The organism is Streptomyces sp. NBC_01077, assembly GCF_045162855.1.
GTDB lineage: Bacteria > Actinomycetota > Actinomycetes > Streptomycetales > Streptomycetaceae > Streptomyces.
Genome location: NZ_CP108669.1, coordinates 57,672 through 173,014 on the forward strand (window position 1 = coordinate 57,672; position 115,343 = coordinate 173,014).

A 115,343-nucleotide genomic window follows, 5' to 3' on the forward strand; every position below is an offset into this window, starting at 1 on the left:
CACCGACAGCACCACCGCTCCTTCGGGCGGGTTGAAGTACAGCCCCACCACGTCGTAGAGCTTCTCCACGAACAGAGGGTCCGTCGACAGCTTGAACGTGTCGCTCAAATGCGGCTTGAGCTGGAACTTCCGCCAGATCCGGCCCACTGTCGACTTCGACAGGCCACTGCGGTCGGCCATTGATGAACGCGACCAGTGAGCGGCGTTCCTCGGGATCTCTTCCAGCGTGCCGACCACGACCGCCTCCACCTGATCAACGCCGATGGTGGGCGGCCGGCCCGGCCGGGGCTCGTCGACCAGCCCGTCCAGCCGGGCCGCCAGAAACCGCCGACGCCATTTTCGGACCGTGTCGGCCGCGATGTGCAACTCCCGCGCCACCACGACAATCGGCGGCACATCAGCACCGGCACACGCCAATACGATGCGGGCCCGCAAGGCCACTGCCTGCGCAGATGACGCCCTGCGGGCCCAACGCTCCAACACCACACGCTCATCGGGCGACAACAACAACGGTTCCAACTTCGGACCGCGACGAGGCACCGGCACATCCGCAGAAGCATGCACAAACTAACGATGGATCTCCGGCGCAGGACACTAGTGTTCTGCGCCTGAAATCTAGGGGCTAAGTATCTGCATGTTTCTGGTTGGTTGGTGGGGTGACCTTGGTGAGGTAGTCGGCGAGGGATTTGAGGATCTCGTCGGCGGTCTTGGTCCAGGTGAACGGCCTGGGATTCTCGTTCCAGGTCGCGATCCACTCCTTGATGTCGCTCTCCAGGGCCTTGACGGAGGTGTGGACGCCGCGGCGGATGAGTTTGTCGGTCAGCAGGCCGAACCAGCGCTCGACCTGGTTGATCCAAGAAGATCCCGTGGGGGTGAAGTGCACGTGGAAGCGGGGGTGTCTGGCCAGCCACCTTTTGATCTCAGGGGTGTTGTGGGTGGCGTAGTTGTCACACACGAGGTGCACGTCGAGCTCGCGGGGCACTCTCTTGTCTATCGTGACCAGGAACTTCTTGAACTCGATCGCGCGGTGCCGGCGGTGCAGTTCACTGATGACGGTGCCGTCGGCGATGTTGAACGCGGCGAAGAGGCTGGTGATGCCGTGCCGCAGGTAGTCGTGGGTGCGGCGCTCGGGCATGCCCGGCATCATCGGCAGCACGGGCTGCGAGCGGTCCAGGGCCTGGATCTGGGACTTCTCGTCCACGCATAGCACCACGGCCCGCTCTGGCGGATTGTGATACAGCCCGACGACATCGACGACCTTGGCCACGAACTGCGGGTCGGTCGACAGCTTGAAGGAGTCCTGCAGGTGCGGCTTGAGGTCGAACCGCTTCCAGATCCGGCCGATCGTCGATTTCGACAGCCCGGTGCGAGCGGCCATTGAAGCCCGTGACCAGTGGGTGTCCTTCCCCGGGGCGGATTCCAGGGTCGCCTCGATCACATCTTCGACCTGGTCGAGGAGGATTGAGGGCGGCCGGCCGGTCCGGGGCTCATCCTGCAGACCTTGCAGGCGTTCGGCGATGAACCTCGCCCGCCACCGGTCCACGGTCGAGGCATCGACACCGAGACCGGCCGCGGCCTGCCTGTTCGTCCCACCCTCCGCGCAACGCAGCACGATCTTCGCGCGCAATGCCAGGTATTGGGCGGTCTTCGCCCGCCGGGCCCACCGGACCAACTGGTCCCGCTCGGCCTCGCTCAGAACCAGATCGGCCTTCGGCCGGCCAATCCGAGCGGCATCCTCCAGCCCGGACATCCCCTCGGCGGCAAACTTCCCACGCCACTTCCTCACCGTCGCGACGGTCACCCCGACCTCCACCGCCACCCGCGAGTTCGGCATCCCCTCCGCGCACGCCAACACGATGCGCGCCCGCTCCGCGAACCGCGGAGCAACCGCCCCACTCGCCCAGCGGGACAACTCGGCGCGCTCTACATCGGACAAACGGACTTCAACAGCTCGAGGACCCGGCGACATGACAACAGGATACAGACTTAGCCCCAAGATTTCAGACGCAGAGAACTAGCCCTAGCGCGCGGCGAACTCGGACGGTTCAGGACATGGCAAGGAGTGGCTGGCCGAGTCGACACTCTGCCTGGGTGACGTCAGGACCGGTAAAGCTGCGTGACCATCAGATCGAGGCCATGGCCGCCATTGCGCACGGTCTCGACGTCCCGCCGGGCGGCATTCCCGTTAATTGTCTGCGCGGGCAGGTGCGGGACGGGGATCATCATCGCGGCGGCGTCGGCAAAGCGTCTTGTGCCCAAGGGCGCATTCTCGTGCTGGTGCCGACGCTGGACTTCTGACCCAGACGGTGCAGGCGTGACGCGGGGCCGGGCACGAGGGGCCAGCGGTTGCGGCGTGCTCGCTCCAGGACGACCCGGAGCTGTGGAACCTCCAGGTGCGCTCCACTGCAAATCCGGTGCCGTTGGGTCTGTGGCACGGCTCCGGGACGTACGCCAGTCTGGGTGTCCAGGCGGAGGCGTTCGAGGGCGCCTACGGGCAGCCGTTGGCTCCGATGGACCTCACGGTGGTCGATGAGGCCCACAGGACTTCCGGGTCGATGGGTAAGGCGCGGGCGGACGTCCACGATCAGACCGTGATCCCGTCGCATCGCCGGCTGTACCTGACGGCGACGCCGCGGATCTGGGAGGAGCGGCTGAACCGCGAGGTCACGGATGGGGGTGCGTGACCCGCTGCCGCGTGAGATGGCGGCCTCCATGGACGACGAGAAAGCCTTCGGGCCCGTCCTCTACAAGCTGTCGCTTTAAGACGCGTAACTAGACCCAGGGTTCGTGGACCCAGCCGGTGTCGGATACAGTGGCGTAATCTGTACCGGTATTAACGGTGACTGTACCCAAAGCCCATTCGGGCCCGGAGTGATAGTCCGCTATCCAAGGGGTATACACCTTAACCGTGTCGCCACTCTGAACTGTCTTCGTGCTCAAGTTGCTACCGAGAACAGGGCCCAAGTACTGGAAGAGCTGTATTGAAAAATTCACCCTTTTGGAAGATCCACTCGCATTATTAAGTTCAATATAGGCGCGATCCCAACTTGTTCCGTCCCACTGAATACAAGAACGCCCCCAAAGGCCGCTCGCATCCACCTTCTTCCAACTGCTGCAGCTACTGCCCTCAGCTGCTTGGGCGGTTCCGGCCAGCCCTCCGACAAGTACTCCGGAAGTGGCCATCGAGGCAAGCAGCATCGGGATGATCTTCTTCTTCATTACTTAACTCTCCTGCTGGATTCCGGTGATTATTCAACAGGCTGCTCGGGCGTTCCAGACAGAGCATTCGGTACCCTAATGCTCCAGCTGTAGATCGCGATCTTCATTCCTCAGTGAGCCGCTTTCATCCTGAATAGCCACAGGTAAGTAGCCTGTGGACGGCTTGGACGATGGTGCTGATGCGGCAGGTGGAGCATCTGGCTCGTCGGAGGATTCGCCAGGACTTCAACTGCGCGAAGGCGCGTTCGCCAGGGGCCCTCAGTCTGGCGTAGTCGCGGTTGAACTGCTTGTAGCGCTCGGGCTGTTCGCGGTGGTGGTAGTACGGGGTGCGGACGGTGGCGCCGGCGCCCTGGTAGGCGCGGTCCGCGAGGATGAGGATCTGCCTGGTCAGGCAGGCCTGGACGATGCCGTGGGCGCGGGCTGCGGTCGGGTCGTGGGTGCGGCCGGGTGCCGCGCGGGACAACCACAGCGGTGTTCCGTCGGGCCGGGCGATGACCTGCAGGCTCATGGCGTGCTTGCGGTGCTTCATCGAGTAGTACGGCTCGTCGGCGGGGATGCGGTCGGTGGGAATCAGGGTGCCGTCGACGATGACGAAGTCGCCCTCGCCCAGGCCGGTCAGGGCCTCGTACAGGCGCGGCGCCCAGGCCGTGAGGACGTCGAGGGTCTCGACGACGTAGCGCCAGGCAGTGGCTGTCGAGATGCCGAAGCCGGATGCCGGGGCGGTCAGCGTCTCGTTCTTGCGCAGGTGCACCAGCGCGAGCAGGGCCTGCTGGAAGCACCCCGGCTTCCGCCACCGCGAGCGACGTTCACACCTTCGTGCGTAGATGAGCCAGGAAAGGTGCTCGACCAGTTCATGCGGGACGTCGGCCGTGGCACGGTACGGGACCAGGCGAGGCTCCTCGGACGATGCGTGGTGCGTAGAGAACACCACCGCAACGACCAGGAGCCTCGTCGTTGCACACCCCTACTGACCTGGTGTTTCACCCCACAGAGACAGGATGAAAACGGCTCAGTGGCTTGTCGGTGATAGTGGCTGGCCTGGGATCGGTCCCACTGGCGGCGTCGCCAGTGGGACTAGTCAAGCCAATGGGCGGCGTCGCGGACGCGCCACGCGACGAGCGCGATGAACAGGTGCTGGATCTCGTTGCAGATGAGCGGTATCAACCCGTCAGACCTGGGGCGGCGGGCATGTTCATCGGCGCGGACGACAGTGAGGAAGGCGTGGGCGGGCATCGCGAGGGTGACCCAGCGGTGCCGGTACGTCCAGCGTCTGACCTAGTGTTCGTCCAGTCCAGCCAGACCCTTGCCGGACTGAAAGGTCTTCTCGACCGTCCATCTGAGTCCGGCGACCCCCACCAGGGTGGACAGCGGAACCTGGGTAGCTGAGTAGCAGCGTTGACATCCTCTCCACCCTAAAGGACGGAGATTCCCGCCTGCCTGCCAGTGGTCACCGGCTGGGGCTTCCGGTGGGCTCCTGTTTCTTCGCGCTGTGCCGGGACGAGTCCCGGTCTTACCCGCGCTCCGCAGGCTGATACCTCCAGTCCGGCGGCCTTGGCGACGTTGACCGCCGCATTGATGTCCCGGTCCAGGACGGCCCCGCAGGTCCCGCACGTCCACGATCGGATATGCAGGGGCTTGGGGCCGTCCTTGACGCCGCAGGCCGAGTAGACCTGAGACGTCGCCGCTCAGCCGTCGCCAGCTTCCAAGACTGATCCGGCAACCGGATCCGACTGCTGATTCACCGCCGCCTCATGAGCCGCGACATGAGCACGCGCTTCCTTGGCCGTGATGCCCAGCAGTTCTGTTGCCATGCCAATACCCCCGAACACATTCACAGCCTCGACAACAGACTGGGTGAGGGCAGCCTGAGCAAGAGAAGTCTGCTCAAGTGCCCTGTCATAGGCATCGAGAGCGTCTACCTGGCGCCGGTGGAGCGCCTGCAGCTCGTTTCTCCGCTGCTGCGCATCTGTCATGGATGGCTCAGTGCTGGTCATGCCCCCATGATCTCAAGCGCCGCGCAGCGGGAGATACGGGCCCCGCGAGAGCACGGGACAGCCTGCCCGGGGGATGCGCCCGCACCCGAGGCCGCCGGCCAGCAGCGAGACCCTTGGCGGGCTACGCAGCCTGACGGAGCACCAGGCCGTACCCCACCACCCCAGGGAGGAACAGGAAGACACCTCACCTGGCACTGCAGGCGAATCAGAGGTGTCGGCTCCGGAATCCGGCGACCCGCAGCCCGTGACCTGCGCGGACGCAGGATGCACTCGTGCAGGTCGGCAACCGGCCCGGCAACTCACCGCGCGACCGACCAGGCGACCCGTCGAGCAATCGGACCGGCCCCCGCCGCTCGAACACTTGGCAGAGCCACGTCTCACCGTTCCGACGGGGCCGCCGCAACCGGCGAACGAAGACCCGGCTGTACGCCATCACGGTGACGTACACGCCGCATCGGCGACGTACGCGGCCAGGGCGGCCGGAATCGCGCTCCTGACCCACGCCGGTCAGAGCCGGTGAGGCCACTTCCCGCTTTGGTAAGCCCGGTGGTAAGCGGCCCGTGACTGTGGTGAGTAAGCCGACCAGACGCACCACTGCCGGTCAACGGACGTTCAGGCCTGCATCACGACGACGCTGACGGTGAATGGGGTCTCCCGGACTTCAGTCAGGGTGCAGGCGTCTCCGAGGGCGGGTGCTTCCCACTCGATGGTCCACGTCACGGTGGCGCGGCCGGCGTAGCGCTGGTCGAGCTTGTCGTAGGCTGCGCGCTCGGCCGCGATCGTGACGATCGCGGACCGGTCCCGCCGGGTCCAGCACCACGCCAACCTCGACCTGCGCATGGACCACCTGCGCGCGGCCATCACCACGTACGACGCCGGCCACAGGCTGACCGAGGCGGACTTCGACCTCGCGTACCGGGTAGACGCGCTCGTTGCCGCGCACCAGGCGCTCCCGCTCGACTGACCTGAGAGGCCCCTCCCCGAGTGCTGCGGCGAGGGGCCTCGCTGTGTCAGCCGAGCACCGCGCCGGCCACGACCGGCAGGGCAAGCGCTGCCAGGACCGGCAGGCCGACCGCGGCCGCCTGCTGCTTCGCGTACCGGCTAGCGATGACCTGCACCGCCACTGCACCCAGGAGCGCAACCCAGGCCTTCTCCTGCTTCGACATCAAATTCACCTTCTCTCGGGAAAGTTGGAGGAGAGTGTGACAGGCAGGCCTGACACCTGCGCCAGACTGGGCAAATGCTACTAAATGGCACGGGCCGCCCAGTAAGCGTCCCGGGCCGATTCGTACCCCTTCTCCGCGCTCATGGCTGCCTCGTGCGCGTCGAGCTGCTCCGCGGTCAGGGCCGGAACGTTGCTGCTGGGGGAAGCGGAGCCACGGGGCGTATGACGTCGCGGAGATATTGGAAAGCCTCCGTAGCCCGCTTCAGCGCCGCCAGGTACTCCGCTTCGATCTCCTCGAACGTGGTCGACATGCGCCCTTACACAGCACAGCCCCGCTGGTTGGCGGGGCTGTGCTGCAGGGCGCAATCTGTCAGCTACGCATCGGGCTGCGCCGCTTCCTGGCCGGCAAAGCGGGCAGCGATGGCGCTGCGCAGCCCATCGCCGTCGGCGGCTGAGCCGTCGACCTGGCGCCGCAGACCCGCGACGGTTTCGCAGGCTGGGCTCGGCCTGGTTGAGGTCGAGGCGGATGCGCAGGGCCGCGCTCTGGTCCTTGTCTGAGATGGCCAGTGGAGAGAGTCATCGTCTGGACCAAGACCTGGCCAGCCCTCTGCATGGCCCGCTACAGCCCCAACAGACTCACGTCAATCGCCAAAGCCGGCCCCACCTTGGAGGCTCACCGCTGAAATGTCCACTTGGCCACACTTCCATGCCGGGCCGGCCGCCTTGATCAAGCCGTGGGGGAGCCCGGGGGCGCCCCCACACATACAACTGGAGCAGGCCAGCGTCAGCGCCCTGCTGGATGGCGGCCAGGCCCGGTTGCAGCACGGCGCCGGTAGCTGTGCATGCTCGCCAGTGGCCTCATGGCTGCTGGCGACGTCCTTCTACCTGGAGGTGCAATCCGTAGGGAGCGGCAAAGAGATTTGGCCGCTTGCTACGGATCCGGAAACCGTGAGCAGGCCTGAGCGACCAGCGCCGGGTGATCGATGAAAGCAGGTTGACAATCTCGCTCACTGCGAAGCGGTCGCCGATGCAACCACGTGCGCCTACTCCGAAAGGGATATAGGCGCGGCGGGAGACGGTCGGAGGTCGACCATCCCACCTGTCCGGATCGAAGGTGAGCGGATCTGAGTAGTATTGCGGGTTCCTGTGGATTTGGTACGGACTGAACATGATGCTCGACCCGGCAGGGAATAGATAGGAGCCCAGCACAGTCGACTCATCGGGGCTCCTGCTCAGCAACCAGTTTGAAGGATAGCAGCGGAGCGTCTCACTTATGAAGTTGCACGTAAATGGGAGATCGCCGAGATGGTTCTTAAAAGACACAGGGCCAGGAGGCAGGCTGTCGAGCTCTGCGTGAAGGCGGCGTTCGAGGTCAGGGCGTACAGACAGAACGTACATTGCCCAGGCAAGGGTGATCGCCGTAGTTTCCGTGCCTGCAGTAAACAGCGTGATGATCTGGTCGCATAGTTCTTCCTCTGTCAGTCGCGCCCCTCCCGTCCCGTCGCCCTGCATCAGGACACCCAGCAGTCCTTGCTCTGGGGTGTCCGAGTCGCGACTTGCCTGCAAGATCTGATGCGCTGCACGGCGGGTGCCGGCGACTGCAACAGCGAAGCGCCTATCGAGGCTCGGCACGATGCGACGCACCGGTTTCGGAACAACGACTTGCAGCGCCAGCAGGCGCGTCAGCTCCTTCACGACGCCAAGAAGGTAATCCACGTCGATGGCGTCGGTGACCGACGGCATCAGGGTGCGCGCCACGACTTGGTGAGTCATACGTCCGGCCTCTGCAAGGACGTCCAGCACCTGGCCGGCTTGCCAGCTCTGGCTGGCATGCTCGCCTTCGTCGGCCATCACTGACTCGGCAGCGCTGATCGACCGCGGTGAAAACGCGGGCTGCATCAATGTGCGCTGCTCGCGGTGTACGTGAGCGGGGCAGACTACGAGGCTGTTGGGTGCGACCGAACGTCCTGCCTCGTATACAGGACCGCCTTTGTCGAATGCGCCGTCTTTGTTGACCAGCATCTCGCGGACGAGGTCTGCATCACATACGAGATAAATGCTCCGGCCTGCCACCTTCATGCGAACGACGGGCGCAACGTTTGAGCAGCTTCGCAAGAATTTGAGGGGATCCCATAGGAGTGGCCCGAGATGTCCGGTAAGAACATGGGAACCCGGCGCCAGAGGCGGTTTACGCGTTCCGCTATGGAAAGAATCGCTTTGTGAAGGGCTGATGACCGTCATGAAACCTTCCCTCGAATGGGGCCCCTGGGTGATGAAGGCCTTATAGTCGCCACTACAGGATTCCCGTTTGGACAGCAGCGAAAATGGCGGGCGGCCCTGAGCTACACCTCTTGGTTTAAATTCTTTCGGAGGCAGAGATTACATTTCCCAGCACCAGGCGATAGCAGGATAGGATAGCGGGGCTACCGAGGACGGGGAATCGCTAAATTCTTGCGCCATGTCCCCTGCGTACTTGTACCAACTGTGCCGAGCGTGCTGTTCGTAGGCGAGTGTGGCGCTTATAACACTGAGAGTGTTATCGATGTGCTCGAGCAGCGTATCGGGTATTTCTCCCTTCTCTGCCCTGGCTCTGATTTCCAGGCAACGATACATTATGCTGTCCAGCATTCGAACAGACTGGGCTATGGCCTCACCCTCGGAGCATCGAGTATCCCGGATAAGCGAGGGAATGAAGTTGCACTGCTCCTCCGAGGCGTCCTTCCGATATCCCCTGACGTCATTTCGTATTCCGATGTGTGCAAGTACAAGACAATGCAAGGCGCGGACATCCAGCCGACTGTAAAGAAGATCAGGCACAGCTCGCTCGCAAACGATATCGTTCGAGAAGAAATACGGGGTGATCTGCATCGTCCGTACCCTTAACGGGATGTATTCATTGACACTGAGGTTGATCCCTCTGCTGTTTACCCATGTTTCTCGTATGATGCTCTGCAGGTCCTGGCGAGCAGATTCCAGCCACCTCTCGTACTGGACAGGATTTGCCAATTGCCGCAGTTGCGGAACCAGGTCCTCTAAAGCTCCCATGATATTGGGGTAATCTGCCAGAACTTTCGCGTTATGCACCTCCAGTGTGCATTCGACGCGTGCGATCAAGTCAGCCACAGCCCCGGGCTGCCGCGCCAACTCCTGGGGCATAAATTCCGCCACGACAGTCTGAAGCGAGAGGAACTTAGCGAAGGGAAGAATACGGTTCTCGTCGGCGGTCGGAGTGATAAGTCCGTGCCACCACGGAAACTGTGCATGCCGGGCGATCTTCCGGTATTGATCTGAAGGATATATTCCGAACCGGTCTGCCCAGTCAAAGCTCTCCTCTGTGATCCGCTCAATAGCTGCGTGCTCACGTACTGGGTAGGGGCAGTAAATTGCAGGCAGGTCGACGTCCATATGCTAAACCTCTGATAGCGATTTAACGGTTGGTCTCGGCTACACCAACTAATTTCAGTGTCCGAAGCGCCGCTCGCGCGCCAGAAACCAGTTGAGCGCATCGGTGAACGCCTCAACTGTGAATTCTGGCCAGGCAGTTTGGGTCACGTAGTACTCGGCATATGCCGCCTGCCAGGGCATGAAGCCGGACAAGCGGCACTCCCCTGAGGTGCGGATGACCAGGTCGATATCGGGTTGGCCAGCTGTGGAAAGGTAGCGTTCCAGATCATTCTCCGTGACGAGATCCCCAGCAGAATCTTCCTGCATCAGGGACCGCACGGCATTGACGATGTCAGTTCGTCCGTCGTAGGCAACGCCGACGTTGAGTGTTCCCCATGATTCACCTGTGGTTCTGTCGGCAATGGAAGCCAACTGAGCGGCCGCAGCGGCCGGAACCAGGTCAAGCTCCCCGATAATCCGAATATGCCACTTTCCCGTTTCCGCTATCGATTCCAGCCCCATCGCGACTGCACACAGGATCTGGCCGATAGCCTCGTTGGCACGGTAAAGGTTATCCCGAGACAGAGCGAATACCGTGACGGCAGGAATCCCCGAACTTTCACACCAGGTGACCAGATCACGCACCCGGGCAGCCCCCCGCGCGTAGGCTTCGGCGAGCGTAACGCCGTGATGGCGCGCCCAGCGGCGGTTTCCGTCAAGGATCACGCCGATATGCCTTGGCGTGCCCTGCTGCGCTGGTGTACTGCCATGTAGCTGCGCAGATAGTATCGAGGATTTGGCTGAAGGCGGCATAATGCTGGTTCTCCAACTAGCGGCAGCGAGGCGGCGTAATGCCTTAGGCCGACTGACCGGACAGTCCTTTGCCACGCTGCACCAAATGGACCATATCCGATTTTCAGGTACCTATATGGGCAAACTTCCGTGAGTTCGACAATTCACCTTTTGCGAGTATATGGGGTGAGTAATTGATACTCATTCTGGGGCGCAGTCCAAGGCCTGCCCAGGGCACGGCACGGGCGTACATGTCCTACCTGACGGACAAGTTCCTGGCAGACCCACCGGACTGGGCCAAGATTCTGCGGGGCTTCGTGCCACGGTTCTGGGAGTAGGCACTGAGGCCGGGCAGGGGGGACCTGCCCGGCCTCAGTGCCGTCGGGTCGGCCGAAGCCGAGCGCCTCCCGCGCGGAGTCGGCGGGAGCCGGTGTCGCGCAGTGCGTGGCAGACCCGGTGGAACGGGGAGGCGGCCCCGCACGACCGTCTCGCCGCCGCGTGCAGGGTGGCGGCCCCAACCCCCGCAGCAGCTCCTCCGGCCCGCAGTCCGTACGCAACGGGCGCCGCGAGATCAGCGTGAGAAGCCGGGCCGGGCACGACGGGCACGCGCTGGAAAGCATGATGAGTAGGCCGGCCCGCCCGTCAACGACCAGGGCAGCCGGCAGTACTCGTCGTAGTCGGACAGCACCTCGTCCGGGCGGCGCCGGCCGTGGGCGATCCGGCCCCTTGCCGCCGTGGCCCGCGCATCCTCGCAAAGACACCCGCCGCAGCAGGCACGAACTTTGCCGCGCCTCCCAGGCGGGCCTTCCCTTCGGCCAGGGAAAGGGCCAGAAACCGCCGCGTCATACGAAGTTCTTGTGGGGAGATACGAGCGGTCGTCAACCAAGAGTAATTAGGGAGTTACATGGGGTGGAAACACTCGTTCGAAGAGGCGATGAGACAGCTGGCTTCCGTTCAGAACCAGCTGAACGCCCTCAACGACCCGACCATCGGGCTCGCAGCGCTGCACGGCGAGATCACGCAGACCCGCATCAAGATCCAGGAGGTGGTCCTCACCGGCGTCACCGGACTGCGTGAAGAGAACCGGGAAGTCCGCCGCCGCCAGGACCGGATGATCAACGACCTCCACGACACCCGCGGCGAACTCCGCCAGCTGCTCGACCTCGCCAGCACCCTGCGCACCCTCACCGTTCCCTCAGTCCACGGTCAGGAGAAGGCCGACGGGCCGCCGGAGGAAGGGCCAGAGACCGTCCCCGCCCAGCCGGCAGACGCCCCCTCGGCCCCGGCTGGCCGCCGAACCGGTCCGGATTCCGCAGCCGCCGATTCACGCCAGCACGCCGAGACCGAGACCGAGCCCCAGGCACAGAGGGAGACCGTGGACCCCACCGAGCAGCAGCCGCAGCCCGTACGCACGGACAACGACCAGGACCTCGGCCTCAAGAAAGCCATCGAGGCTGCCTACCACGGTGCGGACATCTCCGCTGCCTCCTCCCCCGCCGTGCCGCACGCTCCCGAAATCCAGTCCGAGAACACCGAGGTCAGGCACGGAGTCCTGCTCCTCAGGGCCGCCGGTGTCGCCTCCGTCGAAGTCGTCGCGCACCGCGACAGCTGGGAATGGCTTTCCGGCCTGGCCACCGACCACGGCCACTTTCACACCCCGCCCGCCGTCGAGGACATCAAGGACGGCCGCGTCCAGACCGTCCTGTCCGGACGCTCCCTCATCGCCCTGCTGATCGAGCTGTGGAACACCCGCTCCACCGCGGCTCCGTTGGGAGCCGACTGGGCCCTGGCCACGACCTCCTACCACCGGATCACCGCCGAACTAGCCGATGTCACCGGCCAGGGCGACACCATTCGCATCGTCCTCGACGACGGACTCCCCCACACCACCGACGGCTGACATCTGTCCGCACGACAGGGGGGGCGCCCTCAGGCAAGCGGCTCCCCTGCCGTGCAGTTACTGGATCGGGGAGGACGGCCTGGACACCGGCTGTTCCGGAGATGATGCGAGCGCCCCTAGCTGTGAGCGATACATCAGTCACGCATCGTTCAGGAGACGTCCTCGGGGAGGTGCGGCCCTGGAGGAGAGCTGTGGCGGGCGCGACAGGAAGTCCGGCTGACTCAGTACTCGATGTCGAAGTAGTCGATGTCAGTGAGTCTGACTTCGGAGAGTCCTGCGGCGCGGGGGCCCCGTTGTCCTGGGAGTAGACCTCCTTGAATCCCTCGGCCATGATCGCGCGCTTCTGCTGGTCAGTGAGGCCTTGGACCTGGGCGTCGAAGAGGCGCTGGGCATAGGTAGCGGGGAGGTTGATGGTGAGGCGGCGGAGGCGGCCGTCGTCGGTAGTGCCGACGGGGGCGGTGTAGCCGAAGCGGGCGCGGGTGGAGACTTTGATGCCGGTGGTGGCGGCCTGCTTGCGCCGGCGTCGGCGGACACCTGGCAGCCAGCGGGCCTTGACGGCGGTCTCGATCCGGGCGGCGATGTTCTTGGGCGGGTTCTTTCGGGCGCCGCGCCGGGCGCGGAGCAGGCGTCGGTACTTGTCGTAGTCGTAGCCGCGGTCGGCGAACAGACGCCGTGGTCGGTGACGGGGCCGGCCCACCAGGCCGCGGATGAGGGGCCTCGCCACCCGGCACACCACTGTCCATCTCGGCATGCCCGACTTCCGCACCAGCGCGGGGCGCCTCAGCGCGGAGCAACTGGGGACTGAGAGTTCTGATCATTGACGTGCCTCACAAGCCCGTTCGAGGCACACCGACACGTGTTCCCAGCGCTTCTCCAGCCAGGAGCGTGCACCCTCGGCGGCCCGATGCCGCACGTTCTTACACAGATCCTTCAAGTCCTCCAGAAGCTCGGTCGTGGACGGTTCGCCGTCGTGGGCTCTGTGAAAGAGGTCAGCTTCGGCGGCCGCGGCGATAAGTTGGGCGAAGCTGAGCTTCCTAGCCGCTTGTTCACGAGCTCCTCCAGGACAAGCTCGCAAGCTGTGTGGAGTTCTTCAAGGAGCACTTCGGGAGCGATCTCAGGCCGAGGGTCACGAGGTCAAAGCCGAGGACGTGGCCCGGCTGTCCCCGCTGGGCAGCGCCCACCTCAACGTCCTGGGACGCTATTCGTTTTCTGCCTCCCAGCCAGGCGAAGGGCTGCGTCCACTGCGCGACCCAGACGCTCCAGAAGATGACCCCCAGGACAAGGTCCCAGCAGACTCCGAGTAAGCAGAGCGCTGCCCCTGCCCGCCCCTGAACCCAGCCAGCCCTACGGGGACCTCATCAAAGGGGCGTAGGGTCCAGACGAAGATCGGCAGTAACTGCGCGGCACTGCCGTGCAGAGCACCGCCAAAGGCGCCCTTGAGCGGCCGGAGGAGCCCGAACGGCCGGCGGTTTTCGGGGACCAGCCCGTGGTCTTCGGGGTGGGAAGCCATCTGGCCGCCGGTACCCCGGCCTGCGGAACTCCTTCTGGTCAGGATTCCTGAGAGCGGCAGGCGTTCAGAAGGGGAGCCAGGCGTCGCGCGGAAGCGGTCGGGCGGACAGCGAGGTAGGTCTGCAGGGCGGGTGCGGGCGGGGCGAACGGGCGGAAGGCGGTGCGGGCGGTGGGCAAGATCGCGGCCTTGGAGGAGTAGAACACGGTCCAGGAGGGCTTGCCGCTGCCGATGGCCGCGAGGGTGTTCTGGTCGGTGGTGAAGGCGGGGCCCATGACGGGCTCGAAGCCCGCGGCCCGGCAGGCGGTGGTGATCAGGTCGACCAGGTGCGGGTTGGCGTGGCGTGGCGCGATGCGCAGCGGCATGGAGGCCAGGTCGGCGATCTCGACGCGTTCGCGTGTGGCCAGCGGATGCGACGCGGGCAACGCCGCGACCAGTTCGTCCCGCCACACCGGGATCAGGTCGAGCCCCGGGCTCTGGCCGACCCCGCGGACGAAGGCGGCGTCCAGTGCGCCGTCCCGTACCCGTTGCAGCCGAGGCCCGGGTGGGGCGTTGTGCAGTTCCACCGTGACCTCCGGCGCATGGTGTGCCATGTCCGCCAACAGCTGCTCCAGGCGTGAGCCGAGACCGGTGTTGGTGCCGACACGCAACGTCGTGAGCTGGTCGGCGTGGAACGCGGTCATCGTCTCCAGTGCCGCTTCCTCGGCCGTCACGATGGCCCGGGCGCGCGGCAGGAAGGCGTGCCCCGCGGTGGTCAATGTGACGCTGCGGGTGGTCCTGTCGAACAGTTCCAGGCCGAGTTCGCCTTCCAGCCTGCGGACTTGCTGGCTGACGGTCGGCTGGACGACGCGCAGCCGTTCGGCGGCGCGTCCGAAGTGCAGTTCCTCGGCGACCGCGAGGAAATACCTGACCTGCCGCAACTCCATACCCACCCCTTTCACTCATTACGATCCGTGATCAGTGTATGAGTCAAGTGTGCCTTGATCGCCACAGCGCGGGGCGGTGAACTGGGCTACGCCACGGCTCAAGCCGTACGGCTTCAAGAAAGACCAGGAGGCAGCCATGCCCGCAGTGACCGTCCAGCAGGGCCCCCGCGACGTCGAGCTCAAGCGGGAGCTGATCAAAAAGATCACCGACGCTTTCGTCGAGACTTACCAAATCCCCGCTGCGACGGTGATGGTCTTCATCGAGGAGACCCCCACAGACAGCTTCGGCGTCGGCGGCAAGCTCGCCGCCGACAAGTGACACTACGCACGCCTGTGAGCGGACGCGCAATTCCCCGCCTCGGCTGCGTCAGGTGATCCTGGGCGGCACGCGCGGTGCTCGGACAGTTACGGTCCCTCCGTATGAAGATCAACGCTCCCTAAGGATCTTCAGAGTGGTCTCCGATCGGGTGACGGCCGCCTGCGGATAGCAGGCGAGGCCTTCGGGCAGTGGTTCGAGATGTCTGACGTCGCAACCGCTGCGACCGGAGGCCTCGTTGGTCCCTTATCCTGCCGCACTCGACCTGCCGCACGCGCTCGTGGAGTGGGTCACGATGCTGATCGTCACCCGTGAGGGTGACCGCCGATGCAAGCTGCGACCCTCGCAACGCGCCATCATCACCCTGGTCTACCTGCGCGAGCACACGACCTACGCGAAGCTCGCCGCGGGCTTCCGCATCAGCGAGGGCACCGCCCACGCCTACGTACAGAGCGTGATCAAGCTCCTCGCCTCGAAAGCACCGTCCCTCACGCAGGCCCCGCGCCGCGCGCGTCCCGAGTACGTCCTGGTGGACGGCACCATCGCCGAGTGCGACCGGGTCGGCGACCACGAACGCGACTACTCCGGCAAGGCCCGACGGCACGGCGTGAACATCCAGACCGTCACCGACCCCGCCGGCGAGCTCATCTGGTACTCACCCGCACTGCCCGGCCGCACCGTCGACATCACCGCCGCCCGCACCCACCGCATCGTCACCGTCTGTGAACGACTGCAGATCCCCGTCCTCGCCGACAAGGCCTACGCCGGCGCCGGCGGAACCTTCCAGGTCCCGTTCAAACGCCACCTCGGAAGGCCCCTCACCATCAGACAGGCAGCCGTCAACCGAGCACACGCCCGGCTCCGTTTCCCCGTCGAGCGGGCCTTCGCCCGACTCAAGGCCTGGCAGATCTTCCGCAAAGCACGGATCAGCCCCAACCGGCTCACGTCAATCACCAAAGCCATCCTCGCCCTCGAGAGGCGACGCTGAAGATCCTTCCTGAACCGGTCCTCCGCACGGCGGGCCCGGGATCACCGCTCCGCTCCATCGGCTGGTGCGGGATGCCGCCTGCGCGGAGCTCGCGCAGGTCCGGGATGTGGTTGTAGGACGCCGCCGCCCTGGTACAGGAAGCGACGGGCGTGCTGCATCGGTGCCTCGAGTGCCCGCCCGACCAACTGAACGACTGCCCCTCGCGCCAGCGTCTTCAGATCTCGTCTTGCTGAGCTGGTGAAAACCCGTAATCACGCGCCTGTGCCTCCACGATCACATGATCATCCGAAGGTGGTGCGTTGATCACTTGAGGGTGCCAACCGGGGCCGGCTGTCGTCCTCCAGCGTAAACGTTTGCAGGTCCTCGGAACTCGCTTCCCGAAGAGAGGTGGGATTGGCCTCTCACGTCTCCAGCGGGGTCCTCCCGCCCAGCGGGGCAGGCTGGTGGACGGTGTTCCACCACGACACCCAGGCCAGCAGCTGGCAGGTGAAGTCCTCGAAGCCGAGCAGCACCTCGTCCTTCGGGCGGGCAGGACGCTTGCCGGGGCGCGGCTGACGGGCGTAGCCGGGCAGCGCGGCCAGGAACATCGTCTCCACCGCCCGGTTCCGGCCCTCCACGGTGCCCTTGAGATGCGGGCCGTAGGCGGGCAGGTCCTCGACCGTCATGACCAGCGCGCCGAACGCCGCGGTCACCGTCTTGGAGGCGAATCGTCCGTGGACGGTCTGACCTGGCGATGATCCCGCCACCTGCCACGAGCCCGACTGGCTGGCGGCAGAAGTGGTTCGATCACCGCCCACGCAGCGTCAGAAATCTCGCCATCCCTCACAACCGGACCAACGATCCGATGATCGGAAAGACACTTCCTATTACTGCAACGGTCTTTAGGCCAGGATCTCGTTGTGATTGTTGATCCAGGATTTTCCGGTATAGCAGTAAGGGTCTGCCGATCATCAAGGTGTTGCTTTCAGAGCTCGGGCTCGTTGGTGTCGTATGCGCATCCCGGACGAGACTCGTGATCAACTTGCCGTGAAGTTCGCGGTGTTGTTCCCACACCTGGACGAACGACAGCGGCGGCTGCTGATGGCCGCGGAGGCCCGAGGACTGGGCCATGGCGGCATTCGGGCCGTGGCCCGGGCGGCCGGGGTGAGCGGGACGACGGTTCGCAAGGGCATGTCCGACCTGGAGACAGGCCAGTTCCTGACCGGGCGGGTGCGGCGGCCGGGCGGCGGACGCAAACGCGTCGCGGACCTCGACCCTGGACTGCGGGGTGCCCTGCTGAGCCTGGTCGAGCCGGACGAACGTGGTGATCCGATGTCGCCGTTGCGGTGGACGACGAAGTCGACCCGCACGCTGGCGGCCGAGCTGACCCGTCAGGGTCACCGGGTCGGTGCGGACACCGTCGCCGGTCTGCTGCGGCAGGAGGGGTTCCGGCTGCAGGCCAATGCCAAGACACTCGAGGGCAGCCAGCATGCCGACCGGGATGCCCAGTTCCGGTATCTCAACGAGCAGGCACGTGATCACCAGGATGCCGGCCAGCCGGTGATCAGCGTGGACACCAAGAAGAAAGAGCTGGTCGGCGACTTCCACAACCATGGCCGTTCCTGGCGGCCCACAGGCGAACCGGTGCCGGTCCGCGTCCACGACTTCGCCGATCCGCTGCTGGGCAAGGCCATCCCTTATGGCGTCTACGACCTGGCGGCCAACACCGGCTGGGTCAATGTCGGCACCGACCACGACACCGCCGCGTTCGCGGTGGAGTCGATCCGACGCTGGTGGCACGGTCAGGGCCGGGCCGACTACCCGCAAGCTTCCCGGCTGCTGATCACCGCCGATGCGGGCGGGTCCAACGGCTATCGCGCCCGGGCCTGGAAACTCCACCTCGCCCGCCTGGCCGCGGAAACCGGGCTGGTCATCACGGTCTGCCACCTGCCGCCGGGCACGTCGAAGTGGAACAAGATCGAGCACCGGCTCTTCTCCCACATCACGATGAACTGGCGCGGTCGCCCGCTGACCAGCCACGAAGTCATCCTCGAGTCGATCGCCGCGACCACCACCCGCACCGGACTGCGGGTGAAGGCCGAGCTGGACACCAACACCTACCCCACCGGCGTCGGTGTCGGCGACGCGGAGATGGCGGCCCTGCCGCTGACCCGGCACACCTTCCACGGCGAGTGGAACTATGCCCTGCACCCCCAGCCGAGCCCGGCCGTCCCGGCAGCCCGCAACGGCCGGCCACCGACACCGCCGTGGCACTCGGCGCTGCTGTCCGACCCCGAACTGACGGGCCTGACTCCACACCAGCTGCAGAACCTCATCCACACCCTGGCCGCGAAGGGCCTTCCCCGCCGCGGACGCCCACCCCGCCTCACCTTCGCCGACCAGGTCCTGGCCACCGTGCTCCACCTGCGCGTCAACCTGGCCGCGGAACCTCTTGCCGTTCTGTTCAACAGCAGCCGCACCGCAATGCACCGCACCCTGCTGAAGATCAGGAAACTGCTTGAAGCACAGGGCATCATCATCTCGCCGGCCGTCATCCCACCGACCGCCCTGCCAGCCCTTCGAGCCCGAGTGGCCGCCCAAAGCAGCAGCCCCAACAGCAAGATCAAAGCGGCAGGTTAATGATCGGCAGACCCTAAGAGACCTCTTCGCCATTGGTAGCGTGTTCAGTCTGAGGCGACTCTTCAGGAAGATGCTGCAGATCGGCGATGTCGGGCATTGGCTCACGTCTCCTTCGGTGTTTCAGAGGTTGTACCGCCCATCCTCAAAGCGAAAATGCGCAGCAGCATCAGCACCGGCTACTCCACTCGTTTCTCGAGTCTCCCGACCGCCAGGAGCGCTTCCATGTTGTCAGGCGGGGGGTGAGACATTGAGCTTCTTCAGAGTGGCCACCGATCGGGTGACGATTGGGCCCACGAGAGCTTTGCGCTGCCGCAGCTCAGAGGGCAGTCAACCTCAGCCAGCCACTCATCCTCTGGAGTGACCGCTGAAGAAGCTCATTCTTCACGCCTGCGTCCGGGAAGGTGCCGCTGGTGCCAGACGTGGCCGCTCAGTTCAGCGGCGGCGCTTTCAGCCCGCACGGTACCGCCGACGACGCGCTCGCTGAGGTAGGCAAGCCCGGCAACATCCTGGCCGTGGCCAGAGGAGAACGTAGTGCGTTTGGGCGAGACGGCCATATGGCGCGACGTGCACCGCTCGGGGGGTCTCTATGTTTTTCGTCAAGGACGTGATGCCGGGTATGAGTCTGTTTGCGATGGTCATACGGCGAGGGTGACAGGGGACTCTGGACTCGTAGAAGGTGCCGTCTCGGAGCATGGCGAACAGGACGCTGATGCGTTGGCGGGCGAGCCTCAGGAGAGCCTGGGTGTGGGTTTGCCGCGGGCGCGGCCCACAGCTCCGGCACCCCCACGTCCGCCCGAGGCTCCAGCGACATCCTTCTCAACCCTCCCACGTTCACAGCAACCATGGAGGACCAACAACACCCCGCCTGCCCGAAGCACGCCCTTCTCAGCAGAGTCCTAAAGAGCGAAGCACTGCGCAAGATCAGAGGTAGAAGCCGCCTGCGGCCTGGTTTAGCGTCAACGCCTTCTTCGTCCCGACAGCGGAGGCTGGCGCCGACTGGGAACTGGTACGTGAACTTCGAGCACCCAACGTGCCGGGTTGTTCGCACACGCGGTGCGGTGGACGGCCTGGAGGTGGGAACCGGCCTGGCCCACACAGCGCTCTGCCTCGCAGCGGTAGTTGTCACCGGCGACGGCAGTCGACCTGCCGGCTTCGCGCCGGAATCTCAGTGCTATCTGCCACCAGATGCGCGCGCTTGTTGTCACCAATCGCAGGTTCGCAGCCGTAGTTGTCACACCTCAATGCGCGAGCGAGTCGGTGACCTGGAGCGTCATGCAGACGTCGACCTGTGCCGTGACACGCTAGTCGGAACTGCCAAGTCGGGCTGGCCTGGCTCTTTGCGTCGCAAGCGCCACGCTAGTGTCCTGCGCCGGAGATCCATGGTTAGTTTGTGCATGACTGAGCGTTTTCAGCGTTGCCTCTCCAGGGTGAGGACGGCTTTGGTGATGACGGTCATGCGGTTCGGGCTGATGCGGGATCTGCGGAAGATCTGCCAGGACTTCAGCCGTGCCATGCCGCGTTCGACTGGTGCCCGGGCTGCGGCCAGAGCCCGGTTGACGGTGCGCTGGGTGAGGGTGAGCTCACCACCCGGTGGTCGTTTGAGTCCGGTGGTGACCCAGGGGCCGGCGCCCTGGTATGCGCGGTCGGCGAGGACCGGGACGCCCTGACGCTCGCAGGTCTGGATGATGCGATGGGTGCGGGCCGCGGTCAGATCGTGGGTGCGGCCGGGCAGCGCGGGCGAGATCCGCAGGATCTCGCTGGCGGGGTCGGTGACGACCTGGACGTTCACGCCGTGCCGGCGGTGCTTGGCCGAGTAGTCGGCCCGGCTGTCGCCGACGCGGTCGCACTCGGCGAGGGTCCCGTCCAGGAGGACGAAGTCCGGATCGTCTCGCGCAGAGTCTTGAGCAGGCCCGGCGCCCGGTCGGCGAGCAGGCCGGTGACGGCGGTGACCCGTATGCGTGGGCGGTGCCGACGGATATCCCGAAGCCGGCCGCGATCCGGGTGAGTGTGTCGTGGCAGCGTAGGTACACCAGAGCGACGAGCGCACGCTGGTGGGGCGGGAGCTTGCACCTGCGGTCACCCTCGCGGGTGACGATGAGCATGGTGACCCACTCGACCAGGGCGTGTGGGAGGTCGAGTGCGGCAGGATAGGGAACCAACGAGGCTCCTGTGCCGGTGGGTTGAGACTTCGAACACCTCCCCCAACGGCACGGGAGCCTTGTGCGTTGCGGCCCTCACCTCGGGCTCGCCGCCGTCACCCGATCGGTGGCCACGCTGAAAGAGCTCACTGCTTCTGCGGATGTGCCGGTGCCTCGTCGCGGTCCGAAGTTGGAACCGTTGTTGTTGTCGCCCGATGAGCGTGTGGTGTTGGAGCGTTGGGCCCGCAGGGAGCCGGTGTTGCCGATGATGCCCGGCATGCCCGAGCGCCGCACTCATGACTACGTCCGCAACGGTCTGACCACCTTGTTCGCAGCCTTCGACGTCGCGACCGGTGAAGTCATCACCTCACTGCACCGCCGGCACCGGGCCGCGGAGTTCAAGAAGTTCCTCATCAAGATCGACAAAGAGGTCCCCGGGCACCTTCAGGTCCACCTGATCTGCGACAACTACGGCACCCACAAGACCCCGGCAATCAAGGCGTGGCTGGGCAAACACCCACGGTTCCACCTGCACTTCACACCCACCGGCTCCTCCTGGATCAACCAGGTGGAGCGATGGTTCGGCTTCCTCGCAGACCAGAAGATCCGGCGAGGCGCCCACAAGAGTGTGTGCTCCCTGGAAGCCGACATCCGCGCCTGGGTCAAGCAGTGGAACGAAAACCCGACCCCGTTCACCTGGACCAAAACAGCCGAAGAGATCCTCGACTCACTCACCCGTTTCTGCCAACGGATCTCCGGCGCAGGACACTAGCGGAACTGATTTGACAGGGTTACTGGCACCGATCGATCAGTTGTCATCCTTGTTGGCGCCAGATCCGAATTCCTGGCTTGAGGGGGTGAAGGCGGTTGCTCTCCTGGAGGCGTGGAACAAAGCGATGACCGGCGCTGTCGGCTTACGCCTCAACGTCCCACCCGAATCCGGCAGTGAAGTTGTGGTCGTATCAGGTCGGCGTCAACACCACCTGGCCGGTCCCTGAACAGAGCGATCCCGTGAGCTCTTTCAGAGTGGCTACTGATCGGGTGCCCCAGGCCGAGTCAGGATGAGGACCGCAACGCGTAAAGCTCCCGCGCCGTTGAGGGGGTGTTCGAAGTCTCACCCCATCGACTCAGGAGCCCTGTTGGTTCCCCATCCTGCCGCACGCGACCCGCCTCATGCTCTGGTCGAGTGGGTACTCGAGGGCCGCCGAGCGGAACGCGAGGCCTACGTCGGCCAGTTCGCCGATGGCCGCTGGCACGCAGAAATCACCGGCAGACTCACCGAAGACGACTGGGTCGTAGACCACGAAACAGCCCACGGCCTCGCCCCCGAGCCCCTCCGCGTCCTCGTGGCATACCTGGTCCGGGACGGATACATCGACCGCGCCGAATCCCTCGGCTGACCAGCTCCGCCGCACTGCTGTGCGGCGGCGGCCATCCCGCCCGGCAGACCGAACCCAAGCCCGGCACCAGGAACCGCGCACTGCCAGATCCAGACCGGTTCTCCGAAAGTCCCTGTCGATGAGTCCACGCTCCCTGACGACCGGACGGGATCCTACGACCGCCCCCAGACCGCCTCATCCCTGAAACCAGAACTGGAGACAACGTGGCAGAGCCGCCGAAGGGGCTCGACGGCGGTTGGAGCGGTGATGGCCGCTCATGGACCTGCATTCCATGAGCGGCCTTGGTGGTGCTGGCAGTCAGTCAGTCCCCAAATCAGTAGGCATCAGCCAGAAGACCCATGGAACCGGGACGTGACTCGACCGCTCCCGGAGGAATCACGACCAGACCTTTTGGTGAGTACTCGTGCTGATCTTGATGTCGCTGCCGTCTCCATCTGCCGCATTACTTGCTGTTGTGGTGACTGCGAGGAGGGCGGAAGCTGCAAGGAAGGTAGCCGCCAGGCGTCGAAGCATAGCTGGAGTGTCCTTTCTGGTTGATGTTTAAGTGCATTGATTAGTATTTCGTAAGCAAGGTGCCCTGCTATAGGTAGCTGCTACCCAAATGCGCCGCGTCCATCTCGAACACGCCTGCATCCGCTGCCCGATGCTGAGCATCAACTCGAAGACGCTGCCACACCTCGACGAGCTTGAGGAGGACCTTGTGACCCGCCGCCGGGGGGCAATCGATGAGAAATGGAACCCGTCGTGGTCTGCCGAGTGACAGGGCCACTTCGCGGTGGTGCGGGAGATTCTCGCGGAAGAGACCATCCTCGCGCACGCCGGAGGGAGGTGGACGGTGAGCCTGTGGAAGCGTCCGTCGTCGATGCTGCCCGCCGGCGCGGTGTAGCCGAAGTGGGCCCGGGTCTCCACGGTGATCCCGCCAGTGGCGGCGGCCTTCCTTGGAAAGCGGACAATTGACCGTGGGTCTGACCACAGCCGACCTGGGCGAGAACAGCCCTGGCGACAACAGCGCGAAACCCACTGCCGACCCCGCCCGGACAGCCCCGCCGAGCACCGCGGCCAGGGCCCTGCAGGCAAGACCCCGGGGCGGGAGGCCGGGAAAACGCCATCCCGGCAGCTCCCCGCTCCAGCCCCCTTGGCCACAGCCTGGAAACAGGAGGGCCGTCCACACGGCTCAGAAAAGGAGCCAACGGCCCCGGCACTGAGGCGCAGAACCGGACCGCTGACTACGCAGCCCAGGCGTGGGGCGCCCGGACCTGTGCACGCGTCACACAGCGCAACGCCCCACACCCCGCAAAGACACGCACCACGTCAACACGACGTTTCCCCTTCACTCGGGAAGATGAGCGATGCAGCGCGGCCAGTCCCCTGCCCGGCCAACCTGACCCCCGGACGCAACAGACACGGGCACCTTCACCACCCCCGACCAGACCGCCAAGAACAATCGGCAGCGTTCATCGCTCATCGACACCACGGCGAGGGCAACCAGGCCGCCCGCCCCAAGGAGAGGGTGAGAGGAACTTCGCCTTGGCCCTACAGAACCGCACCACTCACCTCCGGCTGGCAAGCACCGCCCGCCGGGCCTGTCAGAGATCCAGAACCTCCAATTGCTATCGACTGAGAGGTTCGGGGCCGGAATCAGGTGACCCATGGCCCGTGACCTGTGCGGACACAGGACGCGCTCGTGCAGGTCAGCAACCGGCCGGGCAACCTGTACCGCAACCAGCCAGGCAACTCACCTCGCGATCCACCAGGCAACCCGCCGAGCAACCGGACCGACCCGCCGCTCGAACGCCTCGCGGAGCACTTCTGTCTGCCGGGCCTCGGCCAGGGTTCCGGCGTCGCCGAGCGCCGCTGCGGACCACTGGACGGTCCATGTGGCGGTCTCGCGGTCCTTGTGCCGCTGGTCGGGCTTGTCGTAGGCGGCGCGGTTGTAGCGGTGGCCGCATTCCGGGGACGGGGTCTTGCCTCGGTCCGGGGCGTAGCGGGTGCCGGGGCCAGCGCAGGTGATGGTGGCCGTCGCCCATGTCCCAGCGGACCGACGACACCTTCGCCGTGGCGGCCGCCGGCGCCGCCGCCGACGGCCGCGGACGCCGTGATGGGGCCTAAGGGTGCTCGAGGACGGGGTGACCCACATCCACATCGGCATACCGACGCACTCGCCAGCCCCCGGCCCGGCTGAGCGCAGAGAGAACGCCGGCGGTCGGCGGTCGGCGCCAGTCCGGCTTGAAGCCCGGATGGGATGCTTCCGGGTGGAGTTACAGCAGTCGCCCTCGTCAGTGCTGGAGGACGGGTGGGTTCCAGGGGGAGAGGGTTTTCAGCCGGTCGAGGGTGTAGCGGAGCCGGGGGTGCAGGCCGGCCAGGTGCAGGCGGGTGTGGGCGGCGTGGGTCTGGTCGGTGAGGCGGCGCAGTGCGTGCAGGCCCGTCACGTCGCAGAAGGCGAGGGCGGTGAGGTCGAGGCAGAGGAGGTCTGGCCCTGCGGCCAGTGCGGAGGAGACGGCCCGGTCGAGGAGCGGGGCGGTGGCGATGTCGAGTTCTCCCTCGAGGCGGAGCAGGACGGTGCCGCCCCACCACACGGTGTGGGCTTGCAGCAGCTGGTCCGCTCGCACGGGCGCCTCCGGCTCCATGGGACGCAACAGGCTTCCAGTCTCCTCTTCCGCTTGTTTCAGTGCGGGCTTTTGCAGGATGCGGGACGGACGTCAGGCTGCGTCGAGGCCCGCCCAGTGGTCGATCAGCCCGTCGAGACCGGCCTCGGTCCCGGTGCCGGTGTGGCCGGCGAGGGCGGAGACGATCTGGTCACCCCGGCCATGCTCGTCCTCGGGCCGGGCGGCGGCCCAGCTGCCGTGGCCGGCTTCCGTGCGCGGCCCGCCGTCGGTGACATGAACCTGGACCCGGCCCGAGGCGTCCACCGAACCCTGCAGATGCAGGACAACCGGCGGAAGCGCATGAGTGACAGCGTTCGTGACCAGCTCGGAGACGACCAGCAGCGTGTCATACACCCGGTCCGCGTCCAGCCCCCAGGCCTCCAGCACCGGCCTCACCGCGTGACGGGCAGTGGCCGGGGCAAGCGGCCCGTGCTCCAGAGACAGGCTGAACCCGCGCCCGCCATCCGGCACGGCAGACAGCGCGGAACGCTGCTGTCCGTTACGGGAGAACGTGGTCGTCGTCATCGGGATCACTGCCTGCCAGTGGGTCTGGAAGTACCTTCTCTGGTACTTCCAGCACACTCCCCCACAGCACAGAAACCCTGAGCAAGCAATACCCAAAAACAGGAAAAACGGACATCGGAAGAGTCTGGGCCCTCAGCGCCGAACCCAGCAAAACAGCCTCCCGCAACGACACCACGGAGCCACCGCCGAGCCCTGCCCAGACAGCCCTGCCAAGCACCGACCAGGACCTTCACAAAGACAGAAACCGGGAGACCGCCGTACCGCCAGCTCCCCAGGCCACGACGAAACAGGAGCCGCCGTCCACACGGCCCAACGCAGGGCCGCGGCTCTATGGGGTCGGCCCCGGTGCCGCGGCATCGAACGGGGCCGCAGACTGCACAGGTCCGGCCGCGGGGTGCCCGGACCTGTACGCCCCCGCGCCCCCAGGGACACCCGCCACGTCAACGTGGCGGTTCTCCCACCGCCTGGAAGGATGAGCCGATGCAGCCCCTGCCCGTCCCCTGCCCCGCCCATCTGATCCCGGACGCGACAGACCCGGACACCTTCAACACCGTCTACCAGGCCGCGAAAAAGGAGCAGGCGGGCCAGTACACGGATGTCGTCGTATGCGTAGCGGTCCGGCTGCTGGCGGCGCTGCCGCTGGGGCATGCACAGCCAACAGGTGGGACGGCCCGGCGGTACCGCTCCCAGAGCACGGCTGGGCACCGGGCCTCACCCACGCACGCCATATCGGCACGGGCTGCCACCGACTCTACGGGACCGGCACCGTACCGGGCCGTCCGAGACGCCGCCGGGCGGGCCGGGGCTCCGGCGGTGTGGCGGCCAGTTCGGCGGTCCAGTCGCCGGTGGCGGCACGTTCAGCGGCCGTCCGGGCTCGCGGGTCGCGTGCAGCCGGCTCGGAGATCTCAGGGCCGGGACCGAGGGCCCGGCGTCGTGCGGTACTCACTGCTCCAGTCTCCCCCGCGCCCAGTGGCCCGCGTGGACTCCCCAGTACCTGCCGCACTGCCCCGGGCATCCATGCGCCACCCTCCTCCATGTCATCGGCTGCATCCCCAGCGACCAGGCCCCCGGACCGGGAACAGGCACTTGCCGCACTCCAGCAGCCACGCGCGGCAGCCTGCACGGAATGCGACGCCGCCCGCTCCCTGGACCCACAGCAGCCGCCCGCCTCCTGAAGCCGCACCGTGAGGGTGAATGCCAGCCGAGCAGCCGAGTTACCTACTTGGCCTCACCCGTAGTAAGGGGGCCAACTGCAGTCGACGGCGCGGAGGGTTGTCTGCATCCGGTTCATCGTTTGCCGCAATGTTCCCGGGCTGAGATGCCGCAGCGTTGGCCGTAGGAGCAAAGGTTCAGCCGCCCGCTCTGGAAGCAACAGTAAATAGCAGAAGGGTAGTGGAAATTGAAAGAATGTTGTTGACGCGCATTGCTCGGACTGCCCATGTCTGGACCTGTTTCGGTTTCCGGGCAGTCAGGGTGATGCGTGCGAGGAATATGCCTGGCCGCTGAGGCGGATGCGCTGCAACTGCCGGTTGCCGCAGCCGCGTAGAGGGCATGGTCAACTGGGCTGAACCGACTGAAGCCTGACTGCGTGGGGATGAAGGGCGCGAAACCGGTGAGAGCCAGCGTCCCTGTGACCGTCTGTGACCCTACTCGGCCCACTCGGACCGGAGCGGCGCGCCCACCTCGTGCAGGTGGCCGAGGGCCTGGCGGTACGAGTCCACGAAACCGGTCTCCGTGTACGGAACGCCCAGGGCCGCACAGTGGGCCCGGACTGCAGGCTGGGCGAGACGCAGATTCGGGCGCGGCATGCTCGGGAAGAGATGGTGCTCGACCTGGTAGTTGAGGCCGCCGAGGAACCAGTCGGTCAGCGCGCCGCCCCGGATGTTGCGCGAGGTGAGCACCTGGCGCCGCAGATGGCCCCAGCTCTCGCCGTCCGCGTGCTCGTCGGGCCGCTCCATGCCCTTGTGGTTGGGGGCGAAGGCCATGCCCAGGTGCACACCGAGCAGCATCTGGTGGACGAGGGCGAACACGAGCGCCTGGGCGGGGGTGAGCAGGGTGAGCAGCAGGGCCGTGTAGCCGGCGAAGTGGGCGAGGAGCAGCGCGCCTTCGACGAGCCGCTCACGGCGGGAGCGGCAGGGCCCGTCCTTGGCGAGCAGGGCCTGGACTCCGTACACCTTGAGCGCGACGCCCTCCAGGGTCGTCAGCGGGAAGAACAGCCACGCCTGGTGACGGGTGAGGAAACCGCGCAGCCCCGTGCGGCCGGCCGTCTGGTGCTCGGCGAAGACGAGGATGTCGGCCGCGACGTCCGGGTCCTTGTCGAGGTGGTTGGGGTGGGCGTGGTGGCGGTTGTGCTTGTCGTTCCACCACTCCCGGCTCATGCCGAGGAGGAGGTTGGCGTGGACGAGCTGGAGGATCCTGCTGACCCTGCGGTTCGCGGTGATCTGGGCGTGGCCGGCGTCGTGGCCGACGAACGCGGCCCGGGCGGAGAGCAGCGCGAGGGGTACGGCGAGCAGCAGCGCCCACCAGGAGGGGCCGATCAGGGCGAGCCCGGCCACGACGGCGGCGATGCCGAGCAGGTTGACGGCGATTCCTCGGGCGTACCAACCGGGGCGGTGTTCGAGGAGGCCCTGTTCCCTGACCGTCCGCAGGAGCGGGGTGAACTCGCTGCCGCCCCTGGCACGGGCGGGCGCCACGGCGGGTGCGGCGGCGGCCGGGGTCAGGACGGTGGCCTGGGACATGACGGGCTCCGGTCTCTGTCGGTCGGAATGCGGCGGCGACGCGGCCCATGGTGGCGGTGATGGTCCGTGACGGGCGGGCGTCTGGGACGTTGACGGTGTTGGCTTGCAGCAGCTGGTCCGCTCGCACGGCCGCCTCCGGCTCCATGGGACGCAACAGGCTTCCAGTCTCCTCTTCCGCTTGTTTCAGTGCGGGGCCGGATGCAGGTCAGGTCATGCTGCGTCGAGGTCGGCCCAGTGGTCGATCAGCCCGTCGAGACCGGCCTCGGTCCCGGTGCCGGTGTGGCCGGCGAGGGCGGAGACGATCTGGTCACCCCGGCCATGCTCGTCCTCGGGCCGGGCGGCGGCCCAGCTGCCGTGGCCGGCTTCAGTGCGCGGCCCGCCGTCGGTGACATGAACCTGGACCCGGCCCGAGGCGTCCACCGAACCCTGCAGATGCAGGACAACCGGCGGAAGCGCATGAGTGACAGCGTTCGTGACCAGCTCGGAGACGACCAGCAGCGTGTCATACACCCGGTCCGCGTCCAGCCCCCAGGCCTCCAGCACCGGCCTCACCGCGTGACGGGCAGTGGCCGGGGCAAGCGGCCCGTGCTCCAGAGACAGGCTGAACCCGCGCCCGCCATCCGGCACGGCAGACAGCGCGGAACGCTGCTGTCCGTTACGGGAGAACGTGGTCGTCGTCATCGGGATCACTGCCTGCCAGTGGGTCTGGAAGTACCTTCTCTGGTACTTCCAGAACACTCCCCCACAGCACAGAAACCCTGAGCAAGCAATACCCAGAACAGGAAAAACGGGCACCTGGAGAATGCCGCCGCCCGCCTGCCCGGACAGCCCCGCCAGGGCCGGCAGGCCCCCGCGAAGAGAGACTCGGGACGGGGCCAGGAATCGCCGTACCAGCAGCTTCCCAAGCCAGGCCCTGGCCACAGCCACGAGCAGGAGCGGCTGTCCACACAGCACAGGAGGGAACCGCGGATCTTTGGGGGCGGCCCCGGCGCAGAGGCGTAAGAACCGGGGCCGCGGACTGCGTGGCCTGGGCGTGGGGCGCCCAGATTGTGCACGCGTCACACACCTCAACGCCGCCGGCCCCCCAAAGACACGCACCACGTCGACACAGGGCGCCCTTCCCCCTCATAGGCCAGCAAACGGGTACCCGCCGGACCTATCCCGAGACCGGGTGAAAGCCCCGGTTTTGATGTCACCCTTGTGGATTTCGACACGTCAGCAGCGATTCGTTTGCGCTCGTCTTCCCGATCCCCGCCTGACGCCTCTTACAGCGCCCTTTCCCCATCGCTCACCACGACGGTCTTCAGCCAACGCAGCATGAGGCGTTTGAAGCCTCCCCCCGTAGGGCGACTCCGAAGCGCCTGCCTTCATCTTTGGCACAGCACCACTTCCAGGAGTGGCCCTACAGCCAACTCCCTTTCATGTTCAGGACGCAATCACCCGCGCACGCCATATCGGCACGGGCTGCCGCTGACCCTATGGGACGGGGGTCAGCGGCAGCCCGTCGCGAGACACCACGGTCCGCGCAACTCGGTGCGGCGGTCTCGGAGCGCCTCCCGAGCTGATCAACAGACGACGCGTTCTCGCGTACGAAGCCACCGGTCAGAAGTTGGCGGTCAGAGCCGCGTTCAGGCCCGCAAACCAGGGGCGGGGGTCGCTGCGGTCGAGTGAGCGGGTGTTGCGGGTGACGGCCGCGTCGTCGGTGTGCAGCGCCAGGAGGCTGAGAGGCTCTGGCCCGGGTGGGTCGTCTCGACGTGCCGGACGCCGCTGCCCATGGAGGGGGCGAGGGGGTCGGTGGTAAGGAGAAAGAGGCCGGTGCCGCCACACGTGCACTGCAAAACGGCCCGGTGTCCGGCTGTGTTCGCTCTGCGGCGCCTCCGCTGAGCGTCCTGAAGGGCTTTATTGAAGGCTTCGACCGGGCCGGGGACGACGAACCGCCGTGAGTTTGCCGCTGTCTCTACGGGACCAGCGCGGTACCGGGATCGGCCGTGCCCGCCGCCGGGCTGACCGGGGCTCCAGGGGCACAGGGGTCCCATCCACTCCGATGGCTCACAACGGAGCGGCAGAGAAGTCGGAACGGTTCATCCCGCCCCCACACCACCAGCACAAACCCATCAACCTGATGCACCATCACTGACACCAAACCGGCGCATCGCACGGGCCTTAAGCGAGGCTCCTCGGGCGGGGCGTGGTGCGTAGAGAACACCAACGCAACGACCAGGAGCCCCGCCTCGTGGCACCCCCACCTGACCTGCACATTCGCCCTGCAGGGACAGGGGAAAAGGGTTCACTCAGGACACTAGCGTCAGTCCTAATGGCCTTGCGGCGGCAAGTCCGTTGCGGTGCACCAACGGGTTTCTCCGCATTTGGTAGTCGTAGCCCCCGCGAAGCCTCCATCCTGGGAACCGTCGACGCTCTCCTCAGGAACTAGCTGGAGAATCTCAACATTTGTGATCACAGAACACCTCATGCACATCAGAAGCCCGTGTGTTATCGCAGGCTCAGCCGAAGCCCGGTGGGTATTCCGAACGGCATCCCGAGCCGTCACTCCGGGCCATACCCACGGAACCCCACAGGTGAGATGGAGTACTTGAGTAATGGCCACTCACTCGTGGAGGGCCCCTCTCATCGCTCCGGTTGGGACTGCATGAATTCGGGACGTTGTCAGAGCACTGCCACAGGTGTTGTCACGTTGGTGAGGGCTTGAGGGGTGGGGGTGCGCCAGGGCGTGCTTGGCCCGGGCTCTGGTCTCGGTCAGGCCGCCGAGCACCGTGCCTGGGTAAGCTCCGCGCAGGCCCGCCCCGTCCCTGGAGTGTCCCCACGCACCACCCGCCCCCCGGCAGACGGCCTGCCACAGAGAAGCCGGCCCGCATGGACACCCCAAGTACCTGCCCCACCGCTCCGGGTACCCAGGCGCCACCCTGCTCCACGTCATCGGCTGCACACCCAGCGACCAGTGAGCCGCCCCGAAGTTTCCGGACACCGGACCAACTAGAACTCCCGCACAGCGGGTGCGCTCGACCAGGCACCGACCGAGCTCCGCCTTCGTGAGCACCCTCTTCTCCCGGCACCGCATCACGGTTACCGGCCCAGGTCTTGCCCAGGTACAGGGCGAAGTCGGTCAACGCCCGGCCTTGCGGGGGCACGCACGCGAGGAAACACCGCGACCTGGTGGTTCTCGACCTGCCCGGTGGTCGCGGCGTACCTCCGGGCGTCCCCGGCCGACTTCGTTCTCTTCTTCAGAAATGCGGGCTCGTCGATCACCAGAACCGCCTCCGGATCGCCCAGACACCCGCCGACGAAGGCCCGCACCCCGCCCCGGAGCCCGCTCCAGCTCCACGCCGTACACCGCAGCAGGTTCTTCACCCGGTCCGGCACCACGTGCCCCGCCTGCGTAGCGATCTGCCAGGAGTTCTTCCGCTCCACCGGCCCCAGCAACGCCTTAAGATACGCACGCGCATTCCCACGCGGGTCCTTCCGGCCGAACAGACCCGAGCGAAGCGAAGAAAGCCTTGAACCACTCCGCTCACCCCGCTCCACATCACGCAACATCTCCACGCGCAGGACAACGGACCGCCCCGCCAGCCGGCACGGAAGCGCTCCTGTAGTACCGGGTCAAGCAGTATGCAATATTGAAGATTCTACTACCAAGTGAACTCGTGCGAGCTGGCGACGTTGTCGAATTGTGGAATCTGAGTGTAGGCGGCGCACAAGTCCGAGGTGCAGGGTGCATACACGCCCGAGTGAACGACGAACGGGCCGCCATAGTTGGCATACGCATAGAGGGTAACCTCGGCGGTAGACCTGTTCTTGCTGCTGCTAGCATGATTATCTGTCGTAGTCAGAGTGCCTCCGAAAATAAGACCCTTATAGCTAAGTCTGCTCGCGGCGAAGTCTGTCGTTCCGCCAGCGTAATATTCGTAGCGGTATACGCAGAATTCTCCGGACTCACAGTTTCCGTCTAGTGCCTCCGCCGCATGGCTGGTTCCAGCGACCCCAGCCACAAGAGCGAAGGCCGCGGCCACAGTCGCTGCCAAACGTCGAATCATTGCTGCTCCTTTGTGATGTTTCGTATATGCCAGAGAGTGCCGATGCTCTGCGGATGACTTGCGCAAGCGTGAGAGCCCTGCCCCCTAGCGCCCCGGACGTCGGGAGCAGAGCAATACTCTCGCTTCGGTCATGCCTCGCTGGAGAGCAAGACGTACTCAGACCCCACGAGACCATCCGGCGCTGGTGCCTGAAGTTCGGGCAAGCGCACGCGAACTCTCTGTCCGCCAGCGGCGTCCGCAGCCAGGTGAGCCGCCCCGAAGTTTCCGGACACCGGACCAACTAGAACTGCTGGTCTGATCGACAGAAAAAGTACGTGGCACAGAAGCGCAAGTAGGGCCTTGTTACGTTGTCGGGGGTGTGGTCGTCTGAGGGGCAGGCCGGGGTCCGGGCCTGGTCTGGTGCAGATGGCGGCAGGCAGGCTGGCGGTGCCTGTGATGTGGTCCCAGAGGGTGAAGCGGTTGGTCATCTCGAGGCGTTGCCGGCTGGCGGTCATCAGGAAGACGTGCCTGCCGATCAGAAGCCGCAGCAGGCGGCGAGTCCGCCGCGCAGCAATCTTCTCGGGCACGTGCCCCCATCCTCTCTGATGGCTCACAACGGAGCGGCAGAGAAGTCAGAACGGTTCACGGTGAGGTCGAGGCAGAGGAGGTCTGGCCCTGTGGCCAGTGCGGAGGAGACGGCCCGGTCGAGGAGCGGGGCGGTGGCGATGCCGAGTTCTCCCTCGAGGCGGAGCAGGACGGTGCCGCCCCACCACACAGTGCGGGCTTGCAGCAGCTGGTCCGCTCGCACGGCCGCCTCCGGCTCCATGGGACGCAACAGCCTTCCAGTCTCCCCTTCCGCACCCGGAGGCTGCCCAGCTCAACCGCCCAGCATCACAAGATCAGCGACAGAGCCGATGAAGATGTGCTCAGTCGTCAGGCGACCTGGGTGTCGCGCTCGATGGCTGCGAGTCGGTTCGTGAGCCGGTAGCTGGGGCCGTTGATCGAGACGACGTCGCAGCAGTGGAGAAGCCGGTCGAGGATGGCGGTGGCGAGGATGCTGAAGAAGACCCGGTCGGTACCCCGGGTGATCGTGACAGACAAACTCCGTTCCTACCGTGCCGCGCACCGCGAGGTGATGCCCTCGGTGGAACACGCTCCCACAAGGGGCTGAACAGCCGGGCGGAGAACTCCCACCAGCCCACCCGGCAGCGCGAACGCGCGATGAAACGCCTCCGGTCCGTCGGCGGAGCGCAGCGGTTCCTGTCTGCGTTCACCGGCATTTCGCCCCACTTCCAGCCCGGACGCCACCTGATGACCGTCGGCCACCACCGCTTCGAGATGGCCCTCCGCCTGACTATTTGGAACCACAACACCGGCAACACCAGCATGTCCGCCACAGCCTGAACATCAGGCCAGCCAGCGCCTCTTCCTGCCCTCAGACGATCACACCTCCGACAACTTGACAGTACCTCCGGGCGGCCTCGGTCACCGTCCTACCCGAAGAGCGGACGAGCGGGATCGCGTCCCGTCGGTACTCCGCCGAGTGCCGCATCGTGTACTTACTTCCCACCTGGCACTACTACCTCTGGAACCTCACGTCCCAGTCTCCAGGTGTCCACGATCAGAGGGAAGCTTCAAGGCGAGCTCCAGTTGCGCGATTGAGCGGTGATTGCTCAGGCCGCACATGCGGCACGCGACGACCCTAGGGGAGGCCTGCAGCGCCTGCTACTCCGCTTCCGGTCAAATTCAGATGGCTAAGGGAAGGCACGGAATGACGGGCGTGTTCTCAGCAGAGTCTTCGGACTACGCATGGGAGGTCCCGGGGTACCGGACTCTGAGGGAGTTGGGAACAGGAGCCAGCGGGCGTGTCGTCCAAGCAGTGCACCAGACGACATCGGAAGCGGTGGCCATCAAGTACCTGAGCCCCGAACTTCGCAGCAGCCCGGACTTTGTCGAGTCGTTTCGCGCCGAAGCTAGACTGCTGGCAAGCCTCGACTCCGAGCACATCGTACGCCTGTACGGCTACTCCGAAGCCCGCACCGGAGCTGCCATCGTGATGGAGCTGGTGCAGGGAGTCAGCTTGCGTATCCTGCTCCGTGAGCAAGGTGCGACCACGCCCGAGTCAGCTCTGGCCATCCTCAAGGGTTCGCTTCTTGGCCTGGGCGCAGCCCACAGCGCGGGTGTCGTGCATCGTGACTACAAGCCGGCAAACGTCCTGGTGACGGCGCAAGGCGCGTCCAAATTGGCCGACTTTGGCATTGCGGTGCGCTCAGGTGCCGCCACTCAGGCTGTTGGCACACCCGCTTACATGGCCCCCGAGCAATGGCGAGCCGAGCCGGTCACGCCCAGTGCTGACATCTATGCCGCGACGGCAACCTTCTTTGAGTGTCTCGCGGGTGAACAGCCCTTCGCCGGGTCAACGCTCGCCGAACTGGCCCTTGCCCACAGTACGGCGCCGGTCCCTGTAGCACAGGTTCCCGATGCTCTCCGGCCTCTGATCACTTGGGGTATGGCCAAAGCACCGGCAGACAGACCGGCTGACGCATCTTCCTTCCTCGATGAACTGGAGAGGACCGCAGGAGCGGCATACGGATCGGACTGGGAGAAGCGCGGCAAGGGCACCCTGGCTGCGGCTGTCGCGTTGCTGCCCCTGCTCATCCCCGCTCCTGGGTCTGTCGCGGCAGGGAGCACGGAACTCGCGACAACTGTTCTGTCTCCATCGCAAAGGCCCGCTGCCAGGGGTACGGCGCGTGGCTCGGACATCAAGAGGATCCCTGCGTGGGCTGCACGCACTGCAGGTGCCGCGGTGGTCGTGGCAACCGGTGTCGCAGGGGTTGTCGTTGCTGCTGGCGAAAATCACGCACCGCGTCCGCTGCACCGGGCTTCGCCTTCCCTGCCTGCCGGAGCCTTGGCTGAATCCCCCAGGAACACGCCCGGGAGTCCTGGCCACACTGCCTCTCCCAGTAACAGTCCTTCCCCGGCAGCGTCTGCTTCTGACCCTGCCTTTGCCTCGGACGGTCAGACCGCAAGCAGATCACCTGAGGCGAACTCAGATTCCGGCAGTGAGGAACCCACCGGACCTGATGGCAAGGGTGACACCAGCGGAACCACCGTTGGTGCCGGAAAGGCTAATTTGCAGCCCACTGCCAGCACTTCTCCGGCTGTAACACCCGGAAGCACTGAACGGCCGCCGCCTCTTTCTCCCCCTGTCACTCCGCCCCAGCAACCCTCTCCTGCTGCGTCGGCATCCACCACCAGTCCTACTCCACCCTCCAGAGTTTCGTTCCTCGGCCTGACCAGCCTGGCTGCGACAGGCAACGGACGTGCAGACGCGGGCATTCTTGTCAGAACGCATACCCCAGCGTCCGTCACGGTCACAGTGACATGGTTCGACGCGAACGTGAACAGCACAGCTTCCAGTCCTGGCAAGCAGGACGGAGCTGCTCAGACCTTCGTGCTCAACGGGAACACTCAGTACACCCTCAACCTAGGCCACACCTTCGGTCCCGCGTTCTGCACACGGCGATGGGGCGTTCTGCTTTCAAGCTCCCCATCCTCTGAGCCTGCACGTCCCTACCAGCACATTCCCAGCAACGCATGCTGAGGGGCAGTCAATGAGCACGCAGTCTCGAGGCTCTGAGCAGCCGACCCCGGACGAGATGCCGACGCTCCACTCGGCCTGGCATGCGCCATCGCAGATCCCTGCCAGCGACGGGGCACCGCTCCCGCAACCCTTTTCTCCGAGTGCCGCGCAGACGATGCCTACCTACCTGGACGAGAACTGGACGTCGGCTCCTGCGGCTCAGCCGGCCCAATTCGCTGCGCCGGAGACACTCGTGTCCACGCGCCAGGCGACCCGGCCGATGCCCCATGGTCTGCCCGCTGCCTTTCCGGCCTGCGTAGCCCTTCCGAATCGACCGGCCTCGCGCCGCAGGTCCCGAGCACTGCTCCGGTACGGGCCGGCGGCGCTCATCCTCGCTGGAGTAACTGCGTATCTGGCGCCCTCGTATCTGGGACCGGAGCTGGCCGTCACCGGCGTCTCAGTGGAACCAGCGAGCAAAGGTCGCAAAGTGGGCTGCGGAGAGACCACCCAAATTACCGGACATATCATCACAAATGGCGCACCTGGCGTGCTCTCCTATCAGTGGATACGGAGCGACGGCAGCACGTCGGCCCTCCTCGAGGAGAAGCTGACCATAGGACAGAGATCCGTCTCTCTCCGTCTGAACTGGACGGTCAGCGGCCGGGGCACATATCAAGCAAAAGCCACCCTTAGAATCACTGCCCCCGCAGCTCCTGAAGCCTTCGCAGCGTTCACCTACCAATGTGCAGATTCAGGTACAAGCCCCGAATAGATGCCACCACAAGCCTGCTGGACCAGTTGATCCGCCGAACGAAACGGGACAGCGTGGCCCTAGGGGCCCACAAACGCCTTGGCGACCATCGGGCCTACGCTCATTTTGCTCTATAGGTAATACTAGTGATTTAGGTGGGCTTAGGGCGTCTGCTGGCTGGTTTGGTGGGTGGCACCAGCGTGACGGTGTGAGCCGGTGGTAGGGGTGGGTTGTGGTGGTGGGGGTGTTTGAGGTGCCAGTTGCTCGACCAGTGTCTTCACCGGCCCGTCCGCACACAGCACCGCGTCCGTGAGCTCGGAGAGTGCCTCCCTCCGGGCGTAAGGGCACTCGTAGAACTCGACACGAAAGCGGGACAAGGCGTCGAACGCCTCACCTGCAGCCCCGAGAACAGGGAGACTCATACGCAGCGACCGTTCTCTCATGCTTCGTTACTCGACATCTCGAAGCTTGGAGAACGGCCGCCTCCGCTGTCCCGACACGAACCGCAGATCAGCGTCGGGTGACAGACGAGGTTAAACGTCAAGCTCAGAGCATGTGTGCACCGGGCCTCACCTGCGCACGCCGGACCTGGCACGGGCTGCATCCGATCCTAGTCTTCTGAGTCAGGAATTCTGTTCAGATATGAGGCGAGGCGTTCGAGGATCTCGTCCGCGGTCTTGGTCCAGATGTAGGGCCTGGGGTCGGTGTTCCAGGCTGCGCTCCAGATCCGGATGTCCTTCTCCAGGGCTTCGGCGGTCTTGTGGACGCCTCGCCGTATCTGTTTGTTCGTCGGCTCGGCGAACCATCGCTCCACAAGGTTGAGCCAGGACGATCCAGTCGGCGTGAAGTGCAGATGGAACCGCAGGTGGGCCAGTAGCCAGGTCTTGATGGCCGGGGACTTGGGGGTGGCGTAGTTGTCCAGCACGAGGTGGATGTCGAGGCCGTCCGGCACTTCCCAGTCGAGCTTGATGAGGAACTTCTTGAACTCCTCGGCCCGGTGGCGGCGATGCAGGGAACCGATGACCTTGCCGGTGGCGACCTCCGGGGCGGCGAACAGGGTGGTGGTGCTGGCGCGGACATAGTGGTGCGCGACGCGTTGCGGCACTCCGGGCATCATCGGCAGCACCGGCTGCGAGCGGTCCAGGGCTTGGATCTGCGACTTCTCGTCCACGCAGAAGGCCAGAGCCCGCTCGGGCGGGTCCAGATAGAGGCCGACGACATCGTGGACCTTAGCCTACGAAGTACGGGTCTGTGGACAGCTTGAACGCCTCCGACCGGTGCGGCTGAAGACCGAACGCGACCCGCGACACCGTCGACTGCGACAGGCCCGCCTGCCTCGCCATCGACCGCGTCGACCAGTGGGGGCGCGTTCTTCGGAGCCGACTCCAGCGTCCTGGTGGCCAGCGCGGCTACCTGCTCGTCGGTCACCGTCCGGGAACCGCCCGAGCGGGGCATGTCTCCCAAGCCGGCGATCCGATGCTCTACGAACCTTGCCCGCCAGCGGCCCACCGCATGCGTCGTCGAGCCGAGCCGGGCAGCGACGTCCTTGTGGAAGCACTCTCCGCGCAGGCCAGGATGATCCGGCAGCGCAAGGCCCACGCCTGCGGCGTGGAACGGCGCTGCGCCCGCCCTCGAGCGCAGCCCGTTCCTCGTCCGACAGAACTAACTCGGCCTTCGGCCGTCCAGTACGTGCCACAGGCCAAGTCTAAACATCTGAACAGAATTCCTGACTCAGAAGACTAGCGAGAGAACCAGTCACACTATCACCCCTTCGTGATGTAAGTAGTAATTGCTCAGGCATGTCTCTGCTCACACCTGGAGAGTCGTCTGTGGACTGACGGGTGCACAGCCCAAACAGCAGAATCTGCTTCGGTTACTACCCGATACATGCGCAAGCATTCCGCTTGCGCTGACTGGAACAGTGCATTTCGAATTTCAGGGAAGTGAATAACATGAAGAACTCTCAGAACCTTGAAATGCTGCCCTCTGAAGAGACGGATGAGAGGTTCGCTGAAGCCTACGGAACGGCGTGCCCCGGCTCATGCGGACATACAGGCGGCGACGGCGGCTGGCTCACAAACCACAACGAAATTGCGGTGGAAGGTTAGCAGGGGACTGATACACCGGGGACGGGCTGCCGACCGGCAGCCCGTCCTCTTTTTCAGCATGCCCCAGCAGCTGAGTGGATTCCAGGCGAGGCGATCATGGCAAGCGTCCCGTTGACACAGCCTGCAGTTATTTCCCTGCGTGCGCGCGTCGGGGTTTGTCGCGGGCGGAGTTGTACGCCGCGATCCGGAGGGATAAACGTGTCGATCCGGAGATGTCGCAGCGGGCATTGGGAGAGAAGGGGGTTCACCGCAGGACTGTTCGGCAGGCGTTGAACTGCACCACCAACGAGAACGCCGCCCTGAAGGGCATCTACCTCGCGGTCATGTCACTCGACCCGACCGGCACCGGCCGCAAACGCTGGACCAGCCGCTGGAAGCAGGCCCTCCAGGCCCTCGGCATCGCCTTCGACGGACAACCGAATCCGACCCAGCCGACCAACCCAGTTGCACTCAAATCTTTACAGTCCCGCACGAGAGAGCCGCGGGCGTACGTCGTTCTTGATCGCGCACCGTCTCTCTCGACCATCCCGGGACGCGGATGTGATCCTCGCGATGGGGACCGGCTCGATCACCGGGCGCATGGCGAGCCGATGGCGGCGGGCGGGTCCTGTGCCCGGCTGTAGGCGGCCCAGTCCGCGCAGGCCGTCACCAACGCCGGCTGACCTGACGGCCGCGGTACTGGCAGACCGTATTTCCTCTGTCCATCCCCCGGTTTGCGCCTGACATGCTGTTGCGCATGAACGCCTTGACTGGGCCAGCCAGTGTGGTCGAGCGCCAGCTGACCGCCTACAACGACCATGACCTAGAGAGCTTCACCGACACGTACGCCGAGGACGTCTGCATCACGTACCCGGACGGCAGTCTGCTCCAGGGGCGCCAAGCGGTGCGCGAGGCGTACGCCGGCCAGTTCACCGAAGGCCGCTGCCACGCGGAGGTGACTGGCAGACTCACCGAAGGCGACTGGGTCGTCGACCACGAGACAGCCCACGGCATCGCCGCTGAACCGCTCCGCGTCCTCGTGGCATACCGGATCCGGGGCGGGCGCATCGACCGCGTCGAATTCCTGGGCTGACCAGCTCTGTCGCACTGCTGCGTCGGCGCCGGCCATCGTCGGCAGCCCCAGCCCGGCGCCGGAACCGCGACCTGCCAGGTCCAGGCCGGTCCCCGAGATTCTCTTTCGATGAGTCCACGTCCCCTGGCGACCACGCACGAGGGCCGCCCGGCGGGCACGGCCAGGTTCCCAGATAGGCGTGGGCGACTGGACGTAGAACGAGAGAGAGGCCGGCACCCGGCTTCCCCCGCTTTCGAGGAGGAATCGTGCCCAGCAGTCTGCCGCGTCCCCACTCAGCGCCGAGATGCAGAACGCTATGGAGGCGTGCATGTCCTGCCACACGCCACACCACGTGCCAAGGAGCCCTGGGCTCCTGCCTGACCGCGAGCACCTCGGGCGGCCGGGCCCAGATGCAGATCATGCGCGCGCTCATGGACTGCTCCGAGCTGACCTGCAGGTGCGCCGACCTTGCCTTCACCGTCGCCACCACGTGGCCGCCGAGCAGTACATACCCCACCCAGGCGTGGGCAGGAGAACAGGTGAACGCCGCAGCAGCCGTCGACACAGCACTCTCGCCCGTCAGGTCAAACCACAATTTGTCCGCAGCGCCCAGTGGGAGCAGGCCGGGCAACAGCGGCAGGGTGGTCACCCATGCAGTCTCGTCATCTGAAGGTCTTGGTGCCAACAAATTTTCCTGGGGCGGTTGGCGACCCGGTGCCGCACGTCGCAACTGGCCGGTCCGGCTCAAAGCACAGAGCTCTTTCAGAGTGGCCACTGATCGGGTGAGGGGAACGGGCAGCGGGTCGTGGCAGAACGGACGGGGCTCCTCGGCAGTTGAGGGAGGTACCTGACATCTCATCCCGCCTGCCGGGGAGCCCCGTTGGTCACCTGTCCTGCATCACTCGGCCTGCCCCACGCCCTGGTCGAGACGGTCACCATGCTCATCGTCCTCCGTGAGGGTGACCGCCGATGCAGGCTCCGCCCGTCCGGACGGGCGATCGTCGCACTGGTGTATCTGCGACACCACCTCACCCTCGCCCAGATCGCCTCCGGTTTCCGCATCAGCGCCGGAACGGCCCACGCCTGCGTCCGCCAAGCCGTCACCCTCCTCGCCCGTCGGGCACCCGGACTGACCGCCGCACTGCGCGGCAGGCCGGACGCGGCGAAGCAGGCATACGTACTGGTGGACGGGACTCTCACCTAGTGCGACCGGGCCGCCGGCGGCCGGGCCGGCTACTCCGGCAAGCACCGCCGCCACGGGGTGAACCTGCAGGTCATCACCGATGCGTCAGGCCGAATCCTGTGGATCTCACAAGCCCTGCCGGGCCGAACCCACGACCTCACCGCAGCCCGGAAACACCAGATCACCACCACCTGCATCCGCCTTGGCGTCCCGGCCCTGGCCGGCCCCGACTACCTCGGAGCAGGCGGAACCTTCACCGTTCCCCAGCGACGGCGGCCCCGCAAAGAGCTCACCACCCGACAACGGTCCCTGAACCGGGCCCACGCCAGGCCCCGCTGCCCGGCCGAACGCGGCATCGCACGAATCAAGACCTGGCGCATCTCCCGCCGAAGCCCGCTGCACGGAGCGTGAGCTTCACGCCCGAGTCTCATATGGGGCACCGGGAGGGTGCGACTGCATGGGCTGTCCCGGCCCAGCCGGGACAGCCCATGCAGCTGACACATCGAGGGGGGTACCTGCTGCGTCGACCCTAGTCGACCATGGAATCCCTTCCTTCGGAGTGAGTGATCATTGCTCCATCCGCAAACCGGTCCACGACCAGCCCGGCGACTGTGCGGCCGCCAGTAGCACGTCAGTCACTGACCCTCTACAGCGATCCCTACGAGCAGCGCTGACCGCGCAGTCATCACCGACCGGATCACTCCGGGCACTGGTCTTCTGCTATCCACCAGCCGACCGAGGCCTGGCAAGCGAAGTAGTGAGCAGCCGGGACCATCGTGGGTCTGACCGGCCACCAAACCTGCCATCGGTCACCGGACATTCAGCGTCTGCATCTCGACGCACGGTGACAGCGGCGCCCGATCGAGCGCCGAGGGCGGGGGTTATCAGGTGCTGGCCGGTCCCGCACCCGGCTGGGCGTCAGGATGACAGCCGGATGGAACACTTCCGGGTGGAGTTACAGCAGTTGCCCTCGTCAGTGCTGGAGGACGGGTGGGTTCCAGGGGGAGAGGGTTTTCAGCCGGTCGAGGGTGTAGCGGAGCCGGGGGTGCAGGCCGGCCAGGTGCAGGCGGGTGTGGGCGGCGTGGGTCTGGTCGGTGAGGCGGCGCAGTGCGTGCAGGCCCGTCACGTCGCAGAAGGCGAGGGCGGTGAGGTCGAGGCAGAGGAGGTCTGGCCCTGCGGCCAGTGCGGAGGAGACGGCCCGGTCGAGGAGCGGGGCGGTGGCGATGTCGAGTTCTCCCTCGAGGCGGAGCAGGACGGTGCCGCCCCACCACACGGTGTGGGCTTGCAGCAGCTGGTCCGCTCGCACGGGCGCCTCCGGCTCCATGGGACGCAACAGGCTTCCAGTCTCCTCTTCCGCTTGTTTCAGTGCGGGCTTTTGCAGGATGCGGGACGGACGTCAGGCTGCGTCGAGGCCCGCCCAGTGGTCGATCAGCCCGTCGAGACCGGCCTCGGTCCCGGTGCCGGTGTGGCCGGCGAGGGCGGAGACGATCTGGTCACCCCGGCCATGCTCGTCCTCGGGCCGGGCGGCGGCCCAGCTGCCGTGGCCGGCTTCCGTGCGCGGCCCGCCGTCGGTGACATGAACCTGGACCCGGCCCGAGGCGTCCACCGAACCCTGCAGATGCAGGACAACCGGCGGAAGCGCATGAGTGACAGCGTTCGTGACCAGCTCGGAGACGACCAGCAGCGTGTCATACACCCGGTCCGCGTCCAGCCCCCAGGCCTCCAGCACCGGCCTCACCGCGTGACGGGCAGTGGCCGGGGCAAGCGGCCCGTGCTCCAGAGACAGGCTGAACCCGCGCCCGCCATCCGGCACGGCAGACAGCGCGGAACGCTGCTGTCCGTTACGGGAGAACGTGGTCGTCGTCATCGGGATCACTGCCTGCCAGTGGGTCTGGAAGTACCTTCTCTGGTACTTCCAGCACACTCCCCCACAGCACAGAAACCCTGAGCAAGCAATACCCAAAAACAGGAAAAACGGACATCGGAAGAGTCTGGGCCCTCAGCGCCGAACCCAGCGAAACAGCCGCCCGCAACGACACCACGGAGCCACCGCCGAGCCCTGCCCAGACAGCCCTGCCGAGCACCGTCGCCGGTGCCGACAGGACCCCGCGAAGAGAGACTCGGGGCGGGACGGGGGCCGGGGAAAGCCGTACCGGCAGCTTTCCAAGCCAGGCCCTGGGAACAGCAACGAAGCATGAGCGGCTGTCCACACAGCCCGGGAAGGCACCGCGGACTTTGGGGGCGGCCCCGGTGCCGAGGCGTAAGAACCGGGGCCGCTGACAACGTGGCCTGGGCGTGGGGCGCCCGGACCTGTGCACGCGTCACACACCTCAACGCCCCCGGGCCCCCAAAGACACGCACCACGTCGGCACAGCATCTCCCCACGCCCGTGACCCAGGCGGGCGCCACACGCTCGCTCGGGGACAGTCGTCCTGTACGGCGAGTGCGGCTGCAGCCTCCAGCGGGCTGCTGATCTGGGCTTCCAGGGCCCGGCGGAAATGATTCCGTGTGTCGTCAAGTCTGAACTGTTCACCCTGCAACGCCACCAGCGTGGCGCACGCAGGCACGGCACACGGCCCGCTAGAGTCCGAGCGAGATACGCAGCAGGCCTCGCCAGCCTCCGCCGGGGCCCGCTGCCACGAGTGTCGGCCGCTTCGCCCAGGTCACACGGCGCAGGCTCTTCCACCGGCACAACCCCGGACCTGACAAACGGCTTCGCACCCGTTCCCCGTCAGGTCCGGGGCACAGCCTCCCGGCAACCCGCAGACAAGCCACCCCACGCGAACAGCCACCAGCTGAACAGCCCGCCCCTGGCTGCCCGCACCGCGGCTCTGCCATCGCAGAGAACACCTCACGCCACCGCCACCAGAACCAAAGGCGCCCACAGAGCCATCCAGACGCCCCCCTGGCCCGCAACACAGGCCCCCAGCCTCCACGCCCAGGCCAGTGCGGCCATGGGGCGTCGCTGGCAGCGCGAAATCCCGGTCCGGAGGAAGGACCGGAGCGGCCGGCCACACGGTCCAGGAGAGAACCGCGGATCTGAGGAGCGGCCCCGACGCCGGGCGTGGAATCGGGGCCGCGGACGGCGCGGGTCCGGCCGCGGGGTGCCCGGACCCGCGCACACACCACACAACCCAACGCCCCTGGTGCCCCAGGGACACGGGCCGCGTCAACCCGGTGGTTCTCCCGTCGCCGGGGAGGATGATCCGATGCAGCTGCTCCCGGTCACCTGCCCGCCCTCTCATCCCAGACGCGACAGGCGTCGAGGCCTTCAACACCGCCTTCCGCCGCCGAAGAACGGCGGGCGGTGTTCCTCGCCATCGACACCACGGCCCGCGGTGGACAGTCAAAGCCGGCACACTCACCACACCCCGGCACACCATCGACACCGCGGCGCACGACAGCGTCCGCCAGGCCGTCACCCGCCTGCTCCGTGCCCGACAGATCCGCTCCGGCTCCTTCGGTGGTCCGGTCTGCTACGTGCTCCACGACGTGAACAGCGAACCCTGGGCACGCGAACTCGCCGCAGCCCTGCACGCCGCTCTCGACGGTAACCCGGCCCCCTGGGCCCACTCCGTACCTCACACCCCCTGGCAGCCCCCGCCACCCCGGCCGCCGCCGCTCCAGGAGACAGGGACTGGCCCGGAGACCCGGCAACGCAGGCAGGCCCTCCGGGTTTCACCCGGCGCTGCCCCACTCCCCGCCACCTGGGACACCACATGCGCCGGATATGTCTCGTTTTGGGTATGTGTTGCTCAGGTACCCACTCGGCGGCCGGAGGAAGGTGGTCAGTACAGAGACGGAAACCCAGGGCTGAAAAGCAGCCGTTCTTCGGAAGTGATCGTCATGTACGCCACCGAATACAACACCATCATCACCGGCCAGACCGGTGGCGAGGGCGTGCGGGTTCCCGCTCCGCGCCCGCCCGTGGACAGCAATGACGTGACCGAGGCCCTGGACCACCGGCCGCAGGCCGTCCGAACCGCCCGGCACGCAGCGCAGGCGGTGCTGGACGAGTGGCAGGTGGCCAGCGATGCGGTACTGCTGGTCGTGTCCGAACTGGTCACCAACGCCGTCGAGCACGCCGCACCGCCCCTCGCACTGCACCTGCACCGCGAGCGGACCGGCAGCCGAGTCTGGGTAGGGGTCACCGACGGCGGCCCCGTCGAGACAGAAGGCACAAGGACCACCTCTCGCGCCGACGACGAACACGGCCCCACCATCGTGGACACCCTCGCCGAAACCCACGGCACCCGCACACACCCCAGCGGCACCACCCACTGGGCACGCATCGCCGCTTGACGCACCTCATAGCCCCGGCCCCGCCCTGACACGCGGGCCGGTCTGTCCGGCCGCACCAGGGGACGCCACGTGCGCCGGGCCACGAAGTGGGGCGGGAGATAATCCCGCCCCACTTCGCCGTGCCGGGACACCTCGACGACCACGGGCACCGACCGAGCAGACCGCCGCGGATCTGAGGGTCAACCCGGAGACCTTGCGCAACGGGATCCGGGCAGCCGACGCCGGCAGGCACTACAGGCTCCACCCGGTTTCCGGCTGCCGCTCCCCGCGCACCCGCCGATGGCCAGGCACCAGGAAGGTGAACCGCTGAACAGCCTGCCGTCTGCAATGACTCGCCAGGCCGTTGAAGCCAGAGCCCCATGCAGGCCCAGGGCCGCTCAGCCGTCGCCAGCTTCCAAGACTGATCCGGCAACCGGATCCGACTGCTGATTCACCGCCGCCTCATGAGCCGCGACATGAGCACGCGCTTCCTTGGCCGTAATGCCCAGCAGTTCTGTCGCCATGCCAATACCCCCGAACACATTCACAGCCTCGACAACAGACTGGGTGAGGGCAGCCTGAGCAAGAGAAGTCTGCTCAAGTGCCCTGTCATAGGCATCGAGAGCGTCTACCTGGCGCCGGTGGAGCGCCTGCAGCTCGTTTCTCCGCTGCTGCGCATCTGTCATGGATGGCTCAGTGCTGGTCATGCCCCCATGATCTCAAGCGCCGCGCAGCGGGAGATACGGGCCCCGCGAGAGCACGGGACAGCCTGCCCGGGGGATGCGCCCGCACCCGAGGCCGCCGGCCAGCAGCGAGACCCTTGGCGGGCTACGCAGCCTGACGGAGCACCAGGCCGTACCCCACCACCCCAGGGAGGAACAGGAAGACACCTCACCTGGCACTGCAGGCGAATCAGAGGTGTCGGCTCCGGAATCCGGCGACCCGCAGCCCGTGACCTGCGCGGACGCAGGATGCACTCGTGCAGGTCGGCAACCGGCCCGGCAACTCACCGCGCGACCGACCAGGCGACCCGTCGAGCAATCGGACCGGCCCCCGCCGCTCGAACACTTGGCAGAGCCACGTCTCACCGTTCCGACGGGGCCGCCGCAACCGGCGAACGAAGACCCGGCTGTACGCCATCACGGTGACGTACACGCCGCATCGGCGACGTACGCGGCCAGGGCGGCCGGAATCGCGCTCCTGGTCCTCGGGTCCGCCCTTGGCAATGGTGACCCGAATGGTGACCCGCACAGGTCACGGGGCTTGGGTAAGTCGTCTGCCGGGTCTCGGCCAGGGTTCCTCGTCGTGAGCTTGTTCCGCTTTGACGGACACGTTTGGTGTGGTGGTCAGGCTGCGAGGGCGGTCTCGTATTCGGCGGGGCTGCGGTAGCCGAGGCTGCTGTGGAGCCGGTGCAAGTTGTACCAGCTCTCGGTCCACTCGAATATCGCGGTGTGGGCTGCGGCCCGGCTGGGCCATGGCCGGCTGTCGCCGAGCTCGTTCTTGAGGGTGGAGAAGAACGATTCGGCGAGGGCGTTGTCCCAGCATTGGCCAGTGCGTCCGACTGAAAGCCTGATGCCGAAATCTGTTGCCAGGGTGGCGAGTTCACTGCTGGTGTATTGGCAGCCGCGGTCGGACTGGAAGATCACCGGGCTGGCCGGGCGGCGGGTTCGGCAGGCGGCCGTGAGGGCGTCGGCGACGAGTTCGGTCCGCAGGTGGTCGGCGGTGGCCCAGCCGACGACGCGGCGGGAGGCGATGTCGATGACGGTGGCGAGGTAGAGCCAGCCCTCGTCGGTGGCGATGTAGGTGATGTCCCCGCACCAGCGGGTGTCGATCGCGGCGGGGTCGGGCTGGAAGTCGCGAAGCACCAGGTCAGGCCGGGTCACCGTGTGCGGGTCGGGAACGGTGGTGCGGTGGCGGCGCCTGCGGTGCCGGCCGGTCAGGCCGGCCTGTCGCATCAGACGGGCGACCCGGCGCCGCCCGCAGCCGGCTCCTTCACGCTGAAGGACAGCGTGGACGCGCGGGGCGCCATAGGTGCCGCGGGACTGCTGGTGGACGGCTGTGATCTGTTCGGTCAGCTCGGCGTCTCTCACCGAACGGGGGCCGGGGGTGCCGTTGCGGCGGGCGTAGTAGGCGGTCCGGGAGACCTTGAGGAGTTCACACGTCCGTTTGACGGTGTGACCTGCTGTTTTCTCCGCCTCGGTGAACGGGTCCACGTTCACCGGGTCTCCGTCGCGAAGAAAGCCGTCGCACGCTTGAGGATGTCGACGTCCTCGCGCAAGCGGCGGTTCTCCCGCCGCAGAGCCGCCAGTTCCTCGCGTTCGCTGCTGGTCAGGCCGTCACGTTCACCGGCGTCGACCTGGGCCTGGCGGACCCAGTCGCGGACCGCGGTCTCGGTCAGGTCGAAGTCCTTGGCGACCTGACCGACCGAGCGGTCACCCCGCCGGCACAGCTCGACGATCTCGGCCTTGAACTCCCACGTGAACGAGCGCCGAGGACGCGCCTTCTTCTTCCCCATGCTCTCCATGATGAACATCATCCTTCCGGGGCCCAAGCCCCTGATCTCCGATGTCCGTCAAAGCGGATCAAGCCCAAGTGAGGTTGATCCCGGGGAGTGGACACCGGGTTTCATGCGACGAGTTGTGACAGCGTGCTCGTAGCTCGAGCCGACCCGGCCCATGCTGCGGAGGATGCCGTGCCGTCGGCAGACCTCGGCGAAGGCTGCCGCGCTGTACTGAGCGCCCCTGTCGGTGTGGAAGACGACGCCGTGGACCCGGCCACCGTGGGCGGCCACGGCCATCGCGATCGCGTCGGTGACCAGCGAGGTGCGCATATGGTCCGCGGTTGACCAGCCCACGACCTTCCTCGAGCAGATGTCGATCACCGTGGCGAGTAAAGCCAGGCCGAACCGACGGCCATGTAAGTGATGTCGCCGCACCACTTTGTGTTGAGCGTGTCCGCGGTGAAGGCACGCATCACTAAGGGTCTGCCGATCATTAACCTGCCGCTTTGATCTTGCTGTTGGGGCTGCTGCTTTGGGCGGCCACTCGGGCTCGAAGGGCTGGCAGGGCGGTCGGTGGGATGACGGCCGGCGAGATGATGATGCCCTGTGCTTCAAGCAGTTTCCTGATCTTCAGCAGGGTGCGGTGCATTGCGGTGCGGCTGCTGTTGAACAGAACGGCAAGAGGTTCCGCGGCCAGGTTGACGCGCAGGTGGAGCACGGTGGCCAGGACCTGGTCGGCGAAGGTGAGGCGGGGTGGGCGTCCGCGGCGGGGAAGGCCCTTCGCGGCCAGGATGTGGATGAGGTTCTGCAGCTGGTGTGGAGTCAGGCCCGTCAGTTCGGGGTCGGACAGCAGCGCCGAGTGCCACGGCGGTGTCGGTGGCCGGCCGTTGCGGGCTGCCGGGACGGCCGGGCTCGGCTGGGGGTGCAGGGCATAGTTCCACTCGCCGTGGAAGGTGTGCCGGGTCAGCGGCAGGGCCGCCATCTCCGCGTCGCCGACACCGACGCCGGTGGGGTAGGTGTTGGTGTCCAGCTCGGCCTTCACCCGCAGTCCGGTGCGGGACCCCTCCTGCCGCAGCAGACCGGCGACGGTGTCCGCACCGACCCGGTGACCCTGACGGGTCAGCTCGGCCGCCAGCGTGCGGGTCGACTTCGTCGTCCACCGCAACGGCGACATCGGATCACCACGTTCGTCCGGCTCGACCAGGCTCAGCAGGGCACCCCGCAGTCCAGGGTCGAGGTCCGCGACGCGTTTGCGTCCGCCGCCCGGCCGCCGCACCCGCCCGGTCAGGAACTGGCCTGTCTCCAGGTCGGACATGCCCTTGCGAACCGTCGTCCCGCTCACCCCGGCCGCCCGGGCCACGGCCCGAATGCCGCCATGGCCCAGTCCTCGGGCCTCCGCGGCCATCAGCAGCCGCCGCTGTCGTTCGTCCAGGTGTGGGAACAACACCGCGAACTTCACGGCAAGTTGATCACGAGTCTCGTCCGGGATGCGCAAACGACACCAACGAGCCCGAGCTCTGAAAGCAACACCTTGATGATCGGCAGACCCTTAGACCCAATACTAGTGATTTAGGCGGTTTTAAGGCGTCTGGTGGTTGGTTTGGTGGGTGGCACCAGTGTGACGGTGTGAGTCGGTGGTGGGGGTGGGTTGCGGTGGTCGGTGTGTTTGAGGTGCCAGTTGGCCATTTTGCGTTTGATGACACGGGGGTTGGAGCGTCGTCTGCGGGGCGGAAGGAGTCGTTCGAGCAGCTCACGGATGGTGTGGGTCAGGGCTTGGTGGAGTCGTGAGGGGGGAAAGCGCCGCTTGGTCGGTGACGTGGCGGCGGGCGGCGTTGAGGGTGCGAGTGAAGGAGATCCGGTCGGGATCGAGGCCGGCCTCGGATGCCGCGTGGTGCATGACGTCGCGCAGTGCGTGGTGGACGAGGAGGAATCCGTAGACCTCCTGCTCGACACCGTCGGGATACTCCGAGCGCAGGACGAGTTGCCGGCCGCCCTGGTGGGTCTTGATCTCGTCCAGGGTGTTCTCGATCTCCCACCGCTGGTGGTAGAGCGCGGCGAGTTCGACGGCGGGTGCGTCGTCGGGGTCGCAGACCGTGGTGATCAGACGGTAGACGGTGTCCTCGCCGTGTCCGTCGAGCCGGTATTCGATGACACGGACCGGGGCCGGATCGCGGCGGCCGCGATCTCCGCTCGCCACGATCTCGGAGAGGCAGGAGCCGTCCTCGAAGGTCTCCAGGACCGGCAGGACGATGTTCTTGCGGACTCTCCACAACAGGTCCGCACCCGTGGCGGACGCGGCTTGCCACAGGCCGAAGCCGGTGATGCCGCGGTCGGCCATCAGCAGCATCCCCGGCGTGAGGCGGTCCAGCAGGCCGGGGATCAGGTGCTGTTCGTGGACCGTCAACGGGCCGGTCGCCGCGGCGAACACCGCATGCGTCCCGCACTCCACCAGAGCAGCCACTCTCACCTGCGGATACGCACTACGCTGCTGACCTCGGCCCGAGCCGGGCCGGCCGAAGAAGGCGCCGTTGGCGTCGGTGTCCGGGACATCGAAGACGGTGCCGTCGACCGCGACCAGACGCCACCGCCGATACCAGGCACCCACCGTCTCCGGCGTCGCGACCGGACGGCACACCCGGCCGAAAAGCACCTTCAAAGGCTCCGGTCCCAACCGCCGGCGGGCCCGCCCGATCGCCGCCGTCGTCGGCACCGGCCACGGCTTGTCCCACCGCCGCACCCGCTCGAGCCCCTGCGTCAAAAGCCGGGCCACCTCCTCATAGCCCTGCCCGGAGAACAGGCACATCGCGAGCACGAAATACACCACCACCCGGGCCGGCAACAGCCGTGAACGCTGCTCGACCCGCCCGCACTCCGCCACCACCTCATCCGCCAACTCCGGCGGAAACACCCGCGTCAGCACACCCAGAGCGATCCGGTCCGACAACCGGCCACCCGACGACTTCACCTGCCCAGGCCTCGGCACACCACACCCAACGACCAACACCCACCAAAGTCACCGGTATTGGCCCTAGACCCCACACCCCGTGGTGCTGGGACACCGTCCCGCTCTGCCTGACTGGAGGACTCGGCCTCGCCACCACTCCGCTGGTCAACCGGGCCGTCACCACGGCACTGGCCGGGAGCCCCCGGGCCCTCTGCTTGGACCTCACCGGCCGAACCTTCTGCAACGGAACGGGTCTCGCGCGCTGAACCAGCTCACCCACCAGGTCCGCACGTCTACACGAGCCTCCACCTGAACAGCCTGGACCTCAACCTGCAACGAACCCTTGGCCTGTTTCCCGTAATCCCGGACACTCGTTCATGTTGCCGCGAGGATGCTGGTGCCGTTGCCGGGTTTCGGTCGGGGTGAGGTAACTGAAGTTCTCGTGCCTGCGCAGGCGGTGGTTGTAGAAGCTCTCGATGAACGCGAAGACCTCGGAGCGGGCGGTGGCCCGGTCGGGCCGGACGCGAGTGCCAATCTCTTCTTCGAGCAGGGCCCAGAAGCTCTCCGCGACGGCGTTGTCGAAGCAGGTCCCGGTCCGGCCGTACGCCTCCAAACTGCACCTCCGGGGCGGCGGCGAGGATCTGGAGGTCCGCCTCGGTCGCATCCTCCGGGGCGACCCGGGCAGAGGCGTAGACGGCGAGGGCGCCGGCCCGGACGGCGGTGGCGACGGTAAGGGACCCTTTCACATATCCTTCGCCGCCGTCTCGTCGAACTTCCCGTGGAACCGCGGCACTCTGCCCTTCACCTGCCAGAGGAAGAGCCCCACGAGGGCGATGGACCTGTCCGCGAAGACCGCGTACGTCCTGGCGAACCCCATGTACAGGGTCTGCACCAGGCCGTTCACGACGCCCGCAGCCGGCGACTCGGCCTTGGCTGAAGCATCACATCAGGTGATCCGCTTCGAGCCCGGTCACGCAGCCTCTCGTAAGGCTTTCGTGGTTGCGCCCCGAGCCTGACGTCTCAGTGAAGACGGGTGAGCAGCATGTTCTTGCGGGTGGAGCGGCCGTCGCCGAGGCCTGCGTCGAGGACGACCTGGGTCACGTGGCCGTGCCCGGCGCGACACTCTTGCAAGCCGCGGCCGCCAGGCCGATCAGTGCCGTTCTGCGCAGCACAGACGCCCCAGCCAACGCCCGCGGCTGGCAGCCACGTATATATCGCGGCGTCGCGGCATCTCACGGGCCAAAGCCCGGCGTCTCGGAATTGCAGGTCGCTGCCGGCGAAGCGCTGGGCGCGATGTCCTGAAGGGGTTGGTCATCGCCGGTGCTTCAAGGCCAGCCAACGGTGAAGGCGGCCAGCGTATGCGTCTGCTGTGCGAGGGGGGATGAACGCGAGGTAGAGGATGAACATGGCAAAGCTGAAGAAGCCGACTGTCAAGGTTGCGTGGATCGATAGGTGGAGCATGACTCCGGCGGAGAGGATCCAGGGCCGTAGGCGGAGGTTCCATACCAGGGTACCTAGGGCGAATTCGAGGGCGAGGGTGCCCCAGGTTGCGGCTTGCATGAGCAGCGGCTGGGTAACGATCCACTCCGGTGGCGACAGATTCGCCAGATCGGGCAGCCGCAGCGAATAGGAGACGGCCGTACCGTCAGGCCAGGTCTCGCCCTTGAGCTTGAGCTGCACCGTCGTCAGGTAGATGACACACATTTGGATCTGCAGTAGACGGAGCGTCCACGGCGCCCGTATCTGGGCGTCCCAGAAGGATCCGGTGGTGCGACGGCGGTCTAGCGACAATGCCGCCCCGGTAGGAGCCAAGGCTAGGAACAGAGCTTCGATGACAAGAAGCCCGTCGCCGGAGTTGATGATGACGGGATCGCGTCTGGTAAAGGAGAGCAGACATAGGAAGACGACAGAGGCGGCGATGCGGCTGTGCCAGCCTGCGGAGAGCGCAGCCGCTGCCAGGAGCATGACGGTCCATACGATGAGCACAGCCTGGTTGCTGGGGAACAGGTGCAGCAGTCCCCAGCTGTAGCGGAAGGACGGCGGCTCTGGGGTTACACCAGTGGGACCGTAGAACGTGAGCAGGTCCGGCAGGAGCGTGAGGGTCCATACCAGCACTATCAGTCCGAAGCAGATCCGGATGATGCCGAGGCTAGTCATGGGCTGTGGCTGGAACCAGAAGGTATTCCAGGTACCGGTGGCACTCGGCGTGCTGGTTTCGGCGTGCCGAGCTCGTGGCCCGGTGATGTGTTCGGTCATGTCAGAGTGCTTTGTCGTAGAGGATCTGTTGGCTCTCCTGAGGGGTGACAGCGGAGCCCGGCGGCGGAAGACTCCGAGAGGAGAGCACGATACGCACGTGCGTTGCCCTCGCTCCATCGCGCTGAGCCTGCTCGGCGACCCATAGGGCAAGCGCCGGACGAATCTCCGCATGGCGCACTGCGCTCTCCTTGAGCTTCTGCCACCGGTAGGTCCAGAGATGGCTAAGCAGGGGGTCACCGTGCGGGACATTCCAAGTCACCTCACGACCATTGCTGAGCGTCACGATCACGTCGATGCCCTCAGCATGTCTGGGCGGATTCGGTGAGAACATGCCCCAGTTCTGGTCCACGCCGCCGGCGTTACGGATGGGGGCTCCAACTGACTCCGCTTGTGTACGAACAGGGCCAGGAGGCAACCACCTTTCCAATACCGGAAACAGTAGCGCGACGACCAGAGAACTGATCAGTATCCGGCCGAACACGCTCGCCTCGATGCGCTCCTGGAGGCAAGAGAGCTGACGAGGAAACCGGCGAAATATTGCTGCCATATGGAAGAGGCTACGCGCATCTCTATTAAGTTCAACCCTTTCTCCCGATTCGCCCGATTCACCCGAACTGGGGTGCAGAATGCGGGATAGCGATATGAGTACCCATTGCTCAGTCGATCTTTCATCTTCCTCCCTCACTCTTGGGATTCGAGTCGCCGAGGTCAAGTGCCCTGCATGCCGATCTGACCGGGACGCCGATCGAGCATCCACCTCTAACCCGCAACGCGAAGCCATGCCCCAGCTCCTGCGGGCGTTCTCCGCGGCAAAATCCCCTCCCAAGGAGTCTTAATTATGAACTGGTACAAGAACTTGAGCACCAAGGCTCGGCGATTTGCAAAGGGAACGGCGGCAACCGGCGCGGCTGCGGCAGCCGTAGCGGCGGTTGTCGTGGCTGGCCCGGCCACCACCGTGCAGGCCGACACCACCGGTTCTACGGACAGCAGCACCACCACTGCCCCCGGTGGGGGCAGTGGTGGCTGGCTAGGAAACCACAACGAGCTGCTGGTCTGACCGGAGCTGAGGGCGGCAGGGGAAGGGACAATAGCCCTTCCCCTGCCGCCTCGTGCAGCGCCTTTGGCCAAGGCCATGCATGCCGGGTCTCGACGAGCCCGCGATGTCCGCAGTCGGCACCGAAAACGTCCTCGCCTCCCGGCTGATCCACCGTGCCCATGACGAATCCGGCGGGGTACTGCTACGAACCGGCCTGCGCGCTCGTCGAGGCTGGCCGAGCGTGCCCCGGCGCTGCCGAGTCTCTGGCGTCAATGAGGTTGTTCAGTGTGGCCACTGATCGGGTGACAGCTTGGAGGCATGACGGGAGAGGCCCTCGAGTTGTTGAGCGGGGTATCTGACGTCCGCAGCTCTTCAACTCGGGGGCCTCGTGGTTCCTTATCGTGCCGTACTCGATGTCCCGCATGCCTTGGTGGAGTGGGTCACGATACTGATCGTCACCCGGGAGGGTGACCGCAGGTACAAACTGTCGCCGTCCCAGCGTGCCCTGGTCTCACTGGTGTACCTGCGGAAGAACGACACCCTGCGTCAGCTTGCGGCCGGCTTCGGGATCAGCCTGGGCACCGCTGATACCCACGTTCACGCCGTGATCGGTCATCTGGCCGGACTCGCGCCCGGTCTGACTGCGGCCTTGAGGTCGGCCAATGCCCGCTATGCCCTGTTGGACGGGACGCTCGCCGAGTGCGACCGGACCGGCGACGGCCGGACGGATTATTCGGGAAAGCGGCACGGGGTGAACCTCCAGGTGGTAACCGCTCCGGACGGCACCCTGGTATGGATTTCACCCGCCCTGCCCGGACGGGCCCACGATCTGACCGCGGCCCGACAGCACCGGATCACCGCCACCTGCATCCGACTGGGTATCCCGGTCCTGGCCGACCGCGGCTACCAGGGAGCCGGTGACATCGTCGCCGTTCCCCACAAGCGACGGCCGGGCAAGGACCTCACGGTCAAACAGAGGTGCGTCAACCGGGCACATTCCCGTCTCAGGTGGCCCGTTGAGAGATCCATCGCGTCCGTCAAGACCTGGCGGATCCTCCGCAAAGCCCGCTGCAACCCCAGCCGGATGACGTCAATCGTCAAAGCCATCCTCACCCTCGAGGCTCACCGCTGAACAAGCTCAATGCACCCCCCTCCGTCGGCCCACACGTAGACGTAGTCGGTAGGTCAGGTCAGGGTGCTGGATGGCGGAGTGGCCCTCGGTCCACTTGAATCGGCGGCCGGGTCACGGTGGCTGGCGGCAGACCCGCCGCGCCACCCAGGAACTCTTCGAGCGCCGACACGAAGTCACCGAACGACAGTCCGTGGAGGTGGAGCAGGGGTAGCACCTCGCTGATCTTCGGAGATTTGCGGCACCACGGCACGAGGGTCTTGGAGGAGAACCGGCCGTGTTCCCCCGCCTCCTCGTCGAGGCACAGGCGCTGAACGTCCAGTGATGCGCCGTGGTGAGTGCTGGCCCCGGCCGCTTACCACGGCCACGGTCTCGCGGGTCTCGGTCGGGGTGCCCGAGAGTCTCTGAGTGCGAGCGCCTCCCATTCGATGGTCCAGGTGGCGGTGGCGCGGCCCTTGCACCGCTCGCCGGGCTGGCCGTACACGCTCGAGAAGTGACCGCACATCGGGGACGGCGTCTTGCCCTGGTCGGGGGTGTAGCGGCTGCCGGGGCAGGTGGCGGTTCCGTCGCCCATGGGCCAGCGGACCGATGTCACCTTCGCGGTGGCGGTCGCGGTATCCTAGTCGGCCGTCGCGGACGCCGAGACCGGGCCGAACGTCGTCGAGACGGGGTGCTCCACATCAACATCGGCATCCCGATGACGTACGTCCCCCGCCGAACGCGCCGGGCCGGTGAGCCGCATCAAGGTTGAGCGTATCTGAAGCTGATTCGCGGATGCCACGATTTGGACGGCTCTTCGCGTCAGCAGATTGTTGGGTTCGCGATCAGGATGCCCGTTCAGCATAGGCCCGTGGGTGTGCGGGACCGCAACCGACCTGACACAAAACATGGCTATTTCAGGCAGACCTAGGGCTTCTCACGGAGCATGTGTAACGCAGGCTCCTCTGGAAGCTGTCGTGCCGTGAGAAGCCACGGCTCTGGGGGCTGATCCATCCAGTACCAGTACCTGAAGGCATCCCATGGGAACAAGCCCCGGGAGTGACAGACATGGTCACACTCCCCGATGAGATGGCCCCGCCCGTCCTCCGTCGCTTGGCTGTCATCTTGGACGGAGACCGGCGCCGGGCTCACCAACAAGGCCTTCCGCCGGTCCCGGGATCCCAGAGCGGAGGGCAGGGCGTTCTGGACCTTCTCACCTGGTGGGAGAGCATCGATGAGATAGAGGTGGCCACAATATGGTCCCTGTCCCAGACTCGAGCGCCCCCAGCACGAACTGGCGGATCTCGTCTCCGCGAATCACGGAGACGACTGAGAAGAACGCCGCGACCCAGCGCAGGCAAGATAACTGAGACCTAAGTATCCAACTCATTGCGGCTGACGAGACGGGAAGAAGAATGGCGACGAATAAGGCCCTGCAAAGCTCGGTCAAGGTGCCGGGGCCGCTGGCTCAGGAATTGAGTATGGCTCCGCGTAGACTGCCGATTCTCGGCCATGCGGTGGCTCTGCGGAGGACTCCACTAGATTTCCTGTCCTCGCTTCCAGCACTCGGCGATCTCGTCAAGATCGGACTCGGCACCCGCACCGCCTATCTCGTTTGCGACCCTGAACTCTCCCATCTCGTATTGCGCGACAGTCGTACATTCGACAAGGGCGGCCCCGTGATGGATACGGCCCGGACACTGTTGCGTGACGGCATGGTGACCTGCCCTTATGAGCCGCATCGGCGTCAACGTCGGCTGATTCAGCCATCCTTCAATAAAGACCGTCTTGCCGAATACGCAGATATGATGCCTCCCTACATTTCTGCCGCGCTTGACTCCTGGCAGGACGGCCAAGTGATTGACGTCCTTCCGGAGATGATGGAGATCACCTCTCGGGTAACGGCACGCACCATGTTCACTGCCACTCTCGATGCAGACACCATTTCAGAGTTCATGGACTGCCTGGGTATTGTGCTGGATGGCTTGTTCAAACGTGTAACGTCGCCGCTACCTGTGCTGATGAAGCTGCCCACCCCTGCCAATCGTCGTTACGCGCAGGCACGCGCTCGCATGGACGAAATCGTCCAGCAGACTATCGAATTCTATCGCCGCTCCGGGATACAGCGCGGTGACCTCCTTGCAACGCTTCTCGCTGCTCGTGGCGAAGATGGTGATCGACTCAGCGAACAGGAAATCCACGACCAGGTATTCACCTTCTTTGCGGCTGGCACAGAAACCACCGCCACTCTTCTGGCGTGGGCACTGCACGTTGTCGGGACGCAACCCCACATCCGGAAGCAACTGCAAGCCGAAGTCGACACAGTCCTCGACGGCCGGCCGGCAACCTGGGCCGATATCCCCCGCCTGGACTTCACCTATCGCATCCTGATCGAGACCATGCGCCTGTATCCACCCGTGGTACTGACCACTCGGATCACCACAGCCGACACCGAACTCGGTGGACACAAGATTGCGAACGGCACCGACGTGTTCCTCAGCCCATACATCGTCCACCGGCGCCCCGAGATCTACCCCGACCCCGACACCTTCAATCCGGACCGCTGGCTCTCCCAGCGCCCCGCCCCGCCCCGCGGCGCCTACATCCCCTTCGGCGGCGGCTCCCGAAAGTGCATCGGCGACACCTTCTCCCTGACCGAAGCCACCCTCGCCCTCAGCACAATCGTCAACCGCTTTGAGCTTCACCCCGACCCCAAATCCACAACGCAGCCGCGGCTCAGCAGCACCCTGCGGCCGCATCCCCTGCTCATGAGCCTGCACGCCCGCCGCGACCAAGGTCGGTGAGAAATAGTCGGTGAGTGGGTTGTTGGTGAGGCGTGGGTCTGTCCAGCAAACGGTGTAACCGGCTTGGTTGCTGAGGTCAGATTCGGTTGCTGGCGAGGCGGCCGCCGAAGGCCTACCAGGGCCCGCTTCTACCGTGGTCAGCGTCGCAGCGGGGCGCAGGCGAGGTCCTCCTGGACCGCTCGGACCCTGGCCAGCAGCGCGGGCTTGAGGCCCTTGTTGGTCTGTGGGTTGATCGAAAACGTCAGCGACCGCTTGCAGTCCGCCGTGCTGACCGTGAGCTGGGTGTAGCCGGGGAAGTTGTCGGTGTGGCCGTAGACCTGCCGCATCGCGTCCTGTACTGGAAGATCGGCAGCCCGCCCGCGTTGGCACCGGTCCCCGAGGGTTCCGAGGCCTCGCCGGGAGAGATCCTTCTTCGCGACGAAGCCGAGCAGCCGGCGCGAGTCGAAACGGCGTGTCGGGGCCCTCCTCCGAGATCTCCTGGAACGCGGGCGGCCGTCAAGAAGTCGGGCAGCTCCGGAGGTATACCGGCCAGTTGCCCACAGATGCCGCGGGCAGCGTCTGTGGGATGGTCTACGTGCTGTGGCGCGGGCTGGGCAGACGTGCTCGCAGAGCGAGTCGGCCGCAGCGGGGTGACGGCTCGAGTGTCGGGGCCTTTAAGGCGCCTCTATGGCTCTCGTCAAGCCGTAGCCCGGTGTGGGTGGCTGGTAGAAGGTGCCGTCGCTGAGCATGGCGAGGAGGACGTCGATGCGGCGTCGGGCCAATGCGATGAGGGCGGCGACGTGGTGCTTCCCTTCGCGGCGTTTGCGGGTAGCAGGCGCGTGACTCGAGCTGGGAGAGCGAGGCGAGCGCGGAGGGGCCCGCCAGGTCGTCGTCGACCCCGGCAATCATCGCGAACTCGGGTCTCGTCGGCGGGATCGATCGTCCGCAGTGTGTGAGACATCGTCCTGGCGGAGTCGGCGGCGTCTCTGCTGCATATCGCCTCCGCGGCAGTGAGCCTAGCGGTCACGCGCGAGGCTGATATCACACCTTGCTGCCTGGCGGTAGGCAGGGCAGCCACCGGCCATCCGGAGCAGTAATGAGTATCGATTGCTCATAGTGTCGTGCTGGCCGGAGCGCACAGTTGAAGAGTCCGATTTGCCCTATCTGGCAGTCGCGGCCTGAGGTGCTTTCGCTCAAGCCTGGCGCCCTAGCCACAGCATCAGTGTTGCCGGACAGGATCTCAGTGGCTGCAGGCGCGACGATGCTGGAGGACTGGTCATGGCTGCGACGGAAAGCAGGACCGGGTTCGACACCCTGGCAGGCTCCTCGGCCTCGTTGCCGACGCAGCGCGTACGGCAGGAGGACTTCGCCCTTCGCCAACTGACTGCAGTGCTGTTCAAGTCACTCGATCGTAGTGATCAGCGTCGGCACGCCCTTGCTTATCTTCGCGGACTGCTTGGCGCGGACGGCCGACGGTCCATCCGCAACATTGCTGCGCTGCACGGCGATCCGACCATGGCACAGAGCCTTCATCACTTCATCTCGAACTCCACATGGGAATGGTCACCGATGCGTGAAGCGCTTGCCGAGTACCTGGTGGGCAGCCTCCAGCCGGCAGCCTGGGTGACTGTGCCCCTGGCCATTCCCAAGCGGGGCACCACCTCAGTGGGCTCGGAGCGCCAGTACGTTCCGGAACTCGGCCAGGTTGCCATCGCCCAGCAGGCCGTTGGTGTGTGGGCCTCCACCGAGGATGTCAGCAGCCCGGTGAACTGGCGGCTTCGGCTGCCGGAGAAGTGGCTCGAAGACCCGGAGCGGCGCCGCCAGGCGTCGATTCCAGATGATCTGACGGCACGCACCCTCGAGGAATGCGCCGTTGAGGCAGCGCTGGAAACAGCCAGCGGGTGGGGTCTGCCAGTCAGGCCAGTAGTCATCGATGCCCGACGGATCGATGTGGCCTCATTGGTCAAGCGGTTTCATGACGCAGGCGTGCCTTTTGTTGCACGGATCAGCGACAACACTCCTCTGGCGGCTGCTGAGCCAGGACCGGCGAACCGAACCGGGGCCTTCCAACCGGCGGGTCAGATGGTCAAAGGATGGAGCGGCTGCATTCGCCCGGTTCGGCGGCCACAGCCCCGCGAGCCGGAGACGCACCCTGAACTCGCCGCAACGGTGCAAGTCCGCATACGCCAGGTGACGGGGCCTGCGGACTTGACCCTGCTGGCGACGGGGCAGAGCCGACGGGAGTGGCCCGCAGAGCTCTGGCTCACCAACATTACTAATGCACATATGTGCGCCCTGGTCCAGCTGACAAAACTGCCCGAGCGCATCGATCAAGAGTGTGGGGAAGCTGCTGACCGGCTCGGGATCCGGGATTTCAGAGGGCGTTCCTACGAGGGTTGGAACCGCCATGTCACACTAGTATCCGCTGCATATGCACTTTCAATGTTCCTCTTTAAGGACTGCCGTATCCAGGCAGGTCACTTTTCCTCCTCCACCCGTAATTTCGGTTCACCGCAGACTCGGGCAGCATGAGTAATTCAATCCAGTCTGCCATACGATTCCAGAGAATGAATATGATCCTGCCGGGACACTTACCTAGATGAAGGTTCTGTTCTATATACCTGCGATATCGAGCACCGGCCCCCCACCCGCCAAGATGGATGATGCAGAAACTGATGTCTGATGCCTCGAACTAACGCACGCCGCGTCTTGCTTGCCGGTTCCCGTGGTTTCTGTGCGGGGGTGGACCGTGCAGTCACCGCTGTTGAGGAGGCCCTGGAGCAGTACGGGGCACCGATCTACGTCCGTAAGCAGATCGTGCATAACAAGCATGTCGTGCAGAGCCTGGAGAAGAAAGGAGCGGTCTTCGTCGACGAAACGGAGGAGGTTCCGGCCGGCGAGATTGTGGTGTTCTCTGCGCATGGCGTCGCGCCGTCCGTGCACGGTGAGGCCAAGCGCAGCGGGCTCGCCATTATCGATGCCACCTGTCCTTTGGTGACCAAGGTGCACAAGGAAGCCGTGCGCTTCGCAGAGGAGGGTTACGGCATCCTGCTCGTCGGTCATGAGGGCCATGAGGAAGTGATTGGGATCATGGGCGAGGCCCCGGAGCGCACCTCGCTGGTGGACAACGCGCACGACGCGGCCACGGTGCGTGTGCCAGACGGGGAGAGGGTTGTCTGGCTTTCCCAGACCACTCTCTCGGTGGACGAGGCCACGGCAACCGTCGGGCGGCTCAAGGAACGCTTTCCGGCACTGGTCTCCCCGCCCAGCGACGACATCTGCTATGCCACCCAGAACCGCCAGAACGCGGTAAAGGAGATCGCCCCCGAGAGCGACCTGCTGATCGTGGTGGGCTCGGAGAACTCCTCCAACTCCGTACGGCTGGTCGAGGTTGCCCGGGAGTACGGGGCCAGAGCCGCCTGTCTGGTCGACTCCGCCAGCGAGATCGACGAAGCCTGGCTGAAGGGCGTCGCCACCATCGGCCTCACTAGCGGTGCCTCTGTACCGGAGGTGCTGGTTAACGATGTCTTGGCATGGCTCGCCGAACGCGGCTGGAACGATGTTCAGACGGTGGAGACGACCACCGAGACCCAGCGCTTCGGGCTCCCGCGCGAGCTGGCCCGCACCCGTGAGGAGCTGTTCGGCGGCTCTGGTGTGGCAGAGTCTGGAGCCCCCGCCAGCGATGACGCCGTTGAGGGGATCTCATGACCACGGTTTCGCTGGGCATGCCCGCCATGCCGAGCCAGTCCCTTGCCCCTCGGCGCACATCGCGGCAGATCATGGTGGGAAACGTTCCGGTGGGCGGCAACGCACCCGTGTCGGTGCAGTCGATGACCACGACCGTGACAGCAGACGTCGATGCCACGCTCCAGCAGATCGCGCAGCTGACCGCGGCGGGGTGTCAGATCGTCCGGGTGGCGGTCCCCTCGCAGGACGATGCAGAGGCACTGCCCGGCATCGTCCGCAAGTCCCAAATTCCCGTGATCGCCGACATCCATTTTCAGCCGAGGTACGTCTTCACAGCAATCGACGCGGGCTGCGCTGCCGTGCGGGTGAACCCCGGGAATATCAGGCAGTTCGACGATAAGGTCAAAGAGATTGCCCGTGCGGCTGCAGGGGCAGGTGTGCCGATCCGCATCGGGGTGAACGCCGGGTCTCTGGACAATAGACTCCTGGAGAAGTATGGACGGGCGACCCCCGAGGCTCTGGTGGAATCAGCTCTGTGGGAATGCTCTCTCTTCGAGGAGCACGGGTTTCGGGACATCAAGATCTCGGTGAAGCACAATGACCCAGTCGTCATGGTCAACGCCTACAGGCAGCTGGCTTCCGCCTGCGACTACCCATTGCACCTGGGGGTGACTGAAGCCGGCCCGGCGTTCCAGGGAACCGTCAAGTCAGCAGTTGCTTTCGGTGTACTGCTGGCTGAGGGCATCGGAGACACGATCAGGGTCTCCCTGTCGGCTCCTCCGACCGAGGAAATCAAGGTCGGTATCCAGATCCTGGAATCGCTCAACCTGCGTCAGCGCCGGCTGGAGATCGTTTCGTGTCCGTCGTGCGGGCGTGCACAGGTGGATGTCTACAAGCTGGCGGCGGAAGTCACCGCTGGGCTTGACGGGCTGACTGTCCCGCTGCGCGTGGCAGTGATGGGGTGTGTGGTCAACGGTCCGGGAGAGGCCCGGGAGGCAGACCTGGGCGTGGCAGCGGGTAACGGCAAGGGACAGATTTTCGTCCGAGGCAAGGTGATCAAGACCGTGCCAGAGTCGAGGATCGTGGAAACCCTGATTGACGAAGCCCTCGCACTCGCCGGCCAGATGGGCGGAGAAGGCGATCCCACCGTCACAGTGATCGCCTCAAAGTAGCACTCTCCCCGCACTTCACATACGACGGAATGCGTCCACCATGGCAGACACAGTTTTTCTCTCGGCACCTGCGCTGCTGGAATACAGCCGGGCCCGGTACACACCAGCCCTGCGTGAATCCGTCGGCCGGCTAGCCGCCCCTATGAACACGATCGCCGGCTACCACTTCGGCTGGAACGACCAGTACGGCCGCCCCACCGCCGACGACGCGGGCAAAGCAGTCCGTCCCGCCCTGGTTCTGCTGTCCGCTCAGGCCGCCGACGCCACAGACGAGGTGGGGATCCCGGGTGCGGTGGCCATAGAGCTGGTTCACAACTTTTCCCTCCTTCACGACGACATCATGGATGGCGACCACACTCGCCGGGGCCGCCCGACGGCCTGGTCGGTCTTCGGCTCCGCTCAGGCGATCTTGGTGGGCGACGCCCTGCTGGCGCTTGCCCCGCAGGTGCTCTTGCAGGCCACGGAACGAGGCAGCGCTCCTGAAGACACCCTGCGTGCCGTCCAGCAGCTCACCAGCTCGACGTGTGCGCTGATTGACGGTCAGTGCCAGGATCTGGCTTTTGAAAAGACCGAGGGCATCACTGTTGAGGAGTGCCTGGTGATGGAGGGCGGCAAGACTGGGGCTCTGCTGGCTTGTGCATGCCGGATCGGTGCAGTACTGGCGGGTGCTGACGACCGTGTCTCCCACGCCCTGTACCGCTACGGGTACCACTTAGGGCTTGCGTTCCAGGCAGTAGACGACCTACTGGGTATCTGGGGTGACCCGCAGATCACCGGCAAGGCACGCTGGGGAGACCTGCGGCGGCGCAAGAACTCCCTGCCTGTCTGTGCCGCTCTCGCCGAAGGCGGCACCGCCTCCCGCCGCTTGTCCGACCTGCTCACCGACCCGAACACCTCAGACGACGATGAGCATCAACTCGCTCAGCGCGCCGCGCTCATCGAAGCCGCTGGCGGGCGTGCGTTCGCGGAAGCCGAGGCACGTCGCCAGCACGCCACAGCAGTGGCTGCCCTGAGCGAGGTGCACATTCCTGGCGAGGTTGAGGAACAGCTCACCATGCTGGCCACATTCATCGTAAAACGGGAAAGGTAGGAGTCTTGATGGAACCGTATTCCCTGGCCTCCGCGCGCACTATGGACTGCCATGAGGAGGCTTCGCCAATCCTTTCAGCGCCGCGCCCAAGCCAGCACCGGCCGTTGCTGCCGACTATCACGAACCCGCGGAAGCTGGACGCGTTCACCGGTCAGGAACTCGAGTCCCTGGCAGGAGAGATCCGCAGCTTCTTGGTGGACAATGTCGCGCAGACTGGAGGTCACCTGGGGCCGAACCTCGGTGCAGTCGAACTCACCATTGCGTTGCACAGAGTATTCGACTCTCCCCGCGACCGTATCCTCTTCGATACCGGCCATCAGTCTTACGTGCACAAAATCCTGACAGGCCGCCAGGACTTCTCTCGGCTCAGAGCGAGTGGCGGATTGTCCGGTTATCCCTCACGTACAGAGTCCGAGCACGACGTGATCGAGAATTCGCACGCCTCCACCGCCATCGGCTACGCAGATGGCCTGGCCAAGGCCAACCAGCTGCTCGGGCACCATAACCGCCCTGTCGTCGCCGTCGTAGGTGACGGGGCGCTCACCGGAGGCATGGCCTGGGAGGCACTTAACAACATCGCCGCAGCCAAGGAACGTCCCGTCATTGTCGTCGTCAACGACAACCAGCGCTCCTACTCACCGACCATAGGCGGCCTCGCCAGCCATCTGGCCGCTCTTCGCCCCGCGCGGGACAGCGTGGACCAGGCAGACGGCTGCCGCGTCTCGGGGCGGCCGTTCCCCAGTTCCCCCCACGGCAGCGGAGGAACCGTAGACCTTTCTTCGGCACCCACGGTGTTCGAGGATTTGGGGCTGGCGTACATCGGTCCCGTCGATGGCCACGACATCGCCGCCCTGGAAGCCGCCTTGCAGCAGGCTCGTGACTTCCGCAGACCCGTCATCGTCCACTGCCTCACCGAGAAGGGCCGTGGCTACAGCCCCGCCGAGCGGTGCGACGAGGACCGCTTCCACGCTGTGGGCGCGATCCATCCTGACACCGGTCTGCCGCTGAAGCCCTCCGGCAGAGACTGGACTGCGGTATTCGGCGAAGAGATGCTCGCCCTGGGACGTGAGCGTGAGGACATCGTGGCCGTCACGGCAGCCATGCTGCATCCTGTTGGCCTGGCGCCTTTCGCCAAGGAGTTCCCCGAGAGGGTCTTCGACGTGGGCATCGCTGAGCAGCACGCTGCCGTCTCTGCCGCTGGCCTGGCCACCGGGGGAGTTCATCCAGTTGTAGCGATCTACGCCACTTTCCTCAACCGGGCCTTCGACCAGCTCCTCATGGACATTGCCCTGCACCGGCTGGGCGTCACCTTCGTACTGGACCGTGCCGGCATCACCGGCCCCGATGGCGCCAGTCACAACGGTATGTGGGACATGTCGATCCTTCAGGTTGTCCCCGGTCTGCGTCTGGCCGCGCCGAGGGATGCCAGCCAGCTCCGCGCCCAGCTGCGCGAGGCTGCCGGCGTCGAGGACGCCCCCACCGTCATCCGCTACCCCAAGGGCGCCGTCGGCCCCGACGTCCCCGCTCTCGGCCGCATCGGCGGCATGGACGTACTGCGTGGCAGCACTGCCCCCGCCAGCGAGAGCAGTCCATGCACCCAGCGTGCCGACGTGCTGCTTGTTTCTGTGGGCGCCATGGCCTCCACCTGTATAGAAGCTGCGGAGCTGCTCGAAGCACAGGGGATCAGCTCTACGGTCGTCGACCCTCGCTGGGTCAAGCCCGTTGATCCTGCGCTGCCCGCTCTCGCCTCTGAGCACGGCATGGTGGTCACCGTCGAGGACAATAGCCGCTCTGCAGGCGTGGGCTCCGCTGTCGCCCAGGAGCTGCACGACGCCTCTGTAGACGTGCCCCTGCGCAACTTCGGCATCCCGCAGCGATTCTTCAACCACGCCAAGCGGGAGGAAGTCCTTGCCGAGATCGGCCTCACCGCGCCAGGCATCGCCCGGCAGATCTCCGTCTGCATCCAGGAAGCCAGAATCAGCCACCCGCTCGCTCACGAAAGCACACCGGCATGCCACCACTGTCCAGACACTCCCCTGCAGACACTGCACTGAGCAGCCCAGTGATCCCCAGCCAGCGAAGGAAGCCCGGGCGCCGTCTCGATCGGGTGGTCATCCGCTTCGCGGGTGACTCCGGTGACGGTATGCAGCTGACAGGTGACCGCTTCACCTCGGAGACGGCGTCCTTCGGGAACGACCTCTCCACGCTGCCGAACTTCCCGGCCGAGATCCGGGCACCCGCCGGAACCCTGCCGGGCGTCTCGTCCTTCCAGCTCCACTTCGCCGACCACGACATCCTGACCCCGGGCGACGCCCCGAACGTGCTGGTCGCGATGAACCCCGCCGCCCTCAAGGCCAACATCGGGGACGTACCGCGCGGTGGCGAGATCATCGTCAACACCGACGAATTCGCCAAGCGCGCCATGGCCAAGGTCGGCTACGCGACCTCGCCCCTCGAAGACGGTTCGCTGGACGGCTACCGGGTCCACCCGGTGCCGCTGACCACGCTGACCGTCGAGGCGCTCAAGGAGTTCGGCCTGTCCAGGAAGGAGGCCGAGCGTTCCAAGAACATGTTCGCGCTCGGGCTGCTCTCCTGGATGTACCACCGGCCGACCGAGGGCACCGAGACCTTCCTGCGGCAGAAGTTCGCGAAGAAGCCGCAGATCGCCGAGGCCAACGTCACCGCCTTCCGGGCCGGCTGGAACTTCGGCGAGACCACCGAGGACTTCGCCGTCTCGTACGAGGTCGCCCCCGCGACCCGGGCCTTCCCCACCGGCACCTACCGGAACATCTCGGGGAACCTCGCCCTCTCGTACGGCCTCGTCGCCGCCTCCCGCCAGGCGGACCTGCCGCTGTACCTGGGCTCGTACCCCATCACCCCGGCCTCGGACATCCTCCACGAGCTCAGCAAGCACAAGAACTTCGGTGTGCGGACCTTCCAGGCCGAGGACGAGATCGCCGGCATCGGCGCCGCCCTCGGGGCCGCCTTCGGCGGTGCTCTCGGCGTGACGACCACGTCAGGCCCCGGTGTGGCCCTCAAGTCGGAGACGATCGGCCTCGCGGTCTCCCTGGAGCTGCCGCTGCTCATCGTCGACATCCAGCGCGGCGGCCCGTCCACCGGTCTGCCCACCAAGACCGAGCAGGCCGACCTCCTCCAGGCCATGTACGGGCGCAACGGCGAGGCCCCGGTCCCGATCGTCGCCCCGAAGACGCCCGCCGACTGCTTCGACGCGGCGATCGAGGCGGCCCGGATCGCCCTCACGTACCGCACGCCGGTCTTCCTGCTCTCCGACGGCTACCTCGCCAACGGCTCCGAGCCCTGGCGCATCCCGGACGTCGGGGAACTCCCGGACCTACGGACGCAGTTCGCCACCGGCCCCAACCACGAGCTGGCCGACGGCACCGAGGTCTTCTGGCCGTACAAGCGCGACCCGGAGACCCTCGCCCGCCCCTGGGCCGTGCCCGGCACCCCCGGTCTCGAACACCGCATCGGCGGCATCGAGAAGCAGGACGGCACCGGGAACATCTCGTACGACCCCGCCAACCACGAGTTCATGGTCCGCACCCGGCAGGCCAAGATCGACGGCATCGACGTCCCCGACATCGAGGTCGACGACCCGGACAGCGCGCGGACCCTGGTCCTCGGCTGGGGTTCCACCTACGGGCCGATCACGGCGGCCGTCCGCCGCCTCAGGGCTGCCGGACTGCCCATCGCCCAGGCCCATCTGCGGCACCTCAACCCCTTCCCGAAGAACCTCGGCGAGGTCCTGAAGCAGTACGAGAAGGTCGTCGTCCCCGAGATGAACCTCGGACAGCTCGCCACCCTCGTCCGGGCGAAGTACCTGGTCGACGCCCGCAGCCACACCCAGGTCAACGGCATGCCGTTCAAGGCCGAGCAGCTCGCCGCCGCTCTCAAGGAGGCCATCGATGAGTGAGCCCCTCCTCCACCTGGTCCCCCGGGCCGAGGCCCAGCAGTCCATGAAGGACTTCAAGTCCGACCAGGAGGTGCGGTGGTGCCCCGGCTGCGGTGATTACGCGGTCCTCGCCGCCGTCCAGGGCTTCATGCCCGAGCTGGGCCTGGCGAAGGAGAACATCGTCTTCGTCTCCGGCATCGGCTGCTCCTCCCGCTTCCCGTACTACATGAACACCTACGGGATGCACTCGATCCACGGCCGCGCCCCGGCCATCGCCACCGGCCTCGCCACCTCCCGCCGCGACCTGTCCGTCTGGGTCGTCACGGGCGACGGCGACGCACTCTCCATCGGCGGCAACCACCTCATCCACGCCCTCCGGCGCAACGTCAACCTCAAGATCCTGCTCTTCAACAACCGGATCTACGGGCTGACCAAGGGCCAGTACTCGCCCACCTCCGAGGTCGGCAAGATCACCAAGTCGACGCCGATGGGCTCGCTCGACGCGCCCTTCAACCCGGTGTCGCTCGCCCTCGGCGCCGAGGCCTCCTTCGTGGCCCGCACGGTCGACTCCGACCGCAAACACCTCACCGAGGTACTGCGGCAGGCCGCCGACCACAACGGCACGGCACTCGTCGAGATCTACCAGAACTGCAACATCTTCAACGACGGCGCCTTCGAGGTCCTCAAGGACAAGGACCAGGCCAAGGAAGCGGTCATCCGCCTCGAACACGGGCAGCCGATCCGCTTCGGCGCCGAGAACGAGAAGGGTGTCATCCGCGACCAGGCGACCGGCGACCTCCAGGTCGTCACGGTCACCCCCGAGAACGAGTCGCGGACCCTGATCCACGACGCCCACGCCACCACCCCGACCACGGCCTTCGCGCTCTCCCGGCTCGCGGACCCGGACACCCTCCACCAGACCCCCATCGGGGTGTTCCGGTCGGTGGAACGGCCGGTGTACGACACGCTGATGGCGGACCAGCTGGAGACGGCGGTGGAGCAGCACGGCAAGGGCGACCTGGGGCAGCTGCTGACGGGGAACGACACGTGGACGGTCGTGGGCTGACGCAGGACAGGAGGATGATGCACTGTGCGGCAGCTCGGTGCCAAGATCCGACGATGTCATCACTGCATGCCGACGTTGCGAGCACACGCCCTGATGCAGAACAGTCTTCAGCCATTGCCCTTGCACCGCTTGTTCACAGCAATATGCGGAGCCGGGCCCCATGCACTGGCCGCAGCGAAGTGTCCCAGGCAGTATCGGTCACGGCCTATAAGCGACCCTGCCAGCCTTTGAACTCGGCCTTGGCTGAAGCACCACATCAGGTGCCGCTTCGAGCCCGATCACACGGCCTCCGCATGCTGATGCACCGTGGTAACCAGCGAACAGGTCGCGTCGATGGTGACGACCTGGGCCTCGCGGTATGCCAAGGGGGATGGCGTCGTGAGCGGAGAACACCACGAAGACGTACTCAGGCACCTGCGGGTCTCGTCTCCTCGACGAATACCGTGCCCTTCCTTGTCCGCTCGCACGGCTGCCTCCGGCTTCTCGCGGGGCTGAGTGCTCTGTCGTCTTCGTTGCGGGCGTCGGCCGTGGGTGGGGGTTCTTGCCGGGTGCCAGGACGGTTGTTCAGGCTGCGTCGAGGTCGGCCCAGTGATCGATGAGCCCGTTGAGGCCGGGGTCGGTCTCGCTGCCGGTTCCGGTGCTGCCGGCGAGTGCGGTGATGATGAGGTCGCCGCGGCCGTGTTCGCCGTCGGGCCTGCCGGCCGCCCAGCTGCCCTGGTCGAGCCGCGTTGTTGGGGCCGCCGTCGGTGACGTGGACCTGGACCCGTCCTGAGCCGTCCATGGTGCCGTGCAGGTGCAGGACAACCGGGGGCAGCGCATGTGTGACGGCGTTGGTGACCAGCTCGGAGATCACCAGCAGTGTGTCGTAGACCCGGTCCTCTGCCAGGCCCCAGGCCTCCAGGACCGGGCGGGCGGCATGACGCGCGGCGGCCGGCGCGAGGTGCCCGTGCTCCAGAGACAGACTGAACACACGGCTGCCGGCCGGCACGGCCTGCAGCACGGGAGGCTGCGGCCCGCCTGGGGAGATCGTGGTCGTCGTCATCGGGATCACTGCCTGTCCAGTGCGGGATCGGAAGCCTTCTCTGGTACCTCCAGCACACTCCCGCAGAGCACAGAATCCCTGAGCAAGCAATACCCAAAAGCCAAAAAACAGATACCTGTGCGAGCCTGGGGCAGTTTCGACAGAGCGTCCTCAGCCGGGAGGCGAGGTGCCAAACGGATGACGGGGCGTCCGGCGATGCGTTCGCCGCGACGGCCCCCGATCCGCCGGGAGATGGAGGGGGCTTTTGAAGATCCCCGAGGTAGTGACCAGTGGGGCCACGGCGGTCGCGTGCGGCATCCCCGGTGGTGGGCCCCCGGTTGTTCCTTGAGCGTGGCGGCATGCCGTCAACCGAGCTCAGCCCGGCCTCTGGCAGATAGCTGTCCTTACACGGAACTCGAAGAGATCGCGCTGCCAACCACTTCAAAGATCATTTCGATAGGGGTTCGGCTTCTCTCGACGGATACCGACTTCTGGTTCGACAAGAATCATCGGCTCCACTCCGGTCGAGTACGACCGCTCACGCCCTACCGCGAAGCGATCGGACCTGGCCAGCCGGGCCGGATACTGCACCAGCCTTTCCCGATTGCTCTGGGGCATGGGGCTACACCTCGTGCGCACCCCAGTCTGTATGCCGATCTTGTGGTCCCTTGCGAACCCAGGCCAGACGAGGGCGAGGTACTGACGGCGATGTTGGATCGTGAGCCGGACACAGTCACCGGCCGCCCCGGCCTGCTACCGGTCACGGACAAGGGCTTCGCCTCCCCGGAGACAGCCAGCCATTCGCCGACTCCAGCCAGTGTGAAGCACCACTGAAGAGTGCCCCCGTGGCGGCCGTGGAGTCGTGCGCGGATGGGCCTTGACCCCGGGTTTGGACACCATGCGCGTCGCGGTCGACAAGCGCCCCCCGGGCAAAGCCAGTTGGGGCGTGCCGTTACCCAGGGCAAGGCCCTTGTTCGCGGGGCTGGGCGGTAAAGGTCAGGCGGGACAGATGTTCTCCGCCTGCGCGCCCTTCTGGCCCTGTGTGACGTCGAACGTCACATTCTGGCCCTCCCGGAGCTCGCGGAAGCCCGTGGAGTTGATCGCCGAGTAGTGGGCGAAGACATCCGGGCCTCCACCATCCTGGGCGATGAAACCGAACCCCTTCTCCGCGTTGAACCACTTCACAGTTCCCGTAGCCATGTCTTATGCCTTCCAGCCGATGAACGCCTCCCACACCACGCGGAAGACACAGGTGGCCGCCTTGGTCCCCGCGCCTCACAGCACGCAGCAAAACGCCCACGCCGCAAACGCAGGCAAAGGGAACTTTCGAACCACGACAGCTACCTCAGACGCTACACATCCCCACCCTCTGTCATCACAAGAAACGCCTCGTGACCGCCACAAGAACCAAAGCCACCCTCGAGACCATCCAGGACGGCCCCAGGCTTACGGTCTTGGTCGGCAGCCTGGGGGCCACCTCCCCGGCCCCGGGTCAGTGCGGCCCAGGGCCGTCGCTGGCTGGTGGCGCGGAGTCCCGGTCCGGAGGAAAAACCAGGATGGCCGGTCGCATGATCCGGGAAAGGGAACCGCGGATCTGTGGGGCGGCCCCGGCGCTGAGGCGTAGAACCGGGGCCGCCGACCGCGCGGGTCCGGGCGTGGGGCGCCCCGACCAGTGCACGCGTCACACACCTCAACGCGCCCACACCCCCAAAGACACGCACCACGTCAACACAGTGGTTTCCCCTCCGCCTGGAAGAATGATCCGATGCAGCCGCTGCCGATCCCCTGCCCCGCCGGCCTGATCCCGGACGCAACAGACCCCGACACCTTCAACGCCGCCTACCGGGCCGCGCAGGAGCAGCAGGCAGTGTTCATCGCGGTCGAGCATCACGGCCCGCGGTGGACGGTCAAGGCCGTGGGGGTGCGTTGCTCGAGCTGGTGGACGCGGTGTTGTCCGCGGAGGGTCCGGTAGCCTCGCTGCCGGAGCTGTCGCTTCAGGCGGTGCGTCGGCGGGGACACCGCGCGATATACGACGTACTGGCTGACGGTCGGATCGATGTGTGCCGGCTGCGGGCCGTTCTGCCAGGCTTGAGCTGCCGCGTGGGAGTGACCGGCAGCTGTCGATCGCGCCGGGTTACGGGTGGCGGCAGACGATTCCGGGATGGCGTACCAGGTCGCGGTCGCCCTCACCGACCAGGCCACCCACGCGACCCCGGCCAGGAGTCCGCCGTCCACGACCGGTTCGGCGCCGTCATCGCCCTCTGCTGGAGGCGCCTGTACCCGAAGCTGGAACGCCGCGGCCCGTGGACCGGGCACGAGGGCGAACGAACTCCACATTATCGAAGGCACGTTGCTACATCTGGCGATCGAATACCTGCCGGGAAACCGTGCCCCCGTATGGCACAGCGACCCGACGCTGCCGCGCACGACGTCGACCGTCTGTGGGGAATCTTCCTCGGGAGATTCGACCTCGAGCACAGGTTCCGCTTCCTCAAGCAGACCATGGGGATGCCCCGGCTCCGGCTGCGTCACCCGTCCAGGCCGACCGGTGGGTTTGGGTGGGTCGTCGCCACCCGCGCCCAGCTCCGCCCGCCCGGCCTCTCGCCGCCGCTCTCCGCAGACCCGGGAGCTGCTGACACTGGACGCCCTACTCCATGGCATGGGCTGCTCTGTGACGAGGGGCGATACAACATCGAGGCGGGATGAGCAGTAGGTACTCATGCCGCCCTCGTCTTGGCAGCGAAGAGTTGGGATAGGCCCCTCAAGGACAGAGGACAACCGTACGCGCCGGAGGCGGTGACTAGCTGTGACCATTCAGCTGTACGTCGACGAACCTCACCTGGCACCCGTCTCCTGGCCGACGCGACTGAAAACGCTCCGGGCCCACCCGACCCCTTTGTCAGCGGACCTGCCGCCCGTAGAACTGTCCTCACCGCAGGTGCGGACCCCGGCCCTCGGCGAGCCGGTCTACGGAGTGGCAACACGGGACGTTCCGCTGCTCGCTCTTCCGGAAACCCGGCTGGATTTTGACTACGGCGATCCACTCGGCTGCGCGGCCCGGCAGCCGCTGGACGCATTGGGCCTGCTCGCGTCGACACAGACCGGATTCATGCCGTCCAGGTCCCCCGACTACCGCTTCCCCGCGCCCCTGGCAGGCATGGCCGCGCTGTGTGACGCCGCAAGCACTCTTTACTCCCACGAAGACGCACGCTCCTTCCGGCGCTGGATGGAGGGGGAAAACGAGTCCCTCGCTGCACGCGCGGGGACTCTGGTCAACCTCATCCAAGCAGCGATCTCCCTGCCTCTTCCGCAGCAAGAGATGCTGATGGTCCCGTTGATCTATCTGAACCACATGTGGCGACAGGGCAGCCCGGCGCTGGAGGCGGCCGGCGGGCCGAGCGAGATGCCCACCTGCCTGAACGTGCTTCTCACGGCACTCTCGGAGTCCACAGGGATTCTGCCTCGCTTCAATCAGCTGATCATGACCATGCGGGCATGGAGAATCGACAGCCTGTCAGACGGTGCAGAGGTGTCGTATCGTGATCTCACCGCCCTGGATCACGTGAGACCTTATTTCTGGCTCAATGGAGTCAACAAGTCTGAGCTCGACTTCTACCGTGCATTCTTCACCGTCGAATCCTTCGGTGTACCGGTGTACGGCTGGGGTTGTCTGGCACTGGAATGTGCCGCCGCGGATGACGCCGAACTGGGCGCCTTCGCACTGCGGTGCATTCACGACGCGCTGCGCAACGTCTACTTCTGCGTCCGGCACCTCGTACCCAAGGTCGATCCTTTGGAGTTTCGGAAGATCCAGCTCACCGGCGGCTGGATCAACGACGAGCTGAACGGGGCAGCCTCCGGCTATCAACTGCCATTCATGATCATGCTGGACGCGCTCTTCCAGGTTGAATACAGCCATCTGGGTGCCGCCGAGGCCCAGATGAACGGCCTGCGTTTCGTTCCGGAGCGGTGGAAGGAATTCTTCCGGTCGATCCACGGGCACAACCCTGGACTGCAGCCCTGGGTGAGCCAACGGCAGTCTCCCGGACTCACTGACGCTTACCAGCGCTGCATCGAGCTGTACACCGTTCACCGCACACTGCACCGCTATCTCGCGGGGCAGACACTGTGAGGTGCAACCACGACCGGGCGCGCCTTCGGCTCCTCTGAACGCGACTACCGCGACTTCATGAGCGAACCGGAGCCCTGGTGGCGGCTTGATGCGGCGAAACGCTCACGGCGCGCCGCCTTCAGATCCTGGGCCGCCGTTACCTCACGCACTGCGCTTGATGTGCGGCGGCCCCCAGGTAGCGGCTTGTGACGGCGTCGAGGACCTCGATGCGGTGACGGTGATGCCGCATGAACCGCACTGGGACCCTCAGGCCGGCCTGGCTGGTCATCTATGCGCCCCCGTAGTCACTGCTCCTGAACCATGCAGCGCGTGGAGATCACCCGCCTCGCGAAGACCCGGCGCGACTCCCGGGCCTGCGCCGCGCTGAGCGGCGGCCGCACCGGTCCGGCAACGATGTCCTGGTCGTGCTCGCCCACGCCCCCGTCCCCCTCCGCGCCCGCGGGCCGACGCGGAGGGTGTACGCAAGCACGAGCGCAAGCTCCCCCTCACAGGCTCACACCCTCACAGACCACCCCGTCTGTCTGAGGAAATAGTCTGTGCGCCTCACAGCCCGATAGGTCGCCGCGCGGGGGTACCGATGGTGAGACCCATCTTGGACAGCGCCTGCCCGGCGAGCGACAGGACCACGCGAGCGCCACCTACGCCCTGACGGCGTGCCGCGGCCGCGACGAGGCGCCTTGCCAGCGTCACGGCAATCGCGTGGCCGGCACATTCCTCCCAAATGTACGCGGAAGGCGGTTACACCCCTGACTGCATCGAGCTTGCCTTGTTATTGAAAAGGCCTAGGCCACTGTAGGAGGGGCATGTACCTCCGATGCAACCCGCGCCCGAGGCGCGATGGAGGACTTCAGATCCGCCCCAGTTACTGTTTTCGTAGAGCCTGATCTGCATTATCGTTCTATTCCAGCTGCTACTTGTTGCATTGTCGACATCGACGCTAGTGCCCGGGAAGTCCCAACCCCAGAAAGAGGTGAAATCATCTGCGGGAGTCGCCACAAGATCAGCCCTGTTCCCGGTGAAACTAGTCCCGTTGTACATGCAGAATTCACTATTCTCACAGGATCCGTTCCACTCGGCTGCACTGCTAATGCCGGCCCCTCCCACAAGTAGCGCCGACATTGCGATCAGGGTTGTAGCCATGCGCTTGAGCATAATTCCCCTATCCGCCTTTCAAATTCACGTGAGGGAAACTGTGACCCACGGAAGCTAGCATTGAGGCAGCATGCGACCGGAAGAGTAGAATGTACTCAAAAACTGGCATTTCAAACCAAGCGCCAAGAGTTCTCTGGTCCAGATGAGCTCAAGCTGCGGTTCTTCAGCTTCGCGACACGCGCCCTTTCACCACGGTTGTGGTCTGGCCAGGTGGGCGGCATTGCGTATCTGGTCGAGGGCCGGAGCGTGAGGCCACCACCCACCAAACCGCTCAGATCTCAGCTGATACCTGTGCCAGGCGACGACACGGCCCTGTACGCAGGCCCTGTCAGCCGCCAGGGCGACAGGGCGGGAAACTCGGCGTCACACCCGGCAAACGGCTCGCTAGAGGCAATGGAGGCGCGAGTGCACCCCTGCCATCCGAGATGCGGCCATAACCAGGGGCTCGGGGACAAGACTCCTCTACCCAGAGCCTTGCGCTTGGAGGAATCTCCTGCCCCACCGTTGCCGAGAACGCGCGCACTGCCCGGCGTCCACAGCCCCAGCCGCGGCAAAAGCATGCAAACCTCAGATCATCGGGTAGATTCTCGGGCCGACTGGGGCGAAGGAGCGGTCCGTAGCGGGCGGGTGAGGATGGCAGGGCGCTGCCTGCGCGCCATTCCCGCCAGTTGAGGTTCCAGTCCCCGGAGCCGTTTTCGAAGGCGCTCATCTGCTGTCCGGAGCCGTTGATAACGCGGACGACGTCACCGACGTTGAGGGTGTTGTAGAGCCAGGCGGCGTTGCCGGTGCTCATGCCGGTGCAGCCGTGGCTGTCGTTTTCCACACCGTGGGCATCGGCTGACCAGGGTGCGGCGTGCAGGTACTCGACGCTCCACGTGACCCGGATGGCATGGCGGACGTTGAGATCGTATGCATCGGGGCTGTCCTTGGGGATACCGATGGATTCGCCATTCATCCGGATGACAGGCTGTTTGTTCAGGACGACTTTGAGGCTGGACCACCCGGCCGTCACCTGGCTCCTCGAGCGATACGGTCCCCGGCCGCTCTGCGGAAGGCCGGCCGCCGCAGACTCGTCGAGTTGATCCGTCCCAAGGCCCCGCGCATGGCCGCACGGCTGATCGACGACGTCTACGACGCCCTCGACGAACAGACCGTCGTGGTCCCGGGAACCGGCACCCTCGACGTCGTCGTCCCGTCGCTGGCCGCCTCGCTCACCGCGGTCCACGAACAGAGCCGAGCCCTGGAAGCCCAGATCAGCACCTCTGCTGGAGGCCCACCCTCTTCACCCGGTCCTGACCTCGATGCCCGGAGTCGGAGTCAGGACCGCCGCAGTCCTGCTGGTCACCGTCGGAGACGGCACCAGTTTTCCCAGTGCCGCCCACCTCGCCTCCTACGCCGGTCTCGCCCCCACGACCAGGTCATCCGGAACCTCGATCCACGGCGAACACGCCCCCCAGAGGCGGAAACCGGCAGCTCAAACGCGCCATGCTCCTCTCCGCCTTCGCCTGCATGAACGTCGACTCGGCTTCACGCACCTACTACGACCGGCAAAGAGCACGCGGCAAAACGCACACCCAGGCACTCCTCCGGCTCGCCCGCCAACGCATCAGCGTCCTGTTCGCCATGCTCCGCGACGGCACCTTCTACGAGTCCCGAACCCCCAGCATCACCCTCGCTACATAACCATCCCAAACACCCGCACACCAGACACCACCTCCTTGACGAAGAACATAGAGACACCCCCCACGGGGATCACGAAAAGGCCCGGCCGGTCTCCCGGTCGGGCCTTTTCGTGGTGCTCGCCCCGGCTACTCGGGGCGCGGGTCCCAGCGGAAGCTGCGGACGGCGATCAGGGCGCCGATGACACCCCAGGCGGCGAGGACCGCCAGGTCACGCCACTGGAAACCGGCGTCCTGGGTGAAGAGCGCCAGCATGGCGTCGTTGAACGGCTTCACGGGCAGCAGACCCGCGATGGTGTTGAGGAGCTCCGCGTGGATCGGGAAGTAGCTGCCCGAGATGAAGACCAGCGGGAACTGGATGAACTGCACGACGGCCGGCGCCGCCTCCGAGTTCTTGATCAGCGAGGCCACGCCGACCCCGAGCGCGCAGAAGCTCGCCGCGCCCAGGACGAGCGTCAGCAGGACCGCGCCCCAGTGGGTGGGCAGGTCGACGCCGTAGAGCGCGCCGATGCCGAAGACGAGCGCCACGTCCACGATGCTGACGACGACGCAGTGCACGAGCAGACCGGCGAAGTAGACCCAGGCGGGCAACGGTGTGGCGTGCAGCCGCTTCAGGACGCCGGTCTGCCGGCGCATCGCCAGCACGATCGCCAACTGGCCGTAACAGGCGCCCAGTACGGACACGGCCGCGATCACCGGCGTGTAGTACTGCATGCCGGTCAGGCCGAAGAAGAAGTCCTGGCCCTCGCTGCCGCCGAACACGGCGCCGAAGATGCCGATGATGACGATCGGCAGCACGAAGGTGAAGACCATCGACTGCGGGTTGCGCCAGAACGACAGCTGCTCGTACCGGATCTGATGGCCCAGCAGGGCCAGCGGGTTCCGCTCGCGCGGGGCGTCCGCGTGGTTCGCCGAGGCCGCCGGGGCGGTCGTCTCGGCGGTCGGGGGGATCAGGGGAGTCATGAGCGGCTCCGTCCGGGTCGGCGGCCTCGTCCGGCGGGCGCCTTGCGCTCCCCCGCGGACGACGGCGAGGAGGCTTCCTGCTGTACGTACTCGCTGGTCAGGCTCAGGTAGACGTCCTCGAGGGTGGGCTGCCCCACGGTCAGCCGGTCGAGCGGCGTGCCCCGGTCGAGCGCCCAGCCGGTCAGCCGGTGCAGCGCGGCCGTCGGCTCGGTCGTCTCCGCCGTCACCAGGCCGTCCTCGACATCGCTCACCGGCAGGGGTACGTCGGCGAGCGCGGCGCCCGTCGGGAGCGCGAAGCGGATCCGGGTCCGGGCGCTGTCGCGGCCGCCCAGCGTGTCCGGGGTGCCCGAGGCGACGATCCGGCCCTCGGCGATGACCACGACGGAGTCGGCCAGCGCCTGCGCCTCGTCCATGTAGTGGGTGGTGAGGACGATGGTGGTGCCGTCGTCCCGCAGATTGCGCACGACGTCCCAGGCCCCGCGGCGCGCGTTCGGGTCGAAGCCCGTGGTCGGCTCGTCCAGGAACAGCAGCCTGGGCCGGCCGACGACGCCGAGCGCCAGGTCGAGCCGGCGCTTCTGGCCGCCGGACAGGTCCTTGACCTTGGCGCCCTTCTTCTCGTTCAGGCCGACGAGGTCGAGCAGTTCGTCGACGTTCCGCGGGTCCGGGTAGTAGCCGGCGTTGCGGGCCACGGTCTCCCGCACCGACAGATAGGGCTCCACGGCGATGTCCTGGAGCACCAGGCCGACCTGGCCGCGCAGCCAGTGGCCGTCGGCCTTGACGCCGGGATCGCGCCCGAGGACCTCGACCCGCCCGCCGTCGCGGTCGCGGAAGCCCTCCAGGATCTCCAACGTGGTGGTCTTGCCCGCGCCGTTCGGCCCGAGCAGGGCGAAGATCTCGCCCTCGGCGACGCTGAAGTCGACGCCGCGCACGGCCTCGTGGTCGCCGTACCGCTTCTGCAGGCCTTCCACGGCCACCGCGGCGGTCACCGCGGTCCCTCGGCTCGTGTCACTGTGTGCCTCCCGGTGTGGTGGTGGGACGCCGTGGGGTCGTCGCCCGCAGACGGACTCCGGGGCGCAGCCTCGACGTTAGGTGCGGGCCGGACCAGGCCCGCGCCGTCGACCGAGCAAACATCCAAGCAGATCAAACGAATACCAGTCACCGCCTCTTCGGGGCGAGAAGTAGCGCGAAGTCACGCCCATCCGGCAAACGCGCTGAGCGTTAGCTACATCACTTACAGGCCAGCTGAGTAGTACTTCCCCATGGCTCACGCCCGGCGTCCCGGTCCAATCGTCCTTCCAGCTCATTGCAGGAAGGACGCACCGATGCGAAACCTGACAAGCTTGAGAAAGACAACGACCGCAGCAGTCCGGCGCATGACCATTGCCCTGGCAGGCCTCTCGCTAGCAGCCGGCACGACAGTGGTCGCGGCGCCTCAAGCGACCGCCGCGCCGGCCAGCAAGAACCGACTCGATGGGTGGATTACCCACTCGCTCGCCGTGATGCGAGCCAAAAAAATTCCCGGCAGCGCCTGGGCGATCCGCGCCACGATAATGCGGGAGTCGAGCGGAAACGTCTACGCGATCAACCTGTGGGACTCCAACGCGCGAGCGGGCATTCCATCGAAGGGCCTCATGCAGGTCATCGATCCAACGTTCCGCGCATACCATGTCAAGGGCACGTCGTGGAACATCTACGACCCCATCGCGAACATCACCGCCGCCTGCAACTACGCATGGCACCGTTACGGCTCCATCGATAAAGTCGCCTACAGGTTCAACTACTGACCGGCACTGAGCAGACGACGGCCGTAGGCAGCAGGACATCGCCTGCAAGTCGTCGCCGCTCACCGTCACGCTCCCCGGCAGGGGCCTCGCCCCTGCAGGACTGCCGGTGACGGTGCTCTGTTACCGGCTGGCAGAGGTGCCGTAATGGGCCTGTTGTTCGTGTCAATGAAGGCGGTGTCGACGACCACGCGCTGGCGGGTCCTTCGGGCCGGGGCGCTTGGTGATGCCGTCGAGGACGCCAGCGATCTCGTCGTACATGCGGAGGACTCGGCGCTTCGGTGCCTGGTGCACGCGGCGCGGGTATTACGGCTGCGGTCAACGGCCGCAGGGCGACGGGATCGGCCGCCCACTGGCTCCGCCAAGGCCGCTCCGCACACTAGCCTTACAACTCATAGCGAAATGATCTTCGGGCTGGTGGACGGTCCTGAGAACGTTAATTAGGGGGTTGCAAGGGCAGCACGCACCACCTGATCACCGACGTCACCGGTATTCCGCTTGCGGACCGGGTCGTGGACCGGGTCGTGGACCGGGTCGTGATTGCAGGGTGGAGTAGCGATCACTCACCCAGAAGACAGGATTCCATGATCATCTGAGGTCGACACGGCAGGTATCCCCCGATTGCGTCAGGCGCAAGTCTGTCCCGGCTGGGGCCGGGACAGCCCTGGAGCCGGCTGACCGCAGACGTCCAGCTACAGTAAAAGCGTGTTGCAGAGGTCGCGTTTGGGCAGGTCGGAGCCGGGATCGCAGCTGGTCTGATCATGCTGCGAGGGCGAGGTTGTGCGTGTGGGCGACAGCTTGGACCGCGTGGTGGAGGCCGTGGCCGCGCTGTCGGCAGTCGCGGAGGATCCTGTAGTGCTGAATGTGGGGCGAAGGCATACTCGACGCGGGCTCGGACGGCGTTGTCTTCTTCGCCGGGCAGGAGGGCTCGTCCTTGGCGTTTGCGGTGCGGGACGACGAGGCCAGTGTTGATGTACGCACCTTCGAGCACGGTCACGCCTTCGCAGTGCTGGGCCGACGCCGTACGGCCCGAGCGCCGCGACCGTACGGGTCGCGCCCTTCTCGCTCGTGGCCCGCTGCTGCCACCGCTTCACGGTGAGCCGCTTGCCATCAAAGCGGAGGGGAAATATGTACACGCCTCAACTGCTGGGTGGAGTCGGGCGCGATGCGGCCGAGAAGGCAGTGCCCCTCGTGCCGCGCCGACGAACGTGAGGACTCCAGCCGGGGCCCTCGTTCCCAAGTGGTTCCCGACCAAAGGCTTAGCTTAGGGTTGGATAGCAAAATACCCAATAGCAGGTGAGATCGTTTCATCACCTGCGACTCGCAGTGGGGTGGGTGGGACTTGAACCCACGACCGACGGATTATGAGTCCGCTGCTCTGACCAGCTGAGCTACCACCCCACCAGTTCGATTAGAACATGCACCCGGTCTCGGTATCCTGCGGGGCCGCGCGCCGGAAAGCGACCGCTTGCAGGGTTACATCCTTGCGTACCGATGGCCGAATCACCCAAGGACGTGCGTGCCCACTCCTGCGCGTGCGGGGAGTCCGGGTGCAGGGTCACGATGAAGGCATGTCCGCTCCGACAGGCGGCGGTGGCGAGGGCGCGGCACGCCGGGCACAGGTGCTGCGCCTGGAGACGCTGCGCGACATCGAGGCACTGCTGCGCGGGTTGCGAGAGCTGCACGCTGAGCTGATGGCGTGCGAGGACGATGACGGGGAGCGGGTGCGGGACCTGCTGCACGCTGTGGGGGTGATGACCGGGGTGTGGCTGGACGACATCGCCTGCCGCTTCGCCGGGACCGAGCACGACGCGGATGAACTGTTCGCCAGAGCGTGGCATTTTGTCGACGGACTGGAACTGGACCCAGGTGGTTTTCTGACCAGAGACGATCCGGCCCTGTTCACCACGCTGCGTGGCTCGGCCGCCAGCATGCTGGCCCGGCTGTGGGTCACCGGCTACCTCCTCGGCCCCGTCCCTGAAGACGCATGGCCCGATGAAGAACTGGCCGTCCTGCTCCTCAGAGCGCTCGAGCATCACGCAGACGTCCTCGCACTGACCCAGACCCTCGACCACCACAACGCGAGCCGCGACGAATCGCGCCCGCCCCAGAAGCCCGAAACCGAAGAAAATCCGGGCGGAACGCAGGCGGAGTCACCCTGACCACGTCGGCCTCCCCGGCATGTCGGGGGCCGCTATCCCGCAGCACCGTACACGGCAAGGGCACCCTCGCCCCGTGGCGTCTGTCAGGTTCGGAAAGGGCGGGCGAGCAGCCCCACGGCGTGGCGCCAGGATGCGCGGTGCATCTGAGTAGTCAGGTTTTCGGCTGCCTCCTGTACCTAGGACCAGCCAGGCACCCTCCCCAGCAGGGGCGAAGAGCGCCAGGTAGACGCGCCAATGGGGGCGCGAGCCTACCGGCCGGGTGAGGAACAGTAGCCCCCGTCGACGACCGCTGTCCGGGTGCAGGGCTCATGGATCACGGCGCAGTCGAAGTACGGGATACCGGCCTGGCCGGTCGACTGGCCGGCCAGACCTGGGAGAGACCATCGGGCCGGAACGTCTGCTGCCGCGCACGGACCCCGCATCGGTATCGGACGGCGATGCCGCCTCAATCTTGTATTGCTCACATCCCCCGCCTCAATCGCTGCGAGCCACCCGCCCGAATAGTGAGCACCGTTTGGGCTGGTATATGGCGGCGATGGTCGGCACACTGAAGGGCAGTATCACGCCGCACAACCTGCATGGAGGTGATGGCGATGCCGAACACCGGTGTGTCCGTTCAACTGACCCCCGACGGCTACACCGTCACCTGTCCCGGCACCCACGTCACCGGGCACGGCCCCACCGAAACAGCCGCGTGGGACGACTTCTGGAGCGCATACCACGCCCAGTGGAAACCCCCCGTCACCATCACGGCACCGGACGGCCTGAACGGCCCCCAGCGCCTACGCAAGATCCTCACCCTGCACGTCCGCGACCTCTTCGGCTGACACAGCCCTCGCTGGCCACCACCACACACCGGGGCAGCCAGTCACCCCCGCAGGGAGGCCTGGAATGAGCACCCATGTCCTTGTGATCCGCGACGGCCGCCAGGCCGTCGCGTACGTGAGCGGCGAACTCGACATCGCCACCGCACCGCGTATCCGCCAGACGCTCCTCGACACCGTCCACAGGCATGAGCAGGTCATCATCGACCTGGACCGGCTCGACTTCTGTGACTGCGCCGGCCTCAGTTCCCTCATCACCGCACAGAAAACTGCCCACGCACGCAGCGCCGCCCTAACTATCCGCAACATCCCGCCCCAGCTCGCACGGCTGCTGCGCCACGTCCCCCACACCCTGCCCATAGAGCTACCCCGACCGGGCGTCGGCAGGAAAACGGGTGAACGGGTGAACGGGGCAGAGGCTGTCGGCGCAGCGCTGTCGGGTGTTCGAGTCGGCCCGCAGAGTATCCGCGGCGCTCAGAGTTATCGGGCTGCCTCTACGACCCGGGATGACATGCTCTGACATACCGGCAGGCTAACGGCCGGGGGCCGGAAGTTTTCGGCACCCGGACAGTGGACGAGCTGGAAAGTGGCGGACTGGCGTCGGTCTACAGAGAGCGCAGCAACGCGGCACCTCTGCCGAGGATGATCGCCTCGTCGCCGGGAATCGGCCCACAGGTCGGGGGTGGGGCATCACCCATGCCCGGTCTCCTTCACGGCGCAGGCGCTTCACCGTGGCCTCGCCGTCCAGGGTCGCGGCCACGATGTCGCTGTGGTCCACTGAATCCGCATACCTCACGGTGACGAATGCCAGCGTCACAGATCGCTGCGCCGATCATGCTGTCCCCGACCACCCCCAACGTGACCAGCCAGCCTTCGCCGACCCAGCTGCCGCGGCAAGGTCAGAACATCGTCCGCCGATTCCGTGGCAATATCGGGGCGCTGGCTGCGATCCGGCCGACCACGGGGCCATCGCCAGCGCGGCCGACGTCGGCATCTGGGGGAAGTCCTCGGTCCAGCGGGCCCGGACACGGTAGAAACGGGGCCGATGCGGATCGCAGTACAGGACCTACTTCCGTTCCAATGCCAAGAGCGGGTGCGCCACGGACGATGTGCTGTTGAGCCCTACCGCGGCGCCGATCTCCCATATAGAGGGCGGCGCGCAGCTCACGCCGGTCCTGATGGCCTCGGCCCGGACACAGTTGTCCGGTCCGGCCTGGCTAGACCCACCATTTGCGCTACCGGTCGATGAGCCCTCACGCACCCGATACACGACCAGGGCGCGAAGGGTTCGACCGCCCATGGTCGGCAACCCACTTACCCTCGGCGAGCCTGTCGCCCGGCTCCGCCCGGCAAAGACTTCTGGCGAACAGACTATCCACACGCCTCACAGTGTCGTCTGGATACGTGATATCGATGTCCTCGGTATACGTGGCCACAAAGAGGTCCAGGTGCTTGCCCGGTGACCAGGATCCGGGGAGGCTGTCCGCCGTCCCGCGAGCCAGGACTGCGTGGCCACCAGCGAGCCCGCCAAAGGTTCTGGATCACCACCCCGGCGATAGATCGGCACAATCGGTAGATCAAGAAGATAATGGGCATGCTGCCTCTGCTGTGCTCACACAGAGTGTCATTGCGGCAGAGACGGCCCGACAGCAGGAGGAAGCATGCTCATCCAGCACGCGGCCAGCTATGGAGTTCTCCGTCTGACGATCCCGGGGCACCTGGACGTGCCCAACCGGGCGGCTGCCGCCTTGCAGATCGAAATGCTCCTCGTCGCCCACCGCGCCCTGCACGTGTGGATCCGGCTGTCCGCGGCCGACCCGTCACCAGCATCCCTCAGCGTGCTCGCCCGGGCTCGCCGCCTGAGTGAAGGCCTCGGCATCCCACTGACCGTCGTCGCGCCCCCGCAGCCGTCCTGCCCCGCAGGCCAGCGACCGCCTGACGAGTCTTCGCCGCTATGGGAGAGCACTCTGGCCCACGAACACAGAAGGTGAGTGCATCCCTGATCATTGACGTGAGTCTGTTGGGGGCTGACGCAGGCTTTGCGGGAGATTCGCCGGGCTTTGAGGCGTGCGTAGGCCCGTTCCGCGGGTGAATGGGTCGGGTGTACGCCCGTTGACAGTTTCCTCTTCGGCAGCGAGCTGCCGGCTTCGGTGTCGCTGGATCGGTGTGGTGAGTGTTCCCCCGGCGGCGCCCTGGTGGGCCCTGTCCGCCGGGACTGGAATGTTCGGTCACTCACAGAGCGTGATGATGCCGTGAGTGCGGGCAGCTGCGACGTCCACGGTCCGTCCGGGCCGGCGAGTACCGGACAAGCCTGTCAGCAGCACCGGTGATGGCCTGGATGTTCACGCCGTGCTCGCGGTGCTTGCCGGAGTAGTCGTTCTGGCCGTTGCCGACACGGTCGCGCTCAGCGAGCGTGCATGATCGGGGACCGTGCCTGCACCACTTCACCCGCCTCCTGGCGAACGCTCTAACGAGCTGGCACGAAGTACACGACAGCCCGTGGCTCCCCCTGCCTGGTCTGCGTCAACTCCCCCAAGTGCCCGACCGCGAAAGCCTTTCCACCGGCATCGGTCTGTGCGAACATGCCTGACTGCACCAACGGGGCTCCTCGTAGCCACGGTGTCTCGGTCGACTTCCGTCCTATGCAGTGCCCCGCCCCTCTGCATCAACTTCCCCGAACCGCTTGACGGCAGCCCTTGGCTGCAAAACTTGTGCCAGTACGTGCAGGACGGGCTGCCGGGGCAATCCGGGCCCCGACGGCCAGCCGGTTCCCGGTCCGGTCATGCCGCAGCGGTGAGGACGTCGCCACGGCGATCGTCGCCGACCGGGATCCGCATGGACTCATCACCCGGGAAGCCCACCGGCAGCCGGTTTGCCATCGGCTGCAGACTCCACGACATGGCCCACCTCTGGTCCTCCCGCCGTGGCTTGCCCTTCCCTCAGCTGCTGCTTCCTCCGTCCGGACGTCGCGGGCGATCGCCGCCCAGAGCCGGACACGACCATGGCAAGCTCGGCCCAAGGACCTCGCCGGTCTGCTGTTCAAGAGGGCGCTGCCAGCTCGAGGTGCCGCTGGCATCTCCTGTCACCGAACTGGATGAGAAAGGGGCGATCTGTTACGGGTCAAAACTGTTCCACGAAGTACGGTTGAACAGTCATCCAGCCGTTGCCACGGGCTCCATAGCGTTTGCCGTTGGCGCTCTTGGCCAGGGCGTACCAAGAGTCGACGTAGTCGTCCTCGTCCGTCCACCAACTGTCGGGGACAGCGTCCAGGACCGCATTCACCAGGGGGACGTACATGCCCTGGTCGGCGATGGCGAGCAGGGCTGTGGCGACCGCCTTGGCGAGGTCGCGGTAGTTGGTGTTGCCGTCGTCCTCCATCATCACCGCGTCAGCGAGGTTATACCTGTAGTTGGACCAGTTGACCATGATCTGGTTGGGGTGGTAAGTGGTCTTGCCTTCGTCGAGGTAGGGCATGCCGACAAGGTCGACTCGCACCCTGCCGTCCTTCCCGAAACCAGTGACCAGGGTGTAGATTTCGGCCTTGCCTTTGATCCACGGCTCTTCGTCATTGGAGACTCTTACCGCAGTGATGCGGGTGGTCCAAAGGCCCGTAGGGACGGCGGACGCCGAAGAGTTCAAGCCCTGACGAAGTAGCTCCTCGTGAATGACTCCCAGACCAGCAGCCACAGCCTGTGCACTGTCGATGTCGACGACGTAGACGGGATGACTGGGTATAACGCGGACATCCAGTGTGTGCATCTGGCCGCTGATGTCGTATGCGGTCACGAAGCGGGCATCATCATCAAAAGCTGCCGCTGCGACCCAGGGGGTGACTCCAGCTGCCAGTGCGGCCCGCATGGAGTCGTCTCCCAGTCGTAGCCGCAGCAACTGGCCAACGCGCGGATCAAGACCCTTGGCAGCGAGAATTTTTCGGTCGGCCTCGACTAGAGTTGGCAGCACAGCGCTGCGTGTTTCGGATGCCAAAGTGGTGATGGGCACCTCGTCAAAGGCAAGCGCTGCCTTCTGAACCTTAGCGCGCCAGGCGGAGTCCGAGAGCGAATGAGCCATAGCGCGGGCCCCCTCATCCTCCGCCATGGCGACGGCAGATGCAGGTGCCTCAACCGCATCGGCGGTGGGCACAGCGGCCACATTGGTGGCCGCTGATAGGACCAGCAGGCATGCGGCAATCGAAGCGATTCTGGACGAATGCGCGTGACGTCTCATTGGGCTGATACCTCCGGTGAGCCTGGATGACCGCTCTGCGCCGCTGCGGCTGCGGCTGCGGCTGCGGCTGCGGCTGCGGCTGCGGCTGCGGCTGCGGCTGCGGCTGCGGCTGCGGCTGCGGCTGCGGCTGCGGCTGCGGCTGCGGCTGCGGCTGCGGCTGCGGCTGCGGAACAGTCGGATGGGCAAGGTAGTTACGTAGGCACCGAGTTCGCAGGGAGATCCAGTCATACGATGGAACCAGCGCCGTCGCCCGCCTCGAAGAGCACTCGCTACTCAAGTTGCTTAATCTGCAGCAGAGTTGTGGACATTTGAGGACTGGCACAAGCGCCGCGAAAGAGGTTCTGTCGACGCGTAGTCGGTGGGGGCGCCGAGACAGGCGCTGGTGCACGGTGAACGCAGCAATCACCTCAAGCTCCTCCAGCCGCGCAGCCATCCGGCCAAACCTGCCCCGTTGGCTGGCGGCATCACCACATACACGCCCTCAGCGCTTGTCGTGGCTCGTCGTGCGTGACACTCACCTTCTCCGTACCACGCAGGCTTTTGCCAACCGCTGTGAGGAATCTGGGCGTGGCGGCAGCCGGGTATCCGTGGGCATCTAGTACTGCAACGGTCCTTGTTGTGACGGTTCGACAGGTTCGGGCGGTGTGTGGCCGCGTCGTTTGTAGTGGCTGATGCGGGCTTGGTGTTGGCGTCTGCGTCGCCAGTGGGACCAGTGCAGGACGTGGTCGATGGGTGCCGGTTGGCGGTGGGTGAGGCGGTGGATCAGGCGTCTGAGCTCGGGAAGGCTGAGAGGGACGAGGCCGGAGGATCTACCTGCCGGCATCCTGGACGGACGATCGTGAACGGTGCCGACGGGCCGGTATCGACGACGCGGTCGCCTTCGAGACGAAGGTTGCGATGGCCAGGGCGATGGTCCGCCGTGCGATCGAGGAGAAGATCCCTTTCGGGTGGGTGACCGCGGACGCCGGCTACGGCTACTCGAAAAGCTGGCGGACCGAGCTCGAGCAGGCCGATGTCTTCCATGTCATGGCCACCACCCGCCACGACACCGTCGTCACCCGCTGGGCCATCGACCATCCCGTCCACGACCTTTTCCACGATCTGCCCCGGCAGAAGTGGAAGCGCCGCTCCTGCGGGAACGGCTCCCGCGGACCGCGCGTCTTCGACTGGGCGAGAGTCGAGGTCCGTCCCTGGCACCGGGAAGACCGGCGGCACTGGGTGATCGCCCGCCGCAGTGTCCGCCAGCCCGAGGAGATCTCGTACTACATCGCCTACTGCCCCGACGGCACCACCCTCGACCAGCTGATCCGCGTCGCCGGCAGCCGATGGGCCGTCGAGGAGTGCTTCCAGACCGCGAAGCAGGAATGCGGACTGGACGACTACCAGGTCCGCCGCTATCCCGGCTGGCACCGCCACATGACCCTGGCCATGGCAGCCCACGCCTGCCTCACCGTCCTGCGAGCCCGCGAACTCGACACCGGAAAAGTAGAAACGGATCCTCCGGCCTCGTCCCCCTCAGCCTCCCCGACCTCAGACGCCTGATCCACCGCCTCACCCACCGCCAACCGGCACCCATCGACCACGTCCTGCGCTGGTCCCACTGGCGACGCAGACGCCAACACCAAGCCCGCATCAGCCACTACAAACAACGCGGCCACACACCACCAGAAACTGCCCAACCGTCACAACAAAGACCGTTGCAGTACTAGCAGCCCCAGCTTCGCCCGCCCACGAGAAGTCCAGTCCTCTCCGTGAGGCCGGACCAGAGGGTCTCGCTCAGCCTCGGCGCCGGCCTAGGTCCACTCGACAGGCTTCGCCGACAGGGTCATGCCTTCCGGAAACCGATTCCTGCGGGGGGGGGTGCCTCTATGTCCTTCGTCAAGGCATCCCTGTCGGGTTTGGGGTGATTCGGCTTGTTGGGGTCATGCTGCGAGTTCGACGTCCGCGGGCGGGCGGGATTCGTAGAAGGTGCCGTCGCGGAGCATGGCGAACAGGACGCTGATGCGGTGGCGGGCGAGGCGGAGGAGGGCTTGGGTGTGGGTTTTGCCGCGGGCGCGTTGCTTGTCGTAGTAGGTGCGGGAGGCGGGATCGGCGTTCATGCAGGCGAAGGCGGAGAGGAACATGGCGCGTTTGAGCTGCCAGTTTCCGCCTCGGGGCGCGTGTTCGCCGTGGATCGAGGTCCCCGACGACTTCGTCGTGGGTGCGAGTCCGGCGTAGGAGGCCAGGTGGGCGGCGCTCGGGAAGCTGGTGCCGTCGCCGACGGTGACCAGCAGGACGGCGGCGGTCCTGACGCCGACGCCGGGCATCGACGTCAGGACCTTGGAAAGAGGGTGGGCCTCCAGCAGGCTGTTGATCTGGGCTTCCATCGCCCGGCGCTGGGTGTGGACGGCGGCGAGCTGGCTGGCCAGGGAAGGGATCACGATGTCCAGAGTGCCGGTCCCGGGCACCACCACGGTCTGCTCGTCCAGAGCGTCGAAGACCTCGTCGACCAGCCGTGCGGCCATGCGCGGGGCCTTGGGGCGGATCAGCTCGACGAGTCTGCGGCGTCCGGCTTTGCGCAGGGCGGCCGGGGAGCCGTAGCGCTCCAGCAGCCAGGTCACGGCCTGGTGGTCCAGGCGCGGCCCGAGGACGCGTTCCAGGCTGGGGTGGAACTGGGTGAGCAGGCCGCGTATCCGGTTGGAGGTGCGGGTGGCCTCGGCGGCGAGGTCCTGGCCGAAGCCGGTCAGCACGGTCAGCTCGGCGGTGATCTCGTCGGTGAGTTCCAGCGAACGCAGGGTGTGCGGCATCGTCCGCGCGGCGTCCGCGATCACGGCCGCGTCCTTCGCGTCGGTCTTGGCCTCGCCGGGGTAGAGGTCGGCGATCCGGCGCATGGCCAGGCCGGGCAGGTAGGCGACGCGGCAGCCGGCGTCGCGGGCGACGGTCAGCGGCAGGGCGCCGATGGAGGCGGGCTGGTCCACGATGACCAGGACGGTGCCGAACTTTGCGGTCAGCTTCTCGAAGACGGCCCGCAGCTTCGGCTCGCTGTTGGGCAGCGGCTTGTCGAAGACCTTCTTCCCGGCCGGGGTCAGTCCGTGGCCGTGGTGAGCGGACTTGCCGACGTCCAGGCCGAGGAACACGCCCACGTCTTCGATCTCGAACATCGCTCCCTTTCAAGGGTGTTGGCGGTACCGGCCTCGGCTCGGGTGTCGTGCTCGCGCATCCACGTTATGCAGACCTGCCGCCCGCGAACCGTCCGGCATTGCGCCGGACTGGGCGGTGGCCGGACCTCTGATCAGCGTCTCCGACGAACACCCCCGGACCCGGTGACACCACCCCACAGGTCATGCCTTCGACAGGGGGACACAGTCATGCCGGACCCGGAGGCCAGCGGCCCTCTTGCAGGACCGCGAAGAACATAACGGGGGGGGCGTTCCCGCATGGTCCTCGTATGTAGGACGAACAGGGGATGCCCTGGAACACCAGCCGGACCGGATGCCGCATCCGACCCGGAAACCGAGCCCGACGCTCCGCCCTCGGCAGGAGCGGTCCCATCATCGGCCAGAGCTCGTCATCCACTTCCCGCGGCTTCCGCCGAGCCACCCTCACACCCAGATCAAAAGATCTCAGGGCACCATCCGACCAGCCGAAAGATCATTTCGTTAGGAGTCGAAAGGTTGTGCAGGGGGGCGCTGGCGGGCCGGGGAGGGCTCTTCCTGTCATCGCGTGAAGAGAGACTACCCGGCTACCCAAGACCCACTCACTGCTCACCAGGCGCATACCGCAAAGCCCCGTGCCATAGAGACGCGCCCTCTCGTGGGGCTCTGACTTGTCAGCCGCCGTTCGAAAGCGGATTCCATGCCCGTCCCCCACGCCACTGGAGCCAGCGCGGGTCGTCCAGCACCTCTTCCGGATCACTCAAGCCCGCGCCCTGGAGGAAGGCGATGACATCGTGATCAGAGAACGCCGTCCCCAGAGACTCCTCGTGACCACGACGCATCACGGTAACCTGGCGGCCACCTGTCTCGCCCGGCTCACTTACAACGATCAACGCTGCCATACCCCCACCATCACGCGATTCCTGCTTCCACGCACCTGCGCGCCAGCCTCGGCCCCTCTCTTCCTCCACAGAAAGGAGTCGCCCCATGAATCGCGGCGGGCCCAGACCCGCTCCTTGCACCAGCGGGCGAACCGACGACGGACGATCGGCCAGGCAGGTCCGGATAGCGTGCGTCCACGACTATGGACGCTCCCAGAACGCCACGAGGCGATGGCCAAGTGGCTCATGATCATCCTCGCGGGACGCCGCCTCGCACGATACGCAATCTACAGACGCCCCGCTATCGGTTCAGGAGCCCGGCAGGATCAGCCAGGTTGCAGCTGGGCGAAGGAGCGCTCGCCGGACACTCTCGCGGGTCTTTCCGATGTCCGTACCCGCCCGGATCTGAGCCGCCAGTTCCTCCGGTCGCTCGGTGTGCGCTGCCCTTCCCGGACGACCTCGCCAGCGTGGTTCTACTCAGCGATGCCCCTACAGGGGCCCGCAGCTCTTACTGACGTCAGCTCGTCAGGGTGATAGTTGCTCGACGAGGGTCAAGCCGGTCCCCGCTATGAAGCCGTCGAGGGTGTGGGACCGGTATTGAAGGCGTTTGAGCCTGTTACGGACAAGGGCTTCGAGCTGGTCGAGGGCCATGACGGCGAGGTTGGCGAGGCTGCGTTTGACGTGGGCCCATACCCACTCGACGGGGTTGAGGTCGGGCGAGTAGGCGGGCAGCAGGAACACCGTCAGCCATGCCCGCTCGGCCACGAGGGCCTGCATCCTGCGGGACACGTGGGTGTTCAACCGGTCCCAGACCAGCACGATTGGTGCCCCGACCAGCTGGTGGACACCGTCGATCAGCGCGATGAAGTCCCGCTCGCCCATACTGCGACGGGCACTTTTCCCCGCGGGATGACTCCGCAGGCGGTGACACAGCCGGGTCCGGGAACCCGGCCGCATTGCAATCAGCCCGGCCACTGACAGCCGGCCCGAACGGCGGCCGCTGATGGTGACAACCGGGGTCACTCCGCGCCGGCCCCAGGTCCGTCCCCGCGGCGGCCTGCGGGTGAACCCGGCTTCGTCCTCGAAGCAGACGTAGCCCCCGCAGGCCGCCCTCGCCCTTTTACCTCCGCCCAGGTCGCCTCCTTCCATACGGCGACAGCCTGCTCATCGCGCTCCGCGACCCGCCGGGCGGGCACCTGCGGGCTGAAGCCCAGCCGGTGCATCAGCCGGGTCGCACCCGAGACGCTGTAGGAGACATGGAACTTCCTGCCGATCAGCGTGGCCACCCGCGAGGCGGTCCACACCTGGTCCTCCACCCAGCCATGCGCGGCCGGCCCCTGCTCCAGATACGCGGCCAGCTTCTCCAAAGACCGCGGGGACAGCCGGCACCGCGACCCGCTCGGACCACGGGAGGCCAGCGCCTGAACACCGCCATCCCGCCACAACTGGTGCCACTGATAAGCCGACTTCACACTCACCCGCAGCCGCCGTGCGACTTCCGACGGCTTGATCTGCTGCTCGAACAGTTCAGCCGCCTGCATCCGAACCGTCTCCCGACGCCGGCGCCCCGTCGGCGTCAGCCCGCCCCCATCTGCATATCTCACACCTCACGGATACAGCCACCCGCCTTCACCCGTCAGGGACTTCACACAGATTCACCCCGACGAGCTGAAGTCAGTAATCGGCGGCCGAGTCGACATGAGACACCGGGTGGCCAGGTAACGGGAACCATCGAATGCAACCCGCTGAAAGCCATACCACCCGGCGTCTCTGGAGCTCTGGACCTTACAACTGGCCCGTTCAACCCAACGTAGGCTCCACTGACTGGCCTCGCTGCCACCGAGCCCTCGGCACTGGCACTACCAGCGAGAAAAAGCGCAGATGCGAACCACCGCTAAATCACTGCGCCTTGACAAGATTCTGGGCCGCCAAAGAGACGTCATAGTCCACCAGCAGGGCTGCATGTCCGACACAACCGACGTTGATGTTGGTTGCTCCATACAGTTTTGTGCTGGTGTCGGGGTTGATGATCTCATCGCACCAGGATCGCAAGGTCGAGTAGTGCACATCCCCTGGGGTCTCGTCCCCTCCATTGAGGTCGCTCAGGAACGCGCTGCCGACCGCCATCTCGCGGCACGATGGGAGGAACGGTGCGCACAGTGACGCTGTGTACGTTCCGTGGTTCGGCCCGCCGATCGACACCCAGTCGTCTACAGCCTCAACACCGCCGAGCTTCTTGAGGTAGTAACGGGTGCTGAGTCCTCCCATGGAATGGCTGATGATGTCGACCTTGTCCGATCCCGTACGAGCTCGCAGTCGGTTCACGGCATCACGGACTTCTTCGGCGGTCTCCGCGTTGGACTGCTCCGTGTTGTACGAGATGGCCTCCAGCCGGCCCCCCGGGTAGCCGGCAGCCCTGAAGTCACTGATCATGAGCGACCAGTTCCATGAGGCCCCGGACCATCCGTGTACGAAGAGAACCGGGTCAGGCATGCTCGCGGCCTGCGCCGGCGCGCAGAACAGGAGCGAAGCGGACGCGAAACACGTCATGGCTACGAGCGAAGACAAGCGTCTTGGCCATTCTGGCATGGTGGCTCCACAGGTGAGTTGTGTGCGCGGGCGAGCCGAAGAGCCCGAGGCAGCCGGGAGGCGGCTATTACTGGAGTGAGCAACAGACCTCCGCTCGCGTCTACTTATGGTGCCCCGCCAAGGGGATGACGTGTCCATGAGTAGTACGTCCTCAATCGATTGCCGGGAGACATAAACATCATGCGCACGACGGGTGAGGTTCCTTCGGTACCACCGTCGGCCCCGTGGTCAAGAAGGACGGCCCAGACTCATATTGGCCGAGGGACTGTGCAAATCCGCCGCTGTTGGCTACCTTCAACCCGTTCGTCGGCTCGGAGAACAGCGTCGAGTCCGCCGAGGCTTCGGGGCGGCGTGCCGACCAGGCGTGCCCGCCGTGCGTTCCTCTCTCATTTCACTCGGGCCGCGTTGCGTCGATCGAGGCCGGTGAATGCGCCCTACTTCAGAGGTGGTTGGCCGATCTGGACGAGAACATGATCATGCTTGTCGATCATGTCCTCCTTTCCATCGAGCCGCTCACCGAGTCCTCGGCTGCAGGGCCCGACTGTGCAAGCGGCCCCAGGAGTCTCCGCCTCGCCGGCGACCGAAGCGCCTGAGCTACGGGACGTACCTGTCCGAGCCACGGGGACAGAAGAGGGGAAGGGGGCGCCGCTCAGGCGGCCTGAGTAACGCGCCGAGGACTCCAAGAGCGTTGCCTCGGAGCTCTTCTGCCTAGTCGTGAACGATCCCTAGGACCTGTCTGATAATTGATCTTGTGGTGGGTCGTGGTGAGCTGACGGATGCGGCATGGGAGCGGATAGCGCCTCTGCTGCCGGGTGTTGATGGGCGAGGTCGGCCGTGGCGAGATCATCGGCAGGTGATCAACGGGGTGTTGTGGCGGTTGCGGACCGGTGCGCCGTGGCGTGACCTGCCGGAACGCTATGGGCCGTGGCAGACGGCCTATGAGCGGTTCGCTCGCTGGGAGGCGGACGGAACCTGGGCCCGTCTGCTCGAACAGGCCCAGGTCCGGGACGACTCCGTCGGAGCCGTGGAGTGGACCGTGTCGGTCGACTCCACGATCAACCGAGCTCACCAGCACGCCGCCGGCGCCCGCAAAAAGGGGCGGCGGCGGGGGACGAACTGGAAGATCCGGCACGTCCGTCGGCTGGCCAGGCGCTCGGTCGGTCCCGCGGCGGGCTGACCACCAAGGTCCATCTCGCCTGCGACGGCAGGGGCCTGCCCCTGGCCGTTGTCGTCACGCCGGGTAACGTCAACGACTCCACCGTCTTCGACACGGTCATGGACGAGTTGAGGGTGCCCCGGACCGGTGCCGGGCGGCCCCGCCGCAGGCCCGACGTGGTCATCGCGGACAAGGCGTACTCCTCCCGGGCGATCCGTCAGACCCTGCGGCGCAGGGGCATCCGAGCGGTGATCCCTGAGCGGTCGGATCAGAAGGCCAACCGTGTGCGGCGCGGGCAGACCGGCGGCAGGCCGCCGGTCTTCGACCGCGAGCTCTACAAGGCACGCAACGTGGTCGAACGCTGCTTCAACCGCCTCAAACAGTTCCGTGCGATCGCCACCCGCTTCGACAAACTGGCCGCCCGCTACAAGGCCGGAGTCCACCTCGCCTCGCTCATCCTCTGGCTCCGCGAACCCACCCAAGATCGTTTGTCAGACAGAGCCTAGGCAGCTCCAGCATCGGAGCTGGCCGGTCTACGACCCGTTGCGGGTGAACAAGAGATCTGAGCCTCGCTGCACCCAAGCGCCGTTGACACCAGAGGCGCTCGGACCTCCGGAGCTGACTCATCGACAGGTACAGATGCCAGCCCGAGGGAGATCAATGCATCATCCACACACTTCGGCCTTGTGGAAGTCGGTAGGGGCGCTGGCACTGCCTGGCCACCGCTTCTCCGTCGGCACGCCGATCACGGCCGTGATGCAGGCGACCCGCCTGATGGCGTAAGGCGCATGCCACTCATATCTCCGGCCCTACCCCGCCATGCGCCCTGCCACCTCACCCCCGCGCCTCCCAGGGACAGGCGACACCTGCAATACGGACAGCTGCGTGTGCCGTAGCAGGCTGTCAGTGGGCACTCCACCGCTTGGTGGTATGTCCCGGAATGTGTTCTTGGTCAGTTGGTGGTTTGCTGCTCCACGTCGGCAGACCGTCGTCCGGTCGCGTCGTTCACCCCTGCAGTTCCCCCGGAGACTCAAGGAGGAGTCCCGTATGTCTGTCTACACCCCCCAGCAGATCAGCCAGCCCCAGACCCAGCAGCCCTACGACCAGCCGATCTCCCCTCAGCAGCCGTGGAGCCTCCAGGCCCCCGGCCAGCAGCCCTGGGCCCAGCAGGGCCACGGGCAGTTCAGCATGCAGGGCATGCAGCAGCTGCCGCTGATGGTGACGGAACTGTCCCTGCGCTGTTCGGCGACCGCACTGTCTGCAGTGGTGGAGCAGCTGCGGACGGACCCGCAAATCCTGATGGGCATCCAGGCGCAGGGACACATCCCGCCTCACGCCTTCAGCCAGGTGCTGACCGAATGCGCCCGCCGGATCGCCCCCATCGTCCACACTGCGTTGACCCAGCTCACCAACCAGAGCCAGCAGGGCCAGATGGGACGGTTCCCGGGACAGGGGCAGTCCGGCCAGTTCCCCGGCATGCAGCCGCAGGCCCAGCTCGGCCAGCTGCAGGGTCAGAGCCTCTTCGGGCTTCAGCCGCAGTACGGACAGACGCCTGGCATGGGCATGTGAGACATGGCCAGGTCGGCCGCTTTTCCATTTGAGCAGCCCACCCGGCCACCGAGACCGCCACAAGGCTGACATGGCCCTGTGGCGGCCCGGGGTCCGATGTGCGCGGTGGCATGCCCGCACACCACCGGCGGCATTCCAGTGGTGTGCGGCGTGTGACGGACATTTCGAAAGTGACTGTTGGGTGATGATTGAGCAGGGCGGCGGCATCAAGCCGGGGTCTGGTATCAGAGCGGCAAGGCCTGAGGGCACGCAGGGGTCAGCGGGAACGCAGCCCGGCGAGTTACGTGAGCCAGGAGGCCAGCCGCAGCCGGAGTCATCGTGGCAGGCGCGCATGTGTGGGCTATCGGGACCGGCGCCACCGCCCATGCCGTGACCGGCTCCGAGGGCAAGGCCGGCCTCGCCCTCGCCTCGGACACCCCCGCCACGGTGAAGGCTGCCCTGGACATCCGCCCGGCAGTGCCTACTGGCCGCTGCGCCTCTCGCACGCACCGGAACCCACCCGGCAGGCGGCCACCATGCAGCAGCAGCCCTGGCCCAGCCCCTACCCGGCCCTTCCACCGCCGCCGGCGTCGACCTCGCCGCGCCAGGCGTCGCCGTGATCACCACCGCACCCGGCGGCGGCCACATCCGAGCCACCGGCACCACGACCACGTGCGCACCTCCGCCCGAACCATCCAGCTCTACACACTGCTGCGCACCACCTGCCACCCGATCCCCGGCGCCGACCCCGCCCGCACCGGCGCCAGCATCACCGATGCTCCCACCGCACTCGACATCACCACCACCTGGTGGTTCAGCCCATGCCCCGAGCAGCCGCATGGCCGCCGGATATCCCGGGGCCTGAAACCGGCGGCACCACCGCCGCCCTATGCTCCGTACCCGGCGCGCCCGATACCTCCCGCGTTGGGTACGGAACCTACAAAGCATGCAGTGCCGCTCCCGTGTAGGCCCGCAGTACGCAGCGTGGCGGGCTCCCGGGGGCCTTGACCCCGAATACTGGACACGGGTTATGCGGCTTGGGCCAGCGTAGTTGATGGTGTTGTGGCTGCTGTTTCGTAGGCGATGGGGCTGCGGTGTCCAAGGCGGGAGTGACGGCGCCGGGTGTTGTAGCGGTGGAGCCACCGGAATGCGTCGAGGCGGGCTTCGCGCTCGCTGGGCCAGGACTTTCTGCCTTGGAGTGTTTCCCGTTTGAAGGCTGCGTTGAAGGACTCGGCGAGTGCGTTGTCCGCGCTGGACCCGATCGTGCCCATGCTCTGGATCACCCCTGCTGACCTGCAGGCTTCGGCGAATGCCCGACTCACGTATTGCGCGCCGTGGTCGGTGTGCATGATCGCACCGGCGAGGCTGCCGCGGGTTCGCTGGGCGGCGGCCAGGGCGTCGGTGACGAGCTCGGTTCGCATGTGCTCCGCGAGTGCCCAGCCGGCCAGACGCCGTGAGGCGAGGTCGATGACGGTGGCCAGATACAAGAACTTCCCGCCTTCCAAAGGGAGATACGTGATGTCACCGACGTACTTACTGTTCACCGTGTCGGCCGTGAAGTCCCGTTTGATCATGTCGGGGGTCTTCGCGGCCGCCTCGTCCGGGATCGTGGTGCGGTGTCTGCGACGCAGCCGCACTCCTTGCAGATTGATGCTTCGCATCACGCGGGCGATCCGCTTGTGGTTGACATGTTCGCCGTCCGCGCGGAGCTCGGCGGTGATCCTGGGAACGCCGTAGGTGCCATCCGATTCGAGGTGCACGGCCCGTATCCGGGCTGCGAGGCGGGCGTCGGCCGCCTGGCGGGCGGCCCGGTCGGGGGCTGTCGCGCGCCAGTGGTAGAAGCTGGAGCGGGCGATACAGAGGATGGTGCACAGCCGCTTCACGCCGAAGCGGCGCTGATGGTCGGCGACGAACTGGAAGCGGTTCACCAGCGCGTCTCCCCGGCGAAATACTTCGCCGCCTTCCGCAGGATCTCGCGTTCCTCCTCCAGCTCACGGACCTTCTTGCGCAAAGCGGCGTTCTCCGCCTCCAGGGGCACCGGTGGCCGGGCCGGTTCCTCCGCCCGGTGACCGCGGGGACGGCTCGCGCCGCCCGCCCGGATCCAGTTGCGCAGCGTCTCGGGGTTGATCCCCAGATCAGCGGCGATCTGCCTGATCGTCGCTCCGGGCCGCGACTGGTACAGCGCGACAGCGTCCGCCTTGAACTCCGGCGGATAGTTCTTCATGACCACGAGATGTCCGTCCTCAGATCCACAGGATCCAGTCTCTCGTGTGTCCAAGATCAGGGGTCAAGGCCCCGGGTGCCTACGATGCCCTGTGGCCCTGCCACTCTGCCGGACCACCGTTGACGGCAGCGGCGGAGTGGCGGTGAGATCACGAGGGAAGTACCGCTGCGCCGAAGCCGGGGTGAAGATGGCGGCGGTCAGGGCCCGCGGGTGTCACGGGACGCCGTGAGACGGGCAGAACCGGAAGTCCGGTAGTAGTGGCCGGCCCGGCGCACGCATATGGCATCCGATCGCCGAGACGGGTCTGAGCCAGCGCAATCAGCGCGCGCTCGCCCTGAATCCTCGCGGCGTGCAGCCGCACGATCAGGCCTCCCCCGTCTGCAGACCGGACACCGCACTGCACCGCACCCGCCACGCCGCCGTGCTCGTCGCACACGGCGAAGCCCCCAGCCCGCCCTGAAACTCTCTCCCAGGCACCAGGATGCTCCGGTCGATCAGATCCACCATCGCCAGCTCGTCATCCGGGGCCATCAAACGGGCCATCAGCCCCTCCCCGGCTGCCCGTTCGATCGATCGACACATCTTCTCCTTGAACCTGGCCTGACCGCTTCTGGTCAGGGGCGGCGGATGAACGTGTAGAGCTGGTCGATCTCGGTGAAACCGGCAGCTGTGTGGAGCGCAAGGGCGGCGTCCAGGCTCGGCTGGTCGTCCGAGGGAGCTGGCAGGACGGTGGAAACCTCGCGTACTTTGCGGTCGGCAAGGTGAGCAAGGCATTGCTCCAGAAGGCTGTTGCCCATGCTGCGCCGCCCCGGTGTCAGCCGCGCCCATTCCAGAGCCGTGACGCCTTCGACTGGTGCACGGACGAGAGCCTCTCCAATCCGTGCGCCGTCCCACTCCCGCAGATCGAGCCGCCAGCCCGGAAGCCCTGGGCACTCGACCACATCCGCGAGCGCAGGCAAGTGGCCACCGCGATCGTCCAGCCGACGGTGCAAGTAGCGCCACCGGTCCGTACCGGAGAATCCACAGTCTTCCAAGGCCCGGCGGGTTCCGGCACGGTTGTTCACCGCAAGGCCCGCGGGTGCCAGTGCGGTGGGCTCCGCAAACGCGTGCACCGCCCTCCGTCCCAACCGTGCCACCGCACGCCCGATCAGCGCCCGAGCCAGGATCTGCTCATCTTCCAGGCAGTGCAGCCACAACAACATCACCGTCCCGTCAGATGATCGGACCGCCCAGGAAACCGCGCCCACGACCCGACCATCCGGACAGGCAAGCACCTCGGTACACACTCCCTCCAGCCCGGCCCGAACAGCGGGGCCGCTGGGGCCGGTACCTTGCACTGCCTGGTCGAGCTCGGCGAAGGTCAGACCGGGCAAACCGGGTAGCAGATCCGCCGAGACGAGTTCTAGCACCGCCGTCCTGTCCTCGCCCCTGAACGGCCGCAGCACCGCGGTACTCATCTCTTTCGCCTCCGTGGCCACCCGTACCAGCCCCTTCCCTTGCCATACCGACGGCCAAGCTTCCCTCCCTCTTCTTGTAAGAAGCCCCACGACACGCATGAACCATGTCAAACCGCAGTGTCCGGGCCAGGTCAACTGCCCCTAATGCCGAATGCCTGGCCTGCTACTAGGTTTCGGGTCGCGTCGGGTGGTGACCCGTCATGATCCCTGCAGTGTGCCGAGGGTGAGATATCCGGAGGGGTGGGCGCCTGACCACTGCGTCGAGCTTTCGCGAGAAGAGCTGGCTTCAGGCTGGCAGGCGGTTCGCAGTGAGTGAGATGACTGCGGTGATCGCGAGGGATTTGCGGGTGAGTGCGCGGTGGGTGGAGCGCTGGCGTCGTTCCTGGCGCGAGGGCGGCATGGAGGGCTCGTGTTCCGTGGGTCGGGCGAACTCTCCGGCCGTCGCCGATGCCCGGTTCGGCGCTGGAGGAGGAACTCGGCAAAAGCCCGGCAGCGCACGGGTTCGACGACGAACGCCGGGCCCTGATCCGGATTCAGCCGGTTTCGTCGTCGCCGAACGTCAGGGCAGGAATGAGCCCTTCGGGCCTTGACCGCACATCTGATAGCAGGTGTGGTGGACTTCGTGCCCATCTCGTTGGCGGAGGCATGTCTGCCCGCTGCAGCCATCCGGGCGAGAACGGGCGCAGCATCCATGAGCTGATGGGCATAGGCGCGCTTGATCTATCAGCGATCCCAGGAGTTATACCTGAAAGAGCCAGCCGAGCTTGTCGGGCTCGAAGTCGCGGATCTCGTGCAGGGCGGTGCCCCGCAGTCCGTCGTGTCGGCCCTTCATCGGTCGGTTGCTGCACCAGCGCGAGTCACCGCGATATCGATGGCGGCTTCGAGGCGGGGGCGACTCGGCTGCGACTTTGTGGGCGGCTTCGGAGACCTCTGAAGGCGGGAAGCTTCACTGCGAGGCCACGAGCAAGGCGACGGGCGGGACCCGCGGGGAAACGTTGGGGATACCGCCGGGGGCTGGTCCGCCACGCCGCGTCCTCTGGTGCCGACCGGGCCCCTGATCTGTCAGGTGTGCGGGGCCGGGGTCTGGAGGGGATCAGGCTGCCGTGAGGCGTGCCCAGTGGGTGGAACCGCCGGTGTGGCGACGCGTACCGTGGGCGTCGGCCAGCATTTCAACGATGCCGAGCCCACGGCCGTGCTCGCCCTCGCCGCACGAGGAGGTCCACGCGCCATCGTGCAGGGCGGGGCCTCCGTCGGTCACACCCACCCACACCCGGCTCCCGCAACGCTCGCGGTGCAAATGCAGATGAAGCGGGGCGCAGGCGTGTTCGACCGCGTTAGTGACCAGCTCCGAGACCACCAGTACAACAGTCTCGGCCGTCTCCGGGTCCACCCTCCATGCCTCAAGAACGGCCTGGGCGGTGCGCCGGGCGTCGCCCGCAGCCTCCGGGCGGTGCTCCAGCATCTGAGTGACGTCGTCATCAGCAGGCTTACGGGGAGCGGGGATGCGCGCCACGCCGGCGTCACCGGCGCCGGTCTCCGCGGCCTGCGGTCGCGCACCCGCGCCGCCGGACCGGCCGGTGAGGGTGCCGAGAACAGTGGTGGCATACATGGCGATCACTTCCGCGAGGAACTGCTCTTGTGGTCCGGGAGGCGGGTCCGGGATATCCCTCCACTGACCACCTTCCTCCCGCTTTGCTTGTCATCACTGAGCAACCAATACCCAAAATGAACAAATGCCCCATCGGATGCTGTTGCGGAGCGGCAGTCCGGCTGCGCCGGGCAGGCCATTCGGGGCTACTGGCCGGTGCGGCAGGGTGCGGGAAAGGTGGGAGTGCCCGTACCCGTCGGCCTCTGCCGGCCCGGGCCAGGAAGGGCTGCCTGTCAACATGGTCCGCTCAGAGTCCCTCGGTACCCGGTACGACACGCCTGTGGCGGCCCAGTGGACGGTCAGCGCGGTGAAGATCGGCTCGCCTCATCGTCGTACCAACGCGCCGCCGGCGGCCAGGTCACCGGTTGGCTACCCACGCGATCGGAGGCGCCGGAGACAGTGGCGCCGAGAAGCTGACCGCGCACACCGAGGCCAGAACTACTGGCAGGCATTCCCTGATCGGGATGAAGCCGATGTCGGCCGCATGGTGAGGTGTGGTGCAGACTGTCGAGGCAACCGGCCGACGTACATGAAGAGCCGGACGGGGTACGTGATGATGACAAACCGCGTCGGGATGGCGACACCGCCGCAGACGCGGCACTCCACGCACTGAAGGTGTTCTCCAAGTCGGCACATGAACGACCCGCTGCATGCCGTTGCCCACTGCGACACTCAGCACACCGACGTCGCCCAGATCAGCACGCCGCGCCCCTCGACTCGCGACATGGAAGCCCCTGGACTCCCCCAGTGCCGATTCCACGGCCATCGCCCCTGCCCGGCACCCTCTCCATTGACGCCATCACATATACCGGCACATGCCTGGCAGCCCCACACAGCCGCCCAGCATCGGCGTGGTCACTCCGGGCGTGAGCGTGAGTAGTACCGGCCCCCGCTGACGGCTACACCCCACCGGACGCCACCGCGAATCGCCGCCGCCCATCTCCCGGCCTGCTCGAGCCACCTGACGCCCTGGCAGCACGCCCCGCAGCGCGAATCGATGCACTCGAGCGGAGTGCAACCCCACATACACGCAAGCGTCGATTCGGCTCCGACCTGAAGAAACGATGGACGAGCCGCCCATGCACAGCCTTCAGCTCACCCGCTCACGACCGGGCATCAACAACAACCCCACCGGGAACGGCGCCCGTGACCCCGCGTCTTCGACCAGGCCCGAGTGGAAGTCAGGCCCTGACACCGGGAATACCGTCACCGGGTGATCATCCGCCGCGGCCTGAATCCTACGACCCTGCCGATACCGCCCTCGACCAGCTGATCCACGTCGCCGGCAGCCGCTGAGTGGTCCAGGAGTGCCTCAGGCCGCCAAGCAGGAATGCGGCCTGGCCGACTACCAGGTCCGCTGCCACCCGGGCTGGCACCGCCGCATGACCCAGGCCATGGCCGCCTCACCGTCCTACGGGCCCACACGCTCGACACCGACAAAGCAGAAACGGATCCTCCGACCTCGTCCCCCTCAGCTTCCCCGGACTCCGACGCCTGATCCACCGCCGCCCCATACCCATCGGCCCGTCCTGCACTGGTCACACTTGCGATGCAGACGACAACACCAAGCCCGCACCAGCCACTACAGACGACGCGGTCACACACCCCCACAAGAAACTGCCCAACCATCACGACAAAGACCGTCACAGATCGCCGCCTTCTCAGCTCCGAGGCCGGATCCCCTTTCGCCGGTCAGCCGAACAGGTCCCGCACCCGAATCGTGCGCACCCGCCGCCACCTGGGCAGACCAGGTGGCAGCCGCCCGCCCAGAGAGGCGACCGTGTCCTGCTCCGGCGACTTCCAGTCAGCACGCACCGCCGCCCAGAAGTCCTCCCAGGCAGCCGCCTCCGTCGGCCCCCACCCGATCACCCGCGTGCCCGGGCAGGACACCACATAGCCGCCCGAAGTCACCTTGACCGACACCGCCCGATCATTCACGACCATCACCACCCGCATTCTGGACGAACACGAAGAAGACAGGACCACCACCATATGGGCAGGTCAGTCGACGTGCGGGGATCTGAGATGCACGGCATCCTCGAGCACACAGTCGACGCCCGGGAAAATTTCCGTCTCGCGGCCATCGTCATAGCGCACCCGATACGGCGGCTCGCCCCCGGCCCCAAGAACCTCCAACACCTCCGCATGGTGCTCCGCAGTACCAACCTTGTGGCTGGTGAACCGCAGCACATCACCCACGTTCACACGCATGCGCGACCTCTTCTCAGCACGTCCCGGCCACAGCCGGGAATTGATGGATCAACCCAGTGTGACCCCAGTTACACGACCCTCGCACCTCGTCACTGTTCGCCGCCTCGGCCCCGATCGCACTGAGTTGATCTTGTACAGATCATGGTGAGGCGAGACTCCTGAGAGAGTCGCGCTACCACCAGAATTCACCGCCGACTGTGTACCCGGACCGCCCCAGGGCCAGGTCGCTTTGAGCCGGTCCGCCTACTGGCGGACGCCAGACCGGCCTCTATGCTGCGGCGCCAGCGTCAACCACATTCATCGACTCCTGATCCGGCGGACGGGGGCCGGTATGTGAACTGCGACGCCGGAGAGCGGTTCGTGCAGCGACCCCACGGCCGTGGAGCTGCCCAAGCTCCGTGGGCAGGCCGGTCCCGCTCGGCCCCGAACTCTTGTGCACCGCTCTCGGCTTCTCTACTCTTCCGAAGTCGCCTCTCTGTGCATCTGGGACAACCGAAGGCTCTCTGCCCGAAACCCATCACCGGGAAGTCGGAGCCACCGTGACCTGTTATGACACCCCCGCACTCCCCGTCCGTTCCCCGGGCAACCCCCGCCCCTGGACGCCCCATTGAGCGCGCGCGTCCGCCCCTCTGACGACATCGTCGGGCAGTTGCGATCAAGGCTCGGATCAGGGGTGCACGCGCCTGGCACCGCCGGGTACGGGAACGCACTGGCGAAAGTCTTCTTTCCCGAGGCCAGCCGTCGACGGCCTACGTGCGTCGTGGCGCCCCGCACGGTCGACGACGTCGCGAGCGTCATGAGCACCGCGACAGCGGCGGGAGTGCGGGTAGCCGTGCGTGGCGGCGGTCTGAGCTCGAACTGTGTCGCCGACGGAGCCATCATGCTGGACCTCTCGCAGCATCTGTCCGCCGCCCGTCCGGACGGAGACCGAGTGGTCACCGACGGTGGTGCGACCATGACCACCATGCTCAGGTCCGTCGCCCCGGCGCGGCGTGCCGTGCCCATCGGCGTCGTCGGCCACACCGGCCTTGGAATGGCCACCCGCGGAGGGGTCGGCTGTCTGACAAGATCCCTGGGACTCACCCTCGATCACCTCGTCGGGGTCGAGCTCGTGCTCCCGTCAGGTGACGTCGTCCACCTCTCGGAGAGGAACTCGGGCGACGAAGGCGACCTGTGGTGGGCGGTGCAGGGGGGCGCGCCCTCCGTCGGGGTAGTCACCTCCGCCGTGTTCCGGACTCACGAGATCGGCCCGGTCTGGGTCGACCGCGCAGTGGTGGGCCTGGACGCGCTCGCCACCTACTTCCGGATCGCTCCCGAGCTCCCGCGACACACCACGATGAGCGCAGTCCTCGGCCGCACCTCCCTCTCGCCCGACGAGCCGGTCCTGCTCCTCTACACCGCCTGTTCGAGCCAGCACGACAGCGCCATCCGGCAGGCCAGGTCAGCGGCCTCCGCCGTCGTCGCCGGCGCGGGCTCCTCGCCGCTCCACCGATCGGAGACCTCCGGCCGCTATCCGGCCGGGCTGCCCGAGTTCGCCATCCCCGGTGCCGACGGCGCGGAACCCAACCCGATCCGGCTGCCCCAGCCGGGCGACGGACCGCGTGGTTCGTTCTTCGGCAAGGCGGCCTTCACCGGTCCCACTCTCGACGCCGCGGCCGCCGACACCCTTGCCGACCGGATCCATACCGCACCCACGCGGGCGTGCCGCATCGATTTCCAGCACACCGGCGGGGCTCTGGCCGACGTCGACGACACCGCTACCGCGTTCTGGGGCAGAGCCAGCGAATGGAGCATCCCGGTGAACGCGATCTGGGACGACGCCGTCGACGGCGAAGCCTGCATAGCATGGGCCCGCGACACGCTGCGGGCACTGGCCGCTCATACCGTCGGGGTCTACAACGTAGAACTGCGACCCGGCCTCCCCGAAACCGAAACCGAGACGCGGGCTGCATACGGCGGCAACCTGGCCCGACTCCGTATGCTTCAACACCGCCACGACCCCGCAGCGGTACTCGTACCGTTGCTCCAATGACCCGACCCCGGGCACGTGACACGACCAAGAACCTCTCCCACGTCGAAAACTGAACTGTTCCGGGTTGCGCAGACAGTTCAGTTATGGTTACGACCTGGGCTTTCGTGGTGGCTCGGCAGTGGATGTTCTCGCACTAGACCGGTGGGACGTGGCCTGCCTCACCGTGCAATCAGTAGTTCTGCCAGTCGACGGACTCGGCGGTGGCGAGTCCCATGCCGGACAGTTCCTTCCACGGCCGTCGGGGTTTGACCAGCTCGGCCTTGAACAGGCCGATCGTGCTCTCCAGCAGGGCATTGTCGGTTTCGCCGACCCGCCCCGATCGATCGGTTCATCCGCGGCGATCCGATCGGTACGGATGAGGGTGCCGTCGACAATGACGGAGTCGCCTTCACCCAGCCCGTTCACGGGGTCTCATGCAGGCCCGGCCCCACGCGGCCAGAACCTCGGCTAGTCTCGTTCATGTACCGCCCATCACTGTGTACACCGAAACCAGCCGCGCGCTGCGGGAACATCTCATCCGCAATTGGGGCAGCGCCGAGAGGGCCCGCTTAGAGGTCCCGCTGATAGGCAGGTTGGGGACCCCGGCAGCAGAACGGGCACAGGTTCCAGCGATCATGGAGTTGCGACGCTCTGTGATCACTAGGGAGACCTGTGCCCGCGCCGCCATCATGGCTTACCGAACCGCTCTGGGACCAATTCGTGGCTCTGCTGCCCGAGCGGCCGGAGTACCACCCGGACCATCCACTCGGCTGTCACCGCCGACGCGTCAGTGACCGGATCATCTTCGACAAAATGCTGCAACTGCTGCGCTTCGGCTGTTCTTACGAAGCGATCGCCGACACGACCTGCTCAGCCACCACGATCCGCAGCCGCCGCGACGAGTGGATACGACTCGGCGCGTTCGCCCAGCTCAAGCGGATCGCACTGAACTCCTACGACCGGATCGTCGGCCTCGTCCTCGATCAAATCGCCGTGGACGGCTCCATCACCAAGGCGCCCGGAGGCGGCGAGGTGGCCGGACGCTCACCAGTCGACCGCGGCAAACAGGGCCTGAAACGCTCGGGCATGACAGACGGATACGGCATTCCACTGGGCCGAGTCCTGGCCGGCGCCAACCGTCACGACTCCCCGCTACTCGCCCCTACCCTGGACCGTCTGGACAACCTGAGGCCATTACCCGACGACATCACCGTGCACCTCGACGCCGGCTACGACTCCGACAAGACCCGCGCACTGCTCAGCGAACGCGGCCTGCACGGACGCATCGCACACAAAGGCGAGAAAGCTCCCATCCAGGCCAGTCAGCGTTGGCATGTCGAACGCACCCACGCCTGGCAGAACGCCTTCTACCGGCTCGCCCGCTGCTACGAGCGGCGTACCACTGTCATCGACACATTCTTCGACCTCGCCGACACGATCATCACCGTGCGTAGCCTGATCCGACAAGCATGGACGACTCACCGCTGGGACGAACGCCCGAATCGCCGACCATGACCGCACACCTATCAGCGCGAACTCTAAGCTACTGAGGTTTTCGGGTTGTCGTCAGGTAGTGACGGTTGATGATCCCTGCGGTATGCCGGTGAGGTGAGGTATCCAGAGGGTGGGGGCCTGCCCGCTGAGCGTCGGGCGTTTCGTGAGGGGATCCGGCTTCAGGCCGGCAGGCGGTTCGCGGCGGGTGGGAAGACTGCGGTGATCGCTAAAGAGCTGCGAGTGAGCGTGCGGTCGGTGGAACGCTGGCGACGCGCCTGGCGCGAGGGCGGAATGGAGGCCTTGCGCTCGGCGGGTCCGGCGAACTCCCCGACCGTCACTGCCGCCCAGTTCACCGTGCTCGAGGAGGAACTCGGCAAGGGCCCGTCAGCACACGGTTTCGAGGATGAACGGTGGACTCTGATCCGGGTCCAGACGGTGATCCGCCGCCGTCTGCGGGTGAGCCTGTCGGTGGCGAGGTGTGGCGGCTGCTGAAACGGCATGGCTGGTCCTGGCAGGCACCCGCCCGCAGAGCCCTCGAACGCGACGAGCACGCGGTAGAGCTGTGGAAGAAGGCGATGTGGCCGAAGAGACTCGCGGCGGCGTCCGGGGCATGGATCGTCTTCGAGGACGAAGCCGGATTCTCCATGACGCCGCCGCGAGCCCGCACCTGGGGCCGGCGCGGATACACACCCGTCATCCGCGTCCGCGGCAGGTCCCCGCCGCCGGACCTCGGTCGCCGCCCTGTGCTGCTACAAACCCGGTGAGAAGAGCCGTCTCATCCACCGGCCCCGCACCCATCTCCTCCTCAAGGGCGCCCGCAAGGGCTTCTCCTGGAAGGACTACCGCGACCTGCTGGTCCGCGCGCACATCCAGCTGGACAGCCCGATAGTGGTGGTCTGGGCCAACCTCAACACCCACCTGGCCGCCGGACTGAAACGGTACGAGGCCGAGCACGGCTGGCTCACCACCGTCCGGCTCCCGCCCTACGCACCCGACTTGAACCCCGTCGAGGCCGCCTGGTCACTCGTGCGCAGAGCGATGGCCAACACCGCCTACGCCACACCCGCCGACCTCGACCGCACACTCCGCCGCGAGTTACGCAGAATCCAACTCCGGCCCCACCTCATCGCCGGCTGCCTCACCGCTACCGGCCTGGCCCTCGCACCACCGACCCGCCCTGAAACCTCAGTAATGCCAGACGTGCCGTGTGATCTGTTCCAGCGAATCGTTCACCGGAGCAGGAATAGAGCGTCCAACAAGTGCGGCGCAAAATCGGCATGAAAGCCCTCGAGTCGAACAGTCGCGGATACCAGGCACCCCTGCTATAACTCGAGAGTCCCATTGTCACAGCCTCGGCCGTGTGGGCCCACCGGCAGAATCACTCTTTACGGAACCCACATAGCGTCGTGCGAGGAGATAGTATCGTTGATCCATCCCAAGCTGCTGTAGGCGGGGCACTCTCCAGAGACACATCCGCTTCCTGCCGGGCGATGGCGAATGAAGTCTCCTCCTTGAAATGAGGACTCGTAAGCGTAAACGATGTAGTTTGAATGCTTGTTCACGCTACTGCTTGCGCTGTTGTTTACTGCAGTTCCGGCGCCGTAGAACTGATCTCCGACGTAAGAGTTTTCGGTGACTACGGCGGAGTAATCGTAGACCCCGCCCAAATAGTTGGTATTCTTATACAGGCAAAAATCGCCATTACCGCAAACCCCATTAGCCGCACTGCTTGCCGATATGGAGCCAACAGTAACGGCGAGAGCGGACAGAGCGACCGCCGCGACTCGCTTAAACGTATTCATCTGAACCTCATCCAACGCTGCTTCGATAGCAAGCATTTGAAATCTATTGCGCAAAGTTCGGGCAGTAGCATAAATGCACTTGCCCGCTGCGACATTGATTCGGCATGAAGATTCTCCATGCGCTTAGACGCATTGAAGCATGTCCCTCAGGCCATAGGCAGAGCATTGCTTACCTAACGATGTCCGGCATGACTGACGCTAGACATCGAACCCTGGACGTTCGATCGTGGTGGTCTGACGGGGTGCGCCTAGTGAAGTTGTCATCGGCGCCTGCAGGCCCCGGTCGCCCGAGCACGTCCGGGCAGCAAGCACCACGTCCTCGTCGGCAGGCAGGGCATCCCGCTCGCGGTGTCACTGACGGGCGGCAACCGCAATGACGTCACCCAGCTGATGCCCTTGCTCGCGAAGATCCCTTCAGTCGCAGGCCGGGTCGGCCGGCCGAGGCGCCGACCGGACATGCTAGTGGCCGACGGGGGCTACGACCACGACAAGTACCGCTGTCTCGTCTGGGCCCAAGGCATCAAACCGGTCATCGCCCGCCGCGGCATCCCACACGGCTCAGGCCTCGGAATGCACCGCTGGGTCGTCGAGCAGACGATCGCCTGACTGCACGGCTTCCGAGGCCTACGCGTCCGCTGAGCGCGACGAGACGACATCCACGAAGCCTTCCTCGGCCTCGGCACCTGCCTCATCATCCACCGACACGTCCCTTTGTTAGGGCTCGCAGAAGAACAACACGCGGACGAGCAACGCGCTGACCTGCTGTGTCAAGGCCTAAAACACGCAAGTTTATTCTCTGCGAGCCCTTACGAGCTGGTGCGTGATAGCGGTTGAGGGGCAATCGCGCGAGGGTGGGATGATCCAGCGAGGCAGGCCCCTGGCCAGCCACGACGTCATCGTGAACAGCATCAAAGCAACCACCACCCACACCGGGCTGACAGTCCATGCCGAACTCGACCCGGGCACATACGACACCGGCGTCAAGGTCACCGACAGCGACATCGACGCCCTGCCCATGCAGCGGCACCGCTTCCACGGCGGCTGGAACTACACCCTCCACCCGCAACGGCACGACACGGCCGGGGCGGCCGGGGATCCGAGGCCAAACGAGGACCTGCCCTCACAGTGCTGCGGTGGCGGTCTGCGCAGTCCGGAACTGACCGGCATGACAGAACCGGTGCTGGACGAACTCGTCGGCGAGCTGTCCCACCAACTCGATGAGCTACGTGAACACGGGCGGCCCCAGCAACGAGGAGGCGAACGCCTCCGCGCTCGCGGAGCCGGCGCCAAGGACAAGCTGACCACCCCCGACAGAGTCCTGGCCACCGTGCTCTACCTGCGCAAACTCGGAACCCGAGACCTGATCGCCCAGCTCTTCGGAGTCGACGCCAGCACCATCACCAGGGCCGTTCACCAAGTCCGGCCCCTCCTGGCCGGGAACGGCCACACCATCCCACCCTCGACAGCCAGGTTCCGCACACCCGCCGACGTCACCGCGTTCCTCACCAACAGCAGCACCACGGAGATCAAGTCAGCATGTTGATTCTCTGCGAGCCCTAGGTCGTGGGGGACAGGTGACCGAAGCAGTGCCGATTTATCCGCATATGGGTATTGCTTGCTCAGGGATTGTGTGCTGCGGAGGAGTGTGCTGGAAGTACCGGAAGAGGTACTCCCGACCCACTGGACAGGCAGTGATCCCGATGACGACCACGATCTCCCGCATCGGAGCAGCAGCGCCTGTGCTGCACGCCGTGCTGGCCGGTGAGCGTGTGTTCAGCCTGCCTGTGGAACACGGACCGCTGGCGCCGGCGACCGCCCGTCATGCCGTCCGTCCGGCTCTGGAGGCATGGGGGCTGGACGAGAATCGGATCTACGACACGCTGCTGGTCATCTCCGAGCTTGTCACCAATGCCGTCACACACGCATCTCCTCCGGTCGTGCTGCACCTGCACGGTTCCACCGATGGTTTGGGGATCCAGATCCATGTCACCGACGGTGGAGCCCGGACCGGAGCCGATCCCGGCAGCTGGGCCGCCGACCGATCTGATGACGAGCACGGCCGCGGCGACCTGATCGTCTCCACCCTGACCGACCACACCGGAACCGACCACGACGACCTCGCCGGGCTCATCGACCACTGGGCTGACCTCGCTACGGCCTGACCCCCACCCGGCATCCGGAGCAGCCACCACCTACCCCGGATGCTGGGGAAGGAGAACTCGAACCAATTTGATGCATGTGAAGCCGGAGGCGGCCGTGCGAGCAGACGAACTGCTGGAGGCACACACCGTGTGGTGGGGCCATACGGTTCTGCTCCGCCTGGACGGTGAACTTGATCTGGCCACCGTCCAGATCGTCGACCGGGCCGTGTCCCTAGCGCTGGCAGGACAACCACGAGCCCTGTGTCTCGATCTCACCGGGCTGGTCTTTTGTGACATGACGGGCCTGCGCGCACTACAGCGGCTGACCCACCGGGTCGGCGCCGCTCACACAACTCTCCACCTCACAGACCTTCACCCCAATCTTCACCGCACCCTCGCCCGACTAGAGACCGTCGTTCCTTGGGCCCCGCGTGTTCTCCAAGAGTGACGCCCGGAACAGCACACGCTGCGGATTCGGTCGCGTTGTATCAGTCGCGGCTCGGGGCCACGATCAAGTAAGCGCCGCCGATCGGGGATCAAGTGGGTCAATCCCGAAACACTGCGGGACTGGAGCCGGACGGCTGGAGCAGGCTGGCCCCGAGGACGGGCTGAGGCGGCTCCGGTGCTCGAGTCTCCGTTCGAGTCCGAGGGCACTACCCGCGCGCAAACGGTTCCGCGAGCTGGCAGAGGAACGCGCGATCCCGCGGCGGGCTGCGAAGCCTTTCGCCGAGACATGCGGGTGAACCGCTGCCAGTTCATCGAAGATTATCAGGGCCGATAGGCGTCAAGCGATTGTTTCGGATCGTGGGGGCTGGTGCGCTTGAGCAGCTGGCAGACGAGTGCGTGGGCGGCGGTCAGCTACTCTGCGGGCGACTCCCTCCCATGCCTGAAAATAAGCATTGATTACCCAGGTGAAAGTTCATTCGATCCGGATAAGATTTGCAATCAAAATGGAGATAGGAGCATAGAATTGCTAGACATCATTGACTGTGTGCTGGCATCCAGAAAGAGGGCTCTTACGATCCTGGCCCTTGCCATCGCAGCACCCTTGCTGAGTATTTCGACTCTTACCAGCAGCCCGGTCCACACCACTGCCGCGGGTACCGCAACCGGACAACACTCGAATCACTCGTGGGGCATAGCCGTAGACCTCGGGTAACGGGGCCGCAGCCCAGATTCATATTTTTAAGCTGTCTAGAAGGGTCAGCCCAGAAAGGCTGGCCCTTCGAATCGTGAGCGCACGGAGCGCGGACGACGTTCCCGGACTCCGGTCATTTGATGAAGCAGATACATCCCCGAATTCGCCCCACTGGGGAAGCGCGGCAGTACTGGTTGAGGAGCGTGTGGTTCGCCGTTTGGAGGTTGCGGGACGTCGAACGGCAGGGTGCCGAAGAGCTAACTGGCGCAGTCTCTGGCCAAGGCAGTGTCACCGGATCGGTGCAAACAGGCGGAGTAGCGCGTTCTGATGCCAGCGCAGTCAGTGGCAAAGCCGGTGCGACCCTGTGGGCGAGGCCCTACGCCCGGGGAGGACTTCGGATGTTGAGGGACATCAGTCCGGCGCAGTCGGCATCAGCTGCGTGACACGCAGTGCTTTGGAGTATGGGCCGCGACCGAGGATTCCAGAGCCGGCGCCAGCCCGACGGATGGCCATGCTCCTCGCTGTTGCCCATGCGCTGAACCCATTGGTTCGGCGTTGTCCCTCAGAGGAACAAGTTCGTGTCTTCGTCTTCTGCGGCACCGTCGTATGCGGCTGTGCTGCGCACCCGGTATGCCTGCCGTACGTTCGGTGCGGCGCTTTCAGGTCGGCTCTCATACGGAATGGTGTCTTTGTCGCTGGTTTTGGCGGTCAAAGAGACCACCGGCTCTTACGCCGTTGCCGGCACCGTTATGGGCTTGTTCGGGCTGACCAGCGTCTTTCTCTCGCCGACCCGTGCTGGTCTGGTCGACCGATACGGGCCCCGTCGGGCTCTCCCACCGATGGGCGCTGCTTACGCACTGGCGTTGAGCGGGCTGGCATTCGCGGCCTTGTGGTCCGACGCTTCAAGGGTTCTGATGGGACTTTTGGCCGCGGCTGCCGGCTCCAGCGCACCGCCGCTCGGTCCAGTGATGCGGACAGTGTGGAGCAACCTGGTTCCTGATAGGCGGATGCTGCAGCGTGCGTACAGCCTGGACTCGGTTGCCGAGGAACTCCTCTTTGTCGCGGGGCCGCTGTTGGCTGGTCTGCTGGGAAGAGTCACAGCCCCTTCCGTCGGCCTTGCCGTGAGCGCTGCGCTCATGCTGGTCGGCTCACTGTTCCTGGTCTCGTCTCCCGCGGTCCTCCCGGAAGTCGATCGCGGGGAGTCTCTGTCCAGGCAGGGGCTGTCCAAGGAGCTTGTGTCCACCGTAGAGCCTGCCGCGCTGCAGCGGCTGTCGGTGCGAAGCTCCCCTGACCTCTGCCGGGCGATCGCAGTCTCGGCCGGGGTGGGTGTGTGTCTGGGGGCATTCGATCTTCTTGTGATCGCCTTCGCTGACGAACATCACGCCCCTGAGACAGTGGCCTGGATCCTGGCCTCGTTGTCCGCAGGCAGTGCGGTCGGAGGCCTGCTCTATGGAGCTGTCTCATGGCGCGCCTCGAGGGTGCAGCGGCTGTCGATTCTTGCCGCGGCTCTTGGGACGTCCCTGGCTACGGCCGGGCTTTCTTCTCATGTCTCTGTGCTTATCGCGTGGGCAGCTCTGTGCGGACTGTTCGTCGCCCCGGTCATGACGACCGCATATCTGATCGCTGACGAGTCCGCCGGGTCGGACACCCGAACACGGGTGGGGGCTTGGGTCAATACCGCTTGCAATGCCGGTTCAGCAGGTGCAACGGCCGCTACGGGGCTGCTGCTGGGCCGCCTCCCGCTGCCGGTGTGTTTCATGCTCGCTGCAGCCCCGGCGGTGCTGTCTGCAGCATCAGCTCTGAACCGTGCAACCGGATCTGCCTCTGCTGCTGTCGCCCTGACCGATCAAGAGGGCACCTGATCAATATTCCCGCGGTTGTGAGTGGGATGTCCGTTTCGATTCGTCAGGTTGGTCCTAATTCTCCGGTGAGTTTGCGGTTCATCTTGTTGGCCATGACCCAGTGGATCAACGTCCAGGATCTCTCCGGCGGGGCTTTGTAGGCACGCGCCAGGCGGCGGCGCTGTATCAGTCAGCCGAAAGTCCGCTCGATCACCCATCGCTTGCGTACCGGCTCGAAGCCCTTCACCCGCGGTCTGTCCACCACCTCCATAGCGATCCCGAGGCGCGCGCCATACTGGACAGCACTGGTCCGGTAGCCGCCGTCGGCCGGACAACCTTGGTCGCATTCGGATGTACCCGAGTTGGCTCGGTCAGTTCCCTTTGTCGCCGCCGAAGCCATGTCCCGACACGGCGATGCCAAGGACGGTGAGGACCGGTGGTGTCAGTGATCAGGTGACGCTTCCTCCCTTTGATCTTCTTACCGGCATCGACGTGCTGGCTGGCTTCGACGAGATTGCTCGAAGGCTTCACGCTCTGCGCGTCCACCGCGGCCGCGGACGGCACCCCGCTTCGGGGCACGAGCCCCGTGGGTCCTATCCCGCAACAGGCCGCACAGCCCTCATCGACTTCGAGCTGAGGCGTAAAGCCACACCATGCGCAGGTCAAGGATCCGGCGGCTCAGCGTCCTGCCCGCGCGTGGCGGCCTGCACGGGGCGGAGCGGACCACTGCGCTCCATCCTCAGGGAGGCGAAGTCTGTGCCACAACGCACCACCTGCCGACCGATAGCGACGCTGCGGCCCGCGGTGCTCCGCAACGCAGGCTGCAGAGTTCGAGACAGGACGCAGCGAATGAGTACTTGTTGCTCACCCGACCAAATCGACCCTCTTTCATAATTAATGAAAATGGTTACATCTGAATGTGGACCGTTCCGTGAAAGCGGTCCATCTGAGTGGACTGTACCTGCCGGCATCTCAACGGATCCTAAGCGAGGTGGTCATGCCCGATATCCGGACGCCGCGACCTGCGGATTCTTCAGTTCCGGAGGCTTCCCTGCGCGCGCTTATCCTCTCCAAGAAGAACGATCCTCACGCTCGCCTGTGGGCACAGGCTGAGCTTGCGGAGTTCTGGAGAGTGGCGGGTGATTATCGTCGCGCGTCGCTGATGTTGAGGCTGACGCTTGGCACAGCAGAGACCCTCTACGGGAGGAACTCGCCCGAGGTGGCACGGTTGTGCAACCAGTCGGGCGTGGTGGGGAAGTACACCGGAGATTTCATCTATGCGGAGAGGGTCTATCACCGGGCGCTGACCATCCTTCATCGTGTGTACGGACCTC

The 115,343-nt window shown here is 66.0% G+C and carries 90 protein-coding genes, 1 tRNA gene and 24 pseudogenes (2 of these 115 cut by a window edge); 51 read left to right on the forward strand and 64 right to left on the reverse strand.

Annotation, left to right across the window (positions count from 1 at the left end):
• Together OG462_RS00255 and OG462_RS00260 are read right to left on the reverse strand one after the other, a co-directional pair.
• On the reverse strand, window positions 1–540 hold the 5' end (the start) of the coding sequence (locus OG462_RS00255; protein ID WP_406066269.1) for an IS630 family transposase. The gene continues 558 nt to the left of window position 1, outside the view; 540 of the gene's 1,098 nt are visible here — the first part of the coding sequence; it begins with the start codon at window positions 538–540; its stop codon lies off the left edge, out of view.
• Window positions 541–622: 82 nt separating this feature from the next.
• Window positions 623–1,969 carry an IS630 family transposase gene (locus tag OG462_RS00260; RefSeq protein WP_406053472.1) on the reverse strand — a complete coding sequence of 449 codons (1,347 nt, stop codon included), beginning with the start codon at window positions 1,967–1,969 and terminating at the stop codon, window positions 623–625.
• A gap of 83 nt (window positions 1,970–2,052) precedes the next feature.
• On the opposite strand from OG462_RS00260, the pseudogene OG462_RS00265 reads away from it, so the two are divergent.
• Window positions 2,053–2,760, forward strand: a pseudogene (locus OG462_RS00265) (DEAD/DEAH box helicase family protein); the annotation flags it as partial.
• A 12-nt stretch (window positions 2,761–2,772) separates the two neighbouring features.
• On the opposite strand, the gene OG462_RS00270 reads toward OG462_RS00265, so the two are convergent.
• The 6 genes and pseudogenes from OG462_RS00270 to OG462_RS00295 all read right to left on the reverse strand — a co-directional run bounded on the left by OG462_RS00270 (window position 2,773) and on the right by OG462_RS00295 (window position 6,053).
• The gene (locus OG462_RS00270; RefSeq protein ID WP_406053474.1) at window positions 2,773–3,219 is read right to left on the reverse strand and encodes a hypothetical protein; all 447 of its coding nucleotides are present in this window, start codon (window positions 3,217–3,219) and stop codon (window positions 2,773–2,775) included.
• A 124-nt stretch (window positions 3,220–3,343) separates the two neighbouring features.
• Window positions 3,344–4,147, reverse strand: coding sequence for a transposase family protein (locus tag OG462_RS00275; RefSeq protein ID WP_406053476.1), 804 nt, complete (start codon window positions 4,145–4,147; stop codon window positions 3,344–3,346).
• A gap of 80 nt (window positions 4,148–4,227) precedes the next feature.
• Window positions 4,228–4,641, reverse strand: a pseudogene (locus tag OG462_RS00280) (IS701 family transposase); the annotation flags it as partial.
• Window positions 4,632–4,898 (reverse strand): annotated as a pseudogene (locus OG462_RS00285) (zinc ribbon domain-containing protein); the annotation flags it as partial. The pseudogenes OG462_RS00280 and OG462_RS00285, both read right to left, overlap by 10 nt.
• Window positions 4,899–4,904: 6 nt before the next feature.
• Window positions 4,905–5,213 carry a hypothetical protein gene (locus tag OG462_RS00290; protein ID WP_406053478.1) on the reverse strand — a complete coding sequence of 103 codons (309 nt, stop codon included), beginning with the start codon at window positions 5,211–5,213 and terminating at the stop codon, window positions 4,905–4,907.
• A gap of 612 nt (window positions 5,214–5,825) precedes the next feature.
• Entirely contained in the window at window positions 5,826–6,053 is a 228-nt protein-coding gene (locus tag OG462_RS00295) for a hypothetical protein (RefSeq protein ID WP_406066918.1), read from the reverse strand.
• On the opposite strand from OG462_RS00295, the gene OG462_RS00300 reads away from it, so the two are divergent.
• Window positions 5,995–6,177, forward strand: a complete 183-nt coding sequence (locus tag OG462_RS00300; RefSeq protein ID WP_406053480.1) for a 4a-hydroxytetrahydrobiopterin dehydratase — start codon at window positions 5,995–5,997, stop codon at window positions 6,175–6,177. The two genes, OG462_RS00295 and OG462_RS00300, sit on opposite strands and share 59 nt — an antisense overlap.
• A 46-nt stretch (window positions 6,178–6,223) precedes the next feature.
• Here OG462_RS00300 and OG462_RS00305 read toward each other — a convergent pair whose 3' ends face one another.
• The 4 genes from OG462_RS00305 to uppS form a co-directional block, all read right to left on the reverse strand.
• A complete protein-coding gene (locus OG462_RS00305) occupies window positions 6,224–6,379 on the reverse strand; it encodes a hypothetical protein (protein ID WP_406053482.1) in 156 nt (51 codons plus the stop codon).
• Window positions 6,380–7,236: 857 nt separating this feature from the next.
• Window positions 7,237–8,619: a cytochrome P450 gene (locus OG462_RS00310; protein WP_406053484.1), complete on the reverse strand. Its 1,383-nt coding sequence runs from the start codon at window positions 8,617–8,619 to the stop codon at window positions 7,237–7,239.
• A gap of 138 nt (window positions 8,620–8,757) precedes the next feature.
• The gene (locus OG462_RS00315; RefSeq protein WP_406053486.1) at window positions 8,758–9,783 is read right to left on the reverse strand and encodes a terpene synthase family protein; all 1,026 of its coding nucleotides are present in this window, start codon (window positions 9,781–9,783) and stop codon (window positions 8,758–8,760) included.
• 54 nt (window positions 9,784–9,837) lie between these two features.
• Complete coding sequence (gene uppS / locus OG462_RS00320; protein ID WP_406053488.1) at window positions 9,838–10,575, reverse strand: polyprenyl diphosphate synthase; 738 nt, start codon at window positions 10,573–10,575, stop codon at window positions 9,838–9,840.
• A gap of 913 nt (window positions 10,576–11,488) precedes the next feature.
• On the opposite strand from uppS, the gene OG462_RS00325 reads away from it, so the two are divergent.
• Window positions 11,489–12,454, forward strand: coding sequence for a hypothetical protein (locus OG462_RS00325; RefSeq protein WP_406053490.1), 966 nt, complete (start codon window positions 11,489–11,491; stop codon window positions 12,452–12,454).
• 221 nt (window positions 12,455–12,675) lie between these two features.
• Here the strand turns inward: OG462_RS00325 and tpg are convergent.
• Window positions 12,676–13,073 (reverse strand): annotated as a pseudogene (tpg, locus tag OG462_RS00330) (telomere-protecting terminal protein Tpg); the annotation flags it as partial.
• A 496-nt stretch (window positions 13,074–13,569) separates the two neighbouring features.
• On the opposite strand from tpg, the pseudogene OG462_RS00335 reads away from it, so the two are divergent.
• A pseudogene (locus OG462_RS00335) lies at window positions 13,570–13,758 on the forward strand (hypothetical protein); the annotation flags it as partial.
• 244 nt (window positions 13,759–14,002) lie between these two features.
• Here OG462_RS00335 and OG462_RS00340 read toward each other — a convergent pair.
• On the reverse strand, window positions 14,003–14,887 hold the full coding sequence (locus OG462_RS00340; RefSeq protein ID WP_406053492.1) for a LysR substrate-binding domain-containing protein: 885 nt from the start codon (window positions 14,885–14,887) through the stop codon (window positions 14,003–14,005).
• 136 nt (window positions 14,888–15,023) lie between these two features.
• On the opposite strand from OG462_RS00340, the gene dmpI reads away from it, so the two are divergent.
• On the forward strand, window positions 15,024–15,206 hold the full coding sequence (dmpI, locus tag OG462_RS00345) for a 4-oxalocrotonate tautomerase DmpI (RefSeq protein ID WP_406053494.1): 183 nt from the start codon (window positions 15,024–15,026) through the stop codon (window positions 15,204–15,206).
• A 235-nt stretch (window positions 15,207–15,441) separates the two neighbouring features.
• Window positions 15,442–16,191, forward strand: coding sequence for a transposase family protein (locus OG462_RS00350; protein WP_406053496.1), 750 nt, complete (start codon window positions 15,442–15,444; stop codon window positions 16,189–16,191).
• 401 nt (window positions 16,192–16,592) lie between these two features.
• Here the strand turns inward: OG462_RS00350 and OG462_RS00355 are convergent, their stop codons facing one another.
• Window positions 16,593–16,883, reverse strand: a complete 291-nt coding sequence (locus OG462_RS00355) for a hypothetical protein (RefSeq protein WP_406053498.1) — start codon at window positions 16,881–16,883, stop codon at window positions 16,593–16,595.
• Window positions 16,884–17,181: 298 nt separating this feature from the next.
• Here OG462_RS00355 and OG462_RS00360 point away from each other — a divergent pair, with 298 nt between their 5' ends.
• Entirely contained in the window at window positions 17,182–18,810 is a 1,629-nt protein-coding gene (locus OG462_RS00360; RefSeq protein WP_406053500.1) for an ISAzo13 family transposase, read from the forward strand.
• Window positions 18,811–20,218: 1,408 nt separating this feature from the next.
• Here OG462_RS00360 and OG462_RS00365 read toward each other — a convergent pair.
• A pseudogene (locus OG462_RS00365) lies at window positions 20,219–20,969 on the reverse strand (transposase family protein).
• Window positions 20,970–21,132: 163 nt separating this feature from the next.
• On the opposite strand from OG462_RS00365, the pseudogene OG462_RS00370 reads away from it, so the two are divergent.
• Window positions 21,133–21,720, forward strand: a pseudogene (locus tag OG462_RS00370) (IS630 family transposase); the annotation flags it as partial.
• A 367-nt stretch (window positions 21,721–22,087) separates the two neighbouring features.
• On the forward strand, window positions 22,088–22,348 hold the full coding sequence (locus OG462_RS00375; protein ID WP_406053502.1) for a hypothetical protein: 261 nt from the start codon (window positions 22,088–22,090) through the stop codon (window positions 22,346–22,348).
• Window positions 22,349–23,137: 789 nt separating this feature from the next.
• Here the strand turns inward: OG462_RS00375 and OG462_RS00380 are convergent.
• The 10 genes and pseudogenes from OG462_RS00380 to OG462_RS00425 form a co-directional block, all read right to left on the reverse strand.
• A pseudogene (locus tag OG462_RS00380) lies at window positions 23,138–23,296 on the reverse strand (XRE family transcriptional regulator); the annotation flags it as partial.
• Between the two features lie 1,328 nt (window positions 23,297–24,624).
• A complete protein-coding gene (locus OG462_RS00385; protein ID WP_406053504.1) occupies window positions 24,625–24,957 on the reverse strand; it encodes an STAS domain-containing protein in 333 nt (110 codons plus the stop codon).
• Window positions 24,958–25,047: 90 nt separating this feature from the next.
• Complete coding sequence (locus OG462_RS00390; protein WP_406053506.1) at window positions 25,048–25,518, reverse strand: ATP-binding protein; 471 nt, start codon at window positions 25,516–25,518, stop codon at window positions 25,048–25,050.
• Window positions 25,519–26,269: 751 nt separating this feature from the next.
• Entirely contained in the window at window positions 26,270–26,464 is a 195-nt protein-coding gene (locus OG462_RS00395) for a hypothetical protein (RefSeq protein WP_406053508.1), read from the reverse strand.
• A 700-nt stretch (window positions 26,465–27,164) separates the two neighbouring features.
• A complete protein-coding gene (locus tag OG462_RS00400; RefSeq protein WP_406053510.1) occupies window positions 27,165–28,256 on the reverse strand; it encodes a fatty acid desaturase family protein in 1,092 nt (363 codons plus the stop codon).
• Window positions 28,257–28,466: 210 nt separating this feature from the next.
• Window positions 28,467–29,183, reverse strand: coding sequence for an ATP-binding protein (locus OG462_RS00405; RefSeq protein WP_406053512.1), 717 nt, complete (start codon window positions 29,181–29,183; stop codon window positions 28,467–28,469).
• Window positions 29,184–31,337: 2,154 nt separating this feature from the next.
• Window positions 31,338–31,808 (reverse strand): transposase, encoded by a 471-nt coding sequence (locus OG462_RS00410; protein WP_406066271.1) that lies wholly within the window; start codon window positions 31,806–31,808, stop codon window positions 31,338–31,340.
• A 92-nt stretch (window positions 31,809–31,900) separates the two neighbouring features.
• Window positions 31,901–32,305 (reverse strand): peptidase inhibitor family I36 protein, encoded by a 405-nt coding sequence (locus OG462_RS00415; protein WP_406053513.1) that lies wholly within the window; start codon window positions 32,303–32,305, stop codon window positions 31,901–31,903.
• 589 nt (window positions 32,306–32,894) lie between these two features.
• On the reverse strand, window positions 32,895–33,092 hold the full coding sequence (locus OG462_RS00420) for a hypothetical protein (RefSeq protein WP_406053514.1): 198 nt from the start codon (window positions 33,090–33,092) through the stop codon (window positions 32,895–32,897).
• A 125-nt stretch (window positions 33,093–33,217) separates the two neighbouring features.
• Window positions 33,218–33,340, reverse strand: a pseudogene (locus OG462_RS00425) (ATP-binding protein); the annotation flags it as partial.
• Between OG462_RS00425 and OG462_RS00430 the strand changes: the two are divergent.
• Window positions 33,336–33,688: pseudogene (locus OG462_RS00430) on the forward strand (DDE-type integrase/transposase/recombinase); the annotation flags it as partial. The pseudogenes OG462_RS00425 and OG462_RS00430 sit on opposite strands and share 5 nt — an antisense overlap.
• 367 nt (window positions 33,689–34,055) lie before the next feature.
• A complete protein-coding gene (locus tag OG462_RS00435; RefSeq protein ID WP_406053516.1) occupies window positions 34,056–35,888 on the forward strand; it encodes a protein kinase domain-containing protein in 1,833 nt (610 codons plus the stop codon).
• A 993-nt stretch (window positions 35,889–36,881) separates the two neighbouring features.
• On the opposite strand, the pseudogene OG462_RS00440 reads toward OG462_RS00435, so the two are convergent.
• Window positions 36,882–37,040, reverse strand: a pseudogene (locus tag OG462_RS00440) (transposase); the annotation flags it as partial.
• 188 nt (window positions 37,041–37,228) lie between these two features.
• Window positions 37,229–38,314 (reverse strand): annotated as a pseudogene (locus OG462_RS00445) (IS630 family transposase).
• 696 nt (window positions 38,315–39,010) lie between these two features.
• On the opposite strand from OG462_RS00445, the pseudogene OG462_RS00450 reads away from it, so the two are divergent.
• The 3 genes and pseudogenes from OG462_RS00450 to OG462_RS00460 form a co-directional block, all read left to right on the forward strand.
• A pseudogene (locus OG462_RS00450) lies at window positions 39,011–39,142 on the forward strand (IS256 family transposase); the annotation flags it as partial.
• A gap of 320 nt (window positions 39,143–39,462) precedes the next feature.
• Entirely contained in the window at window positions 39,463–39,798 is a 336-nt protein-coding gene (locus OG462_RS00455; RefSeq protein ID WP_406053518.1) for a nuclear transport factor 2 family protein, read from the forward strand.
• Between the two features lie 859 nt (window positions 39,799–40,657).
• Window positions 40,658–41,353 (forward strand): annotated as a pseudogene (locus OG462_RS00460) (transposase family protein); the annotation flags it as partial.
• A 580-nt stretch (window positions 41,354–41,933) separates the two neighbouring features.
• On the opposite strand, the gene OG462_RS00465 reads toward OG462_RS00460, so the two are convergent.
• Window positions 41,934–42,266: an STAS domain-containing protein gene (locus tag OG462_RS00465; RefSeq protein WP_406053504.1), complete on the reverse strand. Its 333-nt coding sequence runs from the start codon at window positions 42,264–42,266 to the stop codon at window positions 41,934–41,936.
• A gap of 90 nt (window positions 42,267–42,356) precedes the next feature.
• Window positions 42,357–42,827 carry an ATP-binding protein gene (locus OG462_RS00470; RefSeq protein ID WP_406053506.1) on the reverse strand — a complete coding sequence of 157 codons (471 nt, stop codon included), beginning with the start codon at window positions 42,825–42,827 and terminating at the stop codon, window positions 42,357–42,359.
• A 1,979-nt stretch (window positions 42,828–44,806) separates the two neighbouring features.
• On the opposite strand from OG462_RS00470, the gene OG462_RS00475 reads away from it, so the two are divergent.
• Window positions 44,807–45,262 (forward strand): ATP-binding protein, encoded by a 456-nt coding sequence (locus tag OG462_RS00475; RefSeq protein ID WP_406053520.1) that lies wholly within the window; start codon window positions 44,807–44,809, stop codon window positions 45,260–45,262.
• A gap of 377 nt (window positions 45,263–45,639) precedes the next feature.
• Here the strand turns inward: OG462_RS00475 and OG462_RS00480 are convergent, their stop codons facing one another.
• The 7 genes and pseudogenes from OG462_RS00480 to OG462_RS00510 form a co-directional block, all read right to left on the reverse strand.
• A complete protein-coding gene (locus tag OG462_RS00480) occupies window positions 45,640–45,948 on the reverse strand; it encodes a hypothetical protein (RefSeq protein WP_406053478.1) in 309 nt (102 codons plus the stop codon).
• 639 nt (window positions 45,949–46,587) lie between these two features.
• Window positions 46,588–47,460, reverse strand: a complete 873-nt coding sequence (locus OG462_RS00485; RefSeq protein ID WP_406053522.1) for an IS3 family transposase — start codon at window positions 47,458–47,460, stop codon at window positions 46,588–46,590.
• On the reverse strand, window positions 47,457–47,765 hold the full coding sequence (locus tag OG462_RS00490) for a transposase (protein WP_406053524.1): 309 nt from the start codon (window positions 47,763–47,765) through the stop codon (window positions 47,457–47,459). Before OG462_RS00490 ends, OG462_RS00485 begins: the two co-directional genes overlap by 4 nt.
• Window positions 47,766–47,882: 117 nt before the next feature.
• Window positions 47,883–48,220: pseudogene (locus tag OG462_RS00495) on the reverse strand (DDE-type integrase/transposase/recombinase); the annotation flags it as partial.
• 14 nt (window positions 48,221–48,234) lie between these two features.
• Window positions 48,235–48,819 carry an ISAzo13-like element transposase-related protein gene (locus OG462_RS00500; protein WP_406066273.1) on the reverse strand — a complete coding sequence of 195 codons (585 nt, stop codon included), beginning with the start codon at window positions 48,817–48,819 and terminating at the stop codon, window positions 48,235–48,237.
• A pseudogene (locus OG462_RS00505) lies at window positions 48,802–49,146 on the reverse strand (ISAzo13-like element transposase-related protein); the annotation flags it as partial. The gene OG462_RS00500 and the pseudogene OG462_RS00505, both read right to left, overlap by 18 nt.
• A gap of 345 nt (window positions 49,147–49,491) precedes the next feature.
• A complete protein-coding gene (locus tag OG462_RS00510) occupies window positions 49,492–50,724 on the reverse strand; it encodes an IS4 family transposase (RefSeq protein WP_406053526.1) in 1,233 nt (410 codons plus the stop codon).
• 437 nt (window positions 50,725–51,161) lie between these two features.
• Between OG462_RS00510 and OG462_RS00515 the strand changes: the two genes are divergently transcribed.
• Window positions 51,162–51,701: a hypothetical protein gene (locus OG462_RS00515; RefSeq protein ID WP_406053528.1), complete on the forward strand. Its 540-nt coding sequence runs from the start codon at window positions 51,162–51,164 to the stop codon at window positions 51,699–51,701.
• A gap of 295 nt (window positions 51,702–51,996) precedes the next feature.
• On the opposite strand, the gene OG462_RS00520 is transcribed toward OG462_RS00515, so the two are convergent.
• Both OG462_RS00520 and OG462_RS00525 read right to left on the reverse strand, forming a co-directional pair.
• A complete protein-coding gene (locus OG462_RS00520; protein WP_406053530.1) occupies window positions 51,997–52,941 on the reverse strand; it encodes an HTTM domain-containing protein in 945 nt (314 codons plus the stop codon).
• A 1-nt stretch (window position 52,942) separates the two neighbouring features.
• Window positions 52,943–53,488, reverse strand: coding sequence for a hypothetical protein (locus OG462_RS00525; RefSeq protein ID WP_406053532.1), 546 nt, complete (start codon window positions 53,486–53,488; stop codon window positions 52,943–52,945).
• 291 nt (window positions 53,489–53,779) lie between these two features.
• On the opposite strand from OG462_RS00525, the gene OG462_RS00530 reads away from it, so the two are divergent.
• The 3 genes from OG462_RS00530 (at window position 53,780) to OG462_RS00540 (ending at window position 57,889) form a co-directional block, all read left to right on the forward strand.
• Complete coding sequence (locus OG462_RS00530) at window positions 53,780–53,998, forward strand: hypothetical protein (protein WP_406053534.1); 219 nt, start codon at window positions 53,780–53,782, stop codon at window positions 53,996–53,998.
• 367 nt (window positions 53,999–54,365) lie between these two features.
• Window positions 54,366–55,109: a transposase family protein gene (locus OG462_RS00535; protein ID WP_406053536.1), complete on the forward strand. Its 744-nt coding sequence runs from the start codon at window positions 54,366–54,368 to the stop codon at window positions 55,107–55,109.
• Between the two features lie 1,391 nt (window positions 55,110–56,500).
• Window positions 56,501–57,889: a cytochrome P450 gene (locus OG462_RS00540; protein ID WP_406053538.1), complete on the forward strand. Its 1,389-nt coding sequence runs from the start codon at window positions 56,501–56,503 to the stop codon at window positions 57,887–57,889.
• A 137-nt stretch (window positions 57,890–58,026) separates the two neighbouring features.
• Here the strand turns inward: OG462_RS00540 and OG462_RS00545 are convergent, their stop codons facing one another.
• Complete coding sequence (locus tag OG462_RS00545; RefSeq protein ID WP_406053540.1) at window positions 58,027–58,215, reverse strand: hypothetical protein; 189 nt, start codon at window positions 58,213–58,215, stop codon at window positions 58,027–58,029.
• Window positions 58,216–59,146: 931 nt separating this feature from the next.
• On the opposite strand from OG462_RS00545, the gene OG462_RS00550 reads away from it, so the two are divergent.
• The 7 genes from OG462_RS00550 to OG462_RS00580 all read left to right on the forward strand — a co-directional run bounded on the left by OG462_RS00550 (window position 59,147) and on the right by OG462_RS00580 (window position 68,796).
• The gene (locus tag OG462_RS00550; RefSeq protein ID WP_406053542.1) at window positions 59,147–60,400 is read left to right on the forward strand and encodes an IS701 family transposase; all 1,254 of its coding nucleotides are present in this window, start codon (window positions 59,147–59,149) and stop codon (window positions 60,398–60,400) included.
• Window positions 60,401–60,550: 150 nt separating this feature from the next.
• Window positions 60,551–61,576, forward strand: coding sequence for a 4-hydroxy-3-methylbut-2-enyl diphosphate reductase (locus tag OG462_RS00555; RefSeq protein ID WP_406053543.1), 1,026 nt, complete (start codon window positions 60,551–60,553; stop codon window positions 61,574–61,576).
• The gene (gene ispG, locus OG462_RS00560) at window positions 61,573–62,727 is read left to right on the forward strand and encodes a flavodoxin-dependent (E)-4-hydroxy-3-methylbut-2-enyl-diphosphate synthase (RefSeq protein WP_406053545.1); all 1,155 of its coding nucleotides are present in this window, start codon (window positions 61,573–61,575) and stop codon (window positions 62,725–62,727) included. The genes OG462_RS00555 and ispG overlap by 4 nt, the downstream gene beginning before the upstream one ends.
• 40 nt (window positions 62,728–62,767) lie before the next feature.
• Entirely contained in the window at window positions 62,768–63,817 is a 1,050-nt protein-coding gene (locus tag OG462_RS00565) for a polyprenyl synthetase family protein (protein ID WP_406053547.1), read from the forward strand.
• 41 nt (window positions 63,818–63,858) lie between these two features.
• The gene (gene dxs / locus OG462_RS00570; RefSeq protein ID WP_406066275.1) at window positions 63,859–65,871 is read left to right on the forward strand and encodes a 1-deoxy-D-xylulose-5-phosphate synthase; all 2,013 of its coding nucleotides are present in this window, start codon (window positions 63,859–63,861) and stop codon (window positions 65,869–65,871) included.
• The gene (locus OG462_RS00575; RefSeq protein WP_406053549.1) at window positions 65,829–67,751 is read left to right on the forward strand and encodes a 2-oxoacid:acceptor oxidoreductase subunit alpha; all 1,923 of its coding nucleotides are present in this window, start codon (window positions 65,829–65,831) and stop codon (window positions 67,749–67,751) included. Before dxs ends, OG462_RS00575 begins: the two co-directional genes overlap by 43 nt.
• Window positions 67,744–68,796 carry a 2-oxoacid:ferredoxin oxidoreductase subunit beta gene (locus OG462_RS00580; RefSeq protein WP_406053551.1) on the forward strand — a complete coding sequence of 351 codons (1,053 nt, stop codon included), beginning with the start codon at window positions 67,744–67,746 and terminating at the stop codon, window positions 68,794–68,796. Before OG462_RS00575 ends, OG462_RS00580 begins: the two co-directional genes overlap by 8 nt.
• Before the next feature lie 406 nt (window positions 68,797–69,202).
• Here the strand turns inward: OG462_RS00580 and OG462_RS00585 are convergent, their stop codons facing one another.
• Window positions 69,203–69,838, reverse strand: coding sequence for an ATP-binding protein (locus OG462_RS00585; RefSeq protein ID WP_406053553.1), 636 nt, complete (start codon window positions 69,836–69,838; stop codon window positions 69,203–69,205).
• 975 nt (window positions 69,839–70,813) lie between these two features.
• The gene (locus OG462_RS00590; RefSeq protein WP_406053555.1) at window positions 70,814–71,017 is read right to left on the reverse strand and encodes a cold-shock protein; all 204 of its coding nucleotides are present in this window, start codon (window positions 71,015–71,017) and stop codon (window positions 70,814–70,816) included.
• A gap of 1,606 nt (window positions 71,018–72,623) precedes the next feature.
• Between OG462_RS00590 and OG462_RS00595 the strand changes: the two genes are divergently transcribed.
• Window positions 72,624–73,949 (forward strand): hypothetical protein, encoded by a 1,326-nt coding sequence (locus OG462_RS00595; protein WP_406053557.1) that lies wholly within the window; start codon window positions 72,624–72,626, stop codon window positions 73,947–73,949.
• Window positions 73,950–74,233: 284 nt separating this feature from the next.
• On the opposite strand, the gene OG462_RS00600 is transcribed toward OG462_RS00595, so the two are convergent.
• The 3 genes from OG462_RS00600 to OG462_RS00610 all read right to left on the reverse strand — a co-directional run bounded on the left by OG462_RS00600 (window position 74,234) and on the right by OG462_RS00610 (window position 76,056).
• Window positions 74,234–74,365: a hypothetical protein gene (locus tag OG462_RS00600; RefSeq protein WP_406053558.1), complete on the reverse strand. Its 132-nt coding sequence runs from the start codon at window positions 74,363–74,365 to the stop codon at window positions 74,234–74,236.
• A 322-nt stretch (window positions 74,366–74,687) separates the two neighbouring features.
• The gene (locus OG462_RS00605) at window positions 74,688–75,101 is read right to left on the reverse strand and encodes a peptidase inhibitor family I36 protein (RefSeq protein WP_406053560.1); all 414 of its coding nucleotides are present in this window, start codon (window positions 75,099–75,101) and stop codon (window positions 74,688–74,690) included.
• Between the two features lie 328 nt (window positions 75,102–75,429).
• Entirely contained in the window at window positions 75,430–76,056 is a 627-nt protein-coding gene (locus OG462_RS00610; protein ID WP_406066277.1) for a L,D-transpeptidase, read from the reverse strand.
• Window positions 76,057–76,090: 34 nt separating this feature from the next.
• Here OG462_RS00610 and OG462_RS00615 point away from each other — a divergent pair.
• A pseudogene (locus OG462_RS00615) lies at window positions 76,091–76,784 on the forward strand (transposase); the annotation flags it as partial.
• A gap of 125 nt (window positions 76,785–76,909) precedes the next feature.
• Here OG462_RS00615 and OG462_RS00620 read toward each other — a convergent pair.
• Both OG462_RS00620 and OG462_RS00625 read right to left on the reverse strand, forming a co-directional pair.
• Window positions 76,910–77,743: an ABC transporter permease gene (locus tag OG462_RS00620; protein WP_406053562.1), complete on the reverse strand. Its 834-nt coding sequence runs from the start codon at window positions 77,741–77,743 to the stop codon at window positions 76,910–76,912.
• Window positions 77,740–78,729 (reverse strand): ABC transporter ATP-binding protein, encoded by a 990-nt coding sequence (locus tag OG462_RS00625; RefSeq protein ID WP_406053564.1) that lies wholly within the window; start codon window positions 78,727–78,729, stop codon window positions 77,740–77,742. The genes OG462_RS00620 and OG462_RS00625 overlap by 4 nt, the downstream gene beginning before the upstream one ends.
• A 387-nt stretch (window positions 78,730–79,116) precedes the next feature.
• On the opposite strand from OG462_RS00625, the gene OG462_RS00630 reads away from it, so the two are divergent.
• Complete coding sequence (locus tag OG462_RS00630) at window positions 79,117–79,527, forward strand: transglycosylase SLT domain-containing protein (protein ID WP_406053566.1); 411 nt, start codon at window positions 79,117–79,119, stop codon at window positions 79,525–79,527.
• A gap of 756 nt (window positions 79,528–80,283) precedes the next feature.
• On the opposite strand, the pseudogene OG462_RS00635 reads toward OG462_RS00630, so the two are convergent.
• Both OG462_RS00635 and OG462_RS00640 read right to left on the reverse strand, forming a co-directional pair.
• Window positions 80,284–80,536: pseudogene (locus OG462_RS00635) on the reverse strand (IS5/IS1182 family transposase); the annotation flags it as partial.
• Window positions 80,537–80,851: 315 nt separating this feature from the next.
• Window positions 80,852–80,925, reverse strand: a tRNA-Ile gene (locus OG462_RS00640).
• A 170-nt stretch (window positions 80,926–81,095) separates the two neighbouring features.
• Between OG462_RS00640 and OG462_RS00645 the strand changes: the two genes are divergently transcribed.
• The 3 genes from OG462_RS00645 (at window position 81,096) to OG462_RS00655 (ending at window position 83,030) form a co-directional block, all read left to right on the forward strand.
• Complete coding sequence (locus OG462_RS00645) at window positions 81,096–81,686, forward strand: hypothetical protein (RefSeq protein WP_406053568.1); 591 nt, start codon at window positions 81,096–81,098, stop codon at window positions 81,684–81,686.
• Between the two features lie 593 nt (window positions 81,687–82,279).
• Window positions 82,280–82,513, forward strand: coding sequence for a hypothetical protein (locus tag OG462_RS00650; protein ID WP_406053569.1), 234 nt, complete (start codon window positions 82,280–82,282; stop codon window positions 82,511–82,513).
• A 64-nt stretch (window positions 82,514–82,577) separates the two neighbouring features.
• Window positions 82,578–83,030 carry an STAS domain-containing protein gene (locus OG462_RS00655; protein ID WP_406053571.1) on the forward strand — a complete coding sequence of 151 codons (453 nt, stop codon included), beginning with the start codon at window positions 82,578–82,580 and terminating at the stop codon, window positions 83,028–83,030.
• 12 nt (window positions 83,031–83,042) lie between these two features.
• Here the strand turns inward: OG462_RS00655 and OG462_RS00660 are convergent, their stop codons facing one another.
• Both OG462_RS00660 and OG462_RS00665 read right to left on the reverse strand, forming a co-directional pair.
• Window positions 83,043–83,327, reverse strand: a complete 285-nt coding sequence (locus OG462_RS00660; RefSeq protein WP_406053573.1) for a LexA family protein — start codon at window positions 83,325–83,327, stop codon at window positions 83,043–83,045.
• A 249-nt stretch (window positions 83,328–83,576) separates the two neighbouring features.
• The gene (locus OG462_RS00665; protein WP_406066279.1) at window positions 83,577–83,810 is read right to left on the reverse strand and encodes a hypothetical protein; all 234 of its coding nucleotides are present in this window, start codon (window positions 83,808–83,810) and stop codon (window positions 83,577–83,579) included.
• Between the two features lie 361 nt (window positions 83,811–84,171).
• On the opposite strand from OG462_RS00665, the gene OG462_RS00670 reads away from it, so the two are divergent.
• Window positions 84,172–84,501 carry a hypothetical protein gene (locus OG462_RS00670; RefSeq protein WP_406053575.1) on the forward strand — a complete coding sequence of 110 codons (330 nt, stop codon included), beginning with the start codon at window positions 84,172–84,174 and terminating at the stop codon, window positions 84,499–84,501.
• A 1,129-nt stretch (window positions 84,502–85,630) separates the two neighbouring features.
• Here the strand turns inward: OG462_RS00670 and OG462_RS00675 are convergent.
• A complete protein-coding gene (locus OG462_RS00675; protein WP_406053577.1) occupies window positions 85,631–86,734 on the reverse strand; it encodes a DUF3103 family protein in 1,104 nt (367 codons plus the stop codon).
• A 16-nt stretch (window positions 86,735–86,750) separates the two neighbouring features.
• Here OG462_RS00675 and OG462_RS00680 point away from each other — a divergent pair, with 16 nt between their 5' ends.
• Window positions 86,751–86,933: a hypothetical protein gene (locus OG462_RS00680; RefSeq protein ID WP_406053579.1), complete on the forward strand. Its 183-nt coding sequence runs from the start codon at window positions 86,751–86,753 to the stop codon at window positions 86,931–86,933.
• 602 nt (window positions 86,934–87,535) lie between these two features.
• Window positions 87,536–88,276, forward strand: a pseudogene (locus tag OG462_RS00685) (IS701 family transposase); the annotation flags it as partial.
• A 380-nt stretch (window positions 88,277–88,656) separates the two neighbouring features.
• Here OG462_RS00685 and OG462_RS00690 read toward each other — a convergent pair.
• The 5 genes from OG462_RS00690 to OG462_RS00710 form a co-directional block, all read right to left on the reverse strand.
• A complete protein-coding gene (locus tag OG462_RS00690) occupies window positions 88,657–89,874 on the reverse strand; it encodes an IS110 family transposase (RefSeq protein WP_406053581.1) in 1,218 nt (405 codons plus the stop codon).
• 668 nt (window positions 89,875–90,542) lie between these two features.
• Window positions 90,543–90,770 carry a hypothetical protein gene (locus OG462_RS00695; RefSeq protein ID WP_406053582.1) on the reverse strand — a complete coding sequence of 76 codons (228 nt, stop codon included), beginning with the start codon at window positions 90,768–90,770 and terminating at the stop codon, window positions 90,543–90,545.
• A gap of 504 nt (window positions 90,771–91,274) precedes the next feature.
• A complete protein-coding gene (locus OG462_RS00700) occupies window positions 91,275–91,883 on the reverse strand; it encodes a transposase (protein WP_406066281.1) in 609 nt (202 codons plus the stop codon).
• Window positions 91,769–92,329, reverse strand: a complete 561-nt coding sequence (locus OG462_RS00705) for a winged helix-turn-helix domain-containing protein (RefSeq protein ID WP_266977486.1) — start codon at window positions 92,327–92,329, stop codon at window positions 91,769–91,771. The genes OG462_RS00700 and OG462_RS00705 overlap by 115 nt, the downstream gene beginning before the upstream one ends.
• Window positions 92,330–92,648: 319 nt before the next feature.
• Window positions 92,649–93,476 carry an esterase/lipase family protein gene (locus OG462_RS00710; RefSeq protein WP_406053584.1) on the reverse strand — a complete coding sequence of 276 codons (828 nt, stop codon included), beginning with the start codon at window positions 93,474–93,476 and terminating at the stop codon, window positions 92,649–92,651.
• Window positions 93,477–93,562: 86 nt separating this feature from the next.
• Between OG462_RS00710 and OG462_RS00715 the strand changes: the two genes are divergently transcribed.
• From OG462_RS00715 to OG462_RS00725, 3 genes are all read left to right on the forward strand, one after another.
• Window positions 93,563–93,931 (forward strand): hypothetical protein, encoded by a 369-nt coding sequence (locus OG462_RS00715; RefSeq protein WP_406053586.1) that lies wholly within the window; start codon window positions 93,563–93,565, stop codon window positions 93,929–93,931.
• Between the two features lie 161 nt (window positions 93,932–94,092).
• A protein-coding gene (locus OG462_RS00720; RefSeq protein ID WP_406066283.1) for an IS5 family transposase occupies window positions 94,093–95,000 on the forward strand; the annotation gives its coding sequence in 2 pieces (ribosomal slippage) (window positions 94,093–94,438 and window positions 94,438–95,000; 909 coding nt in all).
• 541 nt (window positions 95,001–95,541) lie between these two features.
• Complete coding sequence (locus tag OG462_RS00725; RefSeq protein WP_406053588.1) at window positions 95,542–96,063, forward strand: hypothetical protein; 522 nt, start codon at window positions 95,542–95,544, stop codon at window positions 96,061–96,063.
• 1,007 nt (window positions 96,064–97,070) lie between these two features.
• On the opposite strand, the gene OG462_RS00730 is transcribed toward OG462_RS00725, so the two are convergent.
• The 3 genes from OG462_RS00730 to OG462_RS00740 form a co-directional block, all read right to left on the reverse strand.
• Window positions 97,071–98,272 (reverse strand): IS3 family transposase gene (locus tag OG462_RS00730; protein WP_406053589.1). Its coding sequence is split into 2 segments (ribosomal slippage): window positions 97,071–97,987 and window positions 97,987–98,272, totalling 1,203 coding nucleotides; the frame shifts between segments, so codons are not numbered across the junction.
• Window positions 98,273–98,629: 357 nt separating this feature from the next.
• Window positions 98,630–98,809: a hypothetical protein gene (locus OG462_RS00735; protein WP_406053591.1), complete on the reverse strand. Its 180-nt coding sequence runs from the start codon at window positions 98,807–98,809 to the stop codon at window positions 98,630–98,632.
• 71 nt (window positions 98,810–98,880) lie between these two features.
• Window positions 98,881–99,723 carry a GNAT family N-acetyltransferase gene (locus OG462_RS00740; RefSeq protein WP_406053593.1) on the reverse strand — a complete coding sequence of 281 codons (843 nt, stop codon included), beginning with the start codon at window positions 99,721–99,723 and terminating at the stop codon, window positions 98,881–98,883.
• 317 nt (window positions 99,724–100,040) lie between these two features.
• Here OG462_RS00740 and OG462_RS00745 point away from each other — a divergent pair, with 317 nt between their 5' ends.
• Window positions 100,041–100,313 carry a helix-turn-helix domain-containing protein gene (locus OG462_RS00745; protein WP_406053595.1) on the forward strand — a complete coding sequence of 91 codons (273 nt, stop codon included), beginning with the start codon at window positions 100,041–100,043 and terminating at the stop codon, window positions 100,311–100,313.
• A 503-nt stretch (window positions 100,314–100,816) separates the two neighbouring features.
• Here the strand turns inward: OG462_RS00745 and OG462_RS00750 are convergent.
• Entirely contained in the window at window positions 100,817–101,332 is a 516-nt protein-coding gene (locus OG462_RS00750; protein ID WP_406053597.1) for an ATP-binding protein, read from the reverse strand.
• A 1,192-nt stretch (window positions 101,333–102,524) separates the two neighbouring features.
• Here OG462_RS00750 and OG462_RS00755 point away from each other — a divergent pair.
• A pseudogene (locus OG462_RS00755) lies at window positions 102,525–102,869 on the forward strand (IS701 family transposase); the annotation flags it as partial.
• A gap of 194 nt (window positions 102,870–103,063) precedes the next feature.
• Here the strand turns inward: OG462_RS00755 and OG462_RS00760 are convergent.
• Together OG462_RS00760 and OG462_RS00765 are read right to left on the reverse strand one after the other, a co-directional pair.
• The gene (locus OG462_RS00760) at window positions 103,064–103,363 is read right to left on the reverse strand and encodes a hypothetical protein (RefSeq protein ID WP_406053599.1); all 300 of its coding nucleotides are present in this window, start codon (window positions 103,361–103,363) and stop codon (window positions 103,064–103,066) included.
• A 9-nt stretch (window positions 103,364–103,372) separates the two neighbouring features.
• Entirely contained in the window at window positions 103,373–103,582 is a 210-nt protein-coding gene (locus tag OG462_RS00765; protein WP_406053601.1) for a DUF1918 domain-containing protein, read from the reverse strand.
• Between the two features lie 760 nt (window positions 103,583–104,342).
• Between OG462_RS00765 and OG462_RS00770 the strand changes: the two genes are divergently transcribed.
• From OG462_RS00770 to OG462_RS00790, 5 genes and pseudogenes are all read left to right on the forward strand, one after another.
• A complete protein-coding gene (locus OG462_RS00770; protein WP_406053602.1) occupies window positions 104,343–105,614 on the forward strand; it encodes an FAD-binding oxidoreductase in 1,272 nt (423 codons plus the stop codon).
• Window positions 105,615–106,265: 651 nt separating this feature from the next.
• A complete protein-coding gene (locus OG462_RS00775) occupies window positions 106,266–107,108 on the forward strand; it encodes an IS5 family transposase (protein ID WP_406053604.1) in 843 nt (280 codons plus the stop codon).
• Window positions 107,109–107,201: 93 nt separating this feature from the next.
• A complete protein-coding gene (locus OG462_RS00780) occupies window positions 107,202–107,579 on the forward strand; it encodes a helix-turn-helix domain-containing protein (RefSeq protein WP_406053606.1) in 378 nt (125 codons plus the stop codon).
• Window positions 107,564–107,617 (forward strand): annotated as a pseudogene (locus OG462_RS00785) (winged helix-turn-helix domain-containing protein); the annotation flags it as partial. The gene OG462_RS00780 and the pseudogene OG462_RS00785, both read left to right, overlap by 16 nt.
• 114 nt (window positions 107,618–107,731) lie before the next feature.
• Window positions 107,732–108,257, forward strand: a pseudogene (locus tag OG462_RS00790) (transposase); the annotation flags it as partial.
• Window positions 108,258–108,472: 215 nt separating this feature from the next.
• Here OG462_RS00790 and OG462_RS00795 read toward each other — a convergent pair.
• On the reverse strand, window positions 108,473–108,925 hold the full coding sequence (locus OG462_RS00795; protein WP_406053608.1) for a peptidase inhibitor family I36 protein: 453 nt from the start codon (window positions 108,923–108,925) through the stop codon (window positions 108,473–108,475).
• Between the two features lie 240 nt (window positions 108,926–109,165).
• Between OG462_RS00795 and OG462_RS00800 the strand changes: the two are divergent.
• The 6 genes and pseudogenes from OG462_RS00800 to OG462_RS00825 all read left to right on the forward strand — a co-directional run.
• Window positions 109,166–109,606, forward strand: a pseudogene (locus OG462_RS00800) (transposase); the annotation flags it as partial.
• A gap of 148 nt (window positions 109,607–109,754) precedes the next feature.
• Window positions 109,755–110,432: pseudogene (locus tag OG462_RS00805) on the forward strand (ISAzo13-like element transposase-related protein); the annotation flags it as partial.
• A 157-nt stretch (window positions 110,433–110,589) separates the two neighbouring features.
• Window positions 110,590–111,051 carry an ATP-binding protein gene (locus OG462_RS00810; RefSeq protein WP_406053610.1) on the forward strand — a complete coding sequence of 154 codons (462 nt, stop codon included), beginning with the start codon at window positions 110,590–110,592 and terminating at the stop codon, window positions 111,049–111,051.
• A 70-nt stretch (window positions 111,052–111,121) separates the two neighbouring features.
• Window positions 111,122–111,478 (forward strand): STAS domain-containing protein, encoded by a 357-nt coding sequence (locus OG462_RS00815; protein WP_406066285.1) that lies wholly within the window; start codon window positions 111,122–111,124, stop codon window positions 111,476–111,478.
• A gap of 1,304 nt (window positions 111,479–112,782) precedes the next feature.
• Window positions 112,783–114,030: an MFS transporter gene (locus tag OG462_RS00820; RefSeq protein WP_406053612.1), complete on the forward strand. Its 1,248-nt coding sequence runs from the start codon at window positions 112,783–112,785 to the stop codon at window positions 114,028–114,030.
• 898 nt (window positions 114,031–114,928) lie between these two features.
• Window positions 114,929–115,343, forward strand: partial view of a tetratricopeptide repeat protein gene (locus tag OG462_RS00825; protein WP_406053614.1) — the start only. 554 nt of this gene lie beyond the right edge of the window; the window shows 415 of its 969 coding nt (coding positions 1–415); its start codon is at window positions 114,929–114,931; the stop codon falls past the right edge of the window.

Excerpts from the sequence above, each read along its gene's own strand:
- OG462_RS00710 (WP_406053584.1), bottom strand. The coding sequence starts at position 93,476 with ATGGACACGTCATCCCCTTGGCGGGGCACCATAAGTAGACGCGAGCGG.
- OG462_RS00665 (WP_406066279.1), bottom strand. The coding sequence starts at position 83,810 with ATGGGCGGTCGAACCCTTCGCGCCCTGGTCGTGTATCGGGTGCGTGAG.
- OG462_RS00745 (WP_406053595.1), top strand. The coding sequence starts at position 100,041 with ATGACTGCGGTGATCGCGAGGGATTTGCGGGTGAGTGCGCGGTGGGTG.
- OG462_RS00310 (WP_406053484.1), bottom strand. The coding sequence starts at position 8,619 with ATGACGGTCATCAGCCCTTCACAAAGCGATTCTTTCCATAGCGGAACG.
- OG462_RS00695 (WP_406053582.1), bottom strand. The coding sequence starts at position 90,770 with ATGGCAGCGTTGATCGTTGTAAGTGAGCCGGGCGAGACAGGTGGCCGC.
- OG462_RS00760 (WP_406053599.1), bottom strand. The coding sequence starts at position 103,363 with ATGGTGGTGGTCCTGTCTTCTTCGTGTTCGTCCAGAATGCGGGTGGTG.
- OG462_RS00340 (WP_406053492.1), bottom strand. The coding sequence starts at position 14,887 with ATGGAGTTGCGGCAGGTCAGGTATTTCCTCGCGGTCGCCGAGGAACTG.
- OG462_RS00655 (WP_406053571.1), top strand. The coding sequence starts at position 82,578 with ATGAGCACCCATGTCCTTGTGATCCGCGACGGCCGCCAGGCCGTCGCG.
- OG462_RS00670 (WP_406053575.1), top strand. The coding sequence starts at position 84,172 with ATGCTCATCCAGCACGCGGCCAGCTATGGAGTTCTCCGTCTGACGATC.
- OG462_RS00630 (WP_406053566.1), top strand. The coding sequence starts at position 79,117 with ATGACCATTGCCCTGGCAGGCCTCTCGCTAGCAGCCGGCACGACAGTG.
- OG462_RS00415 (WP_406053513.1), bottom strand. The coding sequence starts at position 32,305 with ATGATTCGACGTTTGGCAGCGACTGTGGCCGCGGCCTTCGCTCTTGTG.
- OG462_RS00490 (WP_406053524.1), bottom strand. The coding sequence starts at position 47,765 with ATGGAGAGCATGGGGAAGAAGAAGGCGCGTCCTCGGCGCTCGTTCACG.
- OG462_RS00260 (WP_406053472.1), bottom strand. The coding sequence starts at position 1,969 with ATGTCGCCGGGTCCTCGAGCTGTTGAAGTCCGTTTGTCCGATGTAGAG.
- OG462_RS00390 (WP_406053506.1), bottom strand. The coding sequence starts at position 25,518 with ATGACGACGACCACGTTCTCCCGTAACGGACAGCAGCGTTCCGCGCTG.
- dmpI (WP_406053494.1), top strand. The coding sequence starts at position 15,024 with ATGCCCGCAGTGACCGTCCAGCAGGGCCCCCGCGACGTCGAGCTCAAG.
- OG462_RS00540 (WP_406053538.1), top strand. The coding sequence starts at position 56,501 with ATGGCGACGAATAAGGCCCTGCAAAGCTCGGTCAAGGTGCCGGGGCCG.
- OG462_RS00750 (WP_406053597.1), bottom strand. The coding sequence starts at position 101,332 with ATGTATGCCACCACTGTTCTCGGCACCCTCACCGGCCGGTCCGGCGGC.
- OG462_RS00305 (WP_406053482.1), bottom strand. The coding sequence starts at position 6,379 with ATGTCGAAGCAGGAGAAGGCCTGGGTTGCGCTCCTGGGTGCAGTGGCG.
- OG462_RS00620 (WP_406053562.1), bottom strand. The coding sequence starts at position 77,743 with ATGACTCCCCTGATCCCCCCGACCGCCGAGACGACCGCCCCGGCGGCC.
- OG462_RS00610 (WP_406066277.1), bottom strand. The coding sequence starts at position 76,056 with ATGAATGGCGAATCCATCGGTATCCCCAAGGACAGCCCCGATGCATAC.
- OG462_RS00765 (WP_406053601.1), bottom strand. The coding sequence starts at position 103,582 with ATGCGTGTGAACGTGGGTGATGTGCTGCGGTTCACCAGCCACAAGGTT.
- OG462_RS00565 (WP_406053547.1), top strand. The coding sequence starts at position 62,768 with ATGGCAGACACAGTTTTTCTCTCGGCACCTGCGCTGCTGGAATACAGC.
- OG462_RS00580 (WP_406053551.1), top strand. The coding sequence starts at position 67,744 with ATGAGTGAGCCCCTCCTCCACCTGGTCCCCCGGGCCGAGGCCCAGCAG.
- OG462_RS00740 (WP_406053593.1), bottom strand. The coding sequence starts at position 99,723 with ATGAGTACCGCGGTGCTGCGGCCGTTCAGGGGCGAGGACAGGACGGCG.
- OG462_RS00435 (WP_406053516.1), top strand. The coding sequence starts at position 34,056 with ATGACGGGCGTGTTCTCAGCAGAGTCTTCGGACTACGCATGGGAGGTC.
- OG462_RS00810 (WP_406053610.1), top strand. The coding sequence starts at position 110,590 with ATGACGACCACGATCTCCCGCATCGGAGCAGCAGCGCCTGTGCTGCAC.
- OG462_RS00295 (WP_406066918.1), bottom strand. The coding sequence starts at position 6,053 with ATGCGCAGGTCGAGGTTGGCGTGGTGCTGGACCCGGCGGGACCGGTCC.
- OG462_RS00525 (WP_406053532.1), bottom strand. The coding sequence starts at position 53,488 with ATGGCAGCAATATTTCGCCGGTTTCCTCGTCAGCTCTCTTGCCTCCAG.
- OG462_RS00290 (WP_406053478.1), bottom strand. The coding sequence starts at position 5,213 with ATGACCAGCACTGAGCCATCCATGACAGATGCGCAGCAGCGGAGAAAC.
- OG462_RS00735 (WP_406053591.1), bottom strand. The coding sequence starts at position 98,809 with ATGGCCCGTTTGATGGCCCCGGATGACGAGCTGGCGATGGTGGATCTG.
- OG462_RS00470 (WP_406053506.1), bottom strand. The coding sequence starts at position 42,827 with ATGACGACGACCACGTTCTCCCGTAACGGACAGCAGCGTTCCGCGCTG.
- OG462_RS00645 (WP_406053568.1), top strand. The coding sequence starts at position 81,096 with ATGTCCGCTCCGACAGGCGGCGGTGGCGAGGGCGCGGCACGCCGGGCA.
- OG462_RS00270 (WP_406053474.1), bottom strand. The coding sequence starts at position 3,219 with ATGAAGAAGAAGATCATCCCGATGCTGCTTGCCTCGATGGCCACTTCC.
- OG462_RS00520 (WP_406053530.1), bottom strand. The coding sequence starts at position 52,941 with ATGACCGAACACATCACCGGGCCACGAGCTCGGCACGCCGAAACCAGC.
- uppS (WP_406053488.1), bottom strand. The coding sequence starts at position 10,575 with ATGCCGCCTTCAGCCAAATCCTCGATACTATCTGCGCAGCTACATGGC.
- OG462_RS00315 (WP_406053486.1), bottom strand. The coding sequence starts at position 9,783 with ATGGACGTCGACCTGCCTGCAATTTACTGCCCCTACCCAGTACGTGAG.
- OG462_RS00555 (WP_406053543.1), top strand. The coding sequence starts at position 60,551 with ATGCCTCGAACTAACGCACGCCGCGTCTTGCTTGCCGGTTCCCGTGGT.
- ispG (WP_406053545.1), top strand. The coding sequence starts at position 61,573 with ATGACCACGGTTTCGCTGGGCATGCCCGCCATGCCGAGCCAGTCCCTT.
- OG462_RS00325 (WP_406053490.1), top strand. The coding sequence starts at position 11,489 with ATGAGACAGCTGGCTTCCGTTCAGAACCAGCTGAACGCCCTCAACGAC.
- OG462_RS00815 (WP_406066285.1), top strand. The coding sequence starts at position 111,122 with ATGCATGTGAAGCCGGAGGCGGCCGTGCGAGCAGACGAACTGCTGGAG.
- OG462_RS00795 (WP_406053608.1), bottom strand. The coding sequence starts at position 108,925 with ATGCTTGCTATCGAAGCAGCGTTGGATGAGGTTCAGATGAATACGTTT.
- OG462_RS00400 (WP_406053510.1), bottom strand. The coding sequence starts at position 28,256 with ATGTCCCAGGCCACCGTCCTGACCCCGGCCGCCGCCGCACCCGCCGTG.
- OG462_RS00475 (WP_406053520.1), top strand. The coding sequence starts at position 44,807 with ATGTACGCCACCGAATACAACACCATCATCACCGGCCAGACCGGTGGC.
- OG462_RS00650 (WP_406053569.1), top strand. The coding sequence starts at position 82,280 with ATGCCGAACACCGGTGTGTCCGTTCAACTGACCCCCGACGGCTACACC.
- OG462_RS00585 (WP_406053553.1), bottom strand. The coding sequence starts at position 69,838 with ATGACGACGACCACGATCTCCCCAGGCGGGCCGCAGCCTCCCGTGCTG.
- OG462_RS00455 (WP_406053518.1), top strand. The coding sequence starts at position 39,463 with ATGAACGCCTTGACTGGGCCAGCCAGTGTGGTCGAGCGCCAGCTGACC.
- OG462_RS00725 (WP_406053588.1), top strand. The coding sequence starts at position 95,542 with ATGTCTGTCTACACCCCCCAGCAGATCAGCCAGCCCCAGACCCAGCAG.
- dxs (WP_406066275.1), top strand. The coding sequence starts at position 63,859 with ATGGACTGCCATGAGGAGGCTTCGCCAATCCTTTCAGCGCCGCGCCCA.
- OG462_RS00675 (WP_406053577.1), bottom strand. The coding sequence starts at position 86,734 with ATGAGACGTCACGCGCATTCGTCCAGAATCGCTTCGATTGCCGCATGC.
- OG462_RS00480 (WP_406053478.1), bottom strand. The coding sequence starts at position 45,948 with ATGACCAGCACTGAGCCATCCATGACAGATGCGCAGCAGCGGAGAAAC.
- OG462_RS00545 (WP_406053540.1), bottom strand. The coding sequence starts at position 58,215 with ATGCGGCAGGTCTACGGCCACACCGACAACTTCCCCGGCTACACCCAG.
- OG462_RS00515 (WP_406053528.1), top strand. The coding sequence starts at position 51,162 with ATGAACGCGAAGACCTCGGAGCGGGCGGTGGCCCGGTCGGGCCGGACG.
- OG462_RS00410 (WP_406066271.1), bottom strand. The coding sequence starts at position 31,808 with ATGTTGCGTGATGTGGAGCGGGGTGAGCGGAGTGGTTCAAGGCTTTCT.
- OG462_RS00360 (WP_406053500.1), top strand. The coding sequence starts at position 17,182 with ATGCGCATCCCGGACGAGACTCGTGATCAACTTGCCGTGAAGTTCGCG.
- OG462_RS00690 (WP_406053581.1), bottom strand. The coding sequence starts at position 89,874 with ATGTTCGAGATCGAAGACGTGGGCGTGTTCCTCGGCCTGGACGTCGGC.
- OG462_RS00590 (WP_406053555.1), bottom strand. The coding sequence starts at position 71,017 with ATGGCTACGGGAACTGTGAAGTGGTTCAACGCGGAGAAGGGGTTCGGT.
- OG462_RS00550 (WP_406053542.1), top strand. The coding sequence starts at position 59,147 with ATGGCTGCGACGGAAAGCAGGACCGGGTTCGACACCCTGGCAGGCTCC.
- OG462_RS00605 (WP_406053560.1), bottom strand. The coding sequence starts at position 75,101 with ATGCTCAAGCGCATGGCTACAACCCTGATCGCAATGTCGGCGCTACTT.
- OG462_RS00575 (WP_406053549.1), top strand. The coding sequence starts at position 65,829 with ATGCCACCACTGTCCAGACACTCCCCTGCAGACACTGCACTGAGCAGC.
- OG462_RS00530 (WP_406053534.1), top strand. The coding sequence starts at position 53,780 with ATGAACTGGTACAAGAACTTGAGCACCAAGGCTCGGCGATTTGCAAAG.